Consider the following 112,661-nt stretch of genomic DNA (forward strand, 5'->3'; position numbering starts at 1 on the left):
GCTGAAGCCGCCGAGTTGTTCGAGGAGGGTCTGCTCGGCACGTTCTTCCTCACGGTCGGGCACGGCGAGCCCGGTGCGGTCGTCCGATCCTGCGTTGTCGTCGCTCAATGGCATACGTCAGCTGTTCCCGCGCAATTCGTAGTAAGGGTTGAAGATCACTTTGCGGCCGTCCCGATCGCCCACCCGGCCACGGACGAGGATGCGCCGACCCGGCTCGATGCCGGGAATGCGCCTACGCCCGATCCAGACCAGCGTGATGGCGTCGGTGCCGTCGAAGAACTCCGCCTGGACGCTGGCGCCTGCGGACTTGGGACACGCTTCGACGCTGCGGAGCCTACCGAGCATGGTGGCCTCGTCACCGCGTCGGCACTCCGACGCGCGACACGCTCCCGAGGCCTCGGATGTCTCGGCCAGCTCTTCGGCATCCAGCTGATCGATGTCTTCGGTCAGCCTGCGGCCCAGACGGCGAAAATATCCTGAGGCTGCGGATGACATTGTGCACGCTCTCCTGCGTAGAGCAGATGGCGTGGGTCGCACACCATCGTGAGGGATCCGATCCGCACGACCTGTCGTGGTCGTACAACGCCACTGTAGATGGGCCGGGCGACCCCCGCTACGCTCGGACCGATGTTCGCCTCCCCACACCTCGCTCGCGTCGTGGCACTGCCCGGAACCGGGTCCGACGCCGCCTTCGCCAGGCGCGCCTTCGGGCCCGCCAGCGCTGCCCGCGGACTGGAATTCGTCGCGGTGGAACCGGACCCGCGCCGCGTGGTGGCGAGCTGCCGGGCCGCGCTGGACGCCGCGGCGGATTCGGCACCGGTGCTGGCGGCGGGGATCTCGCTCGGCGCCGCGATAGCACTGGAGTGGGCGGCCGAGCATCCGGATCGCGTCGTCGGGGTCGTGGCGGCGCTGCCCGCCTGGACCGGGAGCGACACCGCCGCCTGCCCGGCCGCGCTCAGCGCCGCGGCCACCGCGGCGCAACTGCGCGCCGACGGTCTGGCGACGGTGCTCGACCGCATGCGGTCGAGCAGTCCGCGGTGGCTGGCGGACGCGCTGACCCAGTCCTGGCGGGCCCAGTGGCCGGATCTTCCGCAGGCGCTGGAGGAGGCCGCGGACTACAAGTGGCCGGACGTCGAGCGGCTGGCCACCTTCGAGCCGCCGCTCGCGGTGGTCGCCGCGGTCGACGACCCGGTGCACCCGGCGGCGGTGGCCGAGGAGTGGGCGACGGCGGCCCCGCACTCCCACCTGCACCGGATCACCCTGGAAGAACTCGGCGCCGACCCCGCGATACTGGGGCACGCGGGGCTCGGCGCCTTCGAGTGAGTTCGTCGGCTCGGTCGGCTCAGTTCAGGCCGAGCTGCTGCATGGCCGAGCCGTCCGCACCGCGTCGAGGTCCCTGCGACATCCGCGGCACCACTGGCTGCGCGCCGGTCTGCGCCGCCGCCTGCGCGGCCATCGCCTGCTGTTGAGCTTCGACCTGCTGCTGATGGGCCGCGGCCAGCTGCTCGGACAACTGCTGCGGCAGCACGACGGGCAGCGGCTCGCGCACGGGCAGCGGGTCCTCGCCACGCCGCACCACCGTCTCGCTCAAGATCGCGCGCGCCGCCTTCACCAGCGGACTGCCGTCGTCCGCAGCGCCCGAGGGGCCCGCCGCGACCAGCCGCACCATCCAGCGATAGCCGTCCACACCGATGAAACGCAGGTCGGCGCCCTCGGTCAGGGCCAGCAGTTCCCGGCCCCACGGGCCGTTCTCCACCGACACCCTGGCCCCGTCCTTGCGCAGCGAGTCGGCGAGATCCGCGGCGACCAGCCGCCATTGGCCGGAGGTCTTGGGCGCGGCGTAGGCCGCGACGGTGATCCGGCCGTGCTCGGTGGCCAGGTGCACCGCCTGCGGCTGCCCCTCCGGGGTCATCTCGACCTGCAGCTGACCGCCCGGCGGGACCGGCAACAGGACCGACCCGAGATCCAGCCGCTGCTCGGACACCGAATCCAGCAGTTCGGCGACCTCGTCGTAGTCGTAGGGGCCGGGTCGGCCGTGCGGCCGGTCGGCGTCGAGGTCGACGCCCTCGTACGAGCGCTCGTCGGTGGGGGCGTCGTCGTAGAAGTCGTCGTCGTAGTCGGACTCATAGTCGGACTCATAGTCGGACTCGTAGTCGGACTCGTAGTCGGACTCGGGCTCGTAGTCGGCGTAGTCCTCCGCCTCGTCGTATCGGTCGTCCGCGGCCCGGCTCGACTTCTTTCTCTTTCCGAACATTCCCGTCATGCCTCCTTGCCGGTCGTCCGGCCCGCCCCGTTCGTCTGCGCGGTCAGGCTCGCGTGGCCGCCGCTGGAGCCGTAGCCGCCCGCCCCCCTGGTCGTCTCGTCGAGCGAGTCGACCTCCACGAAATCCACCAGCTCCACTCGTTGCACCAGCAGTTGCGCGATCCGGTCGCCGCGACGCAACTCGATCGGCGTGCGCGGGTCGTGGTTGATCAGGCACACCTTGATCTCGCCCCGATACCCTGCGTCGATCGTGCCCGGGGTGTTGACCACCGACAGGCCGGCCTTGGCCGCCAGACCCGAGCGCGGATGGATCAAGCCGACCGTGCCGGCCGGTAGCGCGACGGCGACACCGGTGCCGACCAGCACCCGCTCGCCCGGCTCCAGGATGACGTCTTGCGTGGTGCACAGATCCACGCCCGCGTCGCCCGCATGGGCGCGCGTGGGCACAGGTATGCCGGGGTCCAGCCGCAGCAAGGGTATGGGTGAAAGTGCGCTCACGTTGGACGAGCCTACGCGTAGGCTGTTCGCCCTCGTGACTTAGTGTTGACTCGTGTCGGACCAGCCCAATCCCATGACCGCGGACGAGAAAAAGCAGCAAGCGCACCTGTACCGGGAGCGTCTGTGGGTGCCGCTGTGGTGGTGGCCCGTGGCCTTCGCTCTCACCGGGTTGCTCGCGGCGGAGATCCACATGGGAGCCCCGGGATTACGGGCGTGGCTGCCCTACGTGCTGCTGTTCCCGGTGCCGGTCTGGGTGCTGCTGTGGCTGAGCAGACATCGCGTCGAAGTGGCGCCGGACGCGACCGGGACACCGGAGTTGCGCGCCGATCGCGCGCATCTGCCGGTGAATTTCGTGGCCCGCGCGGCCATCGTCGCCCCCACCGCGAAAAGCGCGGCGCTGGGTCGCCAGCTCGACCCCGCCGCCTATGTCCAGCATCGCCCCTGGGTGGGGCCGATGGTTTTGCTCGTGCTCGACGACCCGGACGATCCGACGCCGTACTGGCTGGTCAGTACGCGGCGGCCCGAACGGGTCCTTGCCGCGCTCGGTCTACCGAGCGCGGGCTGACACATTGTTCGATTTCGTCGAGATCAGGCGGCGCAATCCATGCAGATCATCTGGCCGCCCTTCTCACTGGCCAGCCTGCTCCGGTGATGGACCAGGAAACAGCTGGAACAGGTGAACTCGTCGGCCTGCTTCGGGATCACCCGAACCGTCAGCACTTCCTCGGACAGGTCGGCGCCGGGAAGCTCGAACGACTCCGCGGTATCGGATTCGTCGATATCCACGACGGCGGACTGTGCCTCGTTACGACGAGCCTTCAGCTCCTCCAGCGAATCCTCCGACACATCGTCGGTTTCGGTGCGCCTCGGTGCGTCATAGTCGGTTGCCATGTCGTCTTCCCCTCGTCCTAACTCCGTATATCCCGGACCGGTCCGCTCACACCCGATTCCTGCCGGAACCGCCGCGACGGAAGCCGCCCCGCCGGTGGTGCACGTCACACGTACACCGGTCGCCTATCAGGGCGGATCGTGCCGATCCACTCCCGATAGCGCTGGGTAAACGCAGGACATGCCCTTCTTGTTCCCGCGACCGACCACTGATTTCCGCACCGGCGATTCGATCTGGGCCGCCAGACAATAGCGGACGCCGGAGCAAAAGTCGCAATCAAAACACAGACGAGTCGAAATCGAGGGCCAATCGACACCGTTCGGGGAACGCACCGAGACCTTGCGCCGCGCCCTCGCCACATTTTCGTAGAGTGTGCTGGTGGTTTCACTGATCACCGAAGGCAGCGCGACGGATCCGCAAGGTCGTCCGTTCCTGCGCCGCCGCCCGCAGCCCTGGCTCATCATGCTCGGCGTTCTCGCTCTGATCAGCGGGATCGTCTGGATCAAAGCCCTCACGACGCACGACACCGACTACACCGCGATGGCGTGCAACTCACCGAGCCCCGCCTCGGATCCGGGTGCGCCCCAAGCGACTCCGCTCGGTCAGCGGGTCGGCGCGGGGCGACTGGAAGACGTGGAACCCGCACCGCTGTCAGCGAGCAAGGTGCGCGTGCTGAACGCCAACAACCAGCGCGGGCAGGCCGCGCACGTCGCCGCCAAGCTCGGCGACCTCGGCTTCGCCGGCGCGCCAGGAATGCAGTACGGCAACGATTCGGTATACGTCAACGGCGACCTGGAATGCGCCGGACAGATCCGCTTCGGCGTCAACGGCCGACCGGCCGCCGCATCCGTGCAACTGGTCGCGCCGTGCGCCGAGCTGATCGAGGATCAGCGCGGCGACGACACGGTCGATCTGGTGCTCGGCTCGTTGTTCCGGGACATCCGGCCCAGCAACGACGCCGAGGAAGTGCTGCGTTCGCTCAAGAACCCCGCGCCGGGCAACTCCACATCCATCGATATCAAGCTGCTCGACGCCGCGCGGAACGCGCGCTGTTGACCAGCCGCGCGGAACGCGCGCTGTTGATCAGCGGTCCGGAATCGGCTCGGTAGCGCCGACCCGGACCAGCAGTTCCCCGAGTTCGTCGGCGATGCCGGGCGCGGCGGCCACCACCAGGTCGCCGTCGGTGCCCGGCGCCGTCGCGGGCGGCAACGTCAGCCGCGCGCCCGCCTCCGCGGCGATCAGCGCGCCTGCGCCCCAGTCCCAGGCGTTCAGTCCGTGCTCGTAATAGGCGTCCACCCGGCCCGCCGCGACATGGCACAGGTCCAGCGCCGCCGCGCCGAAACGACGGATGTCGCGCACGTGCGGCAGCACCTGCGCGACCAGTTCCGCCTGCCTGGTCCTGCGGTGCCTGCCGTAGGCGAATCCGGTGGCGACCAAAGCCATCGCGACCGATTCGACGGGCGTGCAGCTCAAGTGCTCCACCACGCCGTCGGCGTCGACCCGCAGCGCACCGAGGCCGAGCCCCGCGCTGTAGGTGGCCGCCCGCGCCACGTCCACCACGGCGCCCGCGACCGGTCGCCCGCCACGCAGCGCGGCGACCGACACGGCGTAGCCGGGGACGCCGTAGAGGAAGTTGACGGTGCCGTCGATCGGGTCCACCACCCAGTGGACGGTGTCGGCGCTCGCGTCATCGATGCTGCCGCCGCCCTCCTCGCCGAGGATCGGGTCGCCGGGGCGCTGTTCGGCGAGCAGTTTTCGGATCAGCTCTTCGGTCTCGGTGTCCACGATGGTCACCGGGTCGGTCTCGTGGCTCTTGGACTGTACGGCGCCTTCGGCGTGCGCGCCCGAAGGCCCGAACACCTCGGGACGGCGGGTGCGGACATGGGCGGCGGCCGTCTCGGCGATGTCGACCGCGATACGCCGCAGGTCGGCTTCGTCGCCACGCGCGACGATCGAGACGAACGAGTCGGAGGTGTAGTCGGACACTGACGATGTGGTTTCCGGCACGCCTTCCATCGCATCACATATCCTCGCCGAACGCCCAGCCTCGGGGTCGCATTATCCTTGTCGTGCACGACACAGCGCCGTCGTCGGGCATCCCATCGCAACGCCCGCCGTGGCGCCGTGGGCCCCGTGCAGCGCTGTCATCACATCGGCCAGCACAGGGAACGAGGGGTTAGTCATGTCCGCTCGGGGGCACGCATTCGGCATCGATATCGGCGGCAGCGGCGTCAAAGGCGGCGTGGTCGATCTGGCCACCGGCGAGTTGGTCCACGAGCGGATCAAGATCGCGACGCCGCACCCCGCGACACCGTTCGCCGTGGCGGAGGCGGTGGCCGAATTGGTCGCCAAGGCCGGGTGGAACGGTCCGGTGGGCCTCACACTGCCCGCCGTGGTGATCGGCGGTGTGGCACGCACCGCGGCCAACATCGACAAGTCCTGGATCGGCACCGACGCGCGCGCGCTGTTCTCCGCCGCCCTCGGCGGCCGGCCGGTCACCGTGCTCAACGACGCGGATGCCGCGGGCATGGCCGAGGACCGCTACGGCGCGGCCAGGAATTTCGCGGGACTGGTCATGCTGCTGACCTTCGGCACCGGCATCGGCTCCGCGTTGCTCTACCACGGCACGCTGGTGCCCAACACCGAGCTCGGCCACCTGGAGGTCGGGGGCATGGAGAGCGAGCACCGCGCGGCGGCCTCGGTGAAGGAACGCGACGACCTGACCTACGAACAGTGGGCAGCGCAGGTCAGCCTGGTCCTGACCACACTGGAGAACCTGTTCTTCCCCGTCGTCTTCGTCGCGGGCGGAGGCATCAGCAGGGACGCCGAGCACTGGATTCCGCTGCTCACGAACCAGACCCCGGTCATTCCGGCGCGCCTGCGCAACACCGCGGGCATCGTCGGCGCCGCCATGGCGATCGCGGGGGGTGTCGCCCCATGAGGCGCGCGGGTACCGCGAGGATGCCGTTCCCGGCATCGTGCCGTAGGTACCCTGGTTAGATCGTTACAATGGAACGTGCCCGGCTGAGCCGGAGAAACCCCGACCGGCGCTGCGCCGGTGAAACCCGACAGATCGCTCCGCCGGAACCCAACTCTGGCGTGACGCCGCACGAGACCGTCACGAAAGGGCGTACGTGGTAGCCACGAATACCCGTCAGACCGCCGAATCGGCCGATGCCGACTCCGCAGATGTAAACGCAGCACGGCCGGTCCGTAAAGCTGCCGCGAAGAAGGCTCCGGCGAAGAAGGCCGCCGCCAAGAAGGCGCCTGCCAAGAAAGCCGCGAAGGCGACCAAGGCTCCCGCGAAGAAGGCCGGCACCAAGAAGGCGGGTCCGGACGGCGAGCCCGGCGCCGACGAGGCGATCGAGGACGAGTCGCTCGATCTCGAGGATCTCGGCGATCTCGAGGTCTCCGAGGAGGACCTCACCGACGGCGACGACCTGGTCGACGTCGCCGAGGAGGCCGAGGCGCCCGAGGCCGAGTCCGACGAACCCACGGCGGCGGACAAGGCCTCCGGCGATTTCGTCTGGGACGAAGAGGAATCCGAGGCGCTGCGCCAGGCCCGCAAGGATGCCGAGCTCACCGCTTCCGCCGACTCGGTGCGCGCCTACCTCAAGCAGATCGGCAAGGTCGCGCTGCTCAACGCCGAGGAGGAGGTCGAACTCGCCAAGCGGATCGAGGCGGGCCTCTACGCCGCGGAGAAGGTGCGCGAGTTCACCGAACAGGGCGAGAAGCTGCCGGTCGCGATGCGCCGCGACTACAACTGGATCGTGCGGGACGGCAACCGCGCCAAGAACCACCTGCTAGAGGCCAACCTGCGTCTGGTCGTCTCGCTGGCCAAGCGCTACACCGGCCGTGGCATGGCGTTCCTCGACCTGATCCAGGAAGGCAACCTGGGTCTGATCCGCGCGGTGGAGAAGTTCGACTACACCAAGGGCTACAAGTTCTCCACGTACGCCACTTGGTGGATCCGGCAGGCCATCACCCGCGCCATGGCCGACCAGGCCCGCACCATCCGCATTCCGGTGCACATGGTGGAGGTCATCAACAAGCTCGGCCGCATCCAGCGCGAGCTGCTCCAGGACCTCGGCCGCGAGCCGACGCCGGAGGAGCTGGCCAAGGAAATGGACATCACGCCGGAGAAGGTGCTGGAGATCCAGCAGTACGCGCGTGAGCCCATCTCGCTGGACCAGACCATCGGTGACGAGGGCGACAGCCAGCTCGGTGACTTCATCGAGGACTCCGAGGCCGTGGTCGCGGTGGACGCCGTGAGCTTCACCCTGCTGCAGGATCAGCTGCAGTCGGTGCTGGAGACGCTGTCGGAGCGTGAGGCGGGCGTGGTCCGGCTGCGCTTCGGTCTCACCGACGGCCAGCCCCGCACCCTCGACGAGATCGGCCAGGTCTACGGGGTCACCCGCGAACGCATCCGCCAGATCGAGTCCAAGACCATGAGCAAGCTGCGCCACCCGAGCCGCTCCCAGGTCCTGCGCGACTACCTGGACTAGGTCGCACCGTCTCGACGCCCGCATTCGTCGTGCCGCTGGATCCTCCAGCGGCCGGCGAATGCGGGCGTCGCGCTTTCCAAGGATTGCCGTCGCCGCGGATGTCGGCAACTACGGCCTCTCCCGTGCCGATTCCGGGGCGCGGTACGACCGGCGCTGGGCGGAACGGACCGCCGCGCGGAGAGCCAACCCCGCGCAGGACTGATCAGGAGATCACGGGCTCGGGGCGGCCACGGTGCTGCAGCAGCCCGACGACCGGCTCGATGACACGCGCCACGATCGGTCCCAGCACCGCCATCAGCAGCACGTAGGTCGAGGCCAGAGCGGTGAGCTGTCCGTCCATCGCGCCCGCGCTCACCGCCAGTCCCGCGATCACGATGGAGAATTCGCCGCGCGCCACCAGGGCCGCGCCCGCCCGGGCCCGGCCCATGGGTCGAATGCCCTCTCGCGCGGCAGCCCACCACCCCGTCGCCACCTTCGTCACGACACTGATCGCCGCCAGCGCGATCGCCCAGCCCAACACCGGCGGGATCGACCGCGGCTCGGTGCTCAACCCGAAGGCCACGAAGAAGATGGCCGCGAACAGGTCGCGTAGCGGTTCGAGCATCTTCGCCGCCGCGTGCGCGGTCGAGCCGGAGATCGCGATGCCCAGCAGGAAGGCCCCGACCGCCGCCGACACGCTCAGCGCGGAGGAGACACCGGCCACCAGCAGCGCCGCGCCGAGCAGCGTGAGCAGGAAGACCTCACGGTCGGCGCTGTCCACCACCGCCGACACGTAGCGTCCGTAGCGCAGCGCGACCACGAGAACCAGGGTGATGGTGACCAGTGCCAGCGCCAGGGCGCGCAGTCCGCTGATCCAGCTCAGCCCTGCCAGCACCGTGGTGAGAATGGGCAGGTAGACCGCCATCGCCAGATCCTCGAAGACGAGGATGGACAGGATCACCGGTGTCTCCCGGTTGCCCAGGCGGCCGAGGTCGTCGAGGACCTTCGCCACGATGCCCGAGGAAGAGATGTAGGTGACACCCGCCATCGTGATCGCCCCGTTGACGCCCCAGCCCAGCATCACCGCCACCACGGCGCCGGGCGTGGCGTTGACCACGATGTCCACCAGGCCGGCCGGCCAGGAACGGCGCAGCCCGGTTACCAGCTCCGCCGCGGTGTACTCCAAGCCGAGCAGCAACAGCAGCAGCACGACCCCGATCTCACCGGCCACATGACCGAAGTCGTGCGCGGCCCCGAGCTCGATGAAGCCGCCCTGACCGAAGGCGACGCCACCGAGCAGGTACAGCGGAATGGGTGACATGCCGACCCGGACCGCGACACGGCCCAGCATGCCGAGAACGAAGAGAACCGCTCCGAGCTCGATCAGGGCGAGCGCGGTGTCCGTCACGGCTCAGCCGTGCGTCAATATCTTCGCGGCGGCATCCAAGCCCTCCGGAGTGCCGACGACCACGAGCAGGTCGCCCGCGGTGAAGGTGAAATCGGGACCGGGCGAGGGATGCAACTGCCCGGCTCGCATGACCGCGACGATGGAGACCTTCGTGCGGGTGCGCATCTCGGTCTCGCCGAGGGTGCGACCGTCGTACGGGGAGTCGTCCCCGATCGGCAGCTGGCGCGTGGTGATCCCGGGCAGATCGCGATGGTCGTCGTTGAGCTTGGCGACCAGTTGCGGCGCGCCGAGCAGGTTCGCCAGGACCGCCGCTTCATCGGTGGTCAGCGGGATCTGCGCGGCACAGGCGTCGGGATCATCGAGTTTGGAGACGATCAGGTCGATATCACCGTCGCGGTGGGCGACCACGCCGATTCGGCGACCGGAACGCACTCCGAAGTCCTTCCGGACACCGATTCCGGGTAGTGCGGTGACGTCGACGTTCACGCTCTCCAGATTAACCGGATCACCGCGCCGATGAACGGATCGGTCATCACTTCGGCCGATGGCGCGTCGCGCCGGCTGTGTTGTGATGGAGCCGTGCGGCGGTGGTCGGAATTGCCCGAGCGGACCCGAGATGCGCTGGGCGCGGTGATCGCGTTCGCGGGCGGCGCAACGTTGTACCTGGCAGGCCTGTCCACGATGACCGATCGCGCCGGGCACGTCGCGTGGTGGGTCCGATTCGGTGTGCTGGCGGTGCTGTGCCTGGCGACGTTCTTCCGGCGGCGGACGCCGGTCACGGCGATGCTGTGCGGGCTGCTCCCGCTGGCGGTGGACATCCAGCTCGGCGCCACGGTGCCGGTATGGATCATCTACGCCGACCTGATCTATTCGGCGGTGTTGTATGCCGGGCGCCGCGCCGCACGGATCACCGCCCTGTCCTGGTCGGCGCTCTCCGGGATCGTCGTCGTGCTGACGCTGGCCGCGACCCGCGACCCGCATTCGGTCGCGGTGGCGCTGGTGGCGGTCTTCAGCTTCGTCGCGGCGCCGATCTGGTGGGCGAGCTCGGTGCGCACGCACAAGGAGATCGCCGACGCCGAGCGCAGCCGCGCTCGAGCACTGACACTGGTCGCCGAACTCGACCGTCGCGCGGCGATCGCCGACGAGCGAACCACGATGGCGCGCGACCTGCACGACGTGATCGCCGGGCACCTGTCGGCCATCGCGCTGCACGCGGAGGCGGCGCTCGGCCTCCCTGCTCGCCACGACCCGGACCCAGCGGTGGCCGGGATCATGCGGTCCATCCGCGCCGACAGCCTCAGCGCGCTGGAGGAGATGCGCACCATGATCGGGCTGCTGCGCAGCGACGACGACGCGGCCGAGGCCGCCGCACCGCGCACACTCGCGCAGCTGTCGATCCTGGTGGACGCCGCACGCGCGGCGGGGATCTCGGTACGGGTGCGCGAATCACTCGACTGCGCCGAGCTGCCGAGCGCGGTCGACCAGGCCGCTTACCGCATCGTTCAGGAGGCTTTGACCAACGCGATGAAACACGCTCCTGGGCAACCGGTCTCGATCGATGTGCGAACCGAGGACCAGACGTTGCGAATATCCGTCCGAAACCCGACCGTGCCGTCGCGGACGCCCCGGTCCGCGGCGGAAGCCGGGCGTCGCGGCGTGGTGAACATGCGCGAGCGGGCCGCCGTACTCGGTGGAAGCCTGCGAGCCGGACCGGATTCCGGCGACTGGGAAGTCCTGGCCAGACTGCCGCTCGGTTCCGCAGGGGTCGCATGAGGATTCGGGTGGTGGTCGCCGACGACCATGCGGCGATCCGCGCGGGCCTGCGGATGATCCTGGATGCCGAGGACGATATCGAGGTGGTCGGCGAGGCCGCCGACGGTGATGTCGCGGTGGCCCAGGCCAAAGCGCTGCGGCCACAGGTGGTGCTGATGGACGTCCGGATGCCCGGGGTCGACGGGATCACCGCGACCGAGCGGATCACCGCGGACGGCCTGGCGAAGGTGCTCATTCTGACCACGTTCGACTTGGACGAGTACGTGTTCCGTACGCTGCGCGCGGGAGCGTCGGGGTTCGTGCTGAAATCCACGACCGCGCAGGCGCTGGTGGCGGCGGTGCGCGCCGTCGCGGCGGGTGACGGGGTGCTGGCTCCGGAAGTGACACGAGCGGTGATCTCGGCGTACGTCTCGAATCAGGCTGTGCCGCAGACCGCTCCCGACGGGCTCGACGAACTCACCGAGCGGGAACGCGAAGTGCTCGACTGTCTCGGCGACGGCCTGTCGAACGCGCAGATCGCGGGTCGGCTGTTCATCGGCGAGACCACCGTCAAAACGCACGTCTCGCGGGTGCTGACGAAACTCGGTGTGCGATCGCGGGTTCAAGCCGCCATCGTGGCGCGCGAGATCCGCGACCGATGAGTCAGGTCGCGAGCGGGGCGAACGTCCCGTCCGCGCCGGGCAGGTACTCCTCGACGTCCGTCACCGCGCTCACCGGCACAGGACCGTACAGGTGTGGGAAGAGCATCGCTTCCGGATCGGTCGGGACGCCCGGCTCCCACTTGATCGGCGAGCCGACGCGGCGGGTGTCGATGCACAGCAGCACCAGATCCCGCCGTCCCACGAACAAACGGTTCGCGGGCAGGTGCACCTGCTGCGGCGAGGAGAGGTGGATGAACCCTTCCTCGGCGAGCGAGGGCGGCCGGTACTCCCCCGTTTGCCGAGCGGAAAGCCATTCCACCGAAGCGCATAGGTGAACAAGAGTGTGAGTGTCATACGTCACGGGTAATCTCCCAGTGGACAACTGAATCGGTCGATCGAGGATGTGACGCAGTGCACATAGACGACAGGACCTGCGGCGTTCGCCCTTAGCGAAATCCCTGGTCGTGTTATCGAAAACACACTGATTCACGCGCGGGAACAAACTCCCCCGTCCCGAACGTCTGACAGAGTAGTCATACCCCTGCTGGGAAGTAGCGGTAGCGAGCTCGTGGTGAGTGACCACGGGCCCCACACCAGGTGAACGGTCGTCGGGACCGGGAGCCAGGACGGAGGAGTCATGCCAGGAACCCTGACAAGCACCCCACTGACCGCGGTCGATCGTTGCGACCGTTGCGGGGCGGCCGCCCGAGTGCGCGCCGTACTGCCCGCGGGTGGAGAGTTGCTCTTCTGCCAGCACCACGCGAACGAACACATGGATCGGCTGCGTGAGCTGGACGCCGTGATCGACACGGAGTCCGCTCCCGCGCTCTGACCTGCTCCTCGCGTCCTGACACAACAGCATCGGACAACAGAACACCGTTTCCGTCGGCAGCGGGTGACCTACCGGTCGCCCGCTGTCGGCGTGTGCGGGGACGGTCGGACGGTCAGCCCGCGGACACCGTGGCGAGGATGCCGTCCAGCAGTCTCGCCAGGCCGTATTCGAACGCGCCGTCCGGGTCGGCGGGGGCTTGGTACAGCTCGCCGACCGCCGCTCCGACGCGGGAGGAGAGCGGGAAGCGGCCCGGTGGCATGACCTCGGCCAGCAGGGGGCCGTGCACCTCCCACCAGCGTGCGTCGCTCATGCGCCCGGTCTCCCGGGCCGCGGCGACCGCCATGCGGGCGTTACCGGTGGCGAACTCCGACAGCACGGCGATCACCCGGTCCATCGCCACCTCCGACAATCCGAGCCCGTCTATCGCGGCGAGCTGCCGCTCGTAGCGACGCATTCGTCCCGGCCCGAGCACCAGCCGCCAGGGCGACACCTCGAGCAACCAGGGGTGCGCGGTGAGTTCCGCACGGACCTGACAGGCCACCGCGGCCAGGCGTTCGCGCGGCGGCAGGTCGCCGGGAAGGGGTGCGTCCTCGTCGGCGACCGCGTCGACCATGAGGACCGTCAGCGCGTCCTTGCTCGGCACGTACGTGTAGAGGCTCATCGGCCGCAACCCCAACTCGGCGGCGACGGTGCGGATGGAGACCTTGTCGTAGCCCTCGCGATCGGCGAGCCCGACCGCCACGCCGACCACCGCGTCGACGCTGACCGCCGGTTTCGGGCCGCGGCCGGACGGACGCGGCGGGAGGTCGTGCCGCCACAGCAGGCTCATCAGCTGCCGGGCCTGGTCGGGAGTGATCTCGTCGCTCACGGGCTCCTCGGGCATCTCGGGCATCTCGGACTCCTCGGAACAAATCCGGTACGGTGTACGTTGTCACGATACTCCGTACACCATACGTTGATTTGGGGGTGCGTTCTGCCCAGCACACACGCCACTTACCTGCCGGATCGGCACATGTTCGCGCTCTGGAGCTGGGACGGCCACGGCACCGGCCCGGCCCCGCGCGGGCATGGCGACCGGGAGACCCTCGCGCTGGCCGTCCCGGTCGCCGTCGACGGCGGTCTCGGCGTCGCCGACGTCGACGCCGCCTTGGTGGACCCCGAGACCTTCGCGGCCGCGACGGTGGATAACCCGGGCGAGTCGATCGCGGCCTGGCAGCGGGTGGTGCGCTGCGCCCTCGCCGGTGAGTTCTCCGGCACCGGCCCGGACGAGCTGCCCGTAGCCGCGCACGCCGTGCCGGACGCCTCCGGCACGGCGATCGTCTCGGCGCAACGCGCGCTCGATGTACTGCGCGACACCGAAGCGATCACCGCGGACCTGCGGGCGACGCTGAAAGCACGGCTGCGGCCCTACCAGGCACGCGGAGTGGGCTGGCTGCGTGAGACCGTGGCCGCGCACGGCGGCGCGGTGCTCGCCGACGAGATGGGTCTCGGCAAGACCGTGCAGACCATCGGTTTCCTGCTCGACCGCGCCGAGGCGGGCCCGCAGCTGGTGGTGTGCCCGACCTCGCTGGTCGGCAACTGGGCGCACGAGATCGGCCGGTTCGCGCCGGGGCTGCGCGTGGTCGCGTGGCGCGGCGGCGACCTCGACGCCGATGCCGCGACGGTCGTCGTCACCGGCTATCCGACCTTGCGGCTGCACGGGCGGCTGTTGACGCACCTCAGCTGGGCGACGGCCGTCTTCGACGAGGCGCAGGCCCTGAAGAATCCCCGCACCCAAGTCGCGAAAGCCGCGCGAGCGATCGACGCGGCCGCGACCGTCGCGCTGACCGGCACGCCGGTGGAGAACCATCTCGACGAATTGTGGGCATTGCTGCACCTGGTGGCGCCCCGGTTGTTCGGGCACCGGACGCAGTTCCGGCGGCGCTTCGTGCGGCCGATCCACGAGGGTTCGGCGGCCGCCGCGGCACGGCTGCGCGACACCATCGAACCGGTCGTGCTGGCACGCAAGAAGAGCCAGGTCGCCGCCGCACTGCCCGCCAAGATCCACAGCGACCTGCTCTGTGACCTCACCGACGAACAAGAGCGGCTCTACGACCAACTGCTCGACAAAGCCGTCGACGACGGATTCGGGGCGGGCATCGAGCGCCACGGCCGCGTGCTCGCGGCGCTGACCGCCCTCAAACAGGTGTGCAACCATCCCGGGCTGATCACCGGCGAACTCGACGAGTTGGCCGGCCGCTCCGGAAAACTCGACCTGTGCACCGACATCATCGCCACCAATCTCGAAACAGGCAGTCCGACGATCGTTTTCACCCAGTACCGCCGGACCGGTGAACTGCTGGTACGCCATTTCGCCGAACAGTTCGGGGTGGCGGCGCCGTTCTTCCACGGTGGCTCGAGCCAGACCGAACGCGCCGAGATCGTCGCCGGGTTCCAAGCCGAGGACGGACCGCCGATCCTGGTGCTGAGCCTGCGCGCGGCGGGTACCGGACTCACACTGACCCGCGCCGCCGACGTCGTCCACTTCGACCGCTGGTGGAACCCCGCGGTGGAGGCACAGGCCTCCGACCGGGTCCACCGGATCGGCCAGACCCGCACGGTCACCGTCACCACCCTCACCTCGACCACCACCGTGGAGGAGCACATCGCGGGCATGCACGACCGCAAGGCGGCACTGCGCGACCTCGGCGACACGGCGGGCATCGCGGCACTGGCCGCCCTCGACGACGACCAGCTGATCGAGATCCTGCGCCGCAAGAGGGGAAACTGATGGCCGACAACGAATTCGGTTACACCGCGTGGGGCATGGACTGGGTGCGCCTGGCCGAGCCGCTGCGCCAGACCCGGCCGGACCCGCTGCTGCCCCGCGCGCGCAGCATCGCCCGCAACAACGGCGTGCGGGCCACCGTCGAGGGACGGGTGGTGCGGGCCACCATCCACCGTGGCGGTCAGGCCTCGCTGACCCACGTGGAGGTGGCGGCGCTGTCCCGCGCGACGATCACCGCCATCGCCGGGATCGTGCCGGACCCCACAGTGCTGACCGACGACATGCACCGCGCGATCGGCGCGGCCGGGGTCTCGCTCGCGCCCGTCCTCGCCGGAACCGATTGTTCATGCACCGCGCGCTCGGCACGGTGCGTCCACGTGCTGGCGGTCTTCTACGAGATGGCGCGGCAGATCGACGAGAATCCCCGGCTCGCCTTGGCGATCCAGGGTTATTTCGCCGCAGCGCCGCAGGATGCGGACGAGTCCGCACCGCAGGCGCGATGGACGCCCATCAGCGCCCTGGACCCCCAGCGGTTCTTCACGACGACTCCCGGCTGAGCGGTCGGCGGGGGAACGCTGGGGGGTCGGCGCGGGATTTCCGAGAGCAACTCGGTGCGACTACGTCTGCGTGCGACCGCGCCGTTCCAGCGTCTTACCCGGCGATACTCATTCCGGCCGTCGAGCCCGGAAGCGGAAACTCGAAGTGCCGGTGTCGATCCGCACGTCGGTGAAGCCGGCCCGGCGCAGCCGGTCGGCGGCCGTCTCCGGTGGCACGGGGACGCAGGTGTCGCCCAGGTGTATGAGCCGGAACATGCGGCCGTCGAGCCCGTCGCTGCCCGCGAACACTCCGCCGGGGCGCAGTACCCGCAGGGCTTCGGCGAACAAAGCGTCCTGCCTGCCCGGCGTCGGCACGTGGTGCAACATCGTGAAGCAGACTACGGAGTCGAAACGTTCCGCGGGCAGGGGCATCTCGGCGCCGTCGCCGTCGATCACCGTCATCGCCTCGCCGTGCCGGTCACGCAGCCGGGCGGCCAGCGCCGGGTCGATCTCGACACCGGTGAGGGTCGAGGTCCGGGCCAGCAGCGCGGATACGTTGGCGCCGTAGCCAGGACCGATCTCCAGAGCCGCTGCGCCGAGGTCGATGCCGGACAGAGCCCACGGCACGATGCGCGTCGCGCTGGCCCGTTCCCACATCGATGAGCGGCACAGCAATCGGTGAAGTGTGTTCATCGCCATGCCTGCGACGTTAGGAACGGATCGCACCCGGCACGACAGGCTACGGTGACATATCGTGTCGCGAAACGGCCATGCCGTGATCCACCCCGTCCCGCCCGGCGCGACCGCCATGGTGTTCGGCGCCGGAGTGCTTCCCGCGGGGCACTGGTTCGAGTTGCACGAACATCCGCAACACCAGATCGCCTGGGCCGCCCGCGGAGTCCTGGCGGTCGAAGTGGGCGACAGCCGCTGGGTGTTGCCGCCGACCAGGGCACTGTGGATCCCCGCGGGCATCGCGCATCGCACCGGCACCTCCGACGGCGCGGCCATGCGGGGCATCTTCCTGGATCCCGGACGCTGTCCGATCGCCTTCGGCGCGCCGACCATGTTGCGCGTGACCCGACTCCTGCACGAACTGTTCGACCTGCTCACCACGGCCCACACCACCCGGGAGCGGCGGGCGCGCGCCGAGGCGGTGGTGTTCGACCTCCTCGAGCCCGTCGAGGTGATCCCGATCGGCGCGCATCGGCCCACCGACCCCCGGGCGCGGCAGGTGGCGGACGCGCTCGCCGCCGATCCGGCCGATCCGCGCACGCTCACCGAGTTCGCCGCGCACGTCGCCGCCAGCCCGCGCACGCTGGCCCGGTTGTTCGTGGCGGAGACCGGCCTCGGCTTCGGCCAGTGGCGCACGCAGATCCGGCTGGCCGCTTCCCTGCCGCTGCTCGCGGCCGGGCTGCCGATCGCCCGGATCGCGGGCCGGGTCGGCTACGCGACGCCGAGCGCTTACGTCGCGGCGTTCCGGCGGGCGGTGGGGGTCTCGCCGGGGCGGTACTTCGCCGGGTGATCAGGCGTTGGTGCCGCTGTCCACGGTGAGGAACGCGCCGGTGACGCTGCGGCCGGACGGTCCGGCCAGATAGGCCACCGCGTCCGCGACATCGTCGGCGACGCCGAAACGGCCCAGCGCGGTCAGGTCGCGCTGTTGCTGCGCGTGCGCGCCGTCCTGCGGGTTCATATCGGTGTCGGTGGAGCCGGGCTGCACGAGGTTCACCGTGATCGCACGCGGGCCCAGTTCGCGCGCCAGCGCCTTGGTGAACCCGTTGAGAGCGGACTTGCTGAGGTTGTAGAGCGACAGACCGGCGAACGGGGCGTGATCGGTCAGGTTGGTGCCGATGCTGATGATCCGCCCGCCGTCAGTCATGTATCCGACCGCGGCCTGCGCGGCGACGAACGCGGCACGTGCGTGCACGCCGAGCGCGTTGTCGATCTCCGCGACGGTGAATTCCTCGAACGGCTTCGAGAGAAAGATCCCCGCGTTGTTCACCAGGATGTCCAGCCCGCCGAGTTCGGACGCGGCGCGGTCCACCGCCGCGCGCACCGCCGTGGCGTCGGCACTGTCGGCTTGGATCGCGAGGGCTCGGCGTCCGAGTGCCTCGACCTCACCGACCACCGTCTTCGCCTGCCCCTCGGCGTGCTGATAGGTCAGTGCCACGTCCGCCCCCGCCGCGGCGAGGCGGCGCGCGATGGCCGCCCCTATTCCGCGGCTACCGCCGGTGACCAGCGCGACCTTGCCCGTGAGGTCCGACATCGGTACTCCTCCACATTTTGTGTCGATCAATACATAAATAGCCAAGCGCATCGGCAGCACCGGTGTCAAGAGGTATATTTAACGATCGACACAGAAAGGTTTTGCCATGGCCGAACGGGGACGACCGCGGGCCTTCGACCGAGCCGAGGCGTTGCGTCGCGCCATGGAGGTGTTCTGGGAGCACGGCTACGAGGGCGCCTCGATGAGTGATCTGACCGCCGCGATGGGGATCAACTCCCCCAGCCTGTACGCCGCGTTCGGCGACAAGGAGGCGCTGTTCCGCGCGGCCGTCGAGCTCTACGGACGTACCGACGGCGGTTACACCGATCGCGCGCTGCGCGAAGAGCCGACCGCGCGGGCGAGTATCGAGGCGATGCTCCGGGACAACGCGGCGGCCTACACCGAGGAGAACAAGCCGCACGGCTGCATGGTCGTGCTCGCGGGTTCCACCTACACCACGCGCAACACGAGCATCCGCGACTTCCTGATCGAGAAGCGCCGCGAGACGACCGAAGACATCCGGCGGCGGCTCGATCGCGGCATCGCCGAGGGCGATCTACCGGAAGGCACCGACACCGCGGCGCTGGCCGCGTTCTACACCACGGTTCTCTACGGCCTGTCCATCCAGGCACGCGACGGCGCGACGCTCACGGAACTCACCGCCTCCATCGATTGCGCCATGGCCGTTTGGCCCGCCTGATCACCCGGGCTACTTCCGGCGCAGCGCGGCGATGCGCTCACCGAGCTGCTCGGCGGAGGCCAGCGCCGTCGGCGGGCCCCCGCATTCGCGGCGCAGCTCGCCGTGGATCACGCCGTGTGGTTTTCCGGTGCGGTGGTGGTGCATCGCCACCAGGCTGTTGAGTTCGCGCCGCAGTTCGCCGAGCCGATCGGCCGTGGCGACGCGCTCTGCGGCGCTGGCGACCTGCGGACCGGGATCGGAGACGGGCGCGGACACACTCCGCTCGGCGACCTGTTTGGCCTGCCGCTCGCGCAACAGCGCGCGCATCTGTTCGGCGTCGAGCAGCCCGGGAATGCCCAGATAGTCGGCCTCCTCGTCGCTGCCCGCGAAGGTCGCGGTGCCGAAGGAGGACCCGTCGTAGATCACCTGGTCGAGCTCGGCGTCGGCGGCCAGCGCGACGAACGACTTCTCCTGCTCGCCCGGCTCGTCCTGCTGCTTGTTCGCGTCGATCAGCAGTTCGTCGTCGAGGCCGTTCTTCTCCCGGTGCGGCTTGCCGATGACGTGGTCGCGCTGCAATTCCAGCTGCGCGGCCAGATCCAGCAGCACCGGCACCGAGGGCAGGAACACGGTCGCGGTCTCGCCCGGCCTGCGGGCACGCACGAACCGCCCGATCGCCTGTGCGAAGTACAACGGCGTGGAGGCGCTGGTCGCGTACACCCCGACGGCCAGGCGCGGCACGTCGACGCCCTCGGACACCATGCGGACGGCGACCATCCAGGGCTGGGTGCCGTTGCCGAATTCGGCGATGCGGTTGGAGGAGGCGGGGTCGTCGGAGAGCACCAGCGCGGGCTTCTCGCCCGAGATGTGTTCCAGCAACTCCGCGTAGTCGCGGGCGCGGTCCTGGTCGGTGGCGATCACCAGGCCGCCCGCGTCGGGCATGCCGGAGGCGCGCTTCTGGCGCAGCCGGATGTCGGCGGCACGCAGCACGGCGGAGATCCAGTCGCCCGCCGGGTCCAGCGCGGTGCGCCAGGCTCGTGCGGTCTGCTCGGCGTTCAACGGCTCACCCAGACGCGCGGAATATTCCTCGCCCGCGCTGTCGCGCCAGTGCGCCTCGCCGGAGTACGCCAGGAAGACCACCGGGCGCACCACGCCGTCGGCGAGGGCCTCGGCGTAGCCGTAGGTGTGGTCGGCGCGGGACTTCGGGAAACCCGACTCGTCGGGCTCGTAGACGACGAACGGAATCTGGCTGTCGTCACTGCGGAACGGGGTACCGGTCAGCGCGAGGCGGCGGGTGGCGTCGCCGAACGCCTCGGCGGTCGCGTCGCCCCAACTCTTGGCGTCTCCCGCGTGGTGGATCTCGTCGAGGACGACGAGCGTCCTGCGGTTTTCGGTGCGCACCCGGTGACGTGAGGGATGTGCCGCGACCTGTGCGTAGGTGACCACCACACCGTGGTAGTCACCCGAGGTGCCGCCGGTGGAGTTGGAGAAGCGTGAGTCGAGCGCGATCCCGGCCCGCGCGGCGGACTGCGCCCACTGGTGCTTGAGATGTTCGGTGGGTGCGACCACGGTGACCTGATCCACAGTGCGGTCGGCCAGCAGTTCCGCGGCCACGCGCAGCGCGAAGGTGGTCTTTCCCGCCCCGGGAGTGGCCACGGCGAGGAAGTCCCGCGGTTTGGTGGCCAGATATTTCGTCAGCGCGCGTCGCTGCCAGGCGCGTAGCGAGCCGCCGACAGCGACACTCACCGCTTTCGAATCGCCCGGCGTCTCCGCTTCTCCCGCCACAGCGGCGCCACCCGACCCAGTCACGCAGACGACCCTAGCGGCCCGGCACGGCGTGTCGCCAAACCGACGCGGTGTGCGCGATGGGCGTCACACGGCCACCGGCCAGGACGCTGGGAGTTCATCCGATGCGCACCGACACGTCGCATCCGCACCGCGATGCCGATCGCCGAAGTGCGCGATGCTGTAACCACGATGACCGATCACCGTGCCCTCGGGGGCGATCCGCCGCGGACCGACGCACCGTCGACCCGCGTCGCCGTCGTGCGTCCCCGGTCCTGGGCCGACCGTGCGGGCGCGCGGACAGCGGCGGTGGGCAGGCGGACCGGCACGCTGATCGTCCGGGTGGCGCAGAAGGCCTGGACCGATTCCATCTTCGCCAAGTCGGCCGCCGCGGCCTTCTGGCAGACGCTCTCGTTGGCTCCGCTGTTGCTCGGTGTTCTCGGCAGCCTCGGTTATGTCGGCGGATGGTTCGGCCCGGACACGGTGCAGATCGTCGAGTCCAAGATCATCGCATTCAGCCAGGATCTGTTCAGCGCGAGCGTGGTGTCGGACCTCATCGAGCCCACGGTGCGGGACGTGCTCGGGCGCGGGCGCGGCGCGGTGGTGTCGGTGGGCTTCGTGCTCTCGCTGTGGGCCGGATCGTCGGCGATGGCCACCTTCGTCGACGCGATCGTCGAGGCCCACGACCAGCAAGACGCCCGGCACCCGGTGTGGCAGCGCATCTTCGCGCTGTTGCTGTACGTGCTGTTCCTGGTGGCGGCGGTGTTCATCCTGCCGCTGGTGGCGCTGGGGCCGACGCTGATCGGGCGGGTGCTGCCCTCGCCTTGGCGTGCGACCGGCCTGCAACTGTTGGATTTCTTCTACTACCCGGGCGTCGGCCTGCTGCTGATCATCGGGCTCACCACCCTGTACAAGCTGGCGCTGCACACCTCACTGCCGTGGCACCGGCTATTCGGCGGGGCACTGGTGGCGGGGGTCTTCTTCATGGCGGCCAGCGATGTGCTGCGCCGCTATCTGTCCTGGGTGACCCGCACCGGCGTCACCTACGGTGCGCTGGCGACGCCGATCGCGTTCCTGCTGTTCACGTTCTTCCTGGGCTTCGCGGTGATTCTGGGCGCGGAGTTCAACGCGGCGGTGCAGGAGTTCTGGCCCGCCCGCGCGACGCGCATGGAGCAGGTGAAGGAGTGGATCGCCAATCAGGTTCGCCGAGACAGCGGCGCCGAGGAGGACGCAGCGAAGCAGAACGAGGCCGCGCAGAACGAGGCCGCGCAGAACGAGGCCGCGCGCCCGACCGACGCCGGGCCCGACGGTTCGCAGGCCGTGTTCGACCTACGAGGAGCACGGTCCTCGTCCGGCGAGTAGAGCCGTCTCATTCGCCCTTGCGTAGGCCGTCGTAGACCTTCTTGCACTCCGGGCACACCGGAGAGCCGGGCTTGGCCGAGCGGGTCACCGGGAAGATCTCTCCGCACAGCGCGACCACGTGGGTGCCCATCACGGCGCTCTCGGCGATCTTGTCCTTCTTCACGTAGTGGAAGAACTTCGGGGTGTCGTCGCCCGTCGTCTCGTCGGTCGTCGTATCCGGGCGAACCATGGTGTCGGTGCTCACGCATTCCATGATGCCGCATCCTGCGAGCCCGGGCCGACCACGGTGCCGCGTCGAAGCGACCACGATTCCGGAGCGGAAGCCGACGGCGGCATGTGCGCGAACGGAGCGCGAGTGGAAGACTCGGGGTATGCAGCAGAACGGCGATTCCCCATCCGCCGACGGCCGCGACCGCGAAGAGCACCCCCACGTGACGATGCCGACGCAGCCCCGCCGTTCCCCCGGATATTTCCCAGGCAGTGACGACAAGCACCCCGTGCTGATCACCGAGGCGGCGCCTTCCTTGGAGGACCAGCACCGGGCTCGGGTGCGCCGGTACACGATCATCATGGCCTTCCGCATCCCGTGCCTGGTTCTCGCGGCGATCGCTTACAGCGCCTTCGGCAACCCGCTGCTGTCCATCCTGATCATCGTCGCGTCCATCCCGCTGCCCTGGATCGCCGTGCTGATCGCCAACGATCGCCCGCCCCGCCGCAAGGACGAACCCAGCCGCTGGGACCGTCCGCGCACGGCCATCGAGTCCCGTTCACACAACGCCATCGACAGCTGAGAATCCACACCGGCGCGCAGCCCTATCCGTGCAGCGCGCCGGGCGCTGATGACGGCGCACGATATCCGCCGCAGCGCGGGTGCGGCACGACCTTGGCCGAACGGTCTGCGCGAAGCATGTCAGCGGGCCGACCACGGTCTTCCGAGAAGGACGTCAACGCGAGCCGGGCGTCGTCCCGGCGACGGCCGGTGCGCGGCGGATCACCGCCGACATCACGGCCGCGGCGCCGCACAGACCGCCCGCCAGGTACCAGGCGAGGTCGTAACTGCCGTGGAGGTCACGCACGAGACCCGCGCCGGTGGCCGCCACCGCCGAGCCGATCTGGTGCGCGGCGAACACCCAGCCGAACGCGACCGGACCGTCGGCGCCGAACAGTTCGCGGCACAGCACGACCGTCGGCGGCACCGTGGCCACCCAGTCCAGGCCGTAGAAGACGATGAACCCCCACAGGCTCGGCTGGGTGTCGGGGCCCAGCAGCGCGGGCAGGATCAGCAGCGACAGGCCGCGCAGCGTGTAGTAGCCGAGCAGCAGGGAGCGCGGGTCGACCCGGTCGGTCAGCCAGCCGGAGGCGATGGTGCCTGCCACGTCGAAGACGCCGACCACGGCCAGCAGGCTCGCCGCGGTGGTCAGCGGCATGCCGTGATCGTGGGCCGCGCTCACGAAATGGGTGCCGACCAGCCCGTTGGTCGAGGCGCCGCAGACGGCGAATCCGCCCGCCAGCAACCAGAATCCCGGACGGCGCGCGATCGAACCGAGCACGGTCAGCGCACGCGACGCGCCACCGGCCGCAGGTGACCGCACGCCCGCCGTGCTGTCCGGCTCGGCGCCGTAGGCCCGTACGCCCACGTCACTGGGATAGTCCCGGATGAACAACAGCACCAGCGGCGCCACGGCCAGCGCCGCGCCCGCGACGATCAGGGACGGCACCCGCCACCCGTGTGCCTGCGCCAGTGCCGACACCAGCGGCAGGAAGATCAACTGCCCGGTCGCGCCCGCGGCGGTGAGCACGCCGGTGACCAGACCACGCTGCCGCACGAACCATCGGCCGGTGATCGTGGCGACGAACGGCATCGACATCGACCCCACGCCGACGCCGACCAGCAGACCCCAGGTCAGCACCAGGTGCCACGGCCGGGACATGAACACCGTCAGCCCACTGCCCGCGGCGACCAGCAGCAGCGCGCAGACCACCACCCTGCGGATGCCGAAGCGATCCATCAGCGCCGCGGCGAACGGCGAAATGAGCCCGTAGAGCAGGAGATTCAGTGAAACGGCCGCCCCGATGGTGCCGTGCGACCAGCCGAACTCCTCGTGCAGCGGATCCATCAGCACGCTGGGCACCGACCGGAAGGCGGCCGCGCCCAGGAGCGTGACGAAGCCGACGCCCGCGACCAGCCACGCGGGGTGCAAGCGACGGCGCGGCGCGGGATGGAGGGGAGCCGGGATCGGTGTCTGCAGTTCGGTCACGCGCCGAGCCTGCCGGAACTATGCCCACGCAACGAGTGGCTCGAATGCCACATATCATCAAATTCGTGCCATACCTGGCGGTCCCGGTATCTTCTCGACAGAGCGGGCACGCGTACCTAGGGTCGCATAAGCCTCGCGCACCACGATCACCTCGGTTTGTCGCGTGCGAAAAGACAGGAGTGAACATGATTCGGTGGATCTGGGTCTTCCTGGATCGCCCGACGCAGCGTTTCGACGACTGCGCCAAGTTCTGGTCCACGGTCACCGGCACCGAGCTCTCCCCTCGGCGCGGTGCGAACGACGAATTCCTCACCTTGTTGCCCGATCCCGCGCTGTTCGCCGCGGCGAGCGTCAAGATGCAGGCGGTGACCGGGCTCGGCGGAGTGCACCTCGACCTGGACGTCGACGACATCCCCTCCGCCGTCCGCACCGCGCTCGGCCTCGGCGCGGAGCTGGTGGCCAACCACCCCGACTACGCGGTGCTGCGCTCCCCCGGCGGCCAAGTGTTCTGCCTGACCCCCAGCGGCCGTGCCAAGAGCACGCCCGCGCCTGCCGTTCGAGGTCCGGACGGCACGCTGTCGCGCCTGGATCAGGTCTGCCTCGATATCGGTCCCGCCGACCACGAGGTGGAGACCCGGTTCTGGACGTTGCTGACCGGCTGGACGTTCGAGCCCGGCAGGCGGCCGGAATTCGCCAGACTGCGCTCCGAGGAACACCAGTTGCCCGTGCAGCTGCTGCTGCAGCGCCTCGGCGAGAACCGCACGACCAGCGCGCACGTCGATCTGGCCGCGAGCGACATCGAAGCCACCACCGCCTGGCACACCTCGCTCGGCGCGACCGTCGTGCAACGCCACGAGCACTGGATAGTCCTGACCGATCCGGGTGACGCGCTCTACTGCGTCACCGGCCGCGATCCCAACGGAGTGTGACCACTCTCCCGCACGCGCTGGTGGCGGCGGCGAAGGCGGCTCGTCACGAGAACGCCGGAACGGTCCCCGGGTGGAGAAACCGTGACGCAGTGGGCGCCCGGTCTGTGCCGGGTGGGCGCGGTGGCAGAGTACCGATGTGCCTGAAAACCGATCGATGACCACCGGTTCGCTGCTCACCGCGCTGTGCCCGGACCTGCGCACTGCACTGACCCGGGTGGGCTACGACGCCGACACCCTGCTCGAGGTGCTCGGCGACGCGCATGCCGCGCTGGGCCGGTCCGAGCCGGTACCGGTGCGCCGCGCGGCACGCTCGGCCGGCGAATTGGGCACGCTCATTCGTCTCCTGCTGCTCGGTGACGCACTTCCCGAGCGGGAGGTGGCCGCGGCCCTCGCGCCGGTGCGGATCGACCGCGCGGTCGCCGCGGGCCTGCTGGACCGTGACGGCGACCAGCTGCGCGCCGCGCTGGACCTACGCCCGCTCGACGCGGGCTCGGGCACCCGGTGGATCCTGTCCGACCTCGATGATTCGATGCATCGGCGCACCTTGACCGAGGACCACGTCCTCGGCGTCGGCCACGCTTCCCTCTCGCTGCTGCGCGCCACACCCACCCGCCCGGTGGGCACGGTGCTCGACCTCGGCACCGGGTGCGGCGTGCAGGCGGTGCACGCCGCCTCCTACGCGCGGCGCGTCACCGCCACCGATGTCAACGCCCGCGCGTTGTGGCTGGCCGAGGCCACCGCGGCGCTCAATGACCTGGATATCGAACTGGTGGAGGGCTCCTGGTTCGAACCGGTGCGGGGCAGGCGCTTCGACCAGGTGGTGGCCAATCCGCCGTTCGTGGTGGGCCCCGCGCGCGTCGAGCACACCTATCGCGATTCCGGCCTCGCACTCGACGGCGCAAGCGAATTGGTGATTTCGCAAGCCTCCGGCCTGCTCGCACCCGGCGGCACCGCCGCGATGCTCGCCGCATGGGTTCATGTCGAGAACGAGGACTGGCGCGGGCGCGTCTCGTCCTGGTTGCCCGCCCACGGCGTGGACGCCTGGGTGGTCCAACGTGATGTCGCCGACCCCGCGCTGTATGTGGGCACGTGGTTGCGAGACGCCGGGCTGGATCCCCGCGATCCGGCCGCGCAGGCCCGCGCGGACCGCTGGCTGGACGCCTTCGAGGCGGCCGACGTCGAGGGCATCGGGTTCGGGTTCGTGTATCTGCGCGCGATCGACGGGCCGACCGAACTGCTCGCCGAGGATCTCACCCACGGCTTCGACGATCCGCTCGGCGACGAGGCAATCCGGTATTTCGAGCGCTCGGCCTGGCTGCGGGCCGTCGCCGGTGACGAAAACCTCGCTTGGTCTTCCCGTTTCGTCGTGGATCCGGCCACCGCGCTGGAGCGGGTCTACCTGCCGGGCGCCGACGGGTGGGCGCCGGAGGTGGCGCGGCTGCATCGCGGCGACGGACCTCGCTGGCAGCACGAAGTGGATCCGGCCACAGTCTCGCTGCTGGCGGGAATGCGCGCCGACGGCCTGCCGTTGTACGACTTGATCGAACTGCTGGCGCTCGCCCACGGAGACGAGGAGGTGAGCGCCCAGTTCGCGGCCGACGCGTTGTCCGTGGTCACCGGATTGGTACGACACGGTCTCATCAAGCCCGTGTAACCGCACGGCAGCCGCGCCCGGTCGGTGCAGGTCCTGGCCGGGGAACGTCCCGCGCTGCGGTGCTTCTCAGGAACTTCTCAGCCGAGAGAGGCGAAAACCGCTGTTCAGAGCGGTTTATGCCAGCCGTAACGGGGAACTTTCTTCCTGTCGGGTCCGTTTATCGGAGTGAGACACCACCGACAGGAGGCAAGTCATGACAAGCCCCGCCACCACTCGTGTGCGCACCAGCGATTCGGACCTCGACGCTCAGAGCCCTGCCGCCGACCTGGTACGCGTGTACCTGAACGGGATCGGCCGCACCGCGCTGCTCACAGCTGCCGATGAGGTCGAGCTGGCCAAGCGCATCGAGGCGGGCCTCTACGCGCAGCACCTGCTGGAAACCGGCAAGCGATTGTCGGCCACCCGCAAGCGTGATCTCGCGATCATCGTGCGCGACGGTCAGGCCGCCCGGTCTCATCTGCTCGAAGCCAACCTGCGCCTTGTTGTCTCGCTCGCCAAGCGGTACACCGGCCGCGGCATGCCGCTGCTGGACCTCATCCAAGAGGGCAACCTCGGTTTGATCCGGGCCATGGAGAAGTTCGACTACGCCAAGGGCTTCAAGTTCTCCACCTACGCCACCTGGTGGATCCGGCAGGCCATCACCCGCGGCATGGCCGATCAGAGCCGCACCATCCGGCTGCCCGTCCACCTCGTCGAGCAGGTGAACAAGCTGGCCAGGATCAAGCGCGAACTGCACCAGCAGTTGGGCCGGGAGGCCACCGACGAGGAACTGGCCACCGAATCCGGCATCCCGGTCGACAAGATCTCCGATCTGCTCGACCACAGCCGCGACCCGGTGAGCCTGGACATGCCGGTCGGCAACGACGAAGAGGCTCCGCTGGGCGATTTCATCGAGGATTCCGAGGCCACCTCGGCCGAGTCCGCGGTCATCGCCGGTCTGTTGCACCACGACGTGCGCAGTGTCCTGGCCACCCTCGACGAGCGCGAGCAGCAGGTCATCCGGCTGCGCTTCGGCCTCGACGACGGTCAGCCGCGCACCTTGGACCAGATCGGCAAGCTCTTCGGCCTGTCCCGCGAGCGGGTGCGCCAGATTGAGCGTGAAGTCATGTCGAAGCTGCGCAAGGGTGAGCGGGCCGACCGGCTCCGCGCCTACGCCAGCTGATCATCCTCCGGCGCCGGCTGCTTCCAGAGAGTTCCGGCGTTCGGCTCGGTGCCCCTTCCGCCGGGGTCACCTTCCCGCGCCGACCGGTGACCGCGCGTACCCGTCCCCCTCCGGGTGACGCGCGAGCCGGTCGGCGGTGTCGTACTCCCCCGTTTGCGCCCTCGTCGGGCGACTCGGCCCTGATCCACCGCGATGTCGTCCTTGACGGACGGTGTCGTCTTCGACCGAGGCACCGTCGGCGTCACGCCCAGCATGTCCCGCCCGCTGTCAGCGTGCAGCGCGTGGTCGTGCCCTTTTCGCCGGTGTCACCGCGGGGGCAATCGATCGCGTCGGGCTCCTGGCCGACCTTCTCGGTGAGCGAATCCTCGACCGACTTCCCCAAGTCGGCTTGCTGGACTTTCGGAGTACCGACGCTGACGGAACACGCGGTTCGCACCGCCACGAGCAGCGACAACAGGGCAAGGCTGAGGGTCCGGTCCGTCACGTGTGCGAGCCATCCGCTCAGCCGCGCCAGTCCCGCCCCGCCTGCCCGGCACACCCGCTGGTGACGGCTCAGCCCAGCCGGCGCGGCCCGGTGTCGAAACGACTCGGCTCCGGGCCGATACGGCCGCGCGCGTAGAGGATCTCCGCCGATGTGGGCGAAGCCAGCACCGGATCGAAGGACAACTCTCGCATCTCCGGCAGATCGTCGAACAAAGCCGAAATACGCTGTGCCAGTTCGGCGAGGGCTGCCTTGTCCACGCGGGGGCTCGCCGGGGTACCCGACAGCAAAGGCGCGGCCCGCGGTGCGTCGATCAGCGCCATCGCCTCGTCGGCGGTCAGCGGCAGCGCCCGATAGGCGCGGTCGCCGAGCAACTCGATGATCAGACCGGACAACCCGAATTCGATGACCGAGCCGAACGACGGGTCGTCCTGCACCCGCAGGATGCAGCCGACGCCCTTGGTGGCCATCTTCTGGATGTGCAGCACCGGATCACCGCACAACTCCGCCAGATCCGCGTAACCTTGCCGCACCGCCTCCGGCCGCCACAGATCGAGCCGGACACCGGTGAGATCCGGTCTGCGCCGCCACAGTTCGCCCGTCGCCTTGGCCGCCACCGGATAGCCGAGTTCTTCCGCGGCAGCGACCGCCTCCTCCACGGTGCGCACCTCGCGGAACTCCACGACCGAAATGCCGTAGCACGCGAGCAGTTCCACCGTTTCCAGATCGGTGAGCCTGCGACCGCCCGACCCGGCCATCCAGTCCGCCACCAGTTGACGGGCGCGGTCGGTGTCGATGCCCGGCGGCCGTACCACCGGCGACACGGGCCTTGTCCGCCATTCGGCGTATCGCCGGACCCGGGCCAGGGCTCGCGCGGCGCGTTCCGGATCGGGATACGACGGGATCGACCCGTGCACCGCTGTCGCGCCCGGCCCGCGCACCGCGAGCAGGTTCGGGATGCCTTGCTCGGCGACGAACGTGGTGAGAATCGGCTTCTGGGCATCGGGCACGGCGGCAGCCGCCGCCCTGATCGCGTCGGCGAAGCCCGCCGTCGGCAGAGGCACCGGCGGTGCGAACACGACGATCACGGCGTCCGTCTCGTCGGAGCGCAGGGCAGCGACCAGTGCGTCCAAATACGCGCCCGGAGTCGCCTGTGGGCCCAAGTTGACTGGATCTCCCACCTCGAGGCCCTCGCCTCGCGCCGCGTCGAGAGCCAGCCAATTGAGAGCGGTGCTGTTACCGACGACCGCCAAGCGTGAGCCGCGGGGCAATGGCTGGTAGCCCAGCAGAGCGGCACAGTCGAACAGTTCGGAGATCGAATCGACTTGGACGATGCCCGCCTGGGCGAACAGATCGCGCACGATCGAGCGGTCCATGTCTCCCGCGGGCTGGGCGACCGAGCGGCCGCTGCTCACCGCCACGATCGGTTTGGTACGGGCCACCCGCCGCGCGATCCGGGAGAACTTGCGGGGATTGCCGAAGCTTTCCAGATACAGCAGGACCACATCGGTGTCCGGGTCGCTGTCCCAGTACTGCAGCAGGTCGTTGCCGGAGACGTCGGCGCGGTTACCAGCGGACACGAACGTCGACAAGCCGAGATTGCGAGCCGCCGCCTCGCCGAGGATGGCCGCGCCCAGGGGCCCGGACTGACAGAAGAACCCGATTCGCCCGCGACCGGGCAACACGGTGGCGAGAGTCGCGTTCAAGGCGACCGCCGGGTCGGTATTCGCGATGCCGAGCGCACTCGGCCCGACCACGCGCATCCCGTGCCCACGAGCGGCGGCCACGAGTTCGCGTTCGGCCGCCAGGCCGTCCGCGCCGGTCTCACCGAAACCCGCGGTCAACACCACGAGACCTTTGACGCCCTTGGCCATGCAGTCGTCGAGTACCGACCCGATCGCCGTCGGCGGCACCGCCACCACCGCCAGGTCGACCTCGTCCGGAATCTCCCGAACCGTCGCATACGCCCGTACCCCGCGCACCGATCTACGGTTCGGGTTCACCGGGAACACCGGTCCCTGGAACAGGCCGGAGAGCAGATTCGACAGCACCGCACCGCCGACCCGCCCCGTGGCAGGGGTGGCGCCGATCACCGCGACCGAGCGCGGAGCGAGCAGATTGCCCACACTGCGCGCCTCCGACGCGCGTTCGCGCGAATCACGCACCGACAGCAGCGCTTCGGTGGGATCGATGGCGAATTCGAGATGGAGAACCGATCCGTCGCGGCTGCGTTCGACCTGATAACCCGCGTCGCGGAAGACGGTCACCATCACCGTGTTCTCCGCGAGCACCTCGGCGACAAAGGTCTCGATCTTGTTCTCGGCGGCGGCGCCGGCCAGGTGCTCGAGCAGGATCGAGCCGAGCCCACGTCCTTGATGTCCGTCGGCCACCACGAACGCGACCTCCGCCGCACGCGGTCCGTTCCGTTCCAGTAGTTCGTAGCGGCCCACCGCGACGATCGCCTCCCCCAGTTCCAGCACCAGTCCGACCCGGTCGTGATAGTCGACGTGTGTGGTGCGATACAGGTCCCTGGGCGAGATCCGCGGGTACGGCCCGAAATATCGCAGGTACCTGGTGCGATCGGAGAGCGCGCTGTGGAACTCCTGCAGCCGGTCGGAGTCGTCGGGTGTGATCGGGCGCAGTCGTACGACACCTCCGTCGGAGGCCAGCACGTCGGCGAACCAGTGCTGCGGCGGCAGGGGCGGGGTCGCGGGAGCATCCGGGGTATCGAGAAAGTCAGTCACGAGGGTCCTCCGGGTCGAGACCTAGCAACCCGAAAGTCGCTCGGCGGGTGGCCAGGACGGCCAGGTCGACGGCACGCTGGGCGCGATCTATCCGTACGTCACCGGTCTCACCGGTACCGCCGGGGCCGTCCCACGGACGGTAAGCGGTGTCACCGCCGTCGCCCATGGTGCGCGGCGGGTCCGCACGCGGCGCCGCCGCGCGGATCGTGTCGATCCAATCCTGCGGAATCGGCGTCGCGGGGTCGACGGTGCGGTCCAGGGCGGTGGCCAGCAGATGCGTCCACGCCCGCGGCACCACCCTGATCAGGCCGTATCCGCCGCCGCCGACGGCGAGCCAGCGTCCTTCGGCATATCGGTCGGCGAGGTCGCGCATGGCGCGGAAAGCCGCCCGCTGACCGTCGACGGTGAGTTCCAGATCCGCCAACGGGTCTTCGCGATGGGTGTCCACGCCGCACTGGCTGACCACGATCTGCGGGCCGAATGCCGCCACCGCGCCCGGGACCACGGCGTGGAATCCGCGCAGCCACTGCGCATCCCGAGTGCCGGGCAACAGCGGCAGGTTGATCGACGTGCCCTCAGCCGCGCCGACGCCGGTCTCCTCCGGCCAGCCGGTGTTGGGCCACAAGGTGGCCGGATGCTGATGCAGCGAGATGGTCAGTACCCGAGGGTCGGCGTAGAAGGCGCGCTGCACGCCGTCACCGTGGTGCACGTCCACATCGATGTAGGCGATCCGGTCGAAACCGTGGTCGAGCAGCCAGGAGATGGCCACCGCCGGGTCGTTGTACACGCAGAAGCCCGACGCCGAATCGGGCATGGCGTGGTGCATGCCGCCCCCGATGCTCACCGCTCGCTTGGTGCGGCCCTCCGCGATCTCCCTGGCCGCGGCCAGGGTGCCGCCCACGATCGTGGACGCGGCCTGGTGCATGCGCGGGAAGACCGGATTGTCCGGGGAGCCGAGGCCGTAGGGCGGGGCGGCAGGCGCGCCCACCGGTGCAACGGCGCGTTCGACCGCGTCGAGGTAGTCGGGCGTATGGATGCGCAGCAGGTCCGGACGCCCGGCGGCGGCGGGTTCGAGCAGCTCGACACCCTCGAGCACCCCCAGACTCTCCGCCAGCGCCATGGTGAACTTCAGGCGTGCCGGTTTCATCGGATGCTCCGGAGTCCAGGTGTAATCCAGGAACCGCTCCGTCCAGACGACGGTTCCGGGCCGGCTCGTCCCGGGCGAAATCGGCGCCTGAGGTTCGCCGCGCGGTGCAGTGGCCATGATCGCAACGCTAGTGGGAAGCAAGCAACCCCGCGAAACGTTGTTATGCAGTACAAATACAAGAAAGTACGTTCACGGCCGTCTGCCGTGCGCCGATCGGGTTCCCGCAATGCCACCGGAGATGTCGTGCGCAGTGTGGTGCGGCACGATACGGCACACGGGAGTGCCGTCGTGCGTGGGTAGAATTCGTGCCGACGAAGGGGTAACAGGTGAAGGATCTGGTCGACACCACGGAGATGTATCTCCGTACCATCTACGACCTCGAGGAGGAGGGCGTGGTGCCCCTGCGCGCCCGGATCGCCGAGCGCCTCGAACAGAGTGGTCCCACCGTGAGCCAGACCGTCGCACGGATGGAACGCGACGGTCTGCTGCTGGTGGCCGGAGACCGTCATCTGGAGCTGACCGAGAAGGGGCGCAGCATGGCCGTCGCGGTCATGCGCAAGCACCGGCTGGCCGAACGGCTGCTCGTCGACATCATCGGCCTCGACTGGCAGAACGTGCACGCGGAGGCTTGTCGCTGGGAGCACGTGATGAGCGAGGACGTCGAGCGCCGCCTGGTAGAGGTGCTCAACCACCCGACCACCTCCCCGTACGGCAACCCCATCCCCGGCTTGGACGAGTTGGGCATCATGCCGCCCGCCCCCGCCGACGAGAAGCTGCTGCGCCTGTCGGACCTGCCGCACGGCCATGTACACGCCGTCGTCGTGCGCAGGCTCGACGAGCACATCCAGACCGACCCGGAGGTCATCGGCAGGCTGCGCGAGGCGGGCGTGGTGCCCGATGCCCGCGTCACGGTGGAGGCTCGGCCGGGTTCGGTCGTCATCACCGTGCCCGGCCACGACGGTTTCGAACTGCCTGACGAGATGGCGCACGCCGTCCAGGTGAAGCTGGCCTGACACGTGAAACTTCTCGTCACAGGTGGCGCGGGCTACGTCGGCGGCGTCTGCGCCCAGGTCCTGCTGGAAGCCGGCCACTCGGTAGTCGTGGTCGATGATCTGTCCACCGGAAATGCCGACGGCGTCCCCTCCGAGGCCCGGTTCGTCGAGGGTGACGTAGCGGTCGCCGCGCCCGCACTGCTGGCTGCCGAGCCCTTCGATGGCGTCCTGCATTTCGCGGCGCAGTCGCTGGTCGGCGAATCGGTGCAGCAGCCGGAGAAATACTGGCACGGCAATGTGGTGAAAACGCTCGAGCTGCTGGAGGCGATGCGGCGCGCGGGCACGCGGCGACTGGTCTTCTCCTCCACGGCGGCGGTCTACGGGGAACCGGAGCAGGTGCCCATCACCGAGGACGCTCCGACCCGCCCGACCAATCCCTACGGCGCGTCGAAGCTGGCCATCGACCATGCCATCACCTCCTACGCGGTCGCGCACGGACTGGCCGCGACCAGCTTGCGGTACTTCAACGTCGCGGGCGCCTACGGTGGTCTCGGCGAGAACCGGGTGGTGGAAACGCATCTCATCCCGCTGGTGCTGCAAGTCGCCGCAGGGCATCGCAAGGCGATCTCGGTCTTCGGCACCGATTGGCCGACCCCGGACGGCACCGCGGTCCGCGACTACATCCACATCCGCGACCTCGCCCAAGCCCATCTGCTGGCCTTGGCGACCGCGGAAGCAGGTACCCACCGGATCTACAATCTCGGCAGCGGCGCCGGATTTTCCGTGCGCGAGGTTATTTCGGCCTGCGAGCGCGTCACCGGCCTGCCGATCACGGCGCAGGACGCCCCCCGCCGCCCCGGCGACCCGGCGACCCTGATCGCGTCCAGCGAGCGTGCCGTCGCGGAGCTCGGCTGGCGTCCCGAACACAACGACCTCGACGAGATCGTCAGCGACGCTTGGGGTTTCCTCCAGTCGCTCGGTCCCCGCGCGCACAGCGCGAAGTAACCGGCTGCGGAGTGCCCGACTCGGCCCCTGACCGACTCGGGCAGCCATGAGCGCGCCACCGCACCGACGCCAGGATCGCCGCGGCGCCGTGTGTCCGGGCGAAGCAGCGTGAATCACAAGGTCGCAGCGATCCGACGGGGCCCAGCTCACCGAACGCCGCACAGCCGATTCGGTAATGCTGGGCGCCACAGGCGATCTCATGGCTCCGCCGTACCCAGGTCGACCCCGAGCCCCGCGGCGACTCGGTAGCCGCTGTGGGCGAGTCGCCGTAACTGCTGCGGGCGCATACCCGAACGCAGGGAGGCGTCGAGCAGTCTCGCCATCGGATGTCCCGGATCCGTCGCCAGCGCGGCCTCCAGCGCGATGCCCGCCAGCGGTCCGTCGCCGCGGACGTAAGCGCTGTAGCCGAGCAGTGCGGCGGCTTCGGCGCGATCGGGACCGGACAGTACGCGCGTCAGCGCGGCCCACACCGCCTCGGCCGCGTCGGCCTGGTCGCCGACGGCCAAGGCGAACATCGTGTCCCGCACCGCTCGATCGCGCAGGGCGGCAGCGATTCTCGCGAGTTCGGGTGCCGACAACGCGGCGCCGGAGGCGGTGTTGGCGATCTGCCACAACACGTAGTCGAGCGCTTGCCTGCTGTACCCGGCGGGATCACCGCGACGCGCGGCCCCCGCATAGCGCTCCCGCGCGTGAGCGAGCGCGTCGTCCAAGTGGGCGGCCACCTCGGCGTGTGCGAGTGGATCCACCGCGACCAGATCGCTGATCTCCGAACGCGAACCACGAATCGGCCTGCCGTCCAGCACATGGGTCAGCGCCACCAGGGAGGCGGCCGGATCCCGGAGCACGCCGCGCCGCCGCGGCCCCGCCAACGTCCACCAATGCTGCCCGGCGGTGATGGCGGGCACCGCCCATACCCCGCCGAGCGAGATGTCACACGCCGCCAACCGCCTGCCGAGTGAACCGACCAGCACGTCGAATCGTCCGGCCGCGCAACCGTGCGGGTCGGCGCGACTTTCCGGTTCCACGGCGCGTTCGTCGACGACGACCGCCAGAACCTCGGCCGCCTCGTCGTGCGCGCAGATCCGCGCGACCGCGGCCGCCAGCGTCGCGCCGCGCACGCGCCGGCCACCGGGCGCATCCAGATCGAACCGCACCACCGCGTCGATGATCGCACCGCCGACCGTCCCGCTTCGCAGAACGAGGACGACCACCGACCGTTCCGGGGTGAATCCCAGCATCGCCGGTACCGCGGCGATCAACTCGCCCGGGTCGTCCACGCGTACAGCGTTATCCGGCGTGGCCGGATATTGCGGAGGATCGTCACGGCATCGGGCATGCCGAGCCCGCTCTTCCGGATGCCACGTACGCGTCCCGCTGATCGTCGTGTGCGAAAACGATCTCTGCGCGACGACGGGAGCGGCTCGCCGTGCGGCCTTGGAAGGAACGCCGCAGGTCGACGCGTGCTTACTGCCGGGACCCACCCGGGATGCGTCGTTCTTGTCGGTATGCCCGGCCTCGACAGGTTCAGGGGCGGGAAACGGGTTCGCGGAAGTGGTCATGCTTCGACCATGCGGCTGCGCGGTCGCCCTGCTCGGACGCCGACCTGGTGATTCGGCGAGCCTGTGGAATTCGCCGCTGACTGTGTATCACTCGACTGCCGGAGTCAGAAATCGCGATCGATGTCGGTGACGCCTGTTACTGTGCGGCCAGGGCCGCTATTTCTCCCGCACTTCGCGCACCGCGGTGGCGAACAGCGCATCCAGTGCCGCGATATCCGGTTCGCTGTCGGCGAACGACATGTAGGTCACCGAAATTCGCACGTCCTCGATCTGCCCGACGTGCGTGCGCATGGACTGGGTCAGCCCGGCACCTCCCGACTCCGGTCGCACGGTCCTGCGCAGCGAAAGAGCGTCGTCGGCGTCCATCGGCGGTGGCGCAGTGATTTCGGTCGTCACGGTGGTGGCGGCGCCCGCGCGCGTCACCCGCACCGATCCGCACTGTTGCAGTCTGGTGCGCAAGGACGCCAACGGCTCATCGGTGCGGGTCAATTCGACGGTCAGGGTGGCGCGCGTGGCGTCGTCCGTGCCGACCGCCATCGCCGTGCGATCGGGTCCGAAGTCCTGGTGCGGCGGCACGCACCGATCGGGCTCGACGTTCGCGCCGCGGCCGATGCCGTCCAGGTCGCCCGCCGCTCGAGCGACGGCCTCCTGCGGCAGCACCACTGCCGTGTACGGCGGGGGGAACTGCCCCGGATCCGGCAGCAGCGTCGGCAGTTCGGCGCTCACATGCCTGGTCACCGTGGTCTGTGTGGTCTGCGCCGACGAGACCGGTCGTCCCGGCACCGTCGACCCGCATCCGGCGAGCAGTACCGCGCAGACGAGGGGCACCACACAGCCCAGCCGGCTGCGCGTCGAATCGGCCACGGTCACACCCCCACTGTGCCAAACTCCGGGTGTCCAGCCGGCGATGCCACGCCGCCGGGCCGGGAATGCGCGGGCTACCGATGCTGTTGCCTGGGAGTACGGGTCGGTGTCCGGCCGTGCGCGGTGACCGTCACTGGCATGGGGGACAATGGACGGTGGTCCCCGGTTCGGACGACTGCTCGTCTCCCCCTGTCATTAGGGGTGGCGAACCATCGAGCAGGCAACCACACTGGCGCGTGAGGTACGTGTCCGGGCCGCAGGAGCCGCGCAGGAAGGAGTACGCGATGGACTACGAGTCGCGAATGTACGAATTGGAGTTCCCCGCTCCGCAGCTGTCGTCCGCCGACGGCGCGGGCCCGGTCCTGGTGCACGGGCTGGAAGGTTTCACCGACGCCGGGCACGCGGTACGGCTGGCGACCACGCACCTGCGCGAGAGCCTCGAAAGCGAGCTGGTCGCCTCGTTCGACGTGGACGAGCTGCTGGATTACCGGTCGCGGCGTCCGCTCATGACGTTCAAGACCGATCATTTCTCCGACTACGCCGAGCCGGAGCTCAACCTCTGGGCGTTGCGCGACACCGCGGGGACCCCGTTCCTGTTGCTCGCAGGTCTGGAACCGGATCTGCGCTGGGAGAAGTTCACCACCGCGGTGCGGCTGCTCGCCGAACAGCTCGGTGTGCGCCGCAGCATCGGCCTGAGCGCCATCCCGATGGCGATTCCGCACACTCGCCCGCTCGGCGTGACCGCGCATTCCTCCGACCGCGACCTCATCTCCGAGCATCAGCGGTGGCCGGGCGAGCTCCAGGTGCCGGGCAGCGCTTCCTCGCTGCTGGAATTCCGCATGGCGCAGCACGGTCACGAGTCGGTCGGTTTCTCGGTGCACGTCCCGCACTATCTGGCGCAGACCGCCTATCCGGAGGCCGCGCAGACGTTGCTGGAGAATGTCGCCGACAACGCGGGCTTGGAGTTCCCGCTGGCCGCCCTCGGCGAGGCCGCCGCACGCGTCCGCGAGCAGGTCAACGAGCACATCGCCGGCAACGTCGAGGTGGAGACCGTCGTGCATGCCCTGGAACGGCAGTACGACAGCTTCGTGACCGCGCAGGAGCGGCAGTCGAGCCTGCTGGTGGGCGACGGCGAGCTGCCCAGCGGTGACGAGCTGGGCGCGGAGTTCGAGCGATTCCTCGCCGAGCAGAGCCGCGCCAAGGGTGACGACGAGAGCGAGCAGGACTGATCGCGCGGCGGTCGGGACCCGATCGCCCCTGCACGCGTGCCCGATAGCGAGGCCGTAGGGTGGTCGGAGTGGATCTGACCGAACTGCTCGACATCCCGGGGACCGACGCCGACGCGCTCTACGAGTCGTTCGGGATGTGGGCCGCCGAGCAGGGCACCCCGCTCTACCCGGCGCAGGACGAGGCGCTGCTCGAGCTGGCTTCCGGATCCAACGTCATCCTCGCCACCCCGACCGGTTCCGGAAAGTCGCTCGTCGCGGTCGGGGCGCATCTGTTCGCCCTCACCCAGGGGCTGCGCACGTACTACACCGCGCCGATCAAGGCGCTGGTGAGCGAGAAATTCTTCGCCCTGTGCGAGGTGTTCGGAGCCGACCGCGTCGGTATGGTCACCGGCGACGCCGCGGTGAATCCGGATGCGCCGATCATCTGCGCGACCGCGGAGATCCTGGCCAATCTGGCGCTGCGCGAAGGCGCGGCCGCCGACGTCGGCCAAGTCGTGATGGACGAATTCCACTTCTACGCCGACCCCGATCGCGGCTGGGCGTGGCAGGTCCCGTTGCTGGAACTGTCGCGCGCCCAGTTCCTGCTCATGTCGGCCACGCTCGGCGAGGTCGACTTCTTCGCACGCGACCTGGAACGCCGCACCGACCGCTCCACCGCGATCGTCGCGGGCACCGAGCGCCCCGTGCCGCTGAGCTTCTCCTATGCCCGCACTCCGATCACCGAGACTCTCGAGGAGCTGGTCACCACCCACCAGGCTCCGGTGTACGTCGTGCACTTCACCCAGGCCGCCGCGCTCGAGCGCGCGCAGGCGCTCACGAGCGTGAACTTCGCGACGCGGGCCGAGAAGGACGCGATCGCCGCAGCGCTGGGCGAGTTCCGTTTCGCGGCGGGGTTCGGCAAGACCCTGTCCCGGCTGATCCGGCACGGTATCGGCGTGCATCACGCGGGCATGCTGCCGAAGTACCGGCGCTTGGTGGAGCGCCTGGCTCAGGACGGCCTGTTGAAGGTGGTGTGCGGCACCGACACCCTCGGCGTCGGGATCAACGTGCCCATCCGCACGGTGCTGCTGACCGGACTGACCAAGTTCGACGGCGTGCGCACCCGCAGGCTCAAGGCGCGAGAGTTCCATCAGATCGCGGGCCGGGCGGGGCGGGCGGGATACGACACGATGGGCACCGTCGTCGTGCAAGCGCCCGAACACGAGGTGGAGAACACCCGGTTGCTGGCCAAGGCGGGCGACGACCCCAAGAAACAGCGCAAGGTGCAGCGTCGCAAACCGCCGGAGGGTTTCGTCTCCTGGAGCGAGGAGACCTTCGATCGTTTGGTCACCGCGCAACCGGAGCCGATGGTGTCGCGATTCACGGTCACCAACGCCATGCTGCTGAACGTGATCGCCAGGCCGGGCAACTGCTTCACCGCCATGCGCCACCTGCTGGAGGACAACCACGAGCCGCGACCTGCCCAGCGCAGGCACATCCTGCGCGCCATCCGCCTCTATCGCGCACTGCGCGATGCCGGGGTGGTGCAGCAGCTTCCGGAACCGGACGCCCAGGGCCGCCGCGCCCGCTTGACCGTCGACCTGCAGCGCGACTTCGCCCTCGACCAGCCGCTGTCGCCGTTCGCGCTGGCCGCGCTGGAACTGCTGGACAAAGAATCTCCGAGTTATACCCTCGACGTGGTGTCGCTCATCGAATCCACGTTGGAGGATCCGCGTCAACTGCTGATGGCCCAGCAGCACAAGGCGCGCGGCGAGGCCATCGCGGAAATGAAGGCCGACGGCATCGACTACGACGAGCGGATGGAACTGCTCGAAGAGGTGACCTGGCCCAAGCCGCTGGCCGAGCTGATCGAGCCTGCGTACGAGACCTACCGCGCCGGGCACCCGTGGGTGTCGGAGTTCGCGCCCGCGCCGAAGTCGGTGGTGCGCGACATGATCGAGCGCGCCATGACCTTCGCGGAGCTGATCTCCTTCTACGAACTGGCCCGCTCCGAGGGCGTGGTGCTGCGCTACCTCGCCGACGCCTACCGCGCGCTACGGCGCACGGTGCCGGAGTCGGCGCGCACCGAGGAGCTCGACGACATCACCGAATGGCTCGGAGAGCTTGTCCGCCAAGTGGATTCGAGCCTGCTCGACGAGTGGGAGCAACTGACCAACCCGGGTGCGGAGACCGACGCCGATCAGATCGCCTTCGGCGCCGAAACGGTACGTCCGATCTCCGCCAACGAGCGCGCGTTCCGGGTGATGGTCCGCAACGCGATGTTCCGCCGCGTCGAACTCGCCGCGTTGCGGCGCTGGGAGGAGCTGGCCGAGCTCGCTCCGGGCCCGGATTGGGCGCAGGCGTTCGCCGACTATTACGCGGAATACGAGCGGATCGGCACGGGGCCCGACGCCAGGGGTCCGCAGCTGTTCCAGGTGGAACGAAGACCCGGTTTCTGGCAGGTCCGGCAGGTGCTGGACGACCCGGCGGGCGACCACGGCTGGTCGATCGACGCGGTGGTCGACCTCGCCGAGTCCGATGCCGCGGGCGAGGTCGTCTTCGACGACGTCACCGTGTCCGCCGGCTGAGCCCGCATCGGCCATCGGTCCCGCATCCACGCAGGTCAGTAGCTCCGTCGCGCCAGGAGGACGGGGGTGCGCGACCGCGTGGCGAACCCAGGTTTCGACGGATTCGTTTCTGGGTACGGGCCGCTGATACTCTCTCCCCCGCTGCCAAGCGAAAGATCAACTATGCCCGAATCGCCGTACCTTGTCATCCATCCGGAGCGTGTTCGCCAGAATTACCGCGCGCTCGCTGCCGCCCTGTCCGCCGACACGGGCGCGCCGACGAGGATCCGTTTCGCCGTGAAGGCGAGCCCGGTGCCGGAGATCGTGCGCCTGCTCGACGAGGAAGGCGCGGAATTCGACGTGGCCAGCATCGGCGAGATCGACCTGTGCCTCGGGCTGGGTGTGGCGCCGGAGCGCTTGTGCTACGGCAACCCGATCAAGAAAGCCGCCCACATCGCCCTGGCTCATGCCCAAGGGGTGCGTCGCTTCGCGTTCGACACCGAGGACGACCTGCTGCGCATCGCGGAGCACGCACCCGGCTCCGAGGTGGAGTGCCGCTTCCTCGCCTCGGCGCCGGAGTCGCGCACACCGTTCGGCACGAAGTTCGGCTGCACCCCGGGTGAGGCGTTCCGGCTACTGGTCCGGGCGCGGGATCTCGGGCTCGTCGTCGCCGGGCCGTACTTCCACGTCGGCTCCCAGCAACTGGATCCCACCGCGTGGCGGATCGGCATCGAACAGGCGGGGCGGATCGTGGAAGCATTGGCGGACAAAGACATTCAAGTCAGCTGGGTGAACATCGGCGGCGGGCTGCCGATCTCCTACGCCGACCCGGCGCCCGCGCCGACCGAGATCGCCGCCGTGATCAAACACGCGGCGACCGAATTCCTTTCCGGGAATACCGGATTGGTCGTCGAACCGGGCCGGGCGCTGGTCGGTTCGGCGGGCACGATCCACGCCGAGGTCGTCGGCGTCCGCACCGCGCCGGACGGACGGCGCTGGGTGTATCTCGACATCGGCCGCTACAACGGTATGGCCGAGACCGAGAACGAGTACATCGCCTACCGGTTCGTCACCGACCGGGACGGCGACCCCGTCGACGAGGCGGTGGTGGCCGGTCCGACCTGCGACGGCGACGATGTACTGTATCAACGCACGCGAGTCCTCCTACCGACCACGTTGCGAGCCGGTGATCGCGTTCGAATCCTCGACACCGGTGCCTATACCGCGAGCTATTCGTCGGTGTCATTCAATGGTTTTCCGCCCTTGACCGTTCATGTCTCGGGCGCTGAGCGAGAGTGAGTTTGCCCATGACGGCGGAATTCACCGGTTGGCATGTGCTGGCCGAGTTCGGTGGTGTCGACGCAGCCCTCTGCGACGATCTCGAACGACTCGAATCGGCGTTGCGTGAGTCTCTGATCGCGGCGGGCGTCACCATCTGCGATGTCGTACACAAGAAGTTCGAACCGCAGGGGGTGACCGTCCTCGCGCTGTTGTCGGAGTCCCACGCCTCGATTCACACCTATCCGGAGTCCGGCGACATCTTCGTCGACGTCTTCACCTGCGGCAGCATCGGCGCGGGCGCCTCGAAGGCGGTCGAGCTGCTGCGCGATGCCCTGGCTCCCGAAAACGTCCGCATGCAGGTCATTCGCCGGGGGCACGGCAGCCAGCGGATCGAGGAACCGGTGGGTGCGGGCCTGACCCGCATCTGGGACCTGCACGAGGTGATCGTCGACACCCACACCCCGTTCCAGCACATGGTCATCGCGCGGACCGAGCAGGGCATCAGCCTGTTCTCCGACGACGACCGCCAGTCAACCGAGTTCTCCCAGCTCACCTACCACGAGGCGATGATGGTCCCCGCCTTCGTGCTGGCCCAGAAGCTGGACAGAGTGCTCGTCATCGGCTCCGGGGAGGGCGTGGCCAGTCAGATGTCGGTCGCCGCCGGCGCGACCCACGTCGACCACGTCGACATCGACCAGCTCGAGGTCGAGCTGTGCGCCCGGCACCTGCCCTACGGCTACTCCAGCGACGAGCTGGCCGCCGCGGTCGCAGGCGAGGGACCGATCAGGGTGCACTACGCCGACGGCTGGGACTTCCTGGCCACGGCCGCGCAGGCGGGCACCCGCTACGACGTCATCGTGATCGATCTGCCGGACGAGCGCGTCGAGGACGCGCAGCACAACCGGCTCTACGAGGCGGAGTTCCTGTCCCGATGTCGTGCGCTGCTCGCGCCCGGCGGTGTGCTGAGCGCCCAGGCCGGTTGCGCGACGATGTGGCGCAACGAGACCCTGAAGCGTTCGTGGCAGCGTTTCCACGAGCAGTTCGGCACCGTCGTGCACTACGGCAGCGACGAGCACGAATGGTCGTTCCTGTTCGGCATGGTGGAATCGGTCGACGACCCGGTCGAGAGCATGACCGATCGCCTTGCGCAGCTGCCCTACAAACCCGAGACCATCGACGCGCGGGCGCTGGTGCGCGGCGCGATCGAACCGCACGCACTGCGGGTGTAGAGAGACCGCCGTACGCGCCGGTTCCGATCGGAACCGGCGCTTCCGGCGTTCGTCACCCCGTCACAGCCGCCGGGTCCACCGCCAACAGCGGCCGGATCAGTTCAGGCGCGCTGCTGCTCGCGCCATCGCTCGACGTCGACCCCGCCGACGCCCCAGTTCGACAGCGCGACCTCGTCGATCACCACGTAGGTGCTCGCCGGCGCTTTGCCCAGCACGTCGTGCAGCAGATCGGTGACGCCCTCGATCAGCCGCGCCTTCTGCTCGCGGGTCACGCCCTCGTCGGTGACTTTGATGTTCACGTATGGCACTAGGCTGCCCTTCCCGAGATGAACCCGCCGTCGACGGGCAGGATGTGTCCGGTGGTGAACTCCGCGTCGGCGAGATACAGCACGGCGGAGGTGGTTTCGGCGACTTCGCCGATGCGGTTCAACAGCGCGAGCCTGCCGGAGGCCTGCTCGTCACCGTCGCCGAACAGCGGCGTGCGGATGATCCCGGGGGCGACCGCGTTGACCCGGATGCCGTAGGCGGCGAGTTCCGCGGCGAGGCCGGTGGTCAGCGCGTGTACGCCACCCTTGCTGACCAGGGCCGCCGAGGCGGGCAGACCGGCGAGGGCGTGGTCGATCAGCACCGTGCCGATGTTCACGATGCTGCCGCCCCTCGCCTGCGTCAGGAACCGCCGCACGACGGCCTGCGTGGTGAAGTAGGTGCCCTTGAGGTTTCCGTTGAGATAGCCGTCCAGATCCTCCTCGGTGACGTCCACGAATGGTTTGGCTCCGAAGATGCCGGCGTTGTTGACCAGCACATCCACGCCGCCGAACCGCTCGACGGCCACGCGGACCAGAGCCGCTCCGATCGTGAGCTCGCCGATATCGCCCGGCACCGCGGCGACTCGATCCGGCACACCCAGTTCGGCGGCGACCCGCGCCAGCTTCTGCTCGTCGCGCCCGTTGATCACGACATTGTCGCCGCGTTCCACGAACGCCCGTGCGATATCGCGACCGATTCCGCTGGAGGAACCGGTCACCATCACCGTCTTGTTCATATCTTCCCTTCAGTTCGATACGACCGGTCGTCTCCGAATGAGGACGAAGAGGCCGGAGGGGTACGACGCCGTCGAATCAGGGCAGGAAATAGTCGCCGAGCAGGCGATCCAGGCACTTGCGCAGGGGCGTGGGGGTGCGATCGATCTTCATTCTGATCACCGCTCCCTCCCACGATTCGAGCAGCAGGTCAGCCAGTTCGACCGCCTCGATGTCGGAGCGGATCAGGCCGAGGCGCTGCCCGTGCGCGAGTTGCTCGGCGACGCGATCACGCCAAGCGCCCCATGCCGCCGACAGCGATTCCCGGAGGAGCTCACTACCTTCGAGCTCGCCACCGAGGTTCGCGATCAGGCAACCGCCGGTGAACTCGGCCGCGACGAAATCGTCCATCAGCCGCTCGAAGAAGCCCCGCAGGCCACTGACCGGGTCCGGCGCGGCGGCGAACGCCTCGGTCAGATTGCGCTGCACACACAAGGAGTGATGCTCGATGATCGCGCGACCGAATTCCTCCTTGCTGTCGAAGTAGTTGTAGAAGGAGCCCTTCGGCACACCCACCTTGTCCAGTATCTGTTTGATCCCCGTGCCGTGGTAGCCGGTGGTCAAGAACCCCGTGGCACCCTCTTCGACCAGAAGCCGCCGGGTGTCTTCGCTGCGTCGAGGTCGCGCCATGCCAGCAATATACGACCGGTCGTCTTGAAATAGCAACCCAGGCGCGTCAGGGCCTCGACCATCCGGGACCCAGGGCACCCGAGAAGCTCGCGGGATCCTGGCGCCAGCGCGCGGAGCGAGCGGTGAAGTCTGCGAGATGCTCCGCGGCGAACCGTTCTCGTTGCCAATCCGCAGGATCCGCCGCGACGGTCCAGACATAGGTCCACACCGGAGCGCTCCGGTCGTCTACGCGCACTCGGCGCAGGTCGTACTCGTCGTCTTCGAACGCGTCGAGGACCATCCACTCTTCGGCGGTGAGACCACTGAGCACGGCGCCACGGGCGACGCCCTGTGCCGCGGCGACCAGTCCGGGATAGATCCGCCGCGGCAGCGCGGCGGCGCGCCAACCGGTCAGCTGAGCCGGTTCGAGTGACGGCACTCGCCCGAGCAGAGCCTGCAGGACTTGCGGGAACTGGAGAGTGCCATAGACGAACAGCGCATGGCCCGACCCGAACAGATTGCCGAGCCTGCCTTCTCCCGACGCCGCCGATTCCACCTCGCCTCTCCTCCCACATCCACGATGCGCGCCGCGCTCGCTCGGCACACCTACATCGGCCGCTGGGCACGAACGATAGCGGCCAGATACTCGTAATCGTCGGCGCGAGCACTGGAGGTGCGGAAGACCAGACCGACGGTGCGGCCGGGAGCGGGCGCGGAGAAGTGGGCGACATCCAGTGTGCCGCGAGCGGTTTCGGCCGCCACGGCCATCTGCGGAATCAGGGTCACGCCGAGGCCGCCCGCGACGCATTGCACCACGGTCGACAGCGACGCGGCTCTGGTGTCGCCGACGGTGGCCGGGTGCGCGTCGGCCGAGCGGCATGCCTCCAGGGTCTGATCGCGCAGGCAGTGCCCCTCGTCCAGCAACAGCAGCGGCTGGGCGTCCAGCACCGACGCCGCGAGGTCGCTGCGCCCGGCCAGCTCGTGACCGCGCGGTGTGACCAGTACGAATTCCTCGGTGTAGAGCGGGATCTCGACCAGGCCGGGCATCTCGGTGGGCACCGCCAGCAGCGCGACGTCCAGCACACCGGTGCGCAGCCCGTCCAGCAGCCGGGCGGTCTGATCCTCGATGATCTGCGGGCGCAGGTCGGGCAGCCGCTTGCGCAGTTCGGGCAGCAACCCGGGCAGCACATACGGGGCGATGGTCGGGATGATGCCCATCCGCAAGGTGCCGCCGAGGCCGCCGCCGGTCGCCGACGCGACGAAGCGGTCGGCGGCCTCCAGCGTCGCCATCGCCTTGGGCAGCAACCGCATCCCGGCGGCGGTCACGAGCACACGCCTGGTGCTTCGTTCGATCAGCTGTAGCCCGAGCCCGTGTTCCAAGGCCGCGAGCGCCTGCGATAACGTGGGCTGACTCACACCGAGGCGGGCGGCCGCGGTGCCGAAGTGGCGATATTCCGCGATCGCCACGAACGCACGCAGCTGTGACAGGGTGGGCTGATAAGTCTGATCAGTCACGCCTATCAGTGTAGTGCGACTGATCACCTTTACCTTTTACCAACCCTTCGGCAAGATCGCCGGTGAGCTTTTCCCCTGCGGTGTGAGTGCCGGGTTTCGAGGCGGTAGCTCGAGTCACCGCAAAGATCCCGCAAGACCGCAGAACACAGCTAGCAAACCAACATGACGAGGAGATGAGCATGGCCCTGCTGACCATTGGCGACCAATTCCCGGCATACAACCTCACCGCGGTCATCGGCGGTGATCTGTCGAAGGTCGACGCTCAGCAGCCCGACGACTACTTCACCCGGATCACCAGTGACGACCACGCGGGCAAGTGGCGGATCATCTTCTTCTGGCCCAAGGACTTCACCTTCGTGTGCCCGACGGAGATCGCCGCGTTCGGCAAGTTGAACGACGAGTTCGCCGACCGCGACGCCCAGGTGCTCGGCGCGTCGGTGGACAACGAGTTCGTGCACTTCCAGTGGCGCGCTCAGCACGAGGACCTCAAGACCCTCCCCTTCCCGATCCTGTCGGACCTCAAGCGCGAACTGGCCACGGCCACGGGCGTGCTCAACGCCGACGGCGTCGCCGACCGCGCCACCTTCATCGTCGACCCGAACAACGAGATCCAGTTCGTCTCGGTCACCGCGGGTTCCGTGGGCCGCAATGTCGACGAGGTGCTGCGCGTGCTGGACGCGCTGCAGTCCGACGAGCTGTGCGCCTGCAACTGGAAGAAGGGCGACCCCACCATCAACGCCGCCGAGCTCCTGGCCGCCAGCGTCTGAAACCCTTCCCGTACCCGAACTTCCGGGGTACTTCACCCATCAACGAGAACCGACCTGGTCCCACGGGACCGATTCGAGTAGAGGAATCGCCGAATGAGCATTGAGAACCTGAAGAACTCCCTTCCCGAGTACGCCAAGGACCTCAAGCTCAACCTGTCATCCATCGCGCGCACCACCGTGCTGAACGAACAGCAGCTGTGGGGCACCCTGCTGGCGTCGGCGGCCGCGACCCGGTCGACGACCACGCTGCGCGAGATCGCCGAGGAAGCCGCCGACGTCCTGTCGGCGGAGGCGTACAACGCCGCGCTCGGCGCTGCCTCGATCATGGGCATGAACAACGTGTTCTACCGGGGCAAGGCGTTCCTCGGCGGCCGCTACGACGACCTGCGGGCCGGGCTGCGCATGCAGATCATCGGCACACCGGGCGTCGACAAGGCCGATTTCGAACTGTGGTCGTTCGCGGTCTCCTCGATCAACGGCTGCGCGCACTGCCTCGAGGCACACGAACACACCCTGCGCGAGGCGGGCGTTTCTCGCGAAGTGATCTTCGAATCGCTGCGCGCCGCCGCCATCGTGGCCGGTGTCAGCCAGGCGGTGCAGTCGACCGAGGCCCTCAGCGCGGCCACGATCTGATTTCGCCGCCAAGAGAGGCCCCTGCCCTGCGGCAGGGGCCTCTCCCGTGTTCCCGATGTGGCCTGGACGACAGCTCGCGGCCGCGGCAGCCGAGTAGGCTCGACCAGCATGAGCACACAGGTTGATGTGGTGCGAGTGTTCACCGACGCTGCCGGGCGGTTCGGGAACGAGCTGGGTATCGCGCGGGCGGCCGACGTGGTGGCAGCCGATCGGCAGGCGCTGGCGGCCAAGGCAGGCTACAGCGAGACCGTGGTGGTCGAGGAGCCGGTGGACGGCACCGTCGCGCTGCGGATCTACACCCCCGCCGTGGAGCTTCCGTTCGCGGGGCACCCTTCGGTGGGGACCGCGTGGTGGTTCGCCTCTCAGGGCATCCCGGTGCGGACCCTGGATGTCCCTGCCGGTCCGGTGGCCGTGGAACTCACCGAGGGATTGACCTGGATCGCCGCTCGCGGCGAATGGGCGCCCCCGTTCACCTTCCATCAGCTGGAGGACGCCGAGGAACTGGCCGCACTGCGTCCGGACGAGTTCTCCGGCGGCCCGCACTACCTATGGGCATGGACGGACGAACACCGCGCCGCCATGCGATCACGGATGTTCGCCCCGACCATGGGTATCTCCGAGGACGAGGCGACCGGAGCCGCAGCCGTGGCATTGACGGCGCTGCTGCGCAAAGGCCTGGTCATCACCCAGGGCAAAGGCTCGCAGATCTTCACCCGATGGGACTCCGACGGCTGGGTGCATCTGGGTGGCCGAGTCGTCGCCGACCAACCGGTGGAGATCTAGCCCCGGCTCACGGCAGCGTGACACCCACGAGCGGATCGCCGCTGGGCGCCTGCGAGCCGCCGTCCGGTTCGACGGTCACCGCGAGCACTTCGCCCGACCGGAAACCGGTGACGAACGGCCGGGCGGTCGACGGCACGTCGCCGAGCACCCCGGCCGAGCGGGCCTGCCCGTCGGCGCCGATCAGCCACACCTGATACACCTGCCCCACCGGCGGCGGCGCGACCTGGTCGAACACGACGACCGCCCGCCCGAGCGCGGGCGCGGCGTCGACCACGAGCCGACCGCCGCCCGCGAACGATCCGTCCACCGTCCGCACATCCGGTCGCACGGGCGCCTGATCGGCGGCGGCCGGGTTCGACGACGGTCCGGTGAGCTGAGCGGTCATCACACTTCCACCGATCACCACGCATGCGGCGGCCGCGATCGGCACCGCCCAGCGCAGCGGCCGCCGCCACGACGAGATCCGCGTGATCGATCGACCCGTCCGCTCGTCGGGCAGTGCGGCCAGGATGCGGCGTTCCAGCTCCGGCGGCGGCGCGAGTTCGTCGAGCACCGCCAGGCGCCCCATGATGTCGCGCACCTGCCACACGGTGTCGGAGAACGCCTGCCGCACGTCCGGGTCCGCGGCCGCCAACCGGGCATCGATATGCCTGCGTTCGATATCGGCGACCGCGTCCAGCGCGCACGGGTAGGCCAGATCCAGGAGGTCCGCGTCCGATCGCGGCGAGGTGTCAACCATCGGTATGTCCTCCGGACAAACACTTCTCCAATCGTTTCAACCCGTCCCGAATGCGGGTCTTGATGGTAGGCAGCGGTACCGAGAGATAATCGGCGACCTCGCGGTAGGTGCGCCCGCTGTAGTAGGCCAAGGCGATCGCTTCGCGCTGGGTGGGGGTCAAGGTCTCCAGGCAGCCGGCCACCTGTTGTTCTTCGATGCGCTGGGTGACCGATTCGGCGACGACATCGTGAGCGCGTCCCAGATGCTCGTGCGCGTAGACCAGGTCGCGGCTGGTGGCCGAACTCTCCGCGCGAACCCGGTCCACCGCGCGCCGATGCGCGAGCATCATCAGCCAGCCGACCGGACTGGCCAGCGTGGCGTCGTAGCGGTCGGCCATCGACCACACCTGGAGGTAGACCTCCTGGGTCACCTCTTCCGCGGCGGCGTGACTGCGCAGGATCCGCACCGTCAGCCCGAACACCCGCGGGCTGGTCAACTGGTAGAACTCGGTGAACGCGCCACGATCCCCCGCGCCCGCCGCTGCGAGCAACGCCACGAGTTCGCGGCGCGCGAGGGCGGCCCGCGACCGGTCGTAGCCGCTCGGCAACGGGCACCCGAGCGCCGGGTCCTCGGAGTCCTCTCGCGTGCGTGTCCGATCGACGAATCGGCGGGGTGAAGCAGAACCGTGTTCGTCGCTCATGGCCGAATCCCGTGCCTGCATAGACAGGGGTTCGGTATGAGGAGGGGACCGGATTGGTCAGCTCGAAATCATGGTGACCAGCATGTAGGCGGTGCCCGCGTCCATCACCACGTGCGGCACCGCAGCCCACGGTTTCGCGGGACCGGTGAGCGCCGCGACGCATCCGCTGGAACGCGCCAGCAACCCCAGCGGCCCCGGCACATGCGTGTGCGCCCAGCCGGTCCAGGCGGCGAAGGCGACCAAGAGGGCGTCCAGGAGGAACAGCGCGGCAAGGCCGAGCGCGGGGCCTGCGGCCGGTCCGCCCGCGTGGCCGGAGGCCGTATGGCCGGACATCGCGTACAGCATCGCCGCGGCGGCCACGATGTGGTAACCGAGCGGAACCAACCGATCGATCGGCAGGGGCCTGCCCTGTGTGGCGTACTCCGCAGCGCGAATCAGCAGCAGTCCGGCGAAGACCACGGTCATCGCCGTCAGCACACCACGCAACGCGTGCGGGCTCGCCCCCGAGGGAAACAGCAGCATACCGAGCATGACCAGGCACATCACCAGGTGCGCGGCGTCGGACTCGGAGTGCTCGACCGAAATATCGCCAGCCACAGAGGTTTCGGTGCATGCGTCGGCGGGATCGGCCGACGGCGTCGCCGGAGCCAGCACCCGGGACAGCACGAGCACCGCGGCGACCACGAACGCGGACACCACAACCCACCGCAATACGGCATACTCCTGCACGAACTGCGCCACACCCCACCACCTCTCAGCACGGCGACCACAGTCGTCGCACTTCTATGCTCGCATTCCGAGACGAGTTAGGGTGCCCTTTTCGATTGCGCCGCACGGCCCAGAAGCAAAGCCGCAGCGACCGATCAGCGGTTCACACCCGTCGGGCGAGCCGGTTCTTTCGCCGGGCTGTTCCTGCGTGGATGGTGAGGCAAGGCAGCGGATCAGACCTCGTTCAACGCGCGGATGAATCCCTCGACGAGTTCGGTGACCTGATCGTCGGTCATGACGAACGCCGGGGAGATCTGCATGGCGCCTTGGCCCGCGGCGCGGCCCGAGATGCCTTGCTCACGCAGGGCTTTCACCAACGACAACCCTTCGGCGGGGTCGGCCAGCTGGACAGCCGCGACAGCACCGAGCCCACTGCGCACCTCGGCGACCCTCGGGTGCTCGGCGAGCACCGACAGCTGTTCATGCAGGCTGGACTCCAGGCGCAGGGCGGCTTCGAGCAGGCCTTCGCGCTCGATGATGTCGAGGTTCGCCAACGCGGCGGCCGCGGCGCCGGCGTGACCGCCGTAGGTATAGCCGTGCCGCCACCAGACGCCGCCCGCGAAGAACGGCGCCGCCACGTGCGGGGCGGCGAAGACCGCGCCCATCGGGAGATAGCCGGAGGTCAGTCCCTTCGCGGTGGTCATCAGGTCGGGTTCCAGCGCGAAACGCGACGAGGCGAACCACGCTCCGCCGATGCGGCCGAAACCGGTCACCACTTCGTCGGCGACGAAGAGGATGTCGTGGTCGCGGCAGATGCGGCGCACCTCGGCGAGGTAGCCCTGCGGCGGCGGGAACACTCCACCCGCACCGATGACGGGTTCGCAGAAGAACGCGGCGATCCGCTCCGCGCCGAGGTCCTCGACCAGGGCGAGGAGGGCTTTCGCGTCGTCCCACGCGACGGTCCGCGCCGCGGGCATCAGCTCGCCGTAACCTTCGCGGTTGCCGGGGATGCCCGCCAGCGCGGTGCCCGCCACGTGCATGCCGTGATACGCCATCCGCCGCCCGACCACGATCGTCTTGCCCGGCTGCCCGAGTTCGTGCCAGTAGCGGCGGGCGAGCTTGGCCGCGGTGTCGACGGAGTCGGAGCCGCCCGAGGTGAAGAAGATCTTGCTGCCCGGCACCGGGGCCAGCCCGGCGAGCCGCTCGGCGAGTTCCTGGGTGGCAGGCTCGGTGATGTCACCGAAGTTGGAGTAGTGCGCGATGGAGCGCAGCTGGGCGGCCACCGCGTCGGCGATCTCGCCGCGCCCGTGGCCCACGTTGGCGAACCACAGGCCGGCGGTCGCGTCCAGGTAGCGATTGCCCGCTCGGTCGAAGATGTAGGCGCCCTCCCCGCGAGCGACCACGAACGCACCGTCCCGCTCGACGGCACCCATGTCGGCAAAGCCATGCCATAGCGCGTTCATGTCTCCACCTTTGCCGGTTTCCGGATCCCGATCCAGCCCCGCGCGGCGCCGATCGGCCGAACGCCACCATGGGCTCCGGACCGCGCCGGACTGCCGCCCGCCCTGCCGAGCGGGCATCCGCCGTCCTCGGCCGATCCTCGCGTGCGGACGTCGCCGGAGCGTACGCACGCCCGTCGTTCCCAGGCCGATCCTGGCGTGTCGGCGGACGTCGCCGAAGCGGACGCACGCCCGCAGCTCGCACTCGGTTACCAGCCGTACCGCCTGGCGGAATAACCCGTTGCCGGGTTTCGCTAGGCTGGTCGATGCAATGACCAGGACAGCCGCCCCCGATTCCCGCGACCTTCGCACCCGCCTGGCGAACCTCTCCCTCCGCGACGAACACCGGCTGCGGCGCAGGCTCGACCGGGCGCGCGGTGGCGACCTGGCCGAGGTGGAAGCCGAGATCGCAGCCGCCGAATCGCGCGTCGAGGCGCGGCGCGCGGCGGTGCCGGAGATCCGCTATCCGGAGCAACTACCGGTCACCGTCCGCCGCGAGGACATCGCCGCGGCCATCGCCGAGCATCAAGTGGTGATCGTCGCCGGCGAGACCGGCTCGGGCAAGACCACCCAGATACCGAAGATCTGCCTCGAACTCGGCCGTGGCATCCGCGGCGCCATCGGGCACACCCAGCCGCGCAGGCTGGCCGCGCGCACCGTGGCCGAACGCATCGCCGAAGAACTGGGCACCGAGCTCGGCGATGTCGTCGGCTACACGGTGCGGTTCACCGATCACGCCTCCGAGCGCACTTTGGTCAAGCTGATGACCGACGGCATCCTGCTCGCCGAGATCCAGCGCGACCGGCTGCTGCGCCGTTACGACACGATCATCATCGATGAGGCGCACGAGCGCAGTCTCAATATCGACTTCCTGCTCGGCTACCTCGAGCAACTGCTCCCCCGCCGGCCCGACCTCAAGGTGATCATCACCTCGGCGACCATCGATCCCGAGCTGTTCGCCCGGCATTTCGCCGACGAGAAAGGCACCCCAGCCCCGATCGTCGAAGTCTCCGGCCGCTCGTACCCGGTGGAGATCCGCTACCGGCCGCTCGCCCTGGAGCTTCCCGGCGCCGCCGAAGACGAAGACGACGAGGACACCCGCGTCGTCGACCGCGATCCGGTGGACGCGATCGGTGACGCGGTGACCGAGTTGTTCGCCGCGGGCGACGGCGACGTGCTGGTGTTCCTGTCCGGCGAACGCGAGATCCGCGACACCGCCGACGCGCTGCGCGACCTGAAGCTGCCGCGCACCGAGATCCTTCCCCTGTACGCCCGGCTGTCCACCGCCGAGCAGCACCGCGTGTTCGCCCCGCATACCGGGCGCAGAGTGGTGCTGGCGACGAACGTCGCGGAGACCTCGCTGACGGTGCCCGGCATCCGGTACGTCGTCGACCCGGGCACAGCGCGCATCTCGCGTTATTCCATGCGCACCAAAGTGCAGCGATTGCCGATCGAACCGGTCTCCCAGGCGTCGGCGCGGCAGCGATCGGGACGCTGCGGCCGCGTCGCCGACGGCATCTGCATCCGGCTGTATTCCGAGGACGATTTCGAATCACGGCCCGCCTTCACCGAACCCGAGATCCTGCGCACCAACCTGGCCGCGGTCATCCTGCAGATGACCGCGCTCGGCCTCGGTGACATCGAGAACTTCCCGTTCGTGGAGGCGCCGGATCGCCGGGCCATCCGCGACGGCATCGCCCTGCTCGAAGAACTCGGCGCACTCGCGCGGCGGGACGGCAAATCCGCCGCACGCACCAGTGGCGACGACGAGGCCGCTCTGTCGCTGACCCCCATCGGCCGCGAGATGGCTCAGCTGCCGGTCGATCCCCGGATGGCGCGGATGCTGGTGCAGGCCCAGCGCAACGGTTGCCTGGCCGACGTCCTCGTCATCGTCGCGGCGCTGTCGATCCAGGATGTCCGGGAGCGGCCCGCGGACCAGCAGCAGGCAGCCGACACCAAACACGCGCGCTTCACCGTCGACGGCTCCGACTTCCTGGCCTACCTGCGGCTGTGGGACTACCTCGGTGAGCAGCGCAAGTCCTTGTCGTCCAACCAGTTCCGGCGTCTGTGCCGGGAGGAGTTTCTGCACTACCTGCGGATCCGGGAGTGGCAGGACCTGCACGGGCAGCTGCGCACGATCACCAAAGGCCTCGGATGGTCGACCCGAGAAGAGGCCTCAGCCCCCGCCTCAGCCCCTGCCGCTCCCGCGCGACCGGCCCGAGACGCCGCGGCGGCACCGGAGCGCAAGTCCGGCGGCAGATCACGCCGGGGCCGGTCCACGCGCGGCCGGGACGACGGGCGGTCCGACACCGGACGGGACGGATCCGCCACCGACTCGGCGGCCGCGGACGACGGACTTCCCTGGGATTCCACCGCCATTCACCAGGCGCTGCTGGCGGGCATGCTGTCGCACATCGGCGTCAGGGAGGCGGAGTCCCGGGAATTCCTCGGCGCGCGCAACGCCAAGTTCATGATCTTCCCCGGTTCGTCGCTGGCGAAGAAGCCGCCCCGCTGGGTGATGGCCGCCGAACTGGTCGAGACCTCGCGGCTGTGGGGCCGGATGGCCGCGAAGGTCGAGCCCGAGTGGGCCGAACGACTCGCCGGCGACCTCGTCAAACGCATCTACTCCGAACCGCACTGGTCGGCCAAGCGGGGTGCGGCGCGGGCCTACGAACGGGTCACGTTGTACGGGATCCCGCTGGTCACCGGCAGGCCGGTGGACTACGGCCGGATCGACGCCGAGTTGTCGCGCGAGCTGTTCATCCGGCATGCGCTGGTGCAGGGCGAGTGGCAGACGCGCCACGAGTTCTTCCACCGCAATCGCGCACTGCTCGAGGACGTCGCCGACCTCGAGCATCGCGCCCGCCGCCGGGACATCCTGGTCGACGACGAGGTGCTGTTCGAGTTCTACGACAAGCGCCTGCCCGCCGACATCGTCTCGGTGCGTCATTTCGACAGCTGGTGGCGCAGCGCGCGACGGGAAAACCCCGAGCTGCTGGATTTCTCCACCGCCACCGTGGTCAACGAGGGTGCGGCCGCGCTGGATCCGGCAGCCTTCCCCGACTCCTGGCGCCAGGGCGAGCTCAGTTTCCCGCTTTCCTACCAGTTCGAGCCGGGCAACGAGGACGACGGCGTCACCGTGCGGATCCCGGTGGAACAGCTCGCGCACGTCCGCGCCGTCGGCTTCGACTGGCTGGTGCCGGGCATGCGCGACGAGCTGGCCGCCGCGCTGATCAAGACGTTGCCGAAGACGTTGCGCCGCAGCGTGGTTCCCGCCCCCGACTTCGCCGCAGCCGCCTTGGCGGCGCTGACCCCGCGCGCGGAGCCGTTGCGCGCCGGACTGGCGCGCGAGCTGTCCAAGCTGGGTTCGGTCTCGATCGCCCCCACCGACTTCGACGTCTCCGCGCTGCCCGATCATCTGCGCATGACCTTCGCGGCCGTCGACAGCGACGGCGCCACACTCGCGCGTGGCAAGAGCCTCGGCGCGCTGAAAACCCAACTCGCCGAGCAGGTCTCCGCGTCGGTCGCCCGGGCAACCGCGGGCGTGGAACGCCCGCCGGCCACGGTGTGGACCTCCGAATCGCTCGGCACGCTCGCGCCGACGGTGCGGCGCGAGGTCGCCGGGCAGACCGTCACCGGGTACCCCGCACTCGTCGCCGAAGGCGACGGCGTCGCGGTCCGGGTGCTCAGCTCCGCCACGGAGCAGGCCGCCGCGATGCGCCTCGGCACCAGGGCGCTGCTGCTGCACGCGCTGCCCGTGTCGGCCCGCACCGCCACCGCGGGCCTCTCGCCCGCGGATCGTCTTGCCCTGAGCCAGAATCCGTACGGCTCGCTGGAGGCGCTGCTCGACGATTGCCGCGCGGCCGCCGCCGACGAGCTGCTCACCGCGGCGGGCGGACCGGTGCGCGACCCGGCGGAGTTCGACGCGCTCGTCGCCCGGATCCGTCCCGATTTCGCCTCCGCCGTCGCTCGTTTCGTGCGCTCGGTCGTGCCGATTCTCGCCGGCGCTCACCAGGTTTCGGTCGCGCTCGCGCGGACGAGCGAGGGCGATATCGCCGAGGACGTCCGCCACCAGCTCGACAATCTGGTGTTCCGCGGTTTCGTGTCCGAAACCGGCGCGGCCAGGCTGCGCGAGCTACCCCGCTATCTCCAGGCCGCGGTGGCGCGGCTGGAGGCGTTGCCCGGCTCGGCCGTTCGCGATCGGCAAGGCATGGCCGAACTCGATCGGGTGCTGGCCGCCTACGACCGCTTGCTCGGGTCGCTACCGGAGAACCGCAGACATGCGCCCCCGGTCACCGAGATCTGGTGGATGATCGAGGAGTTCCGCGTCAGCCTGTTCGCACAGAAGATCGGCACCCCGTTTCCGGTGTCCGCCAAGCGCATCGAGAAGGCGATCGCCGCGGTCCGGCGCTGAGTCAGTCGGCGGCCGACAAGGCCTCGGCGCGCGCTCGGCGCATCTCGCGGATCTCGCGTTCGAAGTCCTCGGCCGAGGTGAACGACCGGTACACCGAGGCGAACCGCAGGTAGGCCACCTCGTCCAGGTCGCGCAGGGGGCCGAGGATGGCCAAGCCCACCTCGTGGCTGGGCACCTCCGGAGATCCCTTGGCGCGCACCGCGTCTTCCACCTGCTGCGCGAGCAGGTTCAGCGCGTCGTCGTCGACTTCACGACCTTGGCATGCCCGGCGCACACCACGGATGACCTTCTCGCGACTGAACGGCTCGGTGACGCCGCTACGCTTGACCACCGACAGGATGGCGGTCTCCACCGTGGTGAATCGCCGCCCACACTGCGGGCACGCGCGGCGACGGCGGATGGCCGCGCCTTCGTCGGCCTCGCGCGAGTCCACCACCCGCGAGTCGGGGTGTCGGCAGTACGGGCAATGCATCCGAGAAATCCTTCGTCGATGCGCGTGCTCGCGTCCGGACCGGGCGCCGATCGCGGCGATCGGCCCGGCGAGCCCGTGTACAGAGGTCTATACCCCGGCACCAGGTGTTCCTCGTGCGACACGCGGAACACCTGCATAACACTTCGAGGATACCCGTCCGGGTTCCCGGATCGTCGCACTCACCCCGGCTGTCGGCTTCCTCATCCGGCGATCCGCCAGGCCGGTCAGGTCCGCGCCCGTAAGCCCGGCCACCAGGCGGCGAGGCGACCACGGGCGAGTCAGTCGCGGAACGCCTCGCCGAGGGCGGCCTGGGCGACGACGGAGTCGGCTCCCATATCGATGTGGCGGGCGCCAGGTCACCGGTGTGCAGGCCCATCGCGTCTCGCGGGAGGCCGGACTTCCTTTCCTCAGCGGGGATTCCCACCGCCCGGCATACCCGAGCCCTCCACCGCCGCCGGGACCGAAGCGCCCTGGCCCTCACTCCAGTCGCCCGCCCGCACGTGCGCCAAGGCGATGAACCCCACCACCACGAGGGCGGTGAGCAGCGCGGCGACGGCGAGCACCGCGAAGCCGATCTGCGCCTGTTCGACCCGGCGCATCGGATGGTCGCCACAGCCTCGCCGTGGCGCGGAAATTCGTGGCGCCCGGTCGTAGTCGACCATGCCGCCACCGGGCCGCGCGCCGGGCGGGCGCCGATCGACCGCGGACCGATACGCGGGCGTCAGCGCCCGTGCGCGGGCGGCGCCGCGGAGCAACCGCTGGACGGACTCGTATCCGAGATCGTCGCGCGCGGGGTCGAGATCGATGACGCGGCGATCGAGTTCGGCGCCCGTCGCATCGGTGGATGGAGTGGTATCGCTGATCGCAGTGCTCATCGGACAAACCTCCGTGGTGGGTGCTCCGTCGCCGTTCGAGCCGGACTCGTAGTCGAACACATGTTCCGTAGTCATTCGCTCACATGTTCGAAGAACTGGTGTTCGATTTCTACCACGCCCGGACGACAAAGTCAGCAGGAACACCCGACATGCGTCGAACAGATGTTTGATCCCGGCGCGCGACCGGACTAGATTCGAAGAACCGAAGACACGACAGGCCACGAGGACACATGCCGGGCACGAACCGGCCGGGCACAGCAGGAAAGGGCGGTTGCGGTGAGGCAGACGGACGACACGGGAGACGCGACCGAAAGCGGCGCCGACGCGGCGGGTAGCGGGGCGGATCTCACCGTGCGTCAACGCAGAGTGCTGGAGGTGATCCGCACCTCGGTGAGCGAGCGCGGCTACCCGCCGAGCATCCGGGAGATCGGCGACGCCGTCGGCCTCACGTCCACCTCGTCGGTCGCCCATCAGCTGCGCGCCCTGGAGCGCAAGGGCTATCTGCGCCGCGACCCGAACCGGCCCCGCGCCGTCGACGTCCGTGGTCTGGACGAGGTGGTGCGGTCGGTGACCAGCCTGCCGGTCGCGGCCGTGGACGACGGCGATGTCACCGTGGACGTCGAACGGCCCGTTCCCACGTTCGTCCCCGTGCTCGGCCGCATCGCCGCCGGTGGCCCGATCCTGGCCGAACAAGCGGTCGAGGACGTGTTCCCGCTGCCACGCGAACTGGTCGGCGACGGTTCCCTGTTCCTGCTGAAGGTCGTCGGCCAATCGATGATCGACGCGGCGATCTGCGACGGCGACTGGGTGGTCGTGCGGCAGCAGAACGTCGCCGACAACGGCGACATCGTCGCGGCGATGATCGATGGCGAGGCCACGGTGAAGACCTTCAAACGCACCGGCCGAGACGTCTGGCTGATGCCGCACAACCCGGTCTTCGAGCCGATCCCCGGCAACGACGCCCAGATCCTGGGCAAGGTCGTCACCGTCATCCGCAAGATCTGACGGTCCGAAAGGGCGACAGTGCCACGGCCGCGCGGTAACTCGCGCGGCCGTCGCGTGTTCCGGTGCCCGGCCGCGAGCCTCATCGTCGTGCGGCCAGCCGTCGGTTGGTGAGCTCGAGCTGGCGCGCCGTACCCGCCGCCAGAGCGCTCACCTGGGCGTCGTCCAAGCGGCCGCACAGCCGCCCCCAATGGACCGCGACCCGCTCCCCCACCGCGACATCCGGCACCGCCGCATACCCGTCCACGTGGATCGGAACGGCTCGAGACGTTTCCGCCGAGAGCGCGAGACGCTCTCCGTCCCAGTCGAGTTCGCGGTAGCGCAGCACGACCTGTGCGCCGGTACGGTCCAGCACGGTCCCCCAGGTGATCCGGCAGCTGTCGAGCACGCGCAAGGGATGATCGTTGCCGTGCCGCAACAGCCGCGACCACGGGTATACGCCGAAAACGTGGAAGCAGTGATTGGCCGCGGCCTCCTCGGCCAGCTCCGGGGTCAAGTACGTCCAGTATCCACCGGCGACGGGGCCGAGCAGTGCCAGCAGTTCGGCGGTGAACTCGCCTGCGTCCAGTTCCGCGCCCACTCCGCCGCCCAGCCAATAGGACTCGACGAGGCGGCGGTCGAGTGGATCGGCGATCCCGGTCATCCGCGCCATCACGCGCAGGTAGGGCCACGCCCCGGTGAAACGGCGCGCCACCGCGCGCACCTGGTCTTCCGAGCCGTCCCGCAGGGCGGCCGCGTCGGGCGGACCGCAGTAGCCGAGCCGATTGGGCGCGTAGGCGTACCGGGCGAACATCTCCGCGCCGCTGCCGGTCATCAGCAGGGCCTTTCACCGACGGGCCCGGGCGACCACCGCTGCTCCAGCCGGCCGAAACGCCACACCGCGACCGCCACCGCCCAGGTGAGCACGAACAGCCCGACGATGAGGAATCCCATGGCGCCGAGGTCCAATCCGCCGACCCATGCCAACGGACCGTCGGCGATGCCGAGTTCGGCGGTCAGCAACGAGATCATCTCCTGCGCTCCGATCAACAGGGCCACGGCGACCGACAGGCCCGTGACGACGATGTTGTAGTACACGGTGCGCAACGGCCCCGCGAACGCCCACCCGTAGGCGTAGTTCATGAACGCCCCGTCGAGGGCGTCGAAGAGCGTCATCCCCGCCGAGAACAGCACGGGCAGGACGAGAATCGCGTACCACGGCAGGTCGGTCGCCGCCGCGCCGCCCGCGATCACCAGTAGGCCGACCTCGGTGACGGTGTCGAAGCCGAGGCCGAACAGCAGCCCGACCGGGTACATCTGCCACGGCGCGCGCACCGCCCGGGTAAGCGGTCCGATCACCCGCTGCAGGGCGCCCCGGTCGTTCAACTTCTGCCGCAACTCGGCCTCGTCGTATGTCCCGCGACGCATCCCGCGGAACACTCGCCAGATCCCGATCAGCGAGACCAGATTCAACAGGCCAATGGCGAGCAGGAAGCTCCCCGAGATGCCGGTGCCGAGAACACCGGTCCATCGGTGCAGCCCGGAGTCGTCGTCGCGCAGGTTCCCGGCCAGCGCCTTGACGCCGAACGCCAGCAGCGCGACGAGGACGAAAACGATGGTGGAGTGCCCGAGGGAGAACCAGAACCCGACCGACAGCGGCTTGCGCCCGTCCGCGACCAGCTTGCGGGTGGTGTTGTCGATCGCGGCGATGTGGTCGGCGTCGAACGCGTGCCGCATGCCGAGTGTGTAGGCGGTGACGCCGAGGCCGACGCCGAACACCGCACCGTCCACGACGTACCCGCCGGGCACCACCACCAGCAGCAGCGCCGACCACCCGAGGACGTGCAGCGCGACGACGACCGACGCCATCCCCGCGACGCCGCGTCTCTGCCGCCCGTCCAGGCGGGCCGGCAAGCCGCGCGGCGGCGCGGCGGTATCGGCGATCCGGACGATGACGCACACCTCGCCTTCCAGCTGCGGACCGATTCGCGGACCGCGTCAGCAGATTCGCGGCAGTTGCTCACCCGCGGGCAGATCCACCACGCGCGTTCCGCCGAGCGCCGTGCGAGCCACCACCATGCCGGGATGTTCGGCGACGCATCGGCCGATCGCCGCGGCCTGCGCGCCCAGCGGGTGCTCCCGCATCGCCGCCAGCACGCGGTCGGCGTCCTCCGGCGGGACGAACGCCAGCAACTTGCCCTCGTTGGCCACGTACATGGGGTCCAACCCGAGCAGGCCGCACGCGTCGCGCACGCCGTCGGGCACCGGGAGCTGGCGCTCGTCCAGCGACACACCGACCTTCGCGGCGCGCGCGATCTCGTTGAGCGAGGCCGCGACGCCGCCGCGGGTGGGATCGCGCAACACGTGCACGTCCGCGCCGGTCGCCAGCATCGCCGCGACCAATCCGTGCAGCGGCGCGGTGTCGCTGAGCACGGTGGTGCCGAACTCCAGTCCCTCGCGGCAGCTGAGCACCGCCACACCGTGCACGCCGATGTCGCCGCTGACCAGCACGACGTCGCCCAGCGCCGCCCGTTGCGGCCGGATGTCCACCTCGGGGGCCACCACACCGATTCCGGCGGTGTTGATGTAGATACCGTCGCCGTGCCCGGCGTCGACGACCTTGGTGTCCCCGGTGACCAGCCGGACTTCCGCCGCCAGCGCGGCGGTGCCGACCGCCTGCGCGATGCGCGCGATGTCGGCCAGCGCGGTGCCCTCCTCGAGGATGAACGCGGTGGACAGCACCATCGGACGCGCACCGGACATGGCCAGATCGTTCACCGTGCCGTTGACCGCGAGCTCACCGATCGTGCCGCCGGGGAACACTATCGGCTTTACGACGAACGAATCGGTAGAGAATGCCAGTCGCGCGCCATCGAGCGTGACCACCGCGGAGTCGGCCAGGTCCGCGCTCGCGGCCGGGCCGAACGCGGGCAGGAACAGATGCTCGATGAGCTCGCCGGACATCGCGCCGCCGCCGCCGTGACCCATCACGATATTCGGCGAATCCCGCAGCGGCATCGGGCAGACCCAGCCCTCCATATCGATCGTCGGGGAGGCGGCGCCGTCCTCACGCATGTGCCACCTCCGCGGGCAGGTCGAGACGCCGGTACAGGTAGTAGGCGGCGCACGCGCCTTCCGAGGACACCATGGTGGCGCCCAACGGGTTACGCGGCGTGCACTCCTTGCCGAAGGCGGCGCACTCGTTCGGTTTGATCAACCCTTGCAGCACCTCGCCGGAGCGGCAGACGGACGACTCGGCGGTGTGCAGGTCGCCCACGGCGAAGCGGTGTTCGGCGTCGAACTCGCGATAGCGGTCCGACAGCCGCCAGCCGCTGCGCGGGATCACGCCGATGCCGCGCCAGGCCCGGTCGGTGACCTCGAAGACGTCCTGCAGCATGGCTTTCGCGGCGGGGTTGCCCGCCGCGGCCACCGCCCGGGGGTAGGCGTTCTCCACTTCGTGCCTGCCCGACTCCAGTTGCAGCACGGTGCGGCGGATACCTTCCAGGATGTCCAGTGGCTCGAATCCGGTGACCACCATCGGCACCCGGTACTGCTCGGCCAGCGGCGGATACTCTTCGGTGCCCATCACGGTGCAGACGTGCCCTGCCGCCAGGAAGCCCTGGACCCGGCAGGTCGGCGACTCCATGATCGCGGCGATCGCGGGCGGGACCAGCACGTGTGAGACCAGCAGCGAGAAATTCCGGATGCCGAGCCGTTTCGCTTGATACACCGTCATGGCGTTGGCCGGGGCGGTCGTCTCGAACCCGATGCCGAAGAAGACGACTTCGCGGTCGGGATTCTCCCTGGCCAGGTTGAGCGCGTCCAGCGGCGAGTACACCACCCGGACGTCACCGCCTTCGCTCTTTACCCGGAACAGGTCCTTGGAGCTGCCGGGCACGCGCAGCATGTCGCCGAACGAGCAGAAGATCACGCCCGGCTGCGCGGCGATCTCCAGCGCTTTGTCGATCACCTCGAGCGGGGTGACGCAGACCGGGCAACCGGGACCGTGGATCATCTCGATCTGGTCGGGCAGCAGCTGGTCTATGCCGTGGCGGATGATCGAATGGGTCTGCCCGCCGCAGACTTCCATGATCGCCCAGCGGCGGCTGGTCGCGCTGCGGATCCGATCGAGCAGGTGCTGGGCCAGCTCGGGGTTGCTGAATTCGTCCAGGTACTTCATGACGTCGCCTCCGGTTGCTCACGTGGTGGTTCGGCGGCGGGGTTGTCCACACCCGCCTGCTTGGCGGCGATCTCGAAGCCGTCGCCGAATTCCTCGTTCAGTACGCCGAGGTGCTCGAACTCGGCCAGGGTCCGCAACGCGGACTCCTCGTCCAACCGCTGGATCGCGAAGCCGACGTGGACCACGACGTAGTCACCGACCGCCGCGTCCGGGATGTATTGCAGGCACACGTCCTTGTGCAGGCCGCCGAAGTCGACGACCGACATCAACGTGCCGTCCCGCTCGTGCAGGCTGAGCACTTTGCCTGGTACCGCAAGACACATCGTTGCTCTCCTTCGCTCATCCCTCGCTGCACGCGAGGAGTTGCCCGAACGCGAGGCCACCGTCGTTGGGTGGCAGCCGGCGGTGGGTGATCACGGTGAACCCGTTGTCGCGCAGCAGCGCACACGACCGCGCGAGTAGCAGGGCGTTCTGGAAGACGCCGCCGGACAGGGCGACGGCCGTCGACGCGGCGGCGTAGCGAGCCGCGAGATCGAGCACCAACCGGGCCAGGGCGGCGTGGAACCGCGCGCCGACCACCTGTGCGGGCGCGCCCGCGCGAATGTCGGCGACCACGGCCGCCAGCACCGGCGCGGGATCGATCACGGCGGGATCGCCGTCGTCCACCGGGAACCGGTATGCGACGGCGCCCTCCGCGCCGGTGCGCGACAACCCCTCCAACTCGATCGCCGCCTGGGCTTCGTAGTCGACGACGTGCCGCACGCCGCACAGCGAGGACACCGCGTCGAACAACCGGCCCATGCTCGACGTCGGCGCGCAGCCCAATCCGGTCCGGAACTGGTGGGCCAGCACCGATCGCTCGGCGGGCGGGCAGGCCGCGACCGCGGGGATGTCCTCGGCCCACTCGATGCCTGCCGCTCGCAGGTGCGCCAGCGCCATGCGGTAGGGCCTGCGCACCGCGAGATCGCCGCCCGCCAGCGGGACGTACTTCAGGTGGGCCAGGCGGCGGTAGCCCTTGTAGCCCGCCAGCAGCACCTCGCCGCCCCACACCGCGCCGTCCGGCCCGAACCCGGTGCCGTCGAAGGCTATGCCGACCACCTGCTCGGTGGGGCCGAGTCCGTGCTCGCCCATGACGGCGGCGATGTGGGCGTGGTGGTGCTGGACGGTGTACACGGTTCGCTCCCCGGCGTGCCTGCGCGCCCATGCGGTGGAGCGATAGCCCGGGTGTGCGTCGGCGACGAACTGGACCGGGCGTACCCCGGTGAGTTCTCCGAGGTGCCGCTGGGCGGCGTCGAAGGAACGCAGCGTCGCCAGGTCGTCCATGTCGCCGATGTGCTGGCTCAGCCAGGCGTAGCGGCCCTCCGCCATCGCGCAGGTGTTCTTGAGGTCCGCGCCGACCGCGAGGGTCGGCGGCAGTGGCACGGGCAGCAGCAGGGGCAGGGGCGCGTAACCGCGCGAGCGCCGGACGGGCAGTTCCCGGCCGTCCAGCGAACGCACCACCGAGTCGTCGCAGGGCACCAGGATGCGCCGGTCGTGCGACAGCCAGCCGTCGGCGAGCCCGGCGAGGCGGGCGCGGGCATCGTCGTCTTGATAGCAGATCGGCTCGCCACCGAGATTGCCCGAAGTCATCACCAGCACCTGCGGCCCGGGCGGGTCGCCGGGTAGGCCGAACAGCAGCAGGTGCAGCGGAGTGTAGGCGAGCATGACGCCCAGATCCGGGTTGCCGGGCGCCACCGACGGAGCCGGGATCGGGTAACGGTGCGGCTGAGCAGCGCCGACTCCGGGCACGGCGATCGCCGCTTCTTCGCCCGCTCGAGCGGTCGTCCTCGCAGCACCGAGGACCGGACGGGATTCTCCCGGCGCGGACCGGCGCGCGAGCAACACTATCGGGCGAGCCGGGCTGGTCAGCAGCGTCTTGGCGGCGCTGTCGACGACGACTACGGCCTGTGCCGTGGCGAGATCCGGCACCATCACGGCGAAAGGCTTGTCGCCGCGGCGTTTGCGCCTGCGCAACTCCGCGAGGGCCGACTCGTTCGTGGCGTCGCACGCGAGGTGGTATCCGCCGATGCCCTTGACCGCCAGGATGCCGCCCTCGCGCAGCAGTCGCCGCGCGGCCGTCAGCGGCTCACCGGCTCCCGGCCCCGTATACGTGAGCGTGGGACCGCAGTCGGGGCAGGCGATGGGCTGCGCGTGGAAGCGCCGGTCGGCGGGGTCGGCGTACTCCCGTGCGCACCGGTCGCACATGGCGAAGTCGGACATCGACGTGCGCTCGCGGTCGTAGGGCAGGCTCGCGATGATGGTGAAACGCGGCCCGCAGTTGGTGCAGTTGACGAACGGATGGCGATAGCGCCGATCCGCCGGGTCGCGCAATTCGCGCTCGCAATCGGCGCAGATCGCGACGTCGGGTGAGGCCAGCGTGCGGCCGCCGCCGTCGCGCGTGGTGCCCGCGATGTGGAATCCGGTGCCGCCACGCACCGGGATGTCGGCCTGCTCGACCGATTCGACCACCGCCAGCGGGGGCGGCCGCAGCCGCAGCCGCTCGGCGAACTCTTCGAGATCCGCCTGCGCGCCCTCGACTTCGATGACGACTCCGCTGCTGTCGTTGCTCACGCTGCCGGACAGCGCCAGTTCGGCGGCGGTGGTGTAGACGAACGGGCGGAACCCGACGCCTTGGACCACGCCGCGCACCAAGAGCCGCCGTCGCAGCCGCTCGGTGGTCATGGCTGGTCCCCGCGTTGCAGCAATCGCAGCCCGTCCAGCGCGGCCGCCGCACCCGCCTCGTCGGTCTTCTCCACCGCGAAGCCCATGTGGATGATCACCCAGTCCCCTGGTCGCGCCGGATCGTCGTCGAGCAGGCCGATGTTCACCTTGCGCTGCTCACCGGACACGTCGACCAGCGCGATCTGGTCGTGGTAGCCGTCGGGGATCGCCATCACCCGTCCCGGGATGCCCAGACACATCGGTCAGTCCTCCTGTCGCGCGGTAACCGGCGGGGCACTACTGGAAAGCAGCTCGGCGAGCACGGCGCCGACGGCGGCGACCGCTTCGTCCACCGCCGCGGCGACCGGCGCGGACAGGCCGATGCCTTCGTCCACGCACGCGACCTGGCAGCCGATCACCACGGTGGGCGGCAGCGCCCCACCCAGCGCGCGTACCCCGGCGAAGACGGCGTCCGGGCTCATCGCGTGTGCGTCGAGATGCGCGGCGCCCGCGTCCTCCGGCACGGCGCGGAACACCTCGACCCGGCCGGGTGCGCCGCGGTCGGGCACGGCGTCGACCAGCACCAGCGCGTCCCAGGGGTCGAGCAGGTCGTAGGCGAGGTGCATGCCGCGGATGCCGTAGTCCACCGTGCGCACACCCGGGTCGGGGTGGTGCGGCAGCCGCCGCACCACCTCGGGACCGAATCCGTCGTCGCCGAGGAAGATGTTGCCGATCCCGGCGATCAGCACCGCGGCCGTCGATTCACCCCTTCTCCTCGGTCGGCGTCGTCGCGCCGCCCACCCGCGCGTCGTCCACCTTCCCGGTCGCTGTCTCGTCCGGGGCGTTGGCGGCCTGCTTGCGCTCGTCGTAGGGCGGTGCCGCCGATTCGGTGCCGGGCGGGGGTTGCGACGTGAACTCGGTCTGCTTCTTGACGTCTTCGGTGTGCGCGGAGGTCATCTCCTCGTGACCGATGTCGCCCGGCTCCCGTTGCGCCGGTCCTCCGGCCGCGACGTCGGCGCCGGCGTCGCGCGAACCAGGCGCGCCACGTGCCGATTGCGGCTCTTCGCGATGCTCACCCATGATGCTCCTTTCCGGTCGACCGCTACATGTGCCGGATCTTCAGGTAGCGCCGCAGATCCGGTATCGACCGCACGCCGAGATACAACCCCGCCGCGACCAGCACGGCGACGACAGTCGTCGAGACCACTCCCACGGTTTCCATAGCGGACTTCCTTTCACTTCTCGGGGCCGTCGAGCGGCTCCAGTTCGTCGGGCGCGAAATACAGGTAGCGGCCGTACCATTCGTGCAGCTCGGCCGCTGGGTCGTCCTCCAGCACGACCCCGACGTGCGCCTGTCCGTCCACGTCCTCGTGGACCGAGACGACGCGGGCGCACTGTCCGTCGAAGAACAGGTCCTGGGCGTCGGCGCGCCGCGACGGATGCAGCCGGACCCGGCTGCCCTTGCCTACCAGCACGCCCGCGACCGGGACCGCGTCGAAGTCCGGGCGAACGGCTCCGTCGGCAAGCGGGTCCCACCAATCGACGCCCTCGGGGATCTCCGGGATCAACCGTGCGCGATCGGGGTGCGGGTCGCGCAGCACCCCGTGCAACTGCCGCATGGACTCCGGTGACATCGCTTCGCAACGGTCGATGATCTCGGCCGCGCGCGGGTCGGTGGCCCGCGCCTGCGCCTTCTCCGCGTCGGTCATCGTGAGCACGCGCAGCGTGAGGATTTCATCGATCTCGGTGGAGTCGAACAGCGCGCCTTCGCTCTGCTCGGCGATCTCCGGGTGGTCGTAGAGAATGATCGGCGAGATCAGCAGCATGCTGTACTCGCCGGGCGGGCCCGCGAGTACCGGGAAGCACCGATACCGGTCGCAGCGGGCGGCCGCGGCAGCCGCGCCGGGCGGCGGCTCCAGCAGCGAAACGAACTCACCGCCGGTGACCTCCGCGATGACGTGCGCGCCGATCAGCGACCGGGCGATGGCGTCGCGCTTGTCGGTGGCGGGTGCGCCCACGTTGCGCAGCCCGACCGTCAGCCGCAGGTAGCCGTCGTCGCGATCGGCCGCGAGCGTGAGTTCGCCCGCCAACGGCAGCCGGGTCCGCACGAGCACACCCTGCGCCGGGCCGATCTCCTCGGTGTCGGTGCCGCCCGGAATGTCCAGCGGCCGGACGAGCGCGCCGGGCGGGACCGGCCCGACGACGACCTCCTGCTCGACCGCCTCGTCCCAGGACAGCCACGACCGCTCGCCATCGGACAGTTCGGCGACGGGCACACCGTCCGTGTTCACCACTTGGCGGCGCTGGAGCTGGAGGAACCGGACGATGAGGGTGATCTCCGGGTTCGGGCCCGCGTCGAGCAGGCATTGCGCCGACAGCGTCGACTCCTCACCGAGCCCCGCGGCGGCGGCTCCTTCCGGCCCCAGCACACCGAACTGCCATCGCGACTGGTTCTTGCGCGCGTCGGCCCGATAGGGGTAGAGCAGGTAGCCCTCGTACAGCACCGCGTCGGCGACGGCACGAGCGCGGGCGCGGGCTTCGGCGGTCGTCACGGCGTCACCTCGGTCAGCAGCCGGGTCACCGCGTCGTCGAAGCCGACCAGGCCGTGGCCGGATTTGTAAGCGGCGAGCGCCTGCAGGGTGTCCTTGTGCAGCCGCACCCACCCGGAATTGGGGTAATGCGCGGCCATCAGGTCCTGCCACACCGACACCGGCATGTCGAACTTGTCCTCGCGGTCCCACGGGATCTGCTGAATGGCGAATCCCGTGCTGCCCCGGATGAAGACCGTCCCGCTGAAGAGGAACAGCAGCGGCACCACACCGTCGCGCAACGCGTGCAGGTACTTCGATCCGGTCACCTCGAAGTCATAGGTGCACGGCATCGGCAGATCCACTTCGGCGCCGCCGCTGAAACTCGGAACCATGGTGGCGCAGTGCATCCAGAGGAACGAACGCTGGGTCTCGTGCCACCGCTCGCGCGGGCCGAACAGATCGGTCAACCCCGCGCCCTCTTCGTCGGAGTAACCGCGGCGGAACGGCTCGATGCGCACCTGCGCGCGCAGGGCGATGGCGTGCACGGGTTCCTCAGCGAGCGCGGCGATGCCGACGCGTGCGGACAGAATCGGCGCGACCGCGTACGGCTCGGGTTTCATCTCGAGCACGGCGAAGGTCGTCGAGTACACCGGACTCACGGCGCACCACCGGATTTCGCGCGAGCCGACGCTTCGGCGAAGAACTGCTCGAGGTACCGCCGCACATCCTGGCCGCCGTCGAAACCGCGCCACAGCAGCCGCATCCGGCCGACGAACTCGTAACAGGCGTCGATGGGCAGCAGCAGGCAGGCCGCCCGCTCGGTACTGCGATCGGGCACCCGGATGAGCAGCGCCTCCACGTCGGGCGCGAGCACGTCCAACTCGGGATGCCGTTGGAGGATGGACTGCCATTGCTCCAGGGACAATTCCGATTCCGTCGCGCCCGCGGGCCCGGGATAGAACGCCACCGTCCGGCCCAGTGCGGAATTGCGGAAGAAGAACGCCAGGCTCACCGGAATCTCCAGCGCGTCCCATTCGGCCTGGCTGATCGTGAAGTCGGGGAACGCGAGATACCGATCCGGCACGGCACGATAACGCAGCGCGGCGTTCTGGTCGACGAACAGCAGATAGCAGCTGCGGCACACGCACATCAGCTGCCTGCCTTCGACGTTCACGACGTGCTGGTGCTCCTCGGCGATCGGCTCCGCGCACATCTCGCATCGCTCGCCGGGCCGGGCGGCGGGCCCGCGATCGGCGGCGATCCGCTGTAGCGCACGGAACGGTGTGCTCACCCGCCCACCCCCACCGGTACCGCCACCGAGAGTTCGCCCGAACGCACGAGCACCGGCAACGGTTCGAGGTGCCCGTCGCCGTCGACCCGGGCGCCCGCGTGCACCATGTCGTAGTGCGCCCGGCAGGTCGGGCACCGCAGCACCGCGTCACCGACCGGGAATCCCACGCGGCGCTCCAGCACCGCACCCGCCAGGGAGCGGTCACAGTTCGGGCAGTGGTCCCGGTAGGCGTACAACTCCTCGCCCACCCGGCAGGCCAGCACGGTCAGCCCGGCGACGGCGAACCCACCCACCTCGCCCGCACTCAGCTCGGCCAGTTCGGGGACCGCGACCCAGCTGCCGGACCGCCGGGTGTCGGCGTGCACACGGGAGAACAACGAGTCGGCGGAGATCACCCCCGCCGACTCCGGCTGCGTCGCGACGACTTCGATGGACTCGATTTCCGGCGCCGCCGCCCGCACGGCGTCCTCGACGGCCAGTTCGAGCGTCACCGACGAGGACGGACAGCTCTTGCAACTGCCCGCCAGTTCCAAGCGGACCACGCCGTCGACGATGTCGACCAGGTGGACGTCGCCGCCGTGCGAACCGAGGTAGGGGCGCACGCTGTCCAGCGCGGCCCGTACGCGGGTGTCCACGTCGTGCGGATGCAGGCCGTGCACGAGCAGCAGGCTCGCGACCAGATCGTCGCGAGCCAGCCGCTCGACCGCTTCCGCGTCGAGCAGTCCGACCACGCGGGTCAATCCCGCGCCGTAGAGTTCGACGAGCTCGCGCACCAATTGCTCGGCGCGCTCGCGGGCGAGCGCACCGCCCGCCGAACTCGCCTCCAGCAAGGTCTCGATGCGATCACCGGCTTCGCGCCACCGGGATTCACCGCGCGTGACGTCGTCCTGGTCGTCCGGGCGATCCTCCACCGTCACCTCCGGTCGTTTCGCCCGACGCGGACTCACTCGGGGGTGAGCGTCTGCGTCGGTGAATGCAGTTTCTCCAGCGTCTTGCCCTTGCCGAGATACATGTGCACGCCGCACGGCAGGCACGGATCGAAACTGCGCACCGTGCGCATGATGTCGATGCCCTTGAAGTGCTCGCGGTCGTTCTCCTCGAAGATCGGCTGCCCCTGCACCGCGTCCTCGTAGGGTCCCGGCGTACCGAAGCTGTCGCGCGGGCTGGCGTTCCACGGCGTCGGCGGATACGGGTGGTAGTTGGCGATCTTGCCGTCCCGGATCACCATGTGATGCGACAGCACGCCGCGTACCGCCTCGGTGAAGCCGCAACCGATGCCCTCGTCGGGGACCTCGAACTTCTCCCAGGTCTTCGTGTGGCCTGCGCGGATCTCGGCCATCGCCTTCTCCGCGAAGTGCAGCGCGCAGGCCGCCGCGTACGCCTGGAAATAAGTGCGCGCGCGGTTGCGCTCGAGGGTGTTGCTGCCGTGCACGGGGATCTTCCACTCCAGCGTGACCGGGCCTTTGAGCGCGGTCTTGGGCAGGTTGATCTGCACGCTGTTGCCGGTCGACTTCACGTACCCGATGTCGATCAGGTTGGCCAGCGCCGTCGCCCACAGCCGGGCCAGCGGGCCGCCGCCGGTGTCCAGAGCGAGGTGGTCGGTGCCGTCGAACCACCGCGGCGACATCACCCAGCTGTACTTCTCGTCCAGGTCGCGCTTCTGCGGCCGGGGGTTGGTGTGCTGGTTCCAGGGATGGCGCCGGTCCACCGGATTGCCCAGCGGATCGGTCGGAACGAACATCTCCTGATCGGTCCAGTCCTCGTAGTACGAACTGCCCAGCAGGATCCGCAGGCCCAGGTTGATGTCGACCAAGGAGGTGGTCAGCAGTTTGCCGTCGACCACGACGCCCGGAGTGACGAACATCTTGCGGCCCCAGTCCTCCATGTCCTTGTACTCGAAGTTGCAGACCTCCGGGTCCTGGAACGAGCCCCAGCAACCCAGCAGCGTGCGCCGCAGACCGACCTTCTCGTAGCCGGGCATCGCTTCGTAGAAGAAGTCGAACAAGTCGTCGTGCATCGGCACGACCTTCTTCATGAACTCCACGTAGCGCATCAGCCGCGACAGGTAATCGGTCATCAGCTGGATCGTCGCGACCGTGCCCGGCCCGCCGGGATACAGCGTGGAGGGATGGACGTGCCTGCCTTCCATCAGGCAGAACATCTCGCGGGTGATGCGGCTGACCTGCAGTGCCTCCCGGTAGAACTCACCGGTGAACGGGTTGAGCGCCCGCATGATGTCGGCGATCGTGCGATACCCGTGGTCGCCCGCGTGCGGCGCTTCGGTGTTCTCGGCCCTGGCCAGCACGCCCGGGTTGGTCTCGGAGACCATCTTCTCGCAGTAGTCCACGCCGACCAGGTTCTCCTGGAAGATGTTGTGGTCGAACATGTACTCGGCGGCCTCGCCGAGGTTGACGATCCATTCGCCGAGGTGCGGCGGGCGCACGCCGTAGGCCATGTTCTGGCAGTAGCAGGAACAGGTGGCGTGGTTGTCGCCGCAGATGCCGCAGATGCGGCTGGTGATGAAGTGCGCGTCGCGCGGATCCTTGCCCTTCATGAAGATCGAGTAACCGCGGAAGATGGACGAGGTGCTGTGGCACTCGACCACTTCCCGATTGTCGAAGTCGATCTTCGTGTAGATGCCGAGGCTGCCGACGATGCGAGTGATCGGGTCCCACGCCATCTCCACGAGACGGTTCGGCTCGATCGTTCGGTGCGACGGCTCCGGGATGATCTGGGTCATCAGAGATCTCCTACCAAGTGCGGGTCGCGCCGGTCTCCAGCTTCCGCCCCCGGTGCCGCCAGTGCGGCTCCTTGTCGACCGTGCGTCCGGTGATGTGACGGAGGCTGCGGATCACCGATCCGTAGAGCCCCGATGCGCTGGACGAGAGCTTTCCGCCGGGCGGTTCGTCCATGAACGGCATGAACTTGTCCGGGAAGCCCGGCATGGTGCAGCCGATACAGATGCCGCCGACGTTCGGGCACCCGCCCAAGCCGTTGATCCAGCCACGCTTGGGGACGTTGCACTTGACCACCGGCCCCCAGCAGCCCAGTTTCACGATGCATTTCGGCGAGCCGTACTCGGTGGCGAACTCACCCTGCTCGTAGTAGCCCGCGCGGTCGCAACCCTCGTGCACGGTCGCCCCGAACAGCCACTTGGGCCGCAGCGCGTCGTCGAGCGGGATCATCGGCGCCTGTCCGGTCGCCATGTAGAGCAGGTAGGTGAGCGTCTCGGAGAGGTTGTCCGGCTGAATCGGGCAGCCGGGAACGCAGACGATCGGAATGCCCGCTTTGCTCTTCCAGGTCCAGCCGAGATAGTCCGGCACACCCATCGCACCTGTCGGATTGCCTGCCATGGCGTGGATGCCGCCGTAGGTCGCGCAGGTGCCCGCCGCCACGATGGCCGTGGCCTTCGGCGCGAGGCGGTCCAGCCACTCGCTGGTCGTCATGGGCTGGCCGGTGGCGGGATTGTTGCCGAACCCGCACCAGTAGCCCTCTTCCTTGAGTTGCTCGTTCGGAATCGAGCCCTCGACCACCAGCACGAACGGTTCGAGTTCCCCGCGGTCGGCCTTGAAGAACCACTCCAGGAAATCGTCGGCGCCGCCGTTGGGGCCGCACTCGAAGTCGATGAGCGGCCAGTGCACGGCGATCTTCGGCAGACCCGGGAGTGAGCCGAGGGCGATCTCTTCGATGCTCGGCTGCGTGGCCGCCGTCAAGGCGACCGAGTCACCGTCACAGCTGAGTCCCGCGTTGATCCAGAGAACGTGGATCAGCGTCTCTTCGGCTCGTATTGCTTCCTGCGTGGGCATGTGTGCCACCTTCCGCAGCGGACCACCGGGGGCCGAATCTCACCTTTCTCGAAGAAGGGGTCACCCGCGAATGTGATCCTGATCACTCCAATATATCAAGCTCGTCCAGCGGCTTTCTCCGCAGCCGCCGAACCGGCCGGGCGACGCCGCGCGGCCAGCCAGTCGTACCAACGCGACAGGCCTGCACCGCTGGTCACAGACAGCGGTAGGACCTCGACGCCGGGGTGTATCGAGTGGATGTACTCCCGGCATCGGTCCAAATCGAAATCGACGTACGGCAGCAGGTCGGTCTTGTTCACCAGCACCAGCCCCGCCGCCTGGAACATGTGCGGATACTTCAACGGTTTGTCGGTCCCCTCGGTCACCGAGATGACGACGACCTTCTCCCCCTCGCCCAGGTCGAACAGCGCCGGGCAGACCAGGTTGCCGACGTTCTCGACGAACAGCAGCGTGCCCGGCGCGGGATCGAGCGTGTCCAGCGCGCGGTAGATCATCTCGGCGTCCAAGTGACAGCCCGCGCCGGTGTTGACCTGTACGACACGGCACCCGGTGGCCTCGATCCGTTCGGCGTCGAGCAATGTCGCCTGGTCGCCCTCGATCACCGCGATCGGGGTCTGTCCGGACTCCAGGATGGTGCGTTCGAGCAAGCTGGTCTTCCCCGCCCCCGGCGAGCTGGTCATATTGAGCGCGACGATGTCACGCTCGGCCAGCCAGGACCGGTTGCGCTGCGCCAGTTCGTCGTTCTTGGCGAGAACCTTCAGTTCCAGCGTGACCGTCTCGGTGGCGGGCACGTGGACGTGGTCGGCGCCCTGGCCGTGGGAATGCTCGTGGGGGTGCTGATGTTCGTGCGCGTGCTGATGTTCCGCCGCGTGGGCATGGTCGCGCCCGTCGGCGTGCTGGTGGTCGTGTGGGACGCGAATCAGCGCGGCGGCGTCGTCGCCACACCCGCAGGTTGCGCACATGCCTCACTCACCTCCATGGATCGGATACGCAGCTCGCGCCCCGAGCGGATCTCGACATCGGCGCTGCCGCAGGTACACAGCAGGATCGGGTCCGGCAACCGGAACTCGGCTCCACAGGTCCGGCACGCCGCGACGCCCGGAATCTCCACCAGGACCAGTTCCGCGCCCTCGGCGACCGTCGACTCGGCCGCGATTTCGAAACAGAACCGCATCGCATCGGGGACGACGGCGCACAGCGCTCCGACCTCGACGGTGACGGAGTGGACCCGCCGCCCCGCCGCGTGCTCACAGACGGCGTCGATGACGCCCTGGGTGATGGCCATCTCGTGCATCGCGACCTCGATTCCTCGAGCGGACAACCTTGAGGCTACTCCCGGGCAAACCTTCGGGAGGTGGAAATCTCCGATGCTCGGCGAACGCGTTCGTGGGGCTCCTACCCGGTGCGCCGACCCGAGTTGTGACGCAAGCACAGCTGCGGCCGGGATCTCCCTCCGGATCCCGGCCGCCCGATAGCAAACACCCGCGCACCGACCCGACACGTCGGCAGCCGATAGACCGCGCGAGCAGGTCAGTCGTGGTCGACGTCGGCGAGCACCTCGCCGCTGCCTGCGTCGATCGTCACGTCGTGCTCGACCCCCTGCGGCGTGGTGAGCTCCACCTCCCAGACCGGCTTGCCGCGGTCGGTGTCGAGTTCGGCGGATACGACCCGCCCGCCGGGCACGGCTTGCACCGCCTTGTCGATCGCCTGCTGCCTGCTGATCCCGGTGTCGGCCACCAGCGACCAGTCAGCCGCGGAGGACTGGAAGGAGACGGTGTGATCGTCCGGACCACCCGTGGCGACCGCGGCCAGGACGGCACTCAGACCTACGACGGCGGCCGCGACGGCCGTGCCGACCATCAGCCAGCGAAGACCGGCGTAAGCACGGCGGAGTACGGTTGTCATCTAGAACCTCCTGCGGGAGTGTTGATCTCGATGGCTCCCACTGTGACGAACCGGAGCTGAAGGCGAGCTGAAGCCACCTGAAGATCGTTTCAGCATTCGTCTGCCACTCTTGTCGGATGCGTCTGCTGATCGTTGAGGACGAGAAACGTTTGGCTCTCACGCTGGCAAAAGGGTTGTCGGCCGAGGGATTTGCCGTGGATGTGGTGCACGACGGCGCCGAGGGCCTGCACCTGGCGACCACCACCGACTACGACCTGATCATTCTGGACATCATGCTGCCCGGCATGAACGGCTACCGAGTCTGTGCCGCGCTGCGCGCCGCGGGCCACGAGACACCGGTGCTCATGCTGACTGCGAAGGACGGCGAGTACGACGAGGCCGAGGGCCTGGATACCGGAGCCGACGACTATCTCAGCAAGCCGTTCTCCTACCTGGTGCTGCTGGCCCGCATTCGGGCGTTGCTGCGCCGCCGAACACGTGGCGGCGCACGGGTTCTGCGCGTCGGCGACCTGATCGTGGACCCCGCCACCCGCACCTGCCGCCGGGGCGTGCAGGAGGTGACGCTGACCGCCAAAGAGTTCGCCGTGCTCGAGCACTTAGCCGTCCGGGCCGGGGAGGTGGTGTCGAAATCCGATATCCTGCAACATGTCTGGGATTTCGCCTACGACGGTGATCCGAACATCGTCGAGGTCTATATCAGCACGTTGCGCCGCAAGATCGACGCGCCGTTCGGGCGCCGATCGATCACCACCGTCCGCGGCGCGGGCTACCGGCTGGCAGCCGATCGTGACTGAGCGGAAGGGGCGCGCCTGGTGGCGTTCGGTCCGCGCGCGCACCACGGTGGCGGCGACGGCGGTGGTCGCGGTGGCGCTCACGGTGGCCGGTCTCGCGGTGCTCGCGGTGTTGCGCCACAACCTGATCGAGAGCGCCGAATTACAGGCGGAGACCACCGCGCGCGACATGGTGACCGAGCTCGCGGCGGGCGCCGATCTCGGCCGGTTGACGTTTCCCGACGCCGAGAACCAACCGGTGCAGATCGTTTCGATCGACCGCCGCGTTCTGGCCGCGCCCGACGACCTCGCGGGGAAACCACCGATGGCCGATTTCGGTCCGTACGCGAAAGCTCCCGACGACGAAGGTGACGAGGACGAGGACGACGACGAAGAGGAGGAGGAAGAAGACGACGACGAAAGCGCCCCTCCGTCCGCCGGCCCCGCCACACCCGCGGCCGCCGAGGCCGAATTCGGCGACGTACGGCTGACGGTGGACCCGGAAGACGGGCCGCACCCGTTCCGGGTGGCCGCGCTCCCGGTGACCCTCCCGGGCGGACAGCCCGCCACCGTCTACGCGGGCTCGTCCCTCGAGACCGCCGACAGCGCGGTGGCGGACGCACGCCTGGCGATGCTGATCGGCGTCACGCCGCTGCTGGCCGTGGTGGCCCTGGTGACCTGGCTGGTGACCCGGCGCGCCCTGCGCCCGGTGGAGGCGATCCGCAGCCAGCTCGCCGAGATCATGGACGGCGATCTCTCCCGGCGTGTGCCCGAACCGGGCTCCCGCGACGAGATCGCCAGGCTGGCGAGCACCACCAACGCCACGCTGGCCGCGCTGGAGGAATCCGCGGAGCGCCAGCGCCGGTTCATCGCCGACGCCGCACACGAATTGCGCAGCCCCATCGCGAGCTTGCGCACTCAGCTCGAAGTCGCCCAGGCCCACCCCAGCCTGCTGGAACTGGACGGATTGATCGGCGACACCATCCGGCTGGAACATCTCGCGGCCGACTTGCTGCTCTTGGCCCGGCTCGACGCGGGCGAGCAGCCGCGTTCGGATCGCGTGGACGTGACCGCCCTGGTACGCGAGGAACTCGAGCACCGTGTCGGCGACCGGGTCTCGGTGGAGATCGCGGTACCGGAGCAGGCCGTGGCGGTGACCGGGAGCCGGACGCAGCTCGCCCGCGTCTTGGGCAACCTCGTCGACAACGCCCAGCGGCATGCCGCGAGCATCGTGCGCGTCGCGGTGGACCGCGACGACGAAGGGCGAGTCGTGCTGTCGGTCACCGACGACGGCCCGGGGGTGCCGCACGCCGACCGCGACCGAATATTCCAGCGATTCGTCCGCTTGGACGACGCGCGCACCCGTGACGAAGGTGGCGCGGGTCTAGGCTTGGCCATCGTCCGCGACGTCGTCGAACGCCACGCGGGCACCATCCGCGTCACCGATGGCGCGTCCAGCGGCGCCCACTTCGTGGTGACGCTGCCCGCAGGCGGTGGGTGATCGTCCTCGTTTACTCGGCGAGCGCGCTTCGTATCCTTTCGATGATGACCCCACGCGCGGCCCGGCCCTCGGGCGTCGGAGTCAGCGGATAGACATGCGGCAGCCCTCGACCCTCGTGGTAGTCGACCGCGACTCCGGCGCCGCGCGCGGCGTCGACCAGCAGACAACTGTCCGGGTGCAGGATGTCGTCGGTGCCGCAGAACACCGTCAGCGGCCCCAGGCCGCGCAGGTCGGCGACGAGCGGGCTGACCCGAGGGTCGGCGATCTCGAGATCTCCGCGCCAGTGCTCGATGAGCACCCGCGTTCCCGGGACGCCCAGCCACGGGTCGCGCGGCTGCACGACCTCGATCTCGGGATTGGTCAGCGAGAGATCGAGGGCGGGTGCGATCAACAGGGTGCCGGGCAGACGCACCCCATGGTCGTCGCGCAGCACCAGCGCGGACGAAAGGGCGATCTGCCCACCGGCCGAATCGCCCGCCAGGCAGACGTTCCCGTATGTTTCCCGGTTGGCCAGCACCAGTTCTACGAAGCCCTGGACGACTTGCGCGGCCGTCCCGAACGGAATCAGCGGGTATATCGCGACCGTCACGGCCGCGCCGGCTTCCGCGGCGACGGCCGCGCACAGTGCCCAGTGCTGCGGTGCGATCTCGTGCACCCAGCCGCCACCGTGCGCGTACACGACGTTTCCCCGGACCCGGCGACCAGGCGGAGTCAGGGTGTAAACCGGCCAGCCGCCGCGACGGTCCACCTCGATCGCCACATCCGCACGCAGCCGGCGCGGCGGACCGTAGTTGCGGGGCCGGACGCTCAGCTCGAGGATTCGCTCGTGCGCCGCGTCGGCATCGACGAATACGCGATTGGCGCGTGTCGCCTTCAGATATCCCCGCACGACCTGGTTGGCCAAGCTCGGCATCGCAGCACCTCCACTCCGGACGATCGACGGCCGTCGAGTCCTCGGGAGGCGATTGTGCCGCAGTGAACCGCTGCGGTCAGGAGAGTTTCAGGCTGCGCCCGATGATCTCCTTCATGATCTCGGTGGTGCCGCCGTAGATGGTCTGGATACGCGCGTCCATGTAGGCCTTCGCGATCGGATATTCCTTCATATAGCCGTATCCGCCGTGCAATTGCAGGCAGCGGTTGATCAGGTCGAGCTGCTCCTCGGTGCTCCACCATTTGGCCATGGCCGCGTCCTCGGCGGTCAGCTTGCCCTCGTTGAGCAGTTCGATGAACTTGTCGACCATCAGGCGCACCGCGGTGGTCTTGGTGGCCAGTTCGGCGAGCACGAAACGGGTGTTCTGCAGTGCGCCGATCGGCTTGCCGAACGCCTTGCGGTCGCGGACGTACTGGACGGTCATGTCCAGGCAGGACTCCATCGCCGCCGCGGCCATGACGGCGATCGACAGCCGTTCCTGCGGCAGGTTGTGCATGAGGTGGATGAAGCCCATCCCCTCGGCGCCGAGCAGGTTCTTTCCTGGCACGCGCACGTCGTTGAAGCTCAGCTCGGCGGTGTCCTGGGCTTTGAGGCCGAGCTTGTCCAGGTTGCGGCCGCGCTCGAAGCCGGGCATGCCGCGCTCGACCACGAGCAGGCTGAAGCCCATCGCCCCCTTCTCCGGGTCGGTCTGCGCCACCACGATCACGATGTCGGAGTTGATGCCGTTGGTGATGAAGGTCTTGGCGCCGTTGAGGATCCAATCGTCCCCGTCGCGTACCGCGCGGGTCTTGATGCCCTGCAGGTCCGACCCGGTGCCCGGTTCGGTCATGGCGATCGCGGTGATGATCTCGCCGGAGCAGAAGCCGGGCAACCAGCGCTGCTTCTGCTCGTCGTCGGCCAGCTCGAGCAGGTAAGGGGCGATCACATCGTTGTGCAGCGTGAAGCCGAGACCGGAGTACTGGCCGCGGACGGACTCCTCGGAGACGATGGCGTTGTAACGGAAGTCCTTCACCCCGCCGCCGCCGTACTCCTCCGGCATGGCCATGCCGAGGAAGCCCTGTTTGCCCGCCTCGAGCCAGACCTCCCGGTCGACGATGCCCTGCTCCTCCCACTTCGCGTGGTTCGGCGCGACGTGCTGATCGAGAAACTTGCGGAACGACTCCCGGAACAGATCGTGTTCGGGTTCGAACAGTGTGCGTTCCACGCCAACCTCCTAGTGACCACACCGGCCGGTCCACACCGACCAGTCGTTGCCTCATACCGTACCCGGAAGGAGAATCTGTGTTCACTTCTGGGGCCGGAATCATGGTCTCACCTGGACCGGCGGCAGGGGGCGAGATCCGCAGGCGAGATTCCCGGCAAACGGTCGAGAGCTCCGGCGCGACCGGCCAACGAGTCCGGTACGCCGATTCGGCGGTCGTGGGCCTGGCCGGGCCGCTGTCGACGGTCTCCCGGACGGTCGTCTGCGCGCACACGGCACCGTCGAGTATTCGGGCGCGCTGATTCTTCGAGATACACAGAACACGGTCGGGCAACCAGCGGAGGGTCTGCGCCCGACCGCGCACGATCGCTGCGGACAGCGGCCAGTCCTGCCGACGCCGCCTGAGACGGCTTTGTACCTCGGCCTCGTCCGGGCGCACTCCAGCGCATCGAGGCCGCCCGCCACTCGGTCGCCGAATTCGGCATTGACGCGGCACGGCGGCCTGGTAGGGCCGGGAGCATCCCGCGCGATCACCAATCGAGGATCCACCGACCAGAGCCGCTGGTCGAACGCCATTTACAGCCGATGGCTGCCGAAATCGGTCACTGAAGAGAGGGCGTCACCAACTTGGGAGTGCGCGCCCGTCAGCGTTTCAGCCAGCCGCGTAAACGGCCCACCAAGGTACGGCCTTCGTCGCGCGCCCGTTCGGTGAAGAGGAAGTTCATCTCCTCCTCCAGCGCCTTGCGCACCACGTCGCGGAATTCCGTCGCGGCGGCGTGCATGTCGTCGGCGGTGCGCCAGGGCGCCGGATCGATGGGCGCGCCCGCGGAGAAGTAGAAACGCTCCGGACGCGGGATGACGGTGGGGCCGATGCCGCGAATGAGCGGCGGGGTGAGGTCGCGACTGAGCCCGAGGGCCTCCACGGTCCACCGCAAGGGACGCAGAATCGGGTGGTCGCCGTCGACCACGATGTCGTAGGCGTCGTCGACGCCGATCATCGCGACCGGGACGATGGGCGCGCCCGCCTCGATGGCCATGCGCGCGAACCCACTGCGACCCTCCCATTTCAGCAGGTACTTCTCGTTCTTGCGACGGACCGCCTCACGACCGCCGCCGGGGAAGACCATCACCGCCTCGCCGCGCCGGAGCAGGGCCAGGCAATTGGACCGGGTCCCGCGCACCGTGCCGTAGTGGTGCAACAGGTGACGCAGACCGGGGAGATTCATCAGCACGTTCTCGGCGAGACCGCGGATCAGGCGGCCGCGGCGGCGCAACACCTCGGGCAACAGCATCGGCGCGTCGATGCCGCCGAGCAGGTTGTGGTTACCGACCAGCAGCACCGGCCCGTCGGCCGGGATGTTCTCCAAACCGTAGAAGCGCGGGCTGGTCCACGCGCGCAGCGGCGCGAGGAGGGTCTCGATCAGCCGCAGATCGATGCCGGTCAGCGAGACCGACAGCGGCGCACCGTCGGTGAGCACCGGATCGGCGCTGTTCGCGGCGCCGGAGCGCCGGGTGCGGGAATCGGAGCGGGCGTCCGACATGAACCCTCCTGGTGTCGATTCGATGACGATAGCGCAACGAAATCGACTGCGTCGCACCGGATGTGCGAGTGGTATCGCGACACGCCCGATTCGGTCCCTCGGTAGGCGTGCCCGGCACTGCGGCAAGCCTGCCGCGAACCAGCACGTCATCGCCCTGCTGGGGCAGCCACACCGCCACGACGCGCGGCTGCGCTGTGAATACGCCCACATCGCACCGGACCGGCGGTGTTACCGAGGCTTGCTTCCCGCACGCCGACGGTTGGGTCTACCCGAGGCCTTACTCACCAACCTTCAGGCGCCCGCCTTTCCCGCGCGCCGCCGCCTACGTCTACCCGGCGCCTTACTCGCCGGGTTCCTCGGTGCCTGCCGTGCCCGCGTGCGCGTACTCCGACAGGGCGGCGGCCAGGGCATGGGGGACGCGCGCGCGAACGCGGGTTCCACCCTCCTCGTGGTGCGAACTCAGGATGCGGCCGTCGGCGTGGATGCGGGCGAGCAGGTCACCGCGCGTGTACGGCAGCAGCACGCTGATCTCCACGTCCAAGCCGCCGAGCATTTCGGCGAGCCGCGCGCGCAGCGCGTCGATGCCCTGCCCGTCGTGCGCGGAGACAAACGACGCGTCCGGCAGCAGCGCGCGCAGGTTGGTGAGTTCCGTCGGCCCCATCGCGTCGGTCTTGTTCACCACGAGCAATTCCGGCGGCGCGGGCGTGCCGGATTCCTTGATCACGTCGGTGATCACCTCGCGGACGGCTTTGATCTGCTCGGCGGGCAGCGCGTCGGAGCCGTCCACCACGTGCAGCAGCAGGTCGGCGCCGGTCACCTCCTCCAAGGTGGAGCGGAAGGCCTCGACCAACTGGGTCGGCAGGTGGCGCACGAAGCCCACGGTGTCGGTGAAGACGACTTCGCGTCCGTCGTCCAGCTCGGCCCGGCGCGTGGTCGGATCGAGCGTGGCGAACAGTGCGTCCTGCACCAGCAAGCCGGCGCCGGTGAGGGTGTTCATGAGGCTCGACTTGCCCGCGTTGGTGTAGCCGACGATCGCGACGGACGGGATGCCGCTGGAGTTGCGGCGCGCCCGCATGGTGTCGCGCGCGGTCTTCATCTCCCGGATCTCCCGGCGCAGCTTGGCCATGCGCTCGCGGATGCGACGACGATCGGTTTCGATCTTCGTCTCACCGGGGCCGCGCAGACCCACGCCGCCGTTGCTGCCCGCGCGACCACCGGCCTGCCGGGACATCGACTCACCCCAACCGCGCAGCCGGGGCAGCATGTACTCCATCTGGGCCAGGGAGACCTGCGCCTTGCCCTCTCGGGAAGTGGCGTGCTGGGCGAAGATGTCCAGGATCAACGCGGTCCGGTCGACCACCTTCACCTTGACGACCTTCTCCAGCGCGGTCAGCTGCGCCGGAGTCAGCTCACCGTCGCAGATGACGGTGTCCGCGCCGGTCTCCAGCACGACCGAACGCAGTTCCTCGGCCTTTCCGGAGCCGATGTAGGTAGCCGGGTCCGGCCGGTCGCGGCGCTGGATCAGCGCCTCGAGCACCTCGGAGCCCGCGGTCTCGGCCAGCGCCGCCAGCTCGGCCATGCTCGCCTCTGCCTGCGCCGCCGTGCCCGCGGTCCAGACACCGACCAGCACGACACGCTCCAGGCGCAGCTGCCGGTACTCGACCTCGGTGATGTCGGTGAGCTCGGTGGAAAGGCCCGCCACTCGCCGGAGCGAACTGCGCTCGTCCAGCTGCAGCTCACCCACGGTCGGATCGGCCGACCAGCCCGACCGGTTCATCCGGGCGGCGTGCTCGGCGACCACGTCGCCGGTTGCCGCGTCTTCGCCGGTCACAGCGTCGTCGCCGGTCACAGCGTCGTCGGCCGACTCGGCGGCGCTGTCGTTCGCGTCCGCCGGAGTGAATTCATACGTCTCTGACTTTCTCATACACTATCCATGCTGCCACGACATCACCGCAGTACGCACCCGGTTAATCGGAGGCGACCCGCTCACGGACCGTCCCACCACGATCCGGCGACGCGTCCGGTGGCCACCAGGACCGACGGTCCGCGCAGCCACGCCGAGCCGCGCTCGAGCCCGACGGTCAGTTCACCGCCGGGCACCCGGACGGTCACCCGGCCGGTGTCCTCGGCGATCCGGAAGCCGTCGGCGGCCAGCGCCGCGGCGGCCGCGGCGACGGTTCCCGTTCCGCAGGAACGTGTTTCGCCCACACCACGCTCGTAGACCCGCATGTCGACCGCCCCCGCGTCGTCCAGCGCGGTGACGATCTCGACGTTCACCCCGTGCGGGAACAGGTCCGGATCGAAGCCGGGCGGCACGCTCAGGTCGAGCTTGCCGAGCGCGTCGGCGGACATCCCCGGATCGACACAGGCCAGATGCGGATTGCCGACATCGATGCCGATCCCGGACAGCGCCCAGCCCGCGATGGTCGCCGTGGACGCGCCAAGTTCGCGCACCCGGCCCATACCGACGGTGACGTCGCCGGTGACCTCGTTCCCGGCATGCACCGTGACCGGGCGCGCCCCGGCACGGCTGCCGACGACGAAACTGTCGCGGGTCTCCAGTCCCGAGGCGGTCAAATAGTGGGCGAACACACGCACGCCGTTGCCGCACATCTCGGCGATCGAGCCGTCGGCGTTGCGGTAGTCCATGAACCAGTCGTCGGCGCCGACCTCCTCCGGAAGCCGCGCGAGCACTCCGGCGTCCCGCAGCGCACCCGCCCGCGCGACCCGGAGCACGCCGTCGGCGCCGAGACCGCGTCTGCGATCGCACAGCGCGGCGACCTGCGCGGCTGTCAGCGCCAGGTCGGCCTGCGGGTCCGGCAGCACGATGAAATCGTTCTGGGTGCCGTGGCCCTTGGTGAACTCGATGTCCGGCACAGGCGATGTCTCCCTATCTCGTGGTCACTTGGCAAACGTCCTGCGCTGCCGGGAAATTTCGTAGAGCGTCACCGCCGCCGCCGAGGGCGCCCCCAGCGAGCTGGCAGTGCCGCCCATCGGGATGTGCACCATGTCGTCGCAGGCCGTCTGCCAGGCGGCGCTCATGCCGCTGGTCTCGTTGCCGATGACGAGGATGGTCGCGTCGGTGAAGTCGTAGTCGTAGGCGGCGTCCCTGCCGTGCTCGTCGGTCCCCACGATGCGGGTCGGAATGCCGCGGCGGACCTGCCGATTGCGGAACTCCAGTACCTGCGCGGGCCCGGCGACGCGGAACACCGGCACGGCGAACAGCGAACCGGTCGAAGCGCGAACGGCCTGCGGGTCGTACTGGTCGGCGCCGTGCCCGGTGACGATGACTCCACTGGCGCCGAAGGCGTCTGCCGAGCGGATCAGCGTGCCGAGGTTGCCCGGTGAGTTGGGCCGGTCGAACACCACGACCACCGGTGCGTCCTCCCCCGGCTCCCCCGGCTGGAAGGTCTCCAGCCCGGGTTGGCGCGACTCCGCGACCGCCACCAATTCCGGTATGCCACCGGACTTCTCGCCGAGTTCGGCCATCAGCTCGGGCACCAAGCCGACCTGCGGCACAGCACTGGTGTCCAGCAGTTCGCGCGCCCAGCTCGACAGCTCCGGGCCGCCGAGGCGGTACAGCAGCGTCTCCAGCGGCCAGTCGTTGGCCACGGCCTGAGTGATCGGACGGACACCTTGCACCAGGAAACGGCCGTCGCGATGACGTTTGGTGCGGTTGTTGAGGTAGGCCTGCCACACCTGGACGGAGGCGTTGCGCGTGGTCACACGTCGGGTCACTGCGGGGTCCGTTCTTTCTCTTCGAGCAGGGCCAGCGCCGTCACGGCGGGATCCGCGGCGGCGCCGTCCACCCACCGCACCCGGGGATCGCGCCGGAACCAGGAGCGTTGCCTGCGCACGTAGCGCCGGGTGCCGATCAGAGTGCGTTCCTGAGCGTGGTTCAGGTCGTATTCGTTGTCCAGATAGGCCAGGACTTGTGCGTAGCCGATGGCGCGGCGCGCGGTGACACCCTCGCGCAGGCCGCAGTCGATCAAGCCGCGTACCTCCTCGACCAGCCCGCCCTCGAACATCGCGGCGGTGCGCCGCTCGATCCGGGCGTCCAGGGCCGCGGTGTCCCGGTCGACGCCGATGATCACGGTGCCCCAGCGCGGCTGCCCGATGGTCGGCGCCGAGGCGGCGAACGGCCGTCCGGTGAGTTCCACGACTTCCAGCGCGCGTACCATGCGGCGACCGTCGGTGGGCAGGATGGTGGCCGCGGCCACCGGATCGGCCTCGCGCAGCGCCGCGTGCACGGCGGCGACGCCGCCTTCGGCGAGCACCGCCTCCCAGCGCGCCCGAACGGCCGGATCGGTGGCGGGGAACTCCCAGTCGTCCAGCAGCGCTTGGACGTACATCATCGAGCCGCCCACGATGACAGGCACCCGCCCGCGCTCCATGATCGCGACGACGTCGGCGCTCGCCGCCGCCTGATAGGCGGCCACCGACGCGGTGTCGGTCACCTCGAGCACGTCGAGCTGGTGGTGCGGAATGCCGCGGCGTTGCGCCACGGGCAGCTTCGCGGTGCCGATGTCCATGCCGCGATAGAGCTGCATGGCGTCGATGTTCACGATCTCGCCGCCGAGCCGCTCGGCCAGGTCCAGGGCGAGATCGGATTTGCCGGTGGCGGTGGGACCGACCACGGCGATCGGAGTGATACCCGCATCCGTCACGAAGCATCGTCTCCTGCGGGCCGCCACAGGCTCACGTGGTAGCCGACCCCGAACGGGGCGTCGCAATAGCGTGTCTCGACCACCGGATCGGCGCGGAAGAGTCCGGCCAGCATCTGGTAGGCGGCGCGGCCCGCGAGAACCAGGTCGGCGCACAGCCCGGGATCGAGCGCCCGCAGCGCGGCGCGATCACCCGTGCTCAGAGCACGGTCCAGCCCGTCCTGCACCGGCCGGGCCCGTTCGTCGAGGTAACCGGGCGCCTTGGTGGACAGGGTCGCGGCGCCGTCGGCGACGACCAGCACACCGCGCGCCGCGACGTCGCCGTCCAGATCGGCGCGCAGCTTCGCCCCCACCTCCAGGCAGTGCTCCGGTGTCGCGTCCGCGGGCACGACCCGCGCCTCGGCTACCGCGCCCGGCGCGACCTGCCCGCGTAGCCAACCGCCGATCAGTACGGCCAACGGCAGGCCGGCATCGGACTGCTCCGCCGCGGCGAGCGCCGTGTCGGACAAACCGACTCGCACGTCCGCGCCGAAGCCACGGAACGTGCCGACGGTCTCCGGGCCGAGCGTGCTGTCACCGGCCCCGACGCCGATCACGGTCCACCGGTCGGTCACGTCCGCGAAGACGCGCACGGTGTCGAGCACGGCGGACCGCAGCACCGCGCGCGGGTCCGCCCCGCCCGTTCCCGCCGCGTCCGCCACGCCGCCGCACAGTTCGGGTACCAGGACCGGCGGCGAGGGAACGAGGGCGGCGACGGAGAACACGTCGTAACCGTAGTCGTTGCCGGGACCACCGGTACCGCCCGCTTCGAGTGTCTCTGCCGGAAACACCGCCGGGATTGATAGTGTTCGAAGAGCTACAACCCAGGTCATCAGGGGTTGGAATCCCCGGGATTCCTCCGCGGGAAGGCATGGATCGATGGTCACAAGGGCTCGGACCGGGTTGAATGGGATGAGCCAGGGCGTAATCAGGCAGCCGTGACGCGCGGCAGGGACGAGGAAAAATGACCGATAGCAACGGAACCGCGAAAGCCAGCCCCGGCAAGATGCCGCGTTCCTCCGGTGCCCCGAAACCGGGCAGCTCGATTCAACCGCCCAAACCGCACGCGGTCAAACCCGCCCCGGGCCCGGCCCAGCAGCATCCCCATCCCGTCGTCGTGCCCACCGTTTCCGATCCGAGCCTGTGGGGCCGGGTCGACGAGGACGGCACCGCGTGGGTCAAGACCGCCGAGGGCGAACGCCAGGTCGGCTCGTGGCAGGCCGGTGACGCCGCCGAGGGTCTGGCCCATTTCGGCCGCCGCTTCGACGACCTCGCTACCGAGGTCGCCCTGCTGGAAGCGAGACTGGCCGCGGGCGCGGACGCGCGCAAGACCAAGGCCGCCGCCGTCGCGCTGGCCGAGTCCCTGCCGACCGCCGCCGTCATCGGTGACATCGAGGGCCTGGCCCATCGCCTGCAGGCCATCGCCGAGCACTCCGAAGAGGCCGCCGCGCACGCCAAGGAAGAGAAGGAACGCGCCCGGCACGAGCACACCGAACGCAAGGAGGCGCTGGCCGCCGAGGCGGAGAAGATCGCCGCCGAGTCCACCCAGTGGAAGGCCGCCGGCGATCGGTTGCGCGAGATTCTCGACGAGTGGAAGTCCATCCGCGGTGTGGACCGCAAGGTCGACGACGCGCTGTGGAAGCGCTACTCCAAGGCGCGCGAGGCGTTCAATCGCCGCCGCGGCGCGCACTTCGCCGAACTGGATCGCGAGCGCGCCGCCGCGAAAGCGCGCAAGGAAGAGCTGTGCGTACAGGCCGAGGAGCTGTCCGGCTCCACCGAGTGGGTGGCCACCGCCGGCATCTTCCGTGACCTGCTCGCCGAGTGGAAGGCCGCCGGGCGCGCACCGCGCGAGGCCGACGAGGCGCTGTGGCGGCGCTTCAAGAGCGCGCAGGACGTCTTCTTCGCCGCCCGCAACGCCGCCGTCTCCGAGCGCGACGCAGAGTTCGAACAGAACGCGGCCGCCAAGGAGGAACTGCTGGGCGCCTACGCCTTCATCGATCCGTCCACCGATCTGGAAGGGGCGCGCAGCGCGCTGCGCGAACTCCAGGACAAGTGGGACGCGATCGGCAAGGTGCCGCGCGAGCGCATGCAGGAGCTGGAAGGCAAACTGCGCGCGATCGAGAAGCGCGTGCGCGACGCCGTCGACGCGCAATGGCGACGCACCGACCCCGAGGCGATGGCCCGCGCCGCGCAGTTCCGGGAGCGGGTGGCTCAGTTCGAGGAGCAGGCCGCGAAAGCTCGAGCCGCCGGGAACGCCCGCGACGCGGAGAAGGCATTGGAGCAGGCCAAGCAGTGGCGTGAGTGGGCCGAGGCCGCCGAAGGCGCCGTCAGCAACCGCTGAGCTCGGCGGTATCGGCTCCGTCGATGACAGCGCGGCCCCTCCCAGGCGGGAGGGGCCGCTGTCGTTCGACGGAAAGGGTCAGGATTCGCCGGTGAGGCGACGGCGCTCGCGTTCCTCCGCGGCCGCGGCGGCGTTACGGCGCTGTTCTTCGGCGGCCAACTGCAGCGCGGTTCGGCTCCACACCACGCGGATCCAGTGGAAGGTGAGCACGATGGTCACGATGGCGCCGAGGATCAGCCCGATGCCGGGGCCCGCTCCGATGTAGTTGCCCAGCCCGGGGGTCTGGCGGTGCCAGATGGAGAGTACGCCGAACACACTGGCCACCGCGCTGCCCGCGACGGCGATCCAGGCCAGCACCCAGCGGCGGGTCATCAGCGCCAACATCGAGAAGCCGATGCCGAAGATCACGAGGAACCAGACGAAAACCCGCGAGGGCAGACCGATGTGCTCGGCCAGCGCGACGTCGGTGTCCAACAGGACGTCGAAGCCGCGCGCCGCGCCCGCGTGTGGCAGCACCAGCGACGCCAGCAGCAGGAACACCGCGCCCGCCACGACCATGGCGCGGACGCCGGGATCGATCTCACCGGCGATCCTGCGCTCGACGGCGTCGAGATCGTCGCGGAATTGTTCGAAATCGCTGGTGCTCTCGACCGAGCTCACTGAGTCCTCGTTTCGTTCGTCTCCGTCGGGGCGCGCGGGCTGGCTCCCGGGGGTCGCCGCGGACGCGCCGCGCTCGCCGTCGCCGGACGCGGGAACAGCCCCGTCGGCGCCGCGGGTCGCGTCGCCGTCGTCGTCCGGGCTCGTGGTCATGCGCCGCAGCCGGTCGAGCAGCCCGCGACCGCGGGTTCCGGGACGGGAGCGCCGATGCGGGGCAGTCCGAGGCCCACGCCGATCGGCGCGGTCTTCGGCGTGACGCCGCGTTCGTGCGCGTCGCCGGCACGGGTGCGGCGGTGGCTCTTGATCGCGGAGTCGGCGACCAGGTGATGCGGTGCCGCGGCGGTGATGTCGACCGTGATCAGGTCGCCGGGGCGGATCGGCTCGGTGGTGCCGCCCGGGCGGAAATGCACCAGCCTGCCGTCGCGGGCGCGACCGCTCATCCTGGCGGTCGCCGCGTTCTTCTTGCCCGCGCCCTCGGCCACCAGCAGCTCCACCTCGGTGCCGACCAGCTCCCGGTTGGCCTCCAGAGAGATCTCCTCCTGTAGCGCGATGAGCCGGTCGTAGCGCTCCTGGACGACGGCCTTGGGCAGCTGGTCGGGCATGTCGGCGGCGGGCGTACCGGGCCGCTTGGAGTACTGGAAGGTGTACGCGCTGGTGAAACGCGCCCGGCGGACCACGTCGAGGGTTTCCTGGAAGTCCTCCTCGGTCTCGCCGGGGAAGCCCACGATGATGTCGGTGGTTATCGCGGCGTGCGGCATCGCGCCCCGCACCTTGTCGATGATGCCGAGGTAGCGGGCTTTGCGGTAGGAGCGGCGCATGGCCTTGAGCACCCGGTCCGAACCCGACTGCAGCGGCATGTGCAGTTGCGGGCAGATGTTCGGGGTCTCGGCCATCGCCTCGATCACGTCGTCGGTGAACTCGGCCGGGTGCGGGGAGGTGAAACGGACCCGCTCCAAGCCGTCGATGTGCCCGCACGCGCGCAGCAGCTTGGCGAACGCCCCGCGGTCGCGCGGCTCGCTCGGGTCGGCGAACGACGCGCCGTAGGAGTTCACGTTCTGGCCGAGCAGCGTCACCTCGAGCACGCCTTGGTCGACCAGCGCCTGCACCTCGGCGAGCACATCGCCGGGGCGGCGGTCGACCTCCCTGCCGCGCAGGGCGGGCACGATGCAGAAGGTGCAGGTGTTGTTGCAGCCGACCGAAATGGAAACCCACCCCGCGTAGGCGGATTCGCGCTTGGCGGGCAGTGCGGACGGGAACGCCTCCAGCGACTCCAGGATCTCCACCTGGGCTTCCCGGTTGTGCCGCGCCCGCTCCAGCAGCACCGGCAGCGAACCGATGTTGTGCGTGCCGAAGACCACGTCCACCCACGGCGCCTTGCGCACCACGACGTCGCGGTCCTTCTGCGCCAGGCAGCCGCCGACGGCGATCTGCATGCCGGGATGCCCCGCCTTGATCGGCGCCAGGTGGCCGAGCGTGCCGTAGAGCTTGTTGTCCGCGTTCTCGCGCACCGCGCAGGTGTTGAAGACGACGAGGTCGGCCGTCGCGCCGGGCGCGGCCTTCACGTATCCCGCGTCCTCCAGCAACCCCGACAACCGTTCGGAATCGTGCACGTTCATCTGGCAACCGAAGGTGCGGACCTCGTAACTGCGTGCTGTGCCCTCGGCGGGAGCCGACACTGCCTGACCGATCGAATCCACCCGTCCAGGGTACGGGGCGGTCCGTGGCGCCTTTCGCGGGCATCGGCGCAGGCTTCGGGCGGTCTCCGGCCGACGGGCGAACGGCCGGGAGGTTACACCCACGTGACGAATCGGCGCGGCGAGACGGCGTGTCGCCGAAACCCGGGCAAATCCCCGATTTTTGCTTAAGGTCTTGACCATGACCGACGACGCCGCCGCACCCGCCACGACCGGGGACGCTTCAGCCGGGGACGTCAGCGCCGCCGCCAGCGCGCCGCCGATGATCTCGATGCGCAATGTGGACAAGCACTTCGGCGACCTGCACGTACTCAAGGACATCAACCTGGAGGTCCCCAAGGGGCAGGTCGTCATCGTGCTGGGCCCCTCGGGCTCCGGTAAGTCGACGCTGTGCCGCACAGTCAACCGGCTCGAGCCGATCGATTCCGGCGACATCGCCATCGACGGAGTGCCGCTGCCCGCCGAGGGTCGCGCACTGGCCGCGCTGCGCGCCGACGTCGGCATGGTCTTCCAGTCCTTCAACCTCTTCGCGCACAAGACGATCGTGGAGAACGTCGCGCTCGCGCCGGTCAAGGTCCGCAAGATGAAGAAGGACCGAGCTCGCGCCCGCGCCATGGAATTGCTCGACCGGGTCGGCATCGCCGATCAGGCCGACAAGTACCCGGCGCAACTATCCGGCGGGCAGCAGCAGCGCGTCGCCATCGCCAGGGCGCTGGCGATGAGCCCGAAGGTGATGCTGTTCGACGAGCCGACCTCAGCGCTGGACCCGGAGATGGTCAACGAGGTGCTCGAAGTGATGGTGTCGCTGGCCAAGGAAGGGATGACGATGCTGGTCGTCACCCACGAGATGGGCTTCGCGCGCCGCGCCGGGAACCGGGTGCTGTTCATGGCCGACGGCCAGGTGGTGGAGGACGCGGCGCCGGACGCCTTCTTCACCGCCCCGAAGTCCGAGCGCGCCAAAGACTTCCTGGGCAAGATTTTGAGCCACTGACCTGCCGGAACAGCGGCCGCCACACCCACGGATAGGGAGAAGGAACTCGATGAGGATCAATCGCGCTCTGCGCATGGGTATCGGGGCGATCGCCCTGACACTCGCCGCCGCGACCGCCACCGCGTGCGGCGGCGGCGACGACAAGTCCGCCCTGGATCACGCCAAGGACGGCAAGCTCACCGTCGGCATAAAGTTCGACCAGCCGGGTCTGGGCCTGCGGAACAAGGACGGGTCCTACAGCGGCTTCGATGTCGAGGTGGCCAAGTACGTCGCGGGCAAGCTGGGCGTGGCACCCGAGAGCATCACCTGGAAGGAAGCCCCGTCCGGCCAGCGCGAGACGCTGATCGAGAACGGTCAGGTCGACTACATCGTCGCCACCTACTCGATCAACGACAAGCGCAAGGAGAAGATCGACTTCGCCGGGCCGTACTACGTCGCCGGACAGTCGCTGCTGGTGCGCGCCGACAACACCGACATCAACGGCCCGGACAACCTGAAGGGCAAGAAGGTCTGCTCGGTGAAGGGCTCCACCCCGGCGCAGAACATCGAGAAGAACTTCCCCGACACCCAACTGCAGACCAACGACACCTACTCGCTGTGCCTGGAGGGCCTGCGCGCCGGGTCCTGGGACGCGGTGACTACCGACGACATCATCCTCGCCGGTTACGCCGCGCAGAGCAGCGGCGCGTTCAAGGTGGTCGGCAAGCCGTTCACCACCGAGAACTACGGCATCGGGTCGAAGAAGGGCGACCAGGAGCTGCGGGACAAGATCAACGACGCGATCGAGGCGATGATCGCCGACGGCTCCTGGAAGAAGGCGTTCGACTCGACCGTCGGCGCGTCCGGCTACCAGGCCCCGCAGCCGCCCACCGTGAACCGGTACTGACGCCCGCAGACCAGCACGGGTGACCCGGCTCCACGACCGGGCCGGGTCACCCGTCGCACTTCCCCTGACCATCGAGACCCGATCGGAGGGACGCGTCCGCCGTGTTCGACCTGATCTCGAGGTATGACAGCCAAATCCTCGAAGCATTCTGGGTGACCATTCAGCTGGCCGTGCTGTCCGCGGTCGGCGCGCTGATCCTGGGCACCGTCGTCGCCGGGCTGCGGGTGTCTCCCGTGCCGGTCGCCCGCTGGGTCGGCACCGCATACGTCACCATCTTCCGCAACACCCCGCTCACGCTGATCATCGTGTTCATGTCGTTGGGGCTCTACACCACGATGGGCTGGCGTCTCGCGGGTGAAGGGCCGGACTCCCTCGCACAGAACAATTTCCGTTTCGCCGTCATCGGCCTGAGCATCTACACCGCCGCGTTCGTGTGCGAGTCGCTGCGCGCGGGCATCAACACCGTGCCGATGGGGCAGTCCGAGGCGGGGCGCTCGCTCGGTTTCGGCTTCCTGCAGAACCTGCGGCTGGTCGTGCTGCCGCAGGCTTTCCGCTCGGTCATCGCTCCCCTGGGCAGCGTGCTGATCGCGCTGACCAAGAACTCCACCATCGCCTCGGCCATCGGCGTCGCCGAGGCGGCGACCTTGATGGCGGAGATGACCGAGACCGAAGCCGCGGTCCTGGCGATCGGCGCGATCTTCGCGCTCGGCTTCGTGATCCTGACCCTGCCGACCGGCCTGTTCTTCGGCTGGCTGGCCAAGAAGTACGAGGTGGCTCGATGAGCGTCAGTGAGGCGCGGATATGAGCGCGGGCCCTTCGGTCCTGTTCGACGCGCCGGGCCCGAAGGCGAGACTGCGCAACAACATCTACTCGGCGCTGGTCATCGCCGCCGTGGTCGCGGTGGGCTGGGTGCTCTACCGCGGCTTCGCCGAGAAGGGCCAGTTCACCGCGGAGAAGTGGAAGCCGTTCCTGGAGGCGGAGGTCTGGTCGACCTATCTGCTGCCCGGTCTGCGCGGCACGATCGTGGCCGCGTTGCTGTCCATCGTGTTGGCGCTGGTCCTCGGCATGATCTTCGGCATCCTGCGGCTGTCGGATCATCGCGTCGTGCGCTGGGTCGCCGGGGCGGTCGTGGAGGTGGCGCGGGCCATCCCGGTGCTGATCCTGATGATCTTCCTGTTCGCGGTGTACTCCGACTACGACCTGTTCGAGTCGGAGGATCTCGCACTCGCCGCGGTGGTCACCGCGCTGACCGTCTACAACGGCTCGGTCATCGCGGAGATCGTGCGGGCGGGCATCCGGTCGCTGCCCAAAGGGCAGACCGAGGCGGCCGTCGCGCTCGGCATGCGCAAGAACCAGCTGATGCGGTTGATCCTGCTGCCGCAGGCGATCACGGCGATGCTGCCCGCGCTGATCTCGCAGATGGTGGTCGCGTTGAAGGACTCCGCGCTGGGCTACCAGATCACCTACGTCGAAATCGTGCGCTCGGGTCAGCAGCTCGGTGCGGCCGAACAGAACACGATTCCGTCGCTGATCGTCATCGCGATCATCATGATCGCCCTCAACAGCGCGTTGACGCTGGTAGCGACGAAGCTGGAGCAGCGGCTGCGGGCACGTAAGCGCGGGAAAGGCGGCGGCGCCGTCGTCGCCGCGGACTCGATCATCACCGACGCGGCCCCCGGTGTCGACATCGGCACGAAACCGTGAGCATCAGAGAGCGCGAGTTCGAGGACTACCCGGCAAGCGGTTGGACGATCTGAACTCGGCGGCCGTGAAATTGGAGCGCCGCAAGCTCGCCGGGGCGAAGCTCTACGGCGAACCATCCTGATCCGACAGCATGTGTTGCGCTCGAGCTGAGCGCAACACTCGTGCCCTCGGTGGCGCCCCGCCAATCTCGTAGGCGTATGCCGATCCCCGGTAGCCGACCGGTGGGGCGGTCGTCAGTGCTTCGTGCCTGCGGGAGTCGATGATCGATGCTCAGCCGTACCCGACCGCTTCCTGGGCGAGTTCGGCTCGGCCACAGTGTCTTTCATCGAGCCGGGGCAGCGAGTCGGTGGACGAGGTACGGCTCGCCTCCAGCTACGCGAGGCCGGGCGGACCGTCTCCCCCTGGTGCCGAGCGGCTACGCGATTCCCGAGAAAGCCCTCGACACAGGAGTAGGAATGACGACAATCACGACCTCGGGTCCGGTCTCCGACACAGGAGAGGTGTAGACCGAAGATGTTCCACCCGAAACCCGCGCAGCGTTGCACTTCCGCAGCGGCGGCACGAAGGGCACGACTTTCCACCGCCGCGGGCCGGGCTCCGATCGGCTGTCCGAGCGGCGACGATCAACACACCGACCGAAAACGCCGCAGTCGGCCTAGGTTTCGCTAGCCTCGCAGGCTGCGCCGAGCCGCGCCAGGGCAGGCGGCCGTACCTGCCATCCGTATCCCGCACATCCGACCAGCGTTTTACGCAGTTGTGAGCGGGATGCCGCCCTCGCACCCTGGCGCAGCCGAGCCGCGAAGTTCAGTCGAGGGGGTCGAGATCGCCTTCGAGCCCCCGATCGGCCAGTTCGGCTTTGACCACGCGATAGGCCGTGGCCTGGCTGTAACCCCGCCGGGCGAGCATCCCGACGAGTCGGCGAATCGTCTTGTCCCGGTCGAGCTCTCGCGGCAGCGAGCGTAATTTGCGGCGGACCAGCTCGGTGGCGCGGGCTTCCTCCTCGTCGGAGGTGATGGCGTCGAGAGCGGACGCGGCGTCCGACTGCGCGACGCCCTTGCGGCGGAGCTCCTGCGCCAGCGCCTGTTTGCCTTTACCGGAGAAGGTGTGGCGGGCGTGGACCCATTGCTCGGCGAAGGCGGCATCATCGATGAGACCCACTTCGGTGAGGCGGTCGAGCGCCCGCTCGCTCACCTCGGCCGAGTACCCCTTGGCGGCCAGACGCTGGGCCAGCTCGGCACGGCTGCGGGCGCGGACGGCGAGCAAGCGCAGACACGCCTCCTTCGCCTGCTCGACCGTCCCGCCTTCGGATCCGGCCGCCACCGGACCCGCCGATCGGCCCTCGGGCCGGTCAGAGTCGCTCGGGGAGGAGCCGGTCCGGGAGGAGCTGGTACGTCCCTGCGCGCCGTGGCGACCGCGACGGTACCCAGCCGGACGCGCCCGCTGCGGATCGGACGCGTCCGGCCGAGTTCCCATGGTGTCCGGCTCGGCCGAACTATTTTCGGCGCTCCGGACGAGCTCGGAGTCCTGTCCGCCTCCGGCCGGCCGGCTGGAGGCGGACAGGAGTTCTTCCAGCCGACGCCGCAGATCCTGCACCGCGTCGGCCCGTGGTCGCCCGGGATCGGTCGGACCCGCCCCGGGTGAGGGCCTGCCGTTCGTCGGCTCAGAAATCGGCGGGCACCTCCGCCGCCGCATCGGCTGTCACGTCGGCGCCGATGCCCAGCTTCTCCTTGATCTTCTTCTCGACCTCGTCGCGGACGTCGATGTTCTCCAGCAGGAACTTGCGAGCGTTCTCCTTGCCCTGGCCGAGCTGATCTCCCTCGTAGGTGTACCAGGAGCCGGACTTGCGGATGAAGCCGTGCTCGACGCCCATGTCGATGAGCGAGCCCTCCTTGGAGATGCCGTGCCCGTAGAGGATGTCGAACTCGGCCTGCTTGAACGGCGGGGAGACCTTGTTCTTCACGACCTTCACACGGGTGCGGTTGCCCACCGCGTCGCTGCCGTCCTTGAGCGTCTCGATGCGGCGCACGTCCAGGCGCACCGACGCGTAGAACTTCAACGCCTTACCACCGGTGGTGGTCTCCGGCGAGCCGAACATGACGCCGATCTTCTCGCGCAACTGGTTGATGAAGATCGCGGTGGTCCCGGAGTTGTTCAACGCGCTGGTCATCTTGCGCAGCGCCTGACTCATGAGGCGGGCCTGCAAACCGACGTGGCTGTCGCCCATCTCGCCCTCGATCTCGGCGCGCGGCACCAGCGCGGCCACCGAGTCGATGACGATGATGTCGATGGCGCCGGAGCGCACCAGCATGTCGGCGATCTCCAGCGCCTGCTCACCCGTGTCGGGCTGGGAGACCAGCAGCGCGTCGGTGTCGACGCCGAGCTTGCGGGCGTAGTCCGGATCGAGCGCGTGCTCGGCGTCGATGAACGCCGCGACCCCGCCCGCGGCTTGGGCGTTGGCCACCGCGTGCAGCGCGACGGTGGTCTTACCCGAGGATTCCGGCCCGTAGATCTCGACGATGCGGCCGCGCGGCAGACCGCCGATGCCCAACGCCACGTCGAGCGCGATCGAGCCGGTGGGGATCACCGAGATGGGCTGGCGCGCCTCCTCGCCGAGACGCATGACGGCGCCCTTGCCGAAGCTTTTCTCCACCTGGGCCAGCGCGAGTTCGAGCGCCTTGTCCCGGTCGTACGCCTGTGGTGCCATGTCCTGATCCCCTTTTCGACGGGTGAGTCTCGTTCTGTGGTTGGCGCCTACAGTAGAGCCCGGCACCGACAAGTTCTGGCGACAACACTAGACGAACACGTGTTCGAGTCAAGCGACCCGCCCGGGTCTGCGCGCATGGCCGCGATGCGGTCGCGGCGGCGGCGACCGGACGGATCAGACGGACAGACTCGCCCGGTCCCGCGACGCTCTTGCCGGCTACATCGACGCGGCCGAAGCGAATGGTCAGCGCGCGCTGACCCACCCTTCGACGACGCCGACCTGGAACCCGTCCCGGCTTGACGCCGCCGCCTCGGCTCGGCCGTGCCCGCACACCTAGCGTTGGGGCTGCACCGACTCGTCCGCCGGATCGCGCGGCCCGAAGATGCGCCGATCGGATTCCTCGATCCGGACGTCGTTGATGCTGGCCTCCCGCCGGGACATCAGCCCGTCCGGCGCGAACTCCCACTGCTCGTTGCCGTAACTGCGCCACCACCGGCCCGCCTCGTCGTGCCATTCGTACTGGAAGCGCACGGCGATGCGGTTGTCCGCGAAGGCCCACAGGTCCTTGCGCAGCGCGTATCCGTTCTCGATGGACCACTTCCTGGTGAGGAACTCGACGATGGCGGCGCGACCGGTGAAGAATTCGTCACGATTGCGCCATACCGAGTCCTCGGTGTAGGCGGCGGCGACCCGCTCCGGATCGCGCGTGTTCCAGGCGTTTTCGGCGGCCCGCACTTTGATAGCGGCGGATTCGGCGTCGAACGGGGGTAACGGAGGTCGCATCGGACGGCTCCTTCCTCGAAGGTGGTTTCAGGGATTGACGGGTGAAAGCTCGGCTGGTCCCCACCGCAGCGCTCCCCCGCGCCGCTGGCGCACCTCCTCGATGGTGAACTCGAGGGAGCACTGCGCGCCCGCGGCGAACGTCTCGGGCGCCCAGACCAGTTCGGCGGTGCCGGTGAGCTGCAGCGCGGCCGCGCCGGCCCAGTCCGGGATCAGAATCCCGCAGCGGGGGTTGACCTCGATGTTGCCGAGCGTCATGAACATCGAATTGCCCCGGTAGTCCGGCCAGCGCAGCCGAGTGGGCGACAGCACTCGGAGGAAACCCGGGTTCCCGCCGCGATGCGAGGCGTCGGCGTTGCCGTCTGCGTCGGCGGTCGCGACGAAGAACGTGTCGGCCGCGGCGACGGCGGCCTGCTGAGCCGCGTCGAGTTCTACACCGTGTCGCACCACCGGCGGCTCGGGGTCGGGCGTGTAGCTCTCGAGTTCTCGCCGGGAGATGTACTTGGGGCAGTTCGAGTACACCTGATCGGTGACGATGCGCAGGCCATCGCCCTCCGGCGTCGATCGGCCGTTGACCCGCATGCGCCTGCGCCGCTGCGGTTGCAGTGCGATCATGCCGACGCGAACACGGTGGGTCAGCGCTTCCCGCAGCGGATCGGCGGCGGCTGGACGGGTTCGGACCGAAATCGTCCGATCGTCGAGCGCCCGGACGAATCCCGGCTGCCCGGCCAGCTCGCTCGCCCACAGTCTGCCCGCCTCGTCGGCGGCGGCGAGCACCACCATCCGCTGTTCGGCCAGGAAGTCGGCCGCGACCGCGGGGATATCACGACGGATCATCCGGCCGACCCGTGCGGCGATGTCGGCTTGGCCCATCCGGCGCTGGACGGCGACCTCGCCGCTGTGAAACGGCTCCATCGCGATTCTCCCTTCGCTACGCGACCGACAGGATCAGAAGAACCCGCAGGTCGGGGCCGCGCCGCTGGGGGCGGGAGCGGATTCGGCGCCACTGGGCGCGTAGACCTCGAGGCGAATGCCGTCGGGATCGGTGAAGAAGATCCCGCCGGAGGCCACGCCTTCACCGTGGGCCACCACCCCGTCGTAGGCGAAGGTGACCGAGAGCTCACGCAGCACGCGCTCCACCGCGCGCACCTGATCGATGCTGTCGACCTGGAACGAAAGGTGATGCAGCCCGGGTGTTCCGGTGGAGAAGGTACCGCCGCTCTGCTCCCACAGCGTGACGACCAGCTTGCCGTCGGCACCGAGGAAGGCCCAACGACGCCGGTCACCGGTGCTCGCGGCGAGCTGTTCGAAGCCGAGAGCCCGGCGGTAGAAGTCCACCGAACGATCCAGATCCGAGACGTTCAGGCCGATGTGCCCGGTGGCGAGCTGAGGTGCGGCGACCGCGGTCATAATGTTCCTCCTCGGAATTTTCAACCGTCTAATACGGTTTCACTGGTTATAACATATCGACGCCGAAGCGACCGTGTCAACCACTAAACTTGATTTGACTAGTTAAACGGGAGGTGGCCGCCGTGGGCGAGGATGCGCACTCGATACCCTCGGGCATGCCCGATCCACGCCCCCACCTCGGTGAACCCCTGGCGCTCGATCTGCTGAACACGAGATGGATGGAGCACGGCCCGCAAGACCTGCTCACCGATGTGTCCGGCCTGCGCGTCTGGCTGGCGTCGGCGGGCCTCACCGATCGCGCGAGCGCCGACTCGGCCACCTTGAACGCGGTGCTGGTCGCGCGCTCGGCCATCTACGACGTGGTCGTGCACGCCGCGCACGAGGGGCTCAACGAGGTGCTGGAACACGGCCGGATCCGCCGCGCGCTCACCGAGTCCGGGCCCGCCGATCTGGCGGACGTCCCACAGCGGGCTTGGCTGCCCGCCTGGCTGGCAGCCGACAACCTGCTGGAACTGCTGCGCACCGCGCCCGATCGGATCCGTCAGTGCGCGCACCCGGAGTGCGTGCTGTTCTTCTACGACACTTCGAAGAACGGGACGCGCCGCTGGCACTCGATGGCCACCTGCGGCAACCGCACCAAAGCGGCCCGCCACTACGCGCGGAAGACCTGAGTTCAGAACAATTCGTCGAGCAGCCGGTAGTACTCCAGGCGACTTTCGTCCGGGTCGGCCAGGCCGTAGGCCGTGAAGAAGGCGGAAACCTCCGCTTCGCCGAAGTCCGCGCGCAGATCGCGGACCGCCAGCGCCAGATCGCGGTAGCGGTCGGCGACGCCGAGCGCGCCGACATCGAGGAGGATCCCGTTCTCCAGCACGTTCGGCGGAGTGAAATCACCGTGCGCAACCACCGGATCCCCTTGCTCGGGGCGCTGAGCCCGCAACCGCGCGAGGACATCCGCCGGGGTGGATCCGGCGTTGTCGTCGTCGAAATCGTCCGCGTCGACGAGACCTTCCACGACGTTGCGGCGAGCCTGCGCCAGCACGACGTCGAGGCCTCCGTCGAACGGGCACTCGGTCACCGGAATGCTGTGCAGCCGACGCAGTATCGCACCCATGACGGTGCCGATCGAGGCCGCGTACGCGCCCTCTGAGCGGGCTCGCGCGGCCAGGCTGGGAGCGCCCGCGTCCGCGAGCACCAGCACGTCGTCCTCGAATGCCGCGACCTCGGGCAGATCGATTCCCCTGCCGCGCAACCAGGTCAGTCGCTCGTACTCGGCGACCGCCTTGGGGCCGCGTTTGAGCCAGTAGGCGCCGGAGACGAAAACCACCCCACCACTCATGCCCTCGTGGTCGTCCGACCAGCTCGGTGACTCACCGAGCAGCGCGGTGACAGTGGGCGGCAACGGGATCGGCAGCTCGCCGAGCGTGTCCAGAGCGGCGCGGGTGGCTTCGATCTCCTCGGGATCGCCTTCGGCGACGCGCAATCGCATCGCCTCGGCCAGCAGCGCGTGCGCCTCGGCCAGTTGATTCCGCTCGGCGAGCGCCTTGCCCAGGTGCTGCACCGCGGACGAGAGCACCTCAGGAGCGGCCACCCGCGCGTGTTCCACGGCGCGCCGGTACAACGTCTCGGCCGTGTCCGCATCGCCGCGGTAGCGGTACACATCGCCCAGGTTGATCCACACGCTGATCCGGCGCGGCTCGGTGTCCACCAATTCCAGCGCGCGATCGAGATGATCCAACGCGTCGTCGTAGCGACCGAGCAGCATCAGTTCGATACCGGTCTGCCGGAAGCTCGCGAAGTCGTGGGGCCGGGCCTGCGCCACCCGGGCGGCCAGGCGTTGCGGATCGTGCGGGATCATCCGCTGCCGCTCGTCGAACCGGTACAGCGGCTCGTCCCGCTCCACCTGCCCGGGGGCGCTCACCAGCGCACCCTGGGCACGTCGAATTCGGCGCACAACGCGCGCCAGACGTCGCGCGGATCGATCCCGGCCTCGATGGCGTCGGCGCCGGTGCGCCCGCCCAGCGCGAGGATCACATGGTCGGTCAGCAGGGCGTCGCCCCGGGCCACACCGAACTCGGTGTGCAACAGTTCCTGAAACTCGGTCAACCGCACCGTCCCGAACTTACTCCCATGACGCGCGTTCCCAGGTCAGTGGCACACCCGGGCCCGCCGGTCAGGGGTGAACGGCATGGCGGACCTGGTGGCACAGGGCCACGGGGTCGGGGAAGTCCGTCGCGGCGGCGGCCTCCCGGGCAGCCGCGGTGTAGGCGGGGTCGGTGAGGATCTCTTGGACCGCGGCGCGCACAGCGGCGGGCGACAGTGGCCGGACGACGAGCGAACTGCCCTGGCGGGCCGCGCGATTGGCCAGTTCCCACTGGTCGCCGCCGCCGGGAACCGTCACGATCGGGACGCCCGCGGACAGCGTCTTGGCGAGCAGGCCGTGGCCGCCGCCGCCCACGACCACGCGGGCATGGGTCAGCAGCTCGTCTTGGCGCCCCAGCCCCGCCGTCGCCCATGGGGGAAGATCGGCGGGCGGCGCGTCCAGCATCGAAATCGCCACGCGGACACCGGTGCCCTCCAAAGCCTCGAGGACCGTCTCGGCCATGCCCGCCACGCCGGTGTGCGCGGTGGAGGGGGCGACCATGACCAGCGGTCCGTCTCCGGGCGGAAGGTCCAGGATCGCCTCGGTCGGCTCCCACAGCAGCGGACCGATCACGTGGGTGGATTCCGGCCAGTCCGGACGCGGTACCTCGAGCGCGGGCAGGGTGGCGATCAAGCGCGCGGCGGGGCCTGGGTCGGCAGGCGGTAAACCGACACTCTCGCGGGCCCGCTCGCGCTGGCGACGCCCGTTCCGGAGGGCTCGCGCGGTCATACCGCGCAAAATCTCATCGCGCATCCGTCCGCGCAGGCCAACACCCGGAGCGAGTCCGCTCCCGATGGGCGGCAATCCCTTCGACGGCAGGTACAACGGATGCGGGGACAGCTCCACCCACGGCACGCCGAGCCGCTCCGCGGCCATCCCGCCGCCCGCGGTCAGCACGTCGGAGATCACCAGTTCGGGCAGCATGGCGCTCAGTTCGGGAAGGATCTCGGTGGAGATGTGCGCGGCCCGCTCGTGGATGCGCTGCCCGGCGTCGGCGTCGTCGTCCACCGGTCGCGGCGCCAGGCCCTTGAGTCTGCGCACCCCGATTCCGGCGGCCAGCGCGGCGTCGAACCAGCGCGGGCCAGTGAACAGGACCGGCTCGTCACCGGCCGCCAGGAATCGCAAGCACAACGCGATAGCGGGAAACGCGTGGCCGGGATCGGGCCCTGCGACTACGGCTATTCGCATCCGCCTAGCCTGCCACACACCGGGGGGCGCAAGCCGCACCCGCATCGACGCGGGTTCGGCCCGCGGGTCAATCGGAGAAGAAGAACAGCTCGAATCCGACGGCGCGCTCGGCGGGGAATCCGTCCTTGGGGGCGGTCGCCTGGTCTACGACGGCGCGCGCCTGGTCGACGACCGGCTCTGGGCCGAGTGCCTCGAGGTAGCGGCGGTGTTCGGCCAGCGAGGCGACGGCCTGCTCGACGGTGTCGGTGACGTCCACGGCATGGGTGGCGACCGGCCCCACGACCGCCGCCCACCGCGCCGACCACGGCTTCCATTCGGCGATCTCCGGGAAGATCCACTCATTGCCCGCGTCCGAGACGGCATCCAGGGCAGCCCGGCCGACCGCACGATGGTCGGCGCTGTTGGCGTAGCCGGGAGCCCAGACGTCGCCGAAGTTGAACAGCACCACCATCTCCGGTTGATGCCTGCGGATCGCGGCAGCCAAGTCGCGGCGCAGCGCCAGGCTCTCCTCGACGCGACCGTCCGGATAACCCAGGAACTCCACCTCCCGCACGCCCACCACCTCGGCCGCCGCGATTTCCTCTGCCTCACGCAGTGGGCCGGCGAGGGCGGGCCGCAATCCGGCGATACCGGCTTCACCGCTGGTGACCAGCACGTAGCGGATGTCCTTGCCCTGCCGGGTCCAACGGGCGACAGCCGCGGCGGCGCCGTATTCGATGTCGTCGGGGTGCGCGACGATCACCAAGCCGCGCTGCCAATCTTCGGGAATTCGCTCCACAAGAGATCATTCAAACATCGCCCGCGCGCGACGACGGTGCGACGGCCGAGGCCCGGCGTCGCTACAACTTGCTCACCGTCGAGTCGTCGGAGCCCGACACCGCCTTGTACAGCAAGTACAACCCGAACACGATGGCACTGATGACCAAGATGGGGAACAACCCCTCGAGCAACGCGCCGATGACGGCCAGCGCGATCCAGACGACCGCGACGATGCCGATGATCTTCCACAACATTCCGATGCCTCCCACGAGTACGTTTCCGCATCGAGCATGACATTCGGACGAGCATGCATCAGCAGGTGAGAAGGGAAATCGGGGCGGAAATCAGGGTTCACCCCGACCTCCGCCGCCCATCCGCCGGGCGGTGATCGGGGTTTCCCCGATCCCTCGTCCGCCGACGTCGCGGCAATCGGCCTACGCGTACCCGAGAACCGGGGTTCTCGCTTCTCGGACGGCTGCGGTCACGGATGCCGGACGGCAGGGACGTCCGGCACGTCGGTCGGCCGACCCGGACGTACGACAATGGTGTGCGCGTCGACGGCCGCGCACACCATTGTCGATGACGAGCCGGTCCCACGGCCGGGTCAGCCCGATCAGCCCCTTCGGCGCTCGGGGTCCGATAGCTCTTCGGTCAGGGGATCCTCCTGCGGCATGCCGTCCGGATCCCGCATACCGAGATCGGCCGTGTCGACGGCATAGGAGTCGACCACCGGCTCCCTTCCCACGCCCGACCGGTCGCCTGCGGGCGGCATCCGCAGCGTCTCTTCCTCGCTGCCCAGATACGACTGCCTCCGCGCGGTAGCGGCATCACCCTGCTCCCTGGTTCGCTCCTCCGGCGGGCGGGTCATCGCCGGACGGGCTTGCCGCGGCTGGGGCACCGGCTGCCTGCCGTAGACGTCCCACGCGGCGTGCTCCGGGTCGATCTGATAGTGATCGAACAGTTCCTGCTCGGCTTGCGGACTGATCTGCCCGTTGTGGTCCAGCTGCGGCGAGGACTTCACCGCGTCCTTCCCGACCCGCACCTGCAGCGTGGCCGACTCCGGGCGATGCTCGGCGCCGGCCAGCGGGACCAAGGCGTCGGCGCTGAACAGACCGGTGGACACCGCGATCCAGGTCGGCGATCCGGAACTGTTGTCGACGTAGACCCGTTTGACCTTGCCGATCTTCTCGCCTTCGGGGCCGTACACCGAGCTGCCGATGAGCGTTTCCAGCATTTCAGTCATGGGTTCCTCCGCAGTTCGTCCGTGCGATGCGCAGGCCGACGGAACACGGCTGTCCACCGCGCGTGCTGAGAAAAAGGGGTTTCAATCGCTTGTGAGTGGATCGGTGGCGTCGGGACCTGCGGCGACGCGCTGCGTCCTGCGCGCAAGCCGCACCGGGTCCTCGGCGGTTTCACACGTCAGGTACCGGCTGACATCCAGCCGCTGCGTGTCCTGGTCGAGCAGCGATCGACGGTAGGAAACATCAAGCATGACGTGCTCCTGCCCTGTAGTGCATGTTCCCGGCCCCATCCGAGGTCGGAAGTAATCAGCTACAGATTGGCAACTACCCACATACTCCGCTGTCAAACGAGCATCAGTCGGCATTTCACCCACTAGCCGACCTATAACTAGTCATACAGCTACCGAATAGCTACCTCTCGGCTGAGCCTTCGTGCCGACCGCGCCTGAGCAGCACCAGTGCCGATGGCCTGCTGATGAACCGGAAATCCTTGCCACGATGGTCGACCTCACCGTCGGTGGCCAACGAGACCGGCCGCCCGTCCACCCGCACCTCCACCCGGGAGACGCGGCGATGCCGATAGGTGGGTGAATACGCCAGCGTGCCGGTGAACGTCGCGAAGACCAGCCGCAGCCGGGAGAACCGGACATCCGCGCGCAGATAGCGGACGTCGAGAGCACCGCCGCGCAACTGCGGGCGCGACATCGGGATCTGGTCGGCGGGGTGATAGCTGCCGTTGCCGACGAACAGCATCCACAGCGCGCAACGCGTGTCGTCGATGGTGACGTGCAGGGGCTGAGCGCGGAACAGCACACGCACCATGGCGATTCCCGCCGCGGGCCATTTACCGATCCGGCGCTCCCAGCGCTCGCGAACGCGCACGAAATCGGGGTAACCGCCGAGACTGGCGGTGTTGACGAAGATTCGCTGCTCGGCGTCGTCGAAACACACCTCCGCCACGTCGACGCGGACCGCTTCGCCCGCTTCCAGCCCGGCGAAGGTCACGCCGGGGTCTTCCACCCCGGCGTCTCTGGCGAAGTGGTTCAGGGTGCCGCCCGCGAAGACGGCCAGCGGCAGCCGGTGTCGTACCGCGTACTCGGCAACGGTCGACACGGTTCCGTCGCCGCCGACGACGCCGAGGGCGACGATGTCGTCGCGCCGCAGGAGTTGGTCGATCCGCGCCTCGACGTCGTCGCCGCCGCCGAGCTCGAGCACCTCGGCGGCAGGCAGCCGATCACGCAGGGTGGCGAGGGCATTGTCGCCGTCACCGGACCCGGCGTGCGGATTGCCGATCAGCAGCAGTCCGGCGCCATCCGGCAGTGGATCGATGTGGTCTACCGGGCCGAGGGCTGCCGGTGCGTCGTCGCGCACCGCCCACCACCGCCGGGTGACCAGCGCGACCGCGCCGCCGAACAGCGCGCCCGCGATCACGTCGGATGGCCAGTGCACGCCGATGTGCACACGCGAGTACCCCACCGCGGCGGCGACCGGGGCCACCGCGGCGGCCGCCGCGGGAGATTCCAGCGCCAAGCCCGCCGCGAACGCGGCCGCGGAGGCCGAATGTCCGGAGGGGAACGACGAGGAGACCGGCGGAGCGACCAGCCTGCGCACGAAGGGGACGGATTCGTCCGGCGGACGGCGGCGGGGAAACAACGGCTTGGCCACGCCGTTGGCCACACTGCTGGCAATGCTCAGCGCCAGCAGCCCCCGCACCGCGCCGCGGCGGGTCGAGCGGTCTCCGGCGACGAACAGCAGCGCACCGAGCGCGATCCACAAGCGGTTCTTGTCGGCCGCGGTGCTCAACGCCTTCAGCACCCGGTCGGCCGGGGTCGCCCGAACACGCGCGCTGCGGTCGACCAGCCAGCGATCCAGGCTGTTCGTGCCGCCGACCGACCCACCCTTGCGCCTGCGCGTCGTCAGAAACCGCATCGCCGCAGCCTACCGACAGCTCGGGCGTCGAGTCAGGGCGACCGACGGCTGTGCCCGCGCGCGCCGAGGCGTCGGCGGGCGCATCGGCGTCACCGCCACCGGATCACCCGCGTTTTCAGTGCACGGATGTACTCTGATCTCCAACGCACAGTGTCGTTGAGCGGCAACAGGGAAGGGATGACCGAACGATGCAGACACCCCAATCAGCACACAGTCATGCACTGAATGTCACATAACGGCCGGGATTCGATGGAAAGCACGAACGAGTTGGCACAGGAACTCGCGGCCGCGGCACGACGGCACGGATCGGCGATCGCGGGGATCGTCGGCTCCGCCGCCCGCAAAGCGTCATGGGAGGTGCTCGACCTCATGGCCGAGAGCCGCGAATTGGTCGGCGCGGCGTTGCGCGCCAGAGCCGAAGAACTTCGTCGTCGGGACCGGCCGAGCTGAAGAGGATCAGATCAGATCGGTGGCCGCGGGAACGCGGGCACCGATTTGTCGGCCACCTCGGTGAGAGCTTGGGCCCAGCCGTCCAGCCGGTCGGAGGCGTCACGCAGATCCGCCACGATGGTGTCGAAGTTGTGCCGCACCACGGTGTTCTCCGCCACCGCGAGAATCCGGCCCGCCGCGGCCACGACCTGCTCGTACTCCACCACGCCCGCATCGAGCCTGGCCAGGGTCAGTCGCAGATTCTCGGTGAGCGCCACCGCCGCCGGCGAATCCGCGCTCCCGATCGCGCCGAGGCCCTGTTCCATCGCCGTGATGTCGGTGGCGAGGGCGTGCAGCGCCGCCGCTCCCGAGGCGGCCGTTTCGAGCAGGTCGGCCAACTCCTCCGGCGGCAGCCGGTGCGAACGCGCGATCTGAACGCCCATCCCGTGCAATGCCTTTTCCGCACGAACCAGGCGTGCGATCGGCGGCCGGGCGTTCGACCACAGCGGTGGCTGTTTCCGCGGAATGAACGCCGCTTGCGGCAGCGGCGCGCCCCGCAGACGCAGATAACGGCGGGTGCTCAGTGCCGCACCGGTCACCAGCGCGACCGCGCCGCCGCCGACCATGACCACCGCCCACACCGGCGCCGAAAGCACGACAAGGCCAACGGTTCCCGCCGTGGTCAGGCCGGACACGGTGCCCAGCTGAAAGCTGCGGCGGCGGACCCTGCGGCGACGACGCAGCTCGCGCTCCCGTGGATCGGCCCAGCGTCGCACGGCGACGAGTGCGTTCTCACCGACTTCGCGAATGCTGTCCGGCAGGCTGCCCGGCTGGGGCGCGAGCGCGGCCTGTGCCCGGATCATCGCGGATCCGCGCAGGCGCCGCGTGTCGAGCTGTCGCTCGCGAAATGCACTGCCGCTCATACCTTCTCTCCCACCGGTTGCACATCGGACAGGCGGAGGCCCGGAACTCGACTGCCCGACTCGGCCGACGGCCGGCCGGTCGGGTCCTCACGCCTTGTGTTCCAGTGAACCAGCCCCCACCGACACGTGCCGCCGAACTGTGCTCGAGACTACTGCTGTGCGGCCTGTCCCTTGTCCATCTGCGGCTGGGCCGCATTGGCCTGAGCCGGGTTGATGGCGGGCTGGGCGCCACCGGCGGGCAACTGGTCTCCCCGCATGGACGCGCGGATCTGCTCCAACTTGCTGTGTCCGGCCATCTGAATGCTGGCCTGCTGCACCTCGAGCATCCGGCCCTGCACCGAGTTCTGTGCGAGTTCGGCGGAGCCGAGCGCGTTGGCGTAGCGGCGCTCGATCTTCTCGCGTACCGCGTCCAGGCTCGGTGTGCTGCCCGGCGCCGACAGCGTCGAATCCATCTGCTGCAGCGAGGCGGAGACCTGCTCCTGCATCTTGGCCTGCTCCAGCTGGCTGAGCAGCTTGGTGCGCTCGGCGACCTTCTGCTGCAACAGCATCGCGTTCTGCTCCACGGCCTTCTTCGCCTGGGCGGCCGCCTGCAGCGACTGGTCGTGCAAGACCTTCAGGTCCTCGATGGATTGCTCGGCGGTGACCAACTGCGCGGCGAACGCCTCGGCGGCATTGGTGTACTGGATCGCCTTCTCCGTGTCGCCCGCCGCGGTGGCCTGATCGGCCAGTAGGACGGCTTGGCGTGTATTGGCGTTGAGCTTCTCGACCTCGTCCAGCTGCCGGTTCAGCTTCATCTCCAGTTGACGCTGGTTGCCGATGACCGACGCGGCCTGCTGTGAAAGGGCCTGGTGTTGCCGCTGGGCTTCCTCGATAGCCTGCTGAATCTGGACCTTCGGATCCGCGTGCTCCTCGATCTTCGCGTCGAAGAGGGCCATCAGGTATTTCCAGGCCTTGACGAACGGATTAGCCATCGATTGATCCCGCCTCCATCTGACATGCCGCGCTTCGGCGCGACTCCAGTGCGCGACCGTCACGCACTCGATATGTGCCTATCCTCCACCATGTGGCACCTGGGCCGGGCGAACCCGACCCAACCGACGCCTACAGAGAATCTATCCGCTTTTCGCGCCGGGCCGCAGCGTTGCCGCCGTGGCCATGTTCCGTCGTGCGTCACACGCCCTTCACCAGGACCAACATGTCCGATCGCGGAGCGGGGATGACGATCCGGGTGTCCTCCGCCAGCGGCAGCGGCCGGGTGGCCGGGTCGGCGGCCGACATACTCGCCGACGTCGGAGCCAGCGCGGGTTCGGCCTGCGCCGCGGGCTCGGCGGCTGTCTGCTCGGACTCGGCAGCGGCGGGCGCCGGCGCCGCCTCGTCCACCGGCGCGGCTGCCGCCGGTCCGTCGGCCCCCGCCATGATCGTGCTCACATCCCACAGAACCCGCGACAGGGGCACGTCCAGCGCTTCGCAGATGGCGGCCAGCAATTCGCTGGAGGCCTCCTTGCGACCGCGCTCGACTTCGGAGAGATAGCCCAAGCTCACCCGCGCCGACGTCGACACCTCGCGCAAGGTCCGGTTCTGGGCGAGACGCGCACGCCGCAAACTGTCCCCGATCGCCTCTCGCAGCAGCGTCATCTCGTTCTCCTTCGCTCCGGTCGCCGGGCCGACGCGATTCTCGACCCCACGCATGCCGTTCTTTCTGGCACAACGTCGGAGCCGGGGCAGTGGTTCCCGCCCTGGACTCCTCAGCCGCTGCGCCCGACGCGGTCGGCCGGGCCCGTGCCCGCCTCCCGCACACACCGCAGCAATTCCGACACCGCCGTGTGCGTCGCACCAATTCTGATCGTCCACCGGTCGCCGGGGAGTTTCAACCGCATCACCTCGGAATGCCCGGGGCCGGCCAGCCCGAGGAAGACCGTGCCGACCGGATGACCGTCCTGCGAATCGGGGCCTGCCACGCCGGTCAGCCCCACACCCCAGTCCGCGCCGCATCGTGTGCGGGCGCCGACGGCCAGTTGTTCGGCGGTGCCGGCGGCCACCGGGCCTTCGGCGGCGAGCACCGCCGCGTCGACGCCGGCGAGGCTGTGCTTGAGATCGGTGGCGTACACCACCAGACCGCCGCGCAGCACGGCGCTGGCGCCGGGAACCCCGGCGATGGTCGCGGCGAGGAGTCCGGCGGTCAGCGATTCGGCGGTGGCCACGGTCTGCCGCACGGTCACCAGCGCACGGACGAGATCGGTGGCGGGTACGGCGGCGACCAGTGGATCACTCATAGGCCGCGCGCCCGCCCCGGTCCGCCCGCGAACCACACCCTGGCCGCCTGGCCGACGTAGTCCAGCCCGGTCACCACGGTCAGCAGCACCGCCAGGTACATCAGGGCCATACCGATCTCGCCGACCCAACCCGACAGCGGCAGCAGCAGCATGGCGATCGCCAGCGATTGGACCAGCGTCTTGAGCTTGCCGCCGCGCCCGGCGGGAATCACGCCGCGCCGCACCACCAGCAGCCGCAGCAGCGTCACGCCGATCTCGCGGCCGCAGATCACCACCGTGATCCACCAGGCCAGATCACCGAGCACCGACAGCCCGATCACCGCCGACCCGATCAGCGCCTTGTCCGCGATGGGGTCGGCCAGTTTGCCGAAATCGGTCACCAGGCCGTATTTGCGAGCCAGTTGCCCGTCGAATCGGTCGGTGATCGCGGCCACACCGAACAGCGCGGCGGCGGTGATCCGCCAGCCGGTCTCGTGACCGTCGCCGACGAACAAGGCGACGACGAACAGCGGCACGATCGCGATGCGCAGCATGGTGAGCACATTCGCGATGTTCAGCAGCGGCGCTTCGGTCTCGGCCTGGGCGAAACCCGGCCGGACCGGGGCGGGCGCGCTCCAGGGGCGGTCCGTCTCGTCGGGTTGCACGCTCATGCCTCCGCCTCACCTGCGGCCGGCTGCGTCACGACCGCCTCGTCATCCCGCCGCGCCGACCGGCGCGACGCGGTGAGCTGAACGAGCGGATCTGCGGCACACGTTCAGACTATCGGTAGCCGGGCCGACTACTGTGCACCCCATGACCTCTCGGGGACCACTAGGTGGTTCGACAAGCGACGCGTACCCGGGCGCGGCTTCGGCCGCGCGGAACTCCGTCCCGGTGGTCCGACGCGCGCGCACCTCCGACGTGCCCGAGATCAAGCACCTCATCGACGTCTACGCAGGCCGGATCCTGCTGGAAAAGAACCTGGTCACCCTCTACGAGGCGGTGCAGGAGTTCTGGGTCGCCGAACTGGACGGGCGCGTCGTCGGCTGCGGCGCGCTGCACGTGCTGTGGGCCGACCTCGGCGAGGTGCGCACGGTCGCGGTGCACCCCGACGTCAAGGGCACCGGTGTGGGCAAGCTCATCGTGCAGCGGCTGATCACGGTGGCCCGTGAACTCGAGTTGCAGCGGCTGTTCGTGCTGACCTTCGAGGTGGAGTTCTTCGGCAGGCACGGGTTCGTCGAGATCGACGGCACGCCGGTCACCGCGGAGGTGTACGCCGAGATGTGCCGCTCCTACGACACCGGCGTGGCCGAGTTCCTCGATCTGAGCTATGTGAAGCCCAACACCCTCGGCAATACTCGGATGCTGCTGACGCTTTGAATCCGTCCCCACAGGAAGCGATACCCGTGCCGATCTTCGCCGTCCACTACGTCTACTCCGAAGCCACGGCCGCAGACCGGGACGTCCACCGTCCTGAGCACCGGGCCTGGCTGGCCGGTCTGCTCGAGTCCGGCGTCCTGCTCAGCAGCGGTCCGTACCCGGACGGCTCCGGAGCGCTGCTGATCTTCCGCGCGGAGGACGCGGGCCGCCTGAAGGACCTGCTCGCGCGGGATCCGTTCGCCCGGGAGAGTCTCATCGACGACGTGCGCGCCGTCGAATGGGCCCCGGTTTTCGGCGCCTTCGCGTCCTCCTCCAGCGGCTAACGGTCCGCTCGGGCGCGCGTGCGCAGCAGGCTGGCGACCGTCGCGACGACCAGAATCGCCAGGATGACGCCCAGCGACACCGGCGTGGAGATCTCCGGGACCGCGACGTGCTCGCCGCCGTTGACGAACGGCAGCGTGTTCTCGTGCAAGGCGTGCAGCACCAGCTTCACGCCGATGAACGCGAGAATCGCCGCCAGCCCGTAGGACAGGTAGACCAGCCGGTCGAGCAGCCCGCCGATCAGGAAGTACAGCTGGCGCAGGCCCATGAGCGCGAAGGCGTTGGCAGTGAAGACCAGGTACGGCTGCTCGGTGAGGCCGTAGATGGCCGGGATGGAGTCCAGCGCGAAGAGCAGGTCGGCGAACCCGATCGCCAGCAAGGCCAGCAACAGCGGCGTCACCGCACGGCGCCCGTCGATCTTGGTCACCAGCTTGTCGCCGTCGTATTCGTCGGTGGTCGGCAGCACGCGCTTGGCCAGCGCGACGATCCGGCTGTCGCGTTTCTCCTCGACTTCGACTTCGTGGCCGCTCTCGCGCATCAGCTTGACCGCTGTGTAGATGAGAAAGAGCCCGAACAGGTAGAACACCCAGCTGAAGGCACTGATCGCGGCCGCGCCGACGGCGATGAACGCACCCCGCATCACCAAAGCGAGCACGATGCCGATCAGCAGCACCTTCTGCTGGTAGATCCGCGGCACCGCGAAGGTGGACATGATGATCAGGAAGACGAACAGGTTGTCCACCGAGAGCGCCTTCTCGGTGACGAAGCCCGCGTAGTACTCCCCCGCGTAGGTCGAGCCCCACTGCCAGGCGACGACGCCGCCGAAGAGCAGCGCCAGCCCGATGTAGACCGCGGACCAGAAG

At 69.2% G+C, this 112,661-nt stretch carries 119 protein-coding genes (2 of these 119 only partly in view); 40 read left to right on the plus strand and 79 right to left on the minus strand.

Annotated features, from left to right (window positions below):
• Positions 1-114 carry the start of a DUF3159 domain-containing protein gene (locus M8859_RS00290; protein ID WP_159919496.1) on the minus strand. Its footprint begins 579 nt before the window's first position, so the window shows 114 of its 693 coding nt (coding positions 1-114); its start codon is at positions 112-114; its stop codon lies off the left edge, out of view.
• Positions 115-117: 3 nt separating this feature from the next.
• A complete protein-coding gene (locus M8859_RS00295; RefSeq protein WP_067808861.1) occupies positions 118-495 on the minus strand; it encodes an OB-fold nucleic acid binding domain-containing protein in 378 nt (125 codons plus the stop codon).
• 132 nt (positions 496-627) lie between these two features.
• Between M8859_RS00295 and M8859_RS00300 the strand changes: the two genes are divergently transcribed.
• Entirely contained in the window at positions 628-1,323 is a 696-nt protein-coding gene (locus M8859_RS00300) for an alpha/beta fold hydrolase (RefSeq protein WP_159919498.1), read from the plus strand.
• A 19-nt stretch (positions 1,324-1,342) separates the two neighbouring features.
• Here the strand turns inward: M8859_RS00300 and M8859_RS00305 are convergent, their stop codons facing one another.
• Together M8859_RS00305 and dut are read right to left on the minus strand one after the other, a co-directional pair.
• Entirely contained in the window at positions 1,343-2,254 is a 912-nt protein-coding gene (locus M8859_RS00305; protein WP_195070539.1) for a DUF3710 domain-containing protein, read from the minus strand.
• Positions 2,255-2,259: 5 nt separating this feature from the next.
• Positions 2,260-2,760, minus strand: a complete 501-nt coding sequence (gene dut / locus M8859_RS00310) for a dUTP diphosphatase (RefSeq protein ID WP_159919502.1) — start codon at positions 2,758-2,760, stop codon at positions 2,260-2,262.
• Between the two features lie 73 nt (positions 2,761-2,833).
• On the opposite strand from dut, the gene M8859_RS00315 reads away from it, so the two are divergent.
• Positions 2,834-3,325: a DUF3093 domain-containing protein gene (locus M8859_RS00315; RefSeq protein WP_159920241.1), complete on the plus strand. Its 492-nt coding sequence runs from the start codon at positions 2,834-2,836 to the stop codon at positions 3,323-3,325.
• A 23-nt stretch (positions 3,326-3,348) separates the two neighbouring features.
• On the opposite strand, the gene M8859_RS00320 is transcribed toward M8859_RS00315, so the two are convergent.
• Positions 3,349-3,651, minus strand: a complete 303-nt coding sequence (locus M8859_RS00320) for a DUF4193 domain-containing protein (protein ID WP_014986697.1) — start codon at positions 3,649-3,651, stop codon at positions 3,349-3,351.
• 376 nt (positions 3,652-4,027) lie between these two features.
• Here M8859_RS00320 and cei point away from each other — a divergent pair, with 376 nt between their 5' ends.
• Positions 4,028-4,705 (plus strand): envelope integrity protein Cei, encoded by a 678-nt coding sequence (gene cei / locus M8859_RS00325; protein ID WP_159919504.1) that lies wholly within the window; start codon positions 4,028-4,030, stop codon positions 4,703-4,705.
• Positions 4,706-4,732: 27 nt separating this feature from the next.
• Here cei and M8859_RS00330 read toward each other — a convergent pair whose 3' ends face one another.
• The gene (locus tag M8859_RS00330) at positions 4,733-5,665 is read right to left on the minus strand and encodes an inositol monophosphatase family protein (protein ID WP_372492815.1); all 933 of its coding nucleotides are present in this window, start codon (positions 5,663-5,665) and stop codon (positions 4,733-4,735) included.
• Between the two features lie 166 nt (positions 5,666-5,831).
• Between M8859_RS00330 and ppgK the strand changes: the two genes are divergently transcribed.
• Positions 5,832-6,590, plus strand: coding sequence for a polyphosphate--glucose phosphotransferase (ppgK, locus tag M8859_RS00335; protein WP_195070536.1), 759 nt, complete (start codon positions 5,832-5,834; stop codon positions 6,588-6,590).
• A gap of 193 nt (positions 6,591-6,783) precedes the next feature.
• Positions 6,784-8,154: an RNA polymerase sigma factor gene (locus tag M8859_RS00340; RefSeq protein ID WP_195070535.1), complete on the plus strand. Its 1,371-nt coding sequence runs from the start codon at positions 6,784-6,786 to the stop codon at positions 8,152-8,154.
• Positions 8,155-8,356: 202 nt separating this feature from the next.
• On the opposite strand, the gene M8859_RS00345 is transcribed toward M8859_RS00340, so the two are convergent.
• Both M8859_RS00345 and M8859_RS00350 read right to left on the minus strand, forming a co-directional pair.
• Positions 8,357-9,541, minus strand: coding sequence for a cation:proton antiporter (locus tag M8859_RS00345; protein WP_249643591.1), 1,185 nt, complete (start codon positions 9,539-9,541; stop codon positions 8,357-8,359).
• 3 nt (positions 9,542-9,544) lie between these two features.
• Positions 9,545-10,027, minus strand: coding sequence for a cation:proton antiporter regulatory subunit (locus M8859_RS00350; protein ID WP_159919514.1), 483 nt, complete (start codon positions 10,025-10,027; stop codon positions 9,545-9,547).
• 93 nt (positions 10,028-10,120) lie between these two features.
• Between M8859_RS00350 and M8859_RS00355 the strand changes: the two genes are divergently transcribed.
• Both M8859_RS00355 and M8859_RS00360 read left to right on the plus strand, forming a co-directional pair.
• Positions 10,121-11,314: a sensor histidine kinase gene (locus M8859_RS00355; RefSeq protein ID WP_159919516.1), complete on the plus strand. Its 1,194-nt coding sequence runs from the start codon at positions 10,121-10,123 to the stop codon at positions 11,312-11,314.
• Entirely contained in the window at positions 11,311-11,955 is a 645-nt protein-coding gene (locus tag M8859_RS00360) for a response regulator transcription factor (protein WP_159919518.1), read from the plus strand. Before M8859_RS00355 ends, M8859_RS00360 begins: the two co-directional genes overlap by 4 nt.
• Position 11,956: 1 nt before the next feature.
• Here M8859_RS00360 and M8859_RS00365 read toward each other — a convergent pair whose 3' ends face one another.
• Complete coding sequence (locus M8859_RS00365; RefSeq protein ID WP_159919520.1) at positions 11,957-12,316, minus strand: DUF952 domain-containing protein; 360 nt, start codon at positions 12,314-12,316, stop codon at positions 11,957-11,959.
• A 276-nt stretch (positions 12,317-12,592) separates the two neighbouring features.
• On the opposite strand from M8859_RS00365, the gene M8859_RS00370 reads away from it, so the two are divergent.
• Entirely contained in the window at positions 12,593-12,787 is a 195-nt protein-coding gene (locus M8859_RS00370) for a DUF7455 domain-containing protein (RefSeq protein WP_036538000.1), read from the plus strand.
• 112 nt (positions 12,788-12,899) lie between these two features.
• On the opposite strand, the gene M8859_RS00375 is transcribed toward M8859_RS00370, so the two are convergent.
• Positions 12,900-13,670: a TetR/AcrR family transcriptional regulator C-terminal domain-containing protein gene (locus tag M8859_RS00375; RefSeq protein ID WP_249643693.1), complete on the minus strand. Its 771-nt coding sequence runs from the start codon at positions 13,668-13,670 to the stop codon at positions 12,900-12,902.
• A gap of 129 nt (positions 13,671-13,799) precedes the next feature.
• On the opposite strand from M8859_RS00375, the gene M8859_RS00380 reads away from it, so the two are divergent.
• Positions 13,800-15,557 (plus strand): DEAD/DEAH box helicase, encoded by a 1,758-nt coding sequence (locus M8859_RS00380; protein ID WP_195070533.1) that lies wholly within the window; start codon positions 13,800-13,802, stop codon positions 15,555-15,557.
• The gene (locus M8859_RS00385; RefSeq protein WP_195070532.1) at positions 15,557-16,111 is read left to right on the plus strand and encodes an SWIM zinc finger family protein; all 555 of its coding nucleotides are present in this window, start codon (positions 15,557-15,559) and stop codon (positions 16,109-16,111) included. Before M8859_RS00380 ends, M8859_RS00385 begins: the two co-directional genes overlap by 1 nt.
• A gap of 108 nt (positions 16,112-16,219) precedes the next feature.
• Here the strand turns inward: M8859_RS00385 and M8859_RS00390 are convergent, their stop codons facing one another.
• Entirely contained in the window at positions 16,220-16,789 is a 570-nt protein-coding gene (locus tag M8859_RS00390) for a class I SAM-dependent methyltransferase (RefSeq protein ID WP_159919528.1), read from the minus strand.
• 55 nt (positions 16,790-16,844) lie between these two features.
• Between M8859_RS00390 and M8859_RS00395 the strand changes: the two genes are divergently transcribed.
• Positions 16,845-17,612: an AraC family transcriptional regulator gene (locus M8859_RS00395; protein ID WP_249643592.1), complete on the plus strand. Its 768-nt coding sequence runs from the start codon at positions 16,845-16,847 to the stop codon at positions 17,610-17,612.
• On the opposite strand, the gene M8859_RS00400 is transcribed toward M8859_RS00395, so the two are convergent.
• The gene (locus M8859_RS00400; RefSeq protein WP_195070531.1) at positions 17,613-18,353 is read right to left on the minus strand and encodes an SDR family NAD(P)-dependent oxidoreductase; all 741 of its coding nucleotides are present in this window, start codon (positions 18,351-18,353) and stop codon (positions 17,613-17,615) included.
• A gap of 106 nt (positions 18,354-18,459) precedes the next feature.
• Between M8859_RS00400 and M8859_RS00405 the strand changes: the two genes are divergently transcribed.
• A complete protein-coding gene (locus M8859_RS00405) occupies positions 18,460-19,053 on the plus strand; it encodes a TetR/AcrR family transcriptional regulator (protein WP_159919532.1) in 594 nt (197 codons plus the stop codon).
• Positions 19,054-19,062: 9 nt separating this feature from the next.
• On the opposite strand, the gene M8859_RS00410 is transcribed toward M8859_RS00405, so the two are convergent.
• Positions 19,063-20,814 (minus strand): DEAD/DEAH box helicase, encoded by a 1,752-nt coding sequence (locus M8859_RS00410; RefSeq protein WP_370523773.1) that lies wholly within the window; start codon positions 20,812-20,814, stop codon positions 19,063-19,065.
• Positions 20,815-21,006: 192 nt separating this feature from the next.
• Between M8859_RS00410 and M8859_RS00415 the strand changes: the two genes are divergently transcribed.
• Complete coding sequence (locus M8859_RS00415; protein WP_159919534.1) at positions 21,007-22,176, plus strand: YihY/virulence factor BrkB family protein; 1,170 nt, start codon at positions 21,007-21,009, stop codon at positions 22,174-22,176.
• 7 nt (positions 22,177-22,183) lie between these two features.
• On the opposite strand, the gene M8859_RS00420 is transcribed toward M8859_RS00415, so the two are convergent.
• On the minus strand, positions 22,184-22,429 hold the full coding sequence (locus M8859_RS00420) for a DUF3039 domain-containing protein (protein WP_283779193.1): 246 nt from the start codon (positions 22,427-22,429) through the stop codon (positions 22,184-22,186).
• A 184-nt stretch (positions 22,430-22,613) separates the two neighbouring features.
• On the opposite strand from M8859_RS00420, the gene M8859_RS00425 reads away from it, so the two are divergent.
• Entirely contained in the window at positions 22,614-22,967 is a 354-nt protein-coding gene (locus tag M8859_RS00425; protein WP_236565269.1) for a DUF3099 domain-containing protein, read from the plus strand.
• A gap of 153 nt (positions 22,968-23,120) precedes the next feature.
• Here M8859_RS00425 and M8859_RS00430 read toward each other — a convergent pair whose 3' ends face one another.
• A complete protein-coding gene (locus M8859_RS00430) occupies positions 23,121-24,434 on the minus strand; it encodes an MFS transporter (protein ID WP_201295126.1) in 1,314 nt (437 codons plus the stop codon).
• Positions 24,435-24,619: 185 nt separating this feature from the next.
• On the opposite strand from M8859_RS00430, the gene M8859_RS00435 reads away from it, so the two are divergent.
• From M8859_RS00435 to M8859_RS00445, 3 genes are all read left to right on the plus strand, one after another.
• Positions 24,620-25,363: a VOC family protein gene (locus M8859_RS00435; protein WP_159919540.1), complete on the plus strand. Its 744-nt coding sequence runs from the start codon at positions 24,620-24,622 to the stop codon at positions 25,361-25,363.
• A gap of 154 nt (positions 25,364-25,517) precedes the next feature.
• A complete protein-coding gene (locus M8859_RS00440) occupies positions 25,518-27,017 on the plus strand; it encodes a DUF7782 domain-containing protein (protein WP_195070585.1) in 1,500 nt (499 codons plus the stop codon).
• A gap of 193 nt (positions 27,018-27,210) precedes the next feature.
• Positions 27,211-28,179, plus strand: a complete 969-nt coding sequence (locus M8859_RS00445) for a sigma-70 family RNA polymerase sigma factor (RefSeq protein ID WP_043727973.1) — start codon at positions 27,211-27,213, stop codon at positions 28,177-28,179.
• A 241-nt stretch (positions 28,180-28,420) separates the two neighbouring features.
• On the opposite strand, the gene M8859_RS00450 is transcribed toward M8859_RS00445, so the two are convergent.
• The 3 genes from M8859_RS00450 to M8859_RS00460 all read right to left on the minus strand — a co-directional run bounded on the left by M8859_RS00450 (position 28,421) and on the right by M8859_RS00460 (position 32,668).
• Positions 28,421-28,663: a DUF4333 domain-containing protein gene (locus tag M8859_RS00450; protein ID WP_195070529.1), complete on the minus strand. Its 243-nt coding sequence runs from the start codon at positions 28,661-28,663 to the stop codon at positions 28,421-28,423.
• A gap of 68 nt (positions 28,664-28,731) precedes the next feature.
• Complete coding sequence (locus M8859_RS00455; protein WP_195070528.1) at positions 28,732-31,404, minus strand: bifunctional acetate--CoA ligase family protein/GNAT family N-acetyltransferase; 2,673 nt, start codon at positions 31,402-31,404, stop codon at positions 28,732-28,734.
• Positions 31,397-32,668, minus strand: a complete 1,272-nt coding sequence (locus M8859_RS00460) for an acetoin utilization protein AcuC (RefSeq protein WP_159919546.1) — start codon at positions 32,666-32,668, stop codon at positions 31,397-31,399. Before M8859_RS00460 ends, M8859_RS00455 begins: the two co-directional genes overlap by 8 nt.
• Before the next feature lie 209 nt (positions 32,669-32,877).
• Between M8859_RS00460 and M8859_RS00465 the strand changes: the two genes are divergently transcribed.
• Complete coding sequence (locus tag M8859_RS00465) at positions 32,878-33,564, plus strand: iron-dependent transcriptional repressor DtxR (RefSeq protein ID WP_249643593.1); 687 nt, start codon at positions 32,878-32,880, stop codon at positions 33,562-33,564.
• Positions 33,565-33,567: 3 nt separating this feature from the next.
• Positions 33,568-34,548 (plus strand): UDP-glucose 4-epimerase GalE, encoded by a 981-nt coding sequence (gene galE / locus M8859_RS00470; protein ID WP_159919550.1) that lies wholly within the window; start codon positions 33,568-33,570, stop codon positions 34,546-34,548.
• 197 nt (positions 34,549-34,745) lie between these two features.
• Here the strand turns inward: galE and M8859_RS00475 are convergent, their stop codons facing one another.
• Positions 34,746-35,825 carry a DUF4192 domain-containing protein gene (locus M8859_RS00475; protein WP_249643594.1) on the minus strand — a complete coding sequence of 360 codons (1,080 nt, stop codon included), beginning with the start codon at positions 35,823-35,825 and terminating at the stop codon, positions 34,746-34,748.
• Positions 35,826-36,263: 438 nt separating this feature from the next.
• On the minus strand, positions 36,264-36,977 hold the full coding sequence (locus M8859_RS00480; RefSeq protein ID WP_159919554.1) for a sensor domain-containing protein: 714 nt from the start codon (positions 36,975-36,977) through the stop codon (positions 36,264-36,266).
• A gap of 278 nt (positions 36,978-37,255) precedes the next feature.
• Here M8859_RS00480 and M8859_RS00485 point away from each other — a divergent pair, with 278 nt between their 5' ends.
• The 4 genes from M8859_RS00485 (at position 37,256) to speD (ending at position 43,256) form a co-directional block, all read left to right on the plus strand.
• A complete protein-coding gene (locus M8859_RS00485; RefSeq protein WP_159919556.1) occupies positions 37,256-38,200 on the plus strand; it encodes a PAC2 family protein in 945 nt (314 codons plus the stop codon).
• Between the two features lie 68 nt (positions 38,201-38,268).
• The gene (locus tag M8859_RS00490) at positions 38,269-40,767 is read left to right on the plus strand and encodes a DEAD/DEAH box helicase (RefSeq protein ID WP_159919558.1); all 2,499 of its coding nucleotides are present in this window, start codon (positions 38,269-38,271) and stop codon (positions 40,765-40,767) included.
• Between the two features lie 162 nt (positions 40,768-40,929).
• Positions 40,930-42,045 (plus strand): type III PLP-dependent enzyme, encoded by a 1,116-nt coding sequence (locus M8859_RS00495; protein ID WP_159919560.1) that lies wholly within the window; start codon positions 40,930-40,932, stop codon positions 42,043-42,045.
• An 8-nt stretch (positions 42,046-42,053) separates the two neighbouring features.
• Positions 42,054-43,256 carry an adenosylmethionine decarboxylase gene (gene speD / locus M8859_RS00500; protein ID WP_159919562.1) on the plus strand — a complete coding sequence of 401 codons (1,203 nt, stop codon included), beginning with the start codon at positions 42,054-42,056 and terminating at the stop codon, positions 43,254-43,256.
• A gap of 101 nt (positions 43,257-43,357) precedes the next feature.
• Here speD and M8859_RS00505 read toward each other — a convergent pair whose 3' ends face one another.
• From M8859_RS00505 to M8859_RS00525, 5 genes are all read right to left on the minus strand, one after another.
• Positions 43,358-43,555, minus strand: coding sequence for a tautomerase family protein (locus tag M8859_RS00505; RefSeq protein ID WP_223513090.1), 198 nt, complete (start codon positions 43,553-43,555; stop codon positions 43,358-43,360).
• An 8-nt stretch (positions 43,556-43,563) separates the two neighbouring features.
• Positions 43,564-44,298 carry an SDR family NAD(P)-dependent oxidoreductase gene (locus M8859_RS00510; protein WP_195070524.1) on the minus strand — a complete coding sequence of 245 codons (735 nt, stop codon included), beginning with the start codon at positions 44,296-44,298 and terminating at the stop codon, positions 43,564-43,566.
• A gap of 76 nt (positions 44,299-44,374) precedes the next feature.
• The gene (locus M8859_RS00515) at positions 44,375-44,965 is read right to left on the minus strand and encodes a TetR/AcrR family transcriptional regulator (protein ID WP_195070523.1); all 591 of its coding nucleotides are present in this window, start codon (positions 44,963-44,965) and stop codon (positions 44,375-44,377) included.
• A 46-nt stretch (positions 44,966-45,011) separates the two neighbouring features.
• Complete coding sequence (locus tag M8859_RS00520) at positions 45,012-45,500, minus strand: gamma-glutamylcyclotransferase family protein (protein ID WP_249643595.1); 489 nt, start codon at positions 45,498-45,500, stop codon at positions 45,012-45,014.
• Positions 45,501-45,550: 50 nt separating this feature from the next.
• Positions 45,551-46,459 carry a hydrogen peroxide-inducible genes activator gene (locus tag M8859_RS00525; protein ID WP_195070522.1) on the minus strand — a complete coding sequence of 303 codons (909 nt, stop codon included), beginning with the start codon at positions 46,457-46,459 and terminating at the stop codon, positions 45,551-45,553.
• 179 nt (positions 46,460-46,638) lie between these two features.
• Between M8859_RS00525 and M8859_RS00530 the strand changes: the two genes are divergently transcribed.
• From M8859_RS00530 to M8859_RS00540, 3 genes are all read left to right on the plus strand, one after another.
• A complete protein-coding gene (locus M8859_RS00530) occupies positions 46,639-47,226 on the plus strand; it encodes a peroxiredoxin (protein ID WP_159919570.1) in 588 nt (195 codons plus the stop codon).
• A gap of 93 nt (positions 47,227-47,319) precedes the next feature.
• Positions 47,320-47,859 (plus strand): alkylhydroperoxidase, AhpD family, encoded by a 540-nt coding sequence (gene ahpD, locus M8859_RS00535; protein WP_195070521.1) that lies wholly within the window; start codon positions 47,320-47,322, stop codon positions 47,857-47,859.
• A gap of 108 nt (positions 47,860-47,967) precedes the next feature.
• The gene (locus M8859_RS00540) at positions 47,968-48,642 is read left to right on the plus strand and encodes a PhzF family phenazine biosynthesis protein (protein ID WP_159919574.1); all 675 of its coding nucleotides are present in this window, start codon (positions 47,968-47,970) and stop codon (positions 48,640-48,642) included.
• A 7-nt stretch (positions 48,643-48,649) separates the two neighbouring features.
• Here the strand turns inward: M8859_RS00540 and M8859_RS00545 are convergent, their stop codons facing one another.
• The 4 genes from M8859_RS00545 to M8859_RS00560 form a co-directional block, all read right to left on the minus strand.
• On the minus strand, positions 48,650-49,381 hold the full coding sequence (locus tag M8859_RS00545) for an anti-sigma factor (protein WP_159919576.1): 732 nt from the start codon (positions 49,379-49,381) through the stop codon (positions 48,650-48,652).
• On the minus strand, positions 49,374-50,060 hold the full coding sequence (sigK, locus tag M8859_RS00550; protein ID WP_223513058.1) for an ECF RNA polymerase sigma factor SigK: 687 nt from the start codon (positions 50,058-50,060) through the stop codon (positions 49,374-49,376). Before sigK ends, M8859_RS00545 begins: the two co-directional genes overlap by 8 nt.
• A gap of 57 nt (positions 50,061-50,117) precedes the next feature.
• Complete coding sequence (locus tag M8859_RS00555; RefSeq protein ID WP_159919580.1) at positions 50,118-50,801, minus strand: DUF5134 domain-containing protein; 684 nt, start codon at positions 50,799-50,801, stop codon at positions 50,118-50,120.
• 200 nt (positions 50,802-51,001) lie between these two features.
• The gene (locus tag M8859_RS00560) at positions 51,002-52,231 is read right to left on the minus strand and encodes an aminotransferase family protein (protein ID WP_195070519.1); all 1,230 of its coding nucleotides are present in this window, start codon (positions 52,229-52,231) and stop codon (positions 51,002-51,004) included.
• A 307-nt stretch (positions 52,232-52,538) separates the two neighbouring features.
• On the opposite strand from M8859_RS00560, the gene hrpA reads away from it, so the two are divergent.
• The gene (gene hrpA, locus M8859_RS00565; RefSeq protein WP_249643596.1) at positions 52,539-56,681 is read left to right on the plus strand and encodes an ATP-dependent RNA helicase HrpA; all 4,143 of its coding nucleotides are present in this window, start codon (positions 52,539-52,541) and stop codon (positions 56,679-56,681) included.
• A 1-nt stretch (position 56,682) separates the two neighbouring features.
• On the opposite strand, the gene nrdR is transcribed toward hrpA, so the two are convergent.
• Both nrdR and M8859_RS00575 read right to left on the minus strand, forming a co-directional pair.
• Positions 56,683-57,153 carry a transcriptional regulator NrdR gene (gene nrdR / locus M8859_RS00570; protein ID WP_067808939.1) on the minus strand — a complete coding sequence of 157 codons (471 nt, stop codon included), beginning with the start codon at positions 57,151-57,153 and terminating at the stop codon, positions 56,683-56,685.
• Positions 57,154-57,560: 407 nt separating this feature from the next.
• Positions 57,561-58,028 carry a hypothetical protein gene (locus M8859_RS00575; protein WP_159919586.1) on the minus strand — a complete coding sequence of 156 codons (468 nt, stop codon included), beginning with the start codon at positions 58,026-58,028 and terminating at the stop codon, positions 57,561-57,563.
• Between the two features lie 276 nt (positions 58,029-58,304).
• On the opposite strand from M8859_RS00575, the gene lexA reads away from it, so the two are divergent.
• On the plus strand, positions 58,305-59,033 hold the full coding sequence (gene lexA, locus M8859_RS00580) for a transcriptional repressor LexA (protein ID WP_195070517.1): 729 nt from the start codon (positions 58,305-58,307) through the stop codon (positions 59,031-59,033).
• A 79-nt stretch (positions 59,034-59,112) separates the two neighbouring features.
• Here lexA and M8859_RS00585 read toward each other — a convergent pair whose 3' ends face one another.
• The 19 genes from M8859_RS00585 to M8859_RS00670 all read right to left on the minus strand — a co-directional run bounded on the left by M8859_RS00585 (position 59,113) and on the right by M8859_RS00670 (position 75,422).
• Complete coding sequence (locus M8859_RS00585; RefSeq protein ID WP_223513037.1) at positions 59,113-59,844, minus strand: DUF6390 family protein; 732 nt, start codon at positions 59,842-59,844, stop codon at positions 59,113-59,115.
• On the minus strand, positions 59,844-60,911 hold the full coding sequence (nicT, locus tag M8859_RS00590) for a Nickel transporter NicT (RefSeq protein WP_372492828.1): 1,068 nt from the start codon (positions 60,909-60,911) through the stop codon (positions 59,844-59,846). Before nicT ends, M8859_RS00585 begins: the two co-directional genes overlap by 1 nt.
• Before the next feature lie 96 nt (positions 60,912-61,007).
• Positions 61,008-62,084 carry a hydrogenase expression/formation protein HypE gene (gene hypE / locus M8859_RS00595; RefSeq protein WP_249643597.1) on the minus strand — a complete coding sequence of 359 codons (1,077 nt, stop codon included), beginning with the start codon at positions 62,082-62,084 and terminating at the stop codon, positions 61,008-61,010.
• Entirely contained in the window at positions 62,077-63,189 is a 1,113-nt protein-coding gene (gene hypD / locus M8859_RS00600; RefSeq protein WP_195070516.1) for a hydrogenase formation protein HypD, read from the minus strand. Before hypD ends, hypE begins: the two co-directional genes overlap by 8 nt.
• On the minus strand, positions 63,186-63,512 hold the full coding sequence (locus M8859_RS00605; RefSeq protein WP_159919594.1) for a HypC/HybG/HupF family hydrogenase formation chaperone: 327 nt from the start codon (positions 63,510-63,512) through the stop codon (positions 63,186-63,188). The genes hypD and M8859_RS00605 overlap by 4 nt, the downstream gene beginning before the upstream one ends.
• A gap of 16 nt (positions 63,513-63,528) precedes the next feature.
• Positions 63,529-65,910 (minus strand): carbamoyltransferase HypF, encoded by a 2,382-nt coding sequence (locus M8859_RS00610; protein WP_195070515.1) that lies wholly within the window; start codon positions 65,908-65,910, stop codon positions 63,529-63,531.
• Positions 65,907-66,149 carry a HypC/HybG/HupF family hydrogenase formation chaperone gene (locus M8859_RS00615; protein ID WP_159919598.1) on the minus strand — a complete coding sequence of 81 codons (243 nt, stop codon included), beginning with the start codon at positions 66,147-66,149 and terminating at the stop codon, positions 65,907-65,909. The genes M8859_RS00610 and M8859_RS00615 overlap by 4 nt, the downstream gene beginning before the upstream one ends.
• A gap of 3 nt (positions 66,150-66,152) precedes the next feature.
• Positions 66,153-66,638, minus strand: a complete 486-nt coding sequence (locus M8859_RS00620) for a hydrogenase maturation protease (RefSeq protein ID WP_195070514.1) — start codon at positions 66,636-66,638, stop codon at positions 66,153-66,155.
• A 13-nt stretch (positions 66,639-66,651) separates the two neighbouring features.
• Positions 66,652-66,969 (minus strand): hypothetical protein, encoded by a 318-nt coding sequence (locus M8859_RS00625; protein ID WP_159919602.1) that lies wholly within the window; start codon positions 66,967-66,969, stop codon positions 66,652-66,654.
• 22 nt (positions 66,970-66,991) lie between these two features.
• Entirely contained in the window at positions 66,992-67,111 is a 120-nt protein-coding gene (locus tag M8859_RS37455) for a DUF6893 family small protein (protein ID WP_086006670.1), read from the minus strand.
• A 13-nt stretch (positions 67,112-67,124) separates the two neighbouring features.
• A complete protein-coding gene (locus tag M8859_RS00630) occupies positions 67,125-68,441 on the minus strand; it encodes a hypothetical protein (RefSeq protein WP_159919604.1) in 1,317 nt (438 codons plus the stop codon).
• Entirely contained in the window at positions 68,438-69,070 is a 633-nt protein-coding gene (locus M8859_RS00635) for a DUF6084 family protein (protein WP_195070581.1), read from the minus strand. The genes M8859_RS00630 and M8859_RS00635 overlap by 4 nt, the downstream gene beginning before the upstream one ends.
• Positions 69,071-69,075: 5 nt before the next feature.
• Complete coding sequence (locus M8859_RS00640) at positions 69,076-69,711, minus strand: DUF5947 family protein (protein ID WP_159919606.1); 636 nt, start codon at positions 69,709-69,711, stop codon at positions 69,076-69,078.
• Positions 69,708-70,622 carry a NifU family protein gene (locus M8859_RS00645; RefSeq protein ID WP_195070580.1) on the minus strand — a complete coding sequence of 305 codons (915 nt, stop codon included), beginning with the start codon at positions 70,620-70,622 and terminating at the stop codon, positions 69,708-69,710. The genes M8859_RS00640 and M8859_RS00645 overlap by 4 nt, the downstream gene beginning before the upstream one ends.
• A 32-nt stretch (positions 70,623-70,654) precedes the next feature.
• Positions 70,655-72,451, minus strand: coding sequence for a nickel-dependent hydrogenase large subunit (locus M8859_RS00650; protein ID WP_159919608.1), 1,797 nt, complete (start codon positions 72,449-72,451; stop codon positions 70,655-70,657).
• A 10-nt stretch (positions 72,452-72,461) separates the two neighbouring features.
• On the minus strand, positions 72,462-73,517 hold the full coding sequence (locus M8859_RS00655) for an NADH-quinone oxidoreductase subunit B family protein (protein WP_159919610.1): 1,056 nt from the start codon (positions 73,515-73,517) through the stop codon (positions 72,462-72,464).
• Positions 73,518-73,612: 95 nt separating this feature from the next.
• On the minus strand, positions 73,613-74,479 hold the full coding sequence (gene hypB, locus M8859_RS00660; protein WP_195070513.1) for a hydrogenase nickel incorporation protein HypB: 867 nt from the start codon (positions 74,477-74,479) through the stop codon (positions 73,613-73,615).
• Positions 74,437-74,811, minus strand: a complete 375-nt coding sequence (locus tag M8859_RS00665) for a hydrogenase maturation nickel metallochaperone HypA/HybF (protein ID WP_159919614.1) — start codon at positions 74,809-74,811, stop codon at positions 74,437-74,439. The genes hypB and M8859_RS00665 overlap by 43 nt, the downstream gene beginning before the upstream one ends.
• A 236-nt stretch (positions 74,812-75,047) precedes the next feature.
• Entirely contained in the window at positions 75,048-75,422 is a 375-nt protein-coding gene (locus M8859_RS00670) for a PepSY domain-containing protein (protein ID WP_159919616.1), read from the minus strand.
• A 116-nt stretch (positions 75,423-75,538) separates the two neighbouring features.
• On the opposite strand from M8859_RS00670, the gene M8859_RS00675 reads away from it, so the two are divergent.
• The gene (locus M8859_RS00675; protein WP_159919618.1) at positions 75,539-76,216 is read left to right on the plus strand and encodes a response regulator; all 678 of its coding nucleotides are present in this window, start codon (positions 75,539-75,541) and stop codon (positions 76,214-76,216) included.
• Positions 76,209-77,693, plus strand: a complete 1,485-nt coding sequence (locus M8859_RS37160) for a sensor histidine kinase (protein ID WP_195070512.1) — start codon at positions 76,209-76,211, stop codon at positions 77,691-77,693. The genes M8859_RS00675 and M8859_RS37160 overlap by 8 nt, the downstream gene beginning before the upstream one ends.
• 10 nt (positions 77,694-77,703) lie before the next feature.
• Here the strand turns inward: M8859_RS37160 and M8859_RS00685 are convergent, their stop codons facing one another.
• Together M8859_RS00685 and M8859_RS00690 are read right to left on the minus strand one after the other, a co-directional pair.
• A complete protein-coding gene (locus M8859_RS00685; RefSeq protein ID WP_159919620.1) occupies positions 77,704-78,606 on the minus strand; it encodes an alpha/beta hydrolase fold domain-containing protein in 903 nt (300 codons plus the stop codon).
• 76 nt (positions 78,607-78,682) lie between these two features.
• Complete coding sequence (locus M8859_RS00690) at positions 78,683-79,828, minus strand: acyl-CoA dehydrogenase family protein (protein ID WP_195070511.1); 1,146 nt, start codon at positions 79,826-79,828, stop codon at positions 78,683-78,685.
• A gap of 77 nt (positions 79,829-79,905) precedes the next feature.
• Between M8859_RS00690 and M8859_RS00695 the strand changes: the two genes are divergently transcribed.
• Positions 79,906-80,127 (plus strand): hypothetical protein, encoded by a 222-nt coding sequence (locus M8859_RS00695; protein WP_159989272.1) that lies wholly within the window; start codon positions 79,906-79,908, stop codon positions 80,125-80,127.
• A gap of 342 nt (positions 80,128-80,469) precedes the next feature.
• Here the strand turns inward: M8859_RS00695 and M8859_RS00700 are convergent, their stop codons facing one another.
• From M8859_RS00700 to M8859_RS00725, 6 genes are all read right to left on the minus strand, one after another.
• A complete protein-coding gene (locus tag M8859_RS00700; protein ID WP_159919624.1) occupies positions 80,470-81,366 on the minus strand; it encodes a lysophospholipid acyltransferase family protein in 897 nt (298 codons plus the stop codon).
• A 340-nt stretch (positions 81,367-81,706) separates the two neighbouring features.
• Positions 81,707-83,143 carry a GTPase HflX gene (hflX, locus tag M8859_RS00705; RefSeq protein ID WP_195070579.1) on the minus strand — a complete coding sequence of 479 codons (1,437 nt, stop codon included), beginning with the start codon at positions 83,141-83,143 and terminating at the stop codon, positions 81,707-81,709.
• A gap of 209 nt (positions 83,144-83,352) precedes the next feature.
• A complete protein-coding gene (gene dapF / locus M8859_RS00710) occupies positions 83,353-84,234 on the minus strand; it encodes a diaminopimelate epimerase (protein ID WP_159920263.1) in 882 nt (293 codons plus the stop codon).
• A 33-nt stretch (positions 84,235-84,267) separates the two neighbouring features.
• On the minus strand, positions 84,268-85,104 hold the full coding sequence (locus M8859_RS00715) for a TrmH family RNA methyltransferase (protein ID WP_159919626.1): 837 nt from the start codon (positions 85,102-85,104) through the stop codon (positions 84,268-84,270).
• Positions 85,101-86,033, minus strand: a complete 933-nt coding sequence (gene miaA, locus M8859_RS00720; RefSeq protein ID WP_249643598.1) for a tRNA (adenosine(37)-N6)-dimethylallyltransferase MiaA — start codon at positions 86,031-86,033, stop codon at positions 85,101-85,103. The genes M8859_RS00715 and miaA overlap by 4 nt, the downstream gene beginning before the upstream one ends.
• Entirely contained in the window at positions 86,030-86,860 is an 831-nt protein-coding gene (locus M8859_RS00725) for a class III extradiol ring-cleavage dioxygenase family protein (protein ID WP_249643599.1), read from the minus strand. The genes miaA and M8859_RS00725 overlap by 4 nt, the downstream gene beginning before the upstream one ends.
• A gap of 173 nt (positions 86,861-87,033) precedes the next feature.
• Here M8859_RS00725 and M8859_RS00730 point away from each other — a divergent pair, with 173 nt between their 5' ends.
• On the plus strand, positions 87,034-88,410 hold the full coding sequence (locus tag M8859_RS00730) for a DUF349 domain-containing protein (protein ID WP_159919631.1): 1,377 nt from the start codon (positions 87,034-87,036) through the stop codon (positions 88,408-88,410).
• Between the two features lie 78 nt (positions 88,411-88,488).
• Here the strand turns inward: M8859_RS00730 and M8859_RS00735 are convergent, their stop codons facing one another.
• On the minus strand, positions 88,489-89,220 hold the full coding sequence (locus M8859_RS00735; RefSeq protein WP_321212480.1) for an Rv2732c family membrane protein: 732 nt from the start codon (positions 89,218-89,220) through the stop codon (positions 88,489-88,491).
• On the minus strand, positions 89,217-90,764 hold the full coding sequence (miaB, locus tag M8859_RS00740) for a tRNA (N6-isopentenyl adenosine(37)-C2)-methylthiotransferase MiaB (protein WP_308221141.1): 1,548 nt from the start codon (positions 90,762-90,764) through the stop codon (positions 89,217-89,219). Before miaB ends, M8859_RS00735 begins: the two co-directional genes overlap by 4 nt.
• Positions 90,765-91,023: 259 nt before the next feature.
• Between miaB and M8859_RS00745 the strand changes: the two genes are divergently transcribed.
• The 4 genes from M8859_RS00745 (at position 91,024) to M8859_RS00760 (ending at position 94,342) form a co-directional block, all read left to right on the plus strand.
• Positions 91,024-91,752: an amino acid ABC transporter ATP-binding protein gene (locus M8859_RS00745; protein WP_159920267.1), complete on the plus strand. Its 729-nt coding sequence runs from the start codon at positions 91,024-91,026 to the stop codon at positions 91,750-91,752.
• 49 nt (positions 91,753-91,801) lie between these two features.
• Positions 91,802-92,638 carry a glutamate ABC transporter substrate-binding protein gene (locus M8859_RS00750; protein ID WP_159919633.1) on the plus strand — a complete coding sequence of 279 codons (837 nt, stop codon included), beginning with the start codon at positions 91,802-91,804 and terminating at the stop codon, positions 92,636-92,638.
• Between the two features lie 101 nt (positions 92,639-92,739).
• Positions 92,740-93,420 carry an amino acid ABC transporter permease gene (locus tag M8859_RS00755; protein WP_159919635.1) on the plus strand — a complete coding sequence of 227 codons (681 nt, stop codon included), beginning with the start codon at positions 92,740-92,742 and terminating at the stop codon, positions 93,418-93,420.
• 19 nt (positions 93,421-93,439) lie between these two features.
• Complete coding sequence (locus M8859_RS00760) at positions 93,440-94,342, plus strand: amino acid ABC transporter permease (RefSeq protein ID WP_159919637.1); 903 nt, start codon at positions 93,440-93,442, stop codon at positions 94,340-94,342.
• A gap of 804 nt (positions 94,343-95,146) precedes the next feature.
• On the opposite strand, the gene recX is transcribed toward M8859_RS00760, so the two are convergent.
• From recX to M8859_RS00785, 5 genes are all read right to left on the minus strand, one after another.
• Complete coding sequence (gene recX / locus M8859_RS00765) at positions 95,147-95,662, minus strand: recombination regulator RecX (RefSeq protein WP_223512981.1); 516 nt, start codon at positions 95,660-95,662, stop codon at positions 95,147-95,149.
• Positions 95,663-96,002: 340 nt separating this feature from the next.
• Positions 96,003-97,046, minus strand: coding sequence for a recombinase RecA (gene recA / locus M8859_RS00770; RefSeq protein ID WP_195070509.1), 1,044 nt, complete (start codon positions 97,044-97,046; stop codon positions 96,003-96,005).
• A gap of 333 nt (positions 97,047-97,379) precedes the next feature.
• Entirely contained in the window at positions 97,380-97,829 is a 450-nt protein-coding gene (locus M8859_RS00775; protein ID WP_159919643.1) for a nuclear transport factor 2 family protein, read from the minus strand.
• A 27-nt stretch (positions 97,830-97,856) separates the two neighbouring features.
• On the minus strand, positions 97,857-98,741 hold the full coding sequence (locus M8859_RS00780; RefSeq protein ID WP_159919645.1) for a pyridoxamine 5'-phosphate oxidase family protein: 885 nt from the start codon (positions 98,739-98,741) through the stop codon (positions 97,857-97,859).
• A 33-nt stretch (positions 98,742-98,774) separates the two neighbouring features.
• Positions 98,775-99,236 (minus strand): VOC family protein, encoded by a 462-nt coding sequence (locus M8859_RS00785; RefSeq protein WP_159919647.1) that lies wholly within the window; start codon positions 99,234-99,236, stop codon positions 98,775-98,777.
• A gap of 155 nt (positions 99,237-99,391) precedes the next feature.
• On the opposite strand from M8859_RS00785, the gene M8859_RS00790 reads away from it, so the two are divergent.
• On the plus strand, positions 99,392-99,907 hold the full coding sequence (locus M8859_RS00790) for a CGNR zinc finger domain-containing protein (RefSeq protein WP_159919649.1): 516 nt from the start codon (positions 99,392-99,394) through the stop codon (positions 99,905-99,907).
• 2 nt (positions 99,908-99,909) lie between these two features.
• Here the strand turns inward: M8859_RS00790 and M8859_RS00795 are convergent, their stop codons facing one another.
• The 8 genes from M8859_RS00795 to M8859_RS00830 all read right to left on the minus strand — a co-directional run bounded on the left by M8859_RS00795 (position 99,910) and on the right by M8859_RS00830 (position 106,493).
• Positions 99,910-101,154, minus strand: a complete 1,245-nt coding sequence (locus tag M8859_RS00795; protein ID WP_249643600.1) for an APH(3') family aminoglycoside O-phosphotransferase — start codon at positions 101,152-101,154, stop codon at positions 99,910-99,912.
• Positions 101,151-101,345, minus strand: coding sequence for a DUF3046 domain-containing protein (locus tag M8859_RS00800; protein ID WP_159919650.1), 195 nt, complete (start codon positions 101,343-101,345; stop codon positions 101,151-101,153). The genes M8859_RS00795 and M8859_RS00800 overlap by 4 nt, the downstream gene beginning before the upstream one ends.
• Positions 101,346-101,406: 61 nt before the next feature.
• The gene (locus tag M8859_RS00805) at positions 101,407-102,564 is read right to left on the minus strand and encodes a glycosyltransferase (RefSeq protein WP_159919652.1); all 1,158 of its coding nucleotides are present in this window, start codon (positions 102,562-102,564) and stop codon (positions 101,407-101,409) included.
• A 67-nt stretch (positions 102,565-102,631) separates the two neighbouring features.
• Positions 102,632-103,342: a PIG-L deacetylase family protein gene (locus tag M8859_RS00810; protein WP_159919654.1), complete on the minus strand. Its 711-nt coding sequence runs from the start codon at positions 103,340-103,342 to the stop codon at positions 102,632-102,634.
• A gap of 61 nt (positions 103,343-103,403) precedes the next feature.
• Positions 103,404-103,577, minus strand: a complete 174-nt coding sequence (locus M8859_RS00815; RefSeq protein ID WP_195070507.1) for a hypothetical protein — start codon at positions 103,575-103,577, stop codon at positions 103,404-103,406.
• A 359-nt stretch (positions 103,578-103,936) separates the two neighbouring features.
• Complete coding sequence (locus M8859_RS00820) at positions 103,937-104,566, minus strand: PRC-barrel domain-containing protein (protein ID WP_159919656.1); 630 nt, start codon at positions 104,564-104,566, stop codon at positions 103,937-103,939.
• Between the two features lie 81 nt (positions 104,567-104,647).
• Positions 104,648-104,815 carry a hypothetical protein gene (locus tag M8859_RS00825; RefSeq protein ID WP_159919658.1) on the minus strand — a complete coding sequence of 56 codons (168 nt, stop codon included), beginning with the start codon at positions 104,813-104,815 and terminating at the stop codon, positions 104,648-104,650.
• 160 nt (positions 104,816-104,975) lie between these two features.
• Positions 104,976-106,493 carry a bifunctional phosphatase PAP2/diacylglycerol kinase family protein gene (locus tag M8859_RS00830; RefSeq protein ID WP_195070506.1) on the minus strand — a complete coding sequence of 506 codons (1,518 nt, stop codon included), beginning with the start codon at positions 106,491-106,493 and terminating at the stop codon, positions 104,976-104,978.
• A gap of 249 nt (positions 106,494-106,742) precedes the next feature.
• Between M8859_RS00830 and M8859_RS00835 the strand changes: the two genes are divergently transcribed.
• The gene (locus tag M8859_RS00835; protein ID WP_159919662.1) at positions 106,743-106,943 is read left to right on the plus strand and encodes a hypothetical protein; all 201 of its coding nucleotides are present in this window, start codon (positions 106,743-106,745) and stop codon (positions 106,941-106,943) included.
• An 11-nt stretch (positions 106,944-106,954) separates the two neighbouring features.
• Here the strand turns inward: M8859_RS00835 and pspM are convergent, their stop codons facing one another.
• From pspM to pgsA, 5 genes are all read right to left on the minus strand, one after another.
• Positions 106,955-107,845, minus strand: coding sequence for a phage shock envelope stress response protein PspM (gene pspM / locus M8859_RS00840; RefSeq protein WP_236565241.1), 891 nt, complete (start codon positions 107,843-107,845; stop codon positions 106,955-106,957).
• Positions 107,846-107,994: 149 nt separating this feature from the next.
• On the minus strand, positions 107,995-108,816 hold the full coding sequence (gene pspA, locus M8859_RS00845) for a phage shock protein PspA (RefSeq protein WP_159919664.1): 822 nt from the start codon (positions 108,814-108,816) through the stop codon (positions 107,995-107,997).
• Positions 108,817-109,015: 199 nt separating this feature from the next.
• Positions 109,016-109,480 (minus strand): helix-turn-helix domain-containing protein, encoded by a 465-nt coding sequence (locus M8859_RS00850; protein WP_159919666.1) that lies wholly within the window; start codon positions 109,478-109,480, stop codon positions 109,016-109,018.
• A 110-nt stretch (positions 109,481-109,590) separates the two neighbouring features.
• Positions 109,591-110,118 carry a CinA family protein gene (locus M8859_RS00855; protein ID WP_159919668.1) on the minus strand — a complete coding sequence of 176 codons (528 nt, stop codon included), beginning with the start codon at positions 110,116-110,118 and terminating at the stop codon, positions 109,591-109,593.
• Positions 110,115-110,768: a CDP-diacylglycerol--glycerol-3-phosphate 3-phosphatidyltransferase gene (gene pgsA / locus M8859_RS00860; protein ID WP_159919670.1), complete on the minus strand. Its 654-nt coding sequence runs from the start codon at positions 110,766-110,768 to the stop codon at positions 110,115-110,117. Before pgsA ends, M8859_RS00855 begins: the two co-directional genes overlap by 4 nt.
• A gap of 142 nt (positions 110,769-110,910) precedes the next feature.
• On the opposite strand from pgsA, the gene M8859_RS00865 reads away from it, so the two are divergent.
• Both M8859_RS00865 and M8859_RS00870 read left to right on the plus strand, forming a co-directional pair.
• Positions 110,911-111,477, plus strand: coding sequence for an amino-acid N-acetyltransferase (locus M8859_RS00865; RefSeq protein ID WP_223512957.1), 567 nt, complete (start codon positions 110,911-110,913; stop codon positions 111,475-111,477).
• 26 nt (positions 111,478-111,503) lie between these two features.
• Complete coding sequence (locus tag M8859_RS00870; protein ID WP_195070505.1) at positions 111,504-111,800, plus strand: YciI family protein; 297 nt, start codon at positions 111,504-111,506, stop codon at positions 111,798-111,800.
• On the opposite strand, the gene M8859_RS00875 is transcribed toward M8859_RS00870, so the two are convergent.
• Positions 111,797-112,661, minus strand: partial view of a TerC family protein gene (locus M8859_RS00875; protein ID WP_159919674.1) — the 3' portion only. It continues 116 nt past the right edge of the window; the window shows 865 of its 981 coding nt (coding positions 117-981); the start codon falls outside the window, past its right edge; it ends in the stop codon at positions 111,797-111,799. The genes M8859_RS00870 and M8859_RS00875 overlap by 4 nt on opposite strands.

This window comes from Nocardia sputi (assembly GCF_023501985.1).

Bases quoted from the DNA above. Each gene is read 5' to 3' on its own strand.
- M8859_RS00295 (WP_067808861.1), bottom strand. From the start codon at position 495: ATGTCATCCGCAGCCTCAGGATATTTTCGCCGTCTGGGCCGCAGGCTG.
- M8859_RS00300 (WP_159919498.1), top strand. From the start codon at position 628: ATGTTCGCCTCCCCACACCTCGCTCGCGTCGTGGCACTGCCCGGAACC.
- M8859_RS00305 (WP_195070539.1), bottom strand. From the start codon at position 2,254: ATGTTCGGAAAGAGAAAGAAGTCGAGCCGGGCCGCGGACGACCGATAC.
- M8859_RS00315 (WP_159920241.1), top strand. From the start codon at position 2,834: ATGACCGCGGACGAGAAAAAGCAGCAAGCGCACCTGTACCGGGAGCGT.
- M8859_RS00320 (WP_014986697.1), bottom strand. From the start codon at position 3,651: ATGGCAACCGACTATGACGCACCGAGGCGCACCGAAACCGACGATGTG.
- M8859_RS00330 (WP_372492815.1), bottom strand. From the start codon at position 5,665: ATGGAAGGCGTGCCGGAAACCACATCGTCAGTGTCCGACTACACCTCC.
- ppgK (WP_195070536.1), top strand. From the start codon at position 5,832: ATGTCCGCTCGGGGGCACGCATTCGGCATCGATATCGGCGGCAGCGGC.
- M8859_RS00360 (WP_159919518.1), top strand. From the start codon at position 11,311: ATGAGGATTCGGGTGGTGGTCGCCGACGACCATGCGGCGATCCGCGCG.
- M8859_RS00370 (WP_036538000.1), top strand. From the start codon at position 12,593: ATGCCAGGAACCCTGACAAGCACCCCACTGACCGCGGTCGATCGTTGC.
- M8859_RS00375 (WP_249643693.1), bottom strand. From the start codon at position 13,670: ATGCCCGAGGAGCCCGTGAGCGACGAGATCACTCCCGACCAGGCCCGG.
- M8859_RS00380 (WP_195070533.1), top strand. From the start codon at position 13,800: ATGTTCGCGCTCTGGAGCTGGGACGGCCACGGCACCGGCCCGGCCCCG.
- M8859_RS00385 (WP_195070532.1), top strand. From the start codon at position 15,557: ATGGCCGACAACGAATTCGGTTACACCGCGTGGGGCATGGACTGGGTG.
- M8859_RS00390 (WP_159919528.1), bottom strand. From the start codon at position 16,789: ATGGCGATGAACACACTTCACCGATTGCTGTGCCGCTCATCGATGTGG.
- M8859_RS00400 (WP_195070531.1), bottom strand. From the start codon at position 18,353: ATGTCGGACCTCACGGGCAAGGTCGCGCTGGTCACCGGCGGTAGCCGC.
- M8859_RS00405 (WP_159919532.1), top strand. From the start codon at position 18,460: ATGGCCGAACGGGGACGACCGCGGGCCTTCGACCGAGCCGAGGCGTTG.
- M8859_RS00415 (WP_159919534.1), top strand. From the start codon at position 21,007: ATGACCGATCACCGTGCCCTCGGGGGCGATCCGCCGCGGACCGACGCA.
- M8859_RS00420 (WP_283779193.1), bottom strand. From the start codon at position 22,429: ATGGAATGCGTGAGCACCGACACCATGGTTCGCCCGGATACGACGACC.
- M8859_RS00425 (WP_236565269.1), top strand. From the start codon at position 22,614: ATGCCGACGCAGCCCCGCCGTTCCCCCGGATATTTCCCAGGCAGTGAC.
- M8859_RS00435 (WP_159919540.1), top strand. From the start codon at position 24,620: ATGATTCGGTGGATCTGGGTCTTCCTGGATCGCCCGACGCAGCGTTTC.
- M8859_RS00440 (WP_195070585.1), top strand. From the start codon at position 25,518: ATGACCACCGGTTCGCTGCTCACCGCGCTGTGCCCGGACCTGCGCACT.
- M8859_RS00445 (WP_043727973.1), top strand. From the start codon at position 27,211: ATGACAAGCCCCGCCACCACTCGTGTGCGCACCAGCGATTCGGACCTC.
- M8859_RS00460 (WP_159919546.1), bottom strand. From the start codon at position 32,668: ATGGCCACTGCACCGCGCGGCGAACCTCAGGCGCCGATTTCGCCCGGG.
- M8859_RS00485 (WP_159919556.1), top strand. From the start codon at position 37,256: ATGGACTACGAGTCGCGAATGTACGAATTGGAGTTCCCCGCTCCGCAG.
- M8859_RS00495 (WP_159919560.1), top strand. From the start codon at position 40,930: ATGCCCGAATCGCCGTACCTTGTCATCCATCCGGAGCGTGTTCGCCAG.
- speD (WP_159919562.1), top strand. From the start codon at position 42,054: ATGACGGCGGAATTCACCGGTTGGCATGTGCTGGCCGAGTTCGGTGGT.
- M8859_RS00510 (WP_195070524.1), bottom strand. From the start codon at position 44,298: ATGAACAAGACGGTGATGGTGACCGGTTCCTCCAGCGGAATCGGTCGC.
- M8859_RS00515 (WP_195070523.1), bottom strand. From the start codon at position 44,965: ATGGCGCGACCTCGACGCAGCGAAGACACCCGGCGGCTTCTGGTCGAA.
- M8859_RS00530 (WP_159919570.1), top strand. From the start codon at position 46,639: ATGGCCCTGCTGACCATTGGCGACCAATTCCCGGCATACAACCTCACC.
- ahpD (WP_195070521.1), top strand. From the start codon at position 47,320: ATGAGCATTGAGAACCTGAAGAACTCCCTTCCCGAGTACGCCAAGGAC.
- M8859_RS00540 (WP_159919574.1), top strand. From the start codon at position 47,968: ATGAGCACACAGGTTGATGTGGTGCGAGTGTTCACCGACGCTGCCGGG.
- M8859_RS00545 (WP_159919576.1), bottom strand. From the start codon at position 49,381: ATGGTTGACACCTCGCCGCGATCGGACGCGGACCTCCTGGATCTGGCC.
- sigK (WP_223513058.1), bottom strand. From the start codon at position 50,060: ATGAGCGACGAACACGGTTCTGCTTCACCCCGCCGATTCGTCGATCGG.
- M8859_RS00560 (WP_195070519.1), bottom strand. From the start codon at position 52,231: ATGAACGCGCTATGGCATGGCTTTGCCGACATGGGTGCCGTCGAGCGG.
- hrpA (WP_249643596.1), top strand. From the start codon at position 52,539: ATGACCAGGACAGCCGCCCCCGATTCCCGCGACCTTCGCACCCGCCTG.
- nrdR (WP_067808939.1), bottom strand. From the start codon at position 57,153: ATGCATTGCCCGTACTGCCGACACCCCGACTCGCGGGTGGTGGACTCG.
- M8859_RS00575 (WP_159919586.1), bottom strand. From the start codon at position 58,028: ATGAGCACTGCGATCAGCGATACCACTCCATCCACCGATGCGACGGGC.
- M8859_RS00585 (WP_223513037.1), bottom strand. From the start codon at position 59,844: ATGACCGGCAGCGGCGCGGAGATGTTCGCCCGGTACGCCTACGCGCCC.
- hypE (WP_249643597.1), bottom strand. From the start codon at position 62,084: ATGCGTGAGGACGGCGCCGCCTCCCCGACGATCGATATGGAGGGCTGG.
- hypD (WP_195070516.1), bottom strand. From the start codon at position 63,189: ATGAAGTACCTGGACGAATTCAGCAACCCCGAGCTGGCCCAGCACCTG.
- M8859_RS00605 (WP_159919594.1), bottom strand. From the start codon at position 63,512: ATGTGTCTTGCGGTACCAGGCAAAGTGCTCAGCCTGCACGAGCGGGAC.
- M8859_RS00610 (WP_195070515.1), bottom strand. From the start codon at position 65,910: ATGACCACCGAGCGGCTGCGACGGCGGCTCTTGGTGCGCGGCGTGGTC.
- M8859_RS00615 (WP_159919598.1), bottom strand. From the start codon at position 66,149: ATGTGTCTGGGCATCCCGGGACGGGTGATGGCGATCCCCGACGGCTAC.
- M8859_RS00625 (WP_159919602.1), bottom strand. From the start codon at position 66,969: ATGGGTGAGCATCGCGAAGAGCCGCAATCGGCACGTGGCGCGCCTGGT.
- M8859_RS37455 (WP_086006670.1), bottom strand. From the start codon at position 67,111: ATGGAAACCGTGGGAGTGGTCTCGACGACTGTCGTCGCCGTGCTGGTC.
- M8859_RS00650 (WP_159919608.1), bottom strand. From the start codon at position 72,451: ATGACCCAGATCATCCCGGAGCCGTCGCACCGAACGATCGAGCCGAAC.
- M8859_RS00655 (WP_159919610.1), bottom strand. From the start codon at position 73,517: ATGCCCACGCAGGAAGCAATACGAGCCGAAGAGACGCTGATCCACGTT.
- hypB (WP_195070513.1), bottom strand. From the start codon at position 74,479: ATGTGCGCAACCTGCGGGTGTGGCGACGACGCCGCCGCGCTGATTCGC.
- M8859_RS00665 (WP_159919614.1), bottom strand. From the start codon at position 74,811: ATGCACGAGATGGCCATCACCCAGGGCGTCATCGACGCCGTCTGTGAG.
- M8859_RS00670 (WP_159919616.1), bottom strand. From the start codon at position 75,422: ATGACAACCGTACTCCGCCGTGCTTACGCCGGTCTTCGCTGGCTGATG.
- M8859_RS00675 (WP_159919618.1), top strand. From the start codon at position 75,539: ATGCGTCTGCTGATCGTTGAGGACGAGAAACGTTTGGCTCTCACGCTG.
- M8859_RS00685 (WP_159919620.1), bottom strand. From the start codon at position 78,606: ATGCCGAGCTTGGCCAACCAGGTCGTGCGGGGATATCTGAAGGCGACA.
- M8859_RS00700 (WP_159919624.1), bottom strand. From the start codon at position 81,366: ATGTCGGACGCCCGCTCCGATTCCCGCACCCGGCGCTCCGGCGCCGCG.
- hflX (WP_195070579.1), bottom strand. From the start codon at position 83,143: ATGAACCGGTCGGGCTGGTCGGCCGATCCGACCGTGGGTGAGCTGCAG.
- M8859_RS00730 (WP_159919631.1), top strand. From the start codon at position 87,034: ATGACCGATAGCAACGGAACCGCGAAAGCCAGCCCCGGCAAGATGCCG.
- M8859_RS00735 (WP_321212480.1), bottom strand. From the start codon at position 89,220: ATGACCACGAGCCCGGACGACGACGGCGACGCGACCCGCGGCGCCGAC.
- M8859_RS00745 (WP_159920267.1), top strand. From the start codon at position 91,024: ATGATCTCGATGCGCAATGTGGACAAGCACTTCGGCGACCTGCACGTA.
- M8859_RS00750 (WP_159919633.1), top strand. From the start codon at position 91,802: ATGAGGATCAATCGCGCTCTGCGCATGGGTATCGGGGCGATCGCCCTG.
- M8859_RS00760 (WP_159919637.1), top strand. From the start codon at position 93,440: ATGAGCGCGGGCCCTTCGGTCCTGTTCGACGCGCCGGGCCCGAAGGCG.
- recA (WP_195070509.1), bottom strand. From the start codon at position 97,046: ATGGCACCACAGGCGTACGACCGGGACAAGGCGCTCGAACTCGCGCTG.
- M8859_RS00775 (WP_159919643.1), bottom strand. From the start codon at position 97,829: ATGCGACCTCCGTTACCCCCGTTCGACGCCGAATCCGCCGCTATCAAA.
- M8859_RS00780 (WP_159919645.1), bottom strand. From the start codon at position 98,741: ATGGAGCCGTTTCACAGCGGCGAGGTCGCCGTCCAGCGCCGGATGGGC.
- M8859_RS00785 (WP_159919647.1), bottom strand. From the start codon at position 99,236: ATGACCGCGGTCGCCGCACCTCAGCTCGCCACCGGGCACATCGGCCTG.
- M8859_RS00790 (WP_159919649.1), top strand. From the start codon at position 99,392: ATGCCCGATCCACGCCCCCACCTCGGTGAACCCCTGGCGCTCGATCTG.
- M8859_RS00805 (WP_159919652.1), bottom strand. From the start codon at position 102,564: ATGCGAATAGCCGTAGTCGCAGGGCCCGATCCCGGCCACGCGTTTCCC.
- M8859_RS00815 (WP_195070507.1), bottom strand. From the start codon at position 103,577: ATGTTGTGGAAGATCATCGGCATCGTCGCGGTCGTCTGGATCGCGCTG.
- M8859_RS00820 (WP_159919656.1), bottom strand. From the start codon at position 104,566: ATGACTGAAATGCTGGAAACGCTCATCGGCAGCTCGGTGTACGGCCCC.
- M8859_RS00825 (WP_159919658.1), bottom strand. From the start codon at position 104,815: ATGCTTGATGTTTCCTACCGTCGATCGCTGCTCGACCAGGACACGCAG.
- M8859_RS00830 (WP_195070506.1), bottom strand. From the start codon at position 106,493: ATGCGGTTTCTGACGACGCGCAGGCGCAAGGGTGGGTCGGTCGGCGGC.
- M8859_RS00835 (WP_159919662.1), top strand. From the start codon at position 106,743: ATGGAAAGCACGAACGAGTTGGCACAGGAACTCGCGGCCGCGGCACGA.
- pspM (WP_236565241.1), bottom strand. From the start codon at position 107,845: ATGAGCGGCAGTGCATTTCGCGAGCGACAGCTCGACACGCGGCGCCTG.
- pspA (WP_159919664.1), bottom strand. From the start codon at position 108,816: ATGGCTAATCCGTTCGTCAAGGCCTGGAAATACCTGATGGCCCTCTTC.
- M8859_RS00850 (WP_159919666.1), bottom strand. From the start codon at position 109,480: ATGACGCTGCTGCGAGAGGCGATCGGGGACAGTTTGCGGCGTGCGCGT.
- M8859_RS00855 (WP_159919668.1), bottom strand. From the start codon at position 110,118: ATGAGTGATCCACTGGTCGCCGCCGTACCCGCCACCGATCTCGTCCGT.
- pgsA (WP_159919670.1), bottom strand. From the start codon at position 110,768: ATGAGCGTGCAACCCGACGAGACGGACCGCCCCTGGAGCGCGCCCGCC.
- M8859_RS00865 (WP_223512957.1), top strand. From the start codon at position 110,911: ATGACCTCTCGGGGACCACTAGGTGGTTCGACAAGCGACGCGTACCCG.